Raw genomic sequence first — 111,968 nt, 5'->3', positions numbered from 1 at the left:
AGCCAGCCGATGATCGCGTTCAGGAAGGGTGGCATCGGCGGCGGCTCCGCTCAGTCGGAATCGGCGGGCGGATCGGCCAGCGGCCAGCCGCCCGCGGCCAGATGGGAGGCGACGCGGGCGACGTCCCGCTCGTCCGGCTGCTCCATGGCGAACCGGGCGATGGCCCGCTCGATCTCGGCGCGACTGATCCGGCTGTCCGGATAGGACGCGACCAGTTCCTCCGCGACGGCGACCACCTCGTAGTCGGTGAGGTGCCGGTGCAGTACCGCGAACAGGGCGACGTAGTCCGACTGGGGAACACCTCGCGGGTAGCCCGCGCGCAGCCAGCCCAGCACCTTGCCGAGCAGCTTCGGCCGGGCCGCGGCGGGTCTCACTGGATCGGTCACGCCGGCACTCCTCACGCCTGTCCGAACAGATGGATGCCGAATCTGGCGGCGAGAAACGCCTTCGCCGTATACAGGATTCCGCTGACGACGGCCACGACGACCAGCGCGAAGCACGTCAGCGCGATCGCGAGCGCGGGGTAATTGCGCCGCACCGTGCCGGTACTCGCGTCGGTCGTCACGGTCATCGACCAGAACCGCACTCCGATCGCGAAGATCATCGGCAGCCCCGCTCCGAGTATCAGCCCGGCCACGGTGACTTTCCACAGCGCGTTCAGATTCGTGACGAGAGTATGCACGCGTGTCCTCCTACACCTGGGCCGAGTGGTTCGAATCCGCCGACGTGGCCCGCTCGCCCGCGGCGGGCGCAGGCGGATCGGTCCCCTCGCCCGGCCACTCGTTGACGTTGCCGGTGTGCACCGGATCGCGCCGCGACCGCAGGTACATCAGCGCCGACAGCACGAGCAGGAGACCGAAGACCACGAGCACCCCGGCCAGCCCGCCGACGACGTGCGCGACGGCCCAGCAGATCGCCCCGGCCCCCGCGGCCAGCGGCAGGGTGAGCAGCCAGGCGACCACCATCCGGCCCATCACGCCCCAGCGCACCTCGGCGCCCTTGCCGAGGCCCGTGCCGAGGATCGAGCCGGTCGCGGTCTGGGTGGTGGACAGCGGCAACCCGAAGTGGGCCGAGGTCAGGATGATCGCGGCGGAGGCGGATTCCGCCGCGAGCCCCTGCGGCGAGTCGATCTCGACCAAGCCCTTGCCCAGCGTGCGGATGATCCGCCAGCCGCCGAGATAGGTGCCCGCCGCGATGGCGACGGCGCACGCGGCCATCACCCACAGCGGCAGGTCGTCGTCCTTGGTGAGCGTGCCGTGCGCCACGAGCGCGAGGAAGATCACGCCCATCGTCTTCTGCGCGTCGTTCGTGCCGTGCGCCAGCGAGACCAGCGAGGCTGAGCCGATCTGCCCCCAGCGGAAACCTTCGGTGACCTTGTCCGCTTCGGCCTTGCGAGTGATCCGGTAGACCAGCCAGGTGCCGATCGCCGAGACCAGCGCGGCCACGATCGGCGCGAGCACGGCGGGAAGGACGATCTTGGTCAGCACGCCGTCCGAGCCGGACGCCCAGATCACCCCGCTCCAGCCGAGCGCGGCCAGCGTCGCCCCGATCAGACCGCCGAACAGCGCGTGCGACGAACTCGACGGCAGCCCCAGCAGCCAGGTGAGCAGGTTCCACAGGATCCCGCCGACCAGACCGGCGAACACGATCACCAGCAGGTCGTGGCCTCCGACCGCGTCGAGCCGCACGATCCCCTTCGCCACGGTGGCGGCCACGGCCACCGACAGGAACGCGCCGAGCAGGTTCAGCACCGCCGAGAGCGCGACCGCCACGCGCGGCCGCAGCGCTCCGGTGGCGATCGAGGTCGCCATCGCGTTGGCGGTGTCGTGGAAGCCGTTCGTGAAATCGAATGCGAGCGCCGTGACGATGACGATCAACAGAACCAGTAATTCGACGGTCACGCCTCCAGTCTGCTGCACCCTCGATCGCCACAGCCGTGCCGGTGACCGAAAGTCGCGTCGACCGATCAGGACCGATCCGGTTCGTCCTGGTCAGCCGGATCGGGTGCAGTGCGCGGCCACCGGACGCCCGGCGAACCGATCATCGATCCAGGAGTTCGCGCCGGGGATGCCGCTGAGACCGACCAGGAAGTGTTCGCCGAGATAGACCTGGAAATCCACCGAGGTCCCGCCGCCGCACCAGTCCGCGTAGAGGTTTTCCGCGCCGGCCAGCGGCACCCACGGGTCGTGCGTGGCGTGGTAGAGGAAGACCGGTGCCGTCGGCGCGCGCGCACCCAGCCGATTGGCGGCCAGGATCTCTCGCACCATCGGCAGTTCGGTGGGCGCGGCGGCATGCGTGAGCGCCTGCACCGGAATCGGCGCCACGACACCGGCGAACTCCTCCGCTGTCATGCACAGGTCCTTGCCGATCTGGGCCAGTCGCCAGCCGTTGTCGTTCATCAGGCCGAGCAGCTCGGGATATTCCCGCGCCAGCCCGAGCGTCGCGGCCAAGAAGACTCCGGAGGCGGCGTTGCGGCCGTTCATGGTGGACAGCAGCATGCCGAAGTCGGCGGGAACGCCGCCGAACGCCGCGCCCACCAGGTTCAGCTCGGGCGCGTACTCCGGGGCCAGCTGGGCGGCCCATCCGCTGGCGATCGCGCCGCCGGAGTATCCGGTCACCACCGTGGGCGCGTCCGGGTGCAACCCCAGCTCCGGCGCAGCCACCACGGCACGGATCGAGTCGAGCACCGCGTGCCCGGCCATCAGTCCCGCCCCGTATGCCTGCCGCGGGCCCTGATGGTCCGGGATGAGCACCGCGTAGCCCTTGGCCAGCGGTATCTGGGCGGCCCACAACTTGGCCGACAGTTCGGTCCTGAGTTCGTAGGACGGTGCGCACCGATGCCCGAGCGAGTCGATCGCGGCATTGAACGACAGCACCGGGCGCGGCCCCGGCCCTGGCCACGGCGCGCGCGGCACGAGCAGCGTCGCGACCACCGGCACCGGACGATCCTTGGCATCGGTGGACCGGATCAGCAGTTCGGTCGACTGCAACGGGAACACGGTCAGCCCGGTGCCGCCCGGACGGGACGCGAGAATCGTGCCGGGAGGGAGGGTCTCGAATTCCGGCGGCGGCACGTAGAACGGATCGTTGAGCGGCGTGGGCAGGATGCCCGAGTACTCGCGCGAGGGCGTGAGGAACTGCTCGATCGGATTCGCCTGCGCGGGCGTACCGACCGCGCCCACCGCCAAGGCGCCGAGCAACGCCACTACCAGTCGGGCATACCGCCCGCACAACACATTTCGCATCATCCCACCCGCCCGCCGATTCCTTGTCCGGAAGCACGAACCGGCCGGACCATGTGCATTGTGGCGGCCATCCGGAACCTTGCGCTGCCCATACTTACAGTGGCTCGACGCGCTCGGCACGCCCGACACGCGCCCGGCGCGGGAGCGAGTGCGCTTCACATCGCGGCGACGCTCACGGCAGCAGCGCGCGAACCGTGTCGATGGTGTCCGCTTCGGCGGGTTCTTTGTCGGGGCGGTAGCGCACCACGCGAGCGAATCGCAGGGCGACACCGCCGGGGTAGCGCGGACTGACCTGCACGCCGTCCAAGGCGATCTCGACGACGAGTTCCGGCCACAGATACACGGTGTGCTGATCGCGAGAGCGCTCGTGGCGCGGGAATTCGGCGGTCTGCCACTGCAGCAGCGCGTCGGTGAGCCCCTTGAAGGTCTTGCCGACCATGACCGGCTCGCCGGTCTCCGGGTCGCGCGCGCCCAGGTGCAGGTTCGACAGGTAGCCGGTGCGGCGCCCGTAACCCCACTCCGCCCCGAGCACGATCAGATCGAGGGTGTGCGTCGGCTTGATCTTCTGCCAGGCCCTGCCCCGCCTGCCCGCGGCATAGGGCGCGGTCAGCGACTTGACCATCACGCCCTCGTGCCCCGCGGCCAGCGCGCCGTCGAAGTATTCGGCGGCCGTCTCGGCGTCCGGTCGCAGCAGCGCCGGAATGGCGTGCGCCCCGGCCACCTTCGTCAACGCGGCGCGCCGCTCGGACAGTGGGGCGTCGAGCAGGTCCTGACCGTCCAGGTGCAGGCAGTCGAAGAAATACGGGTGCAGCAGCAGTTCCCGGGTGGAGCTCACCTCGGCGAAGCGGCTCATCGTCTCCTGGAACGGGCGTGGCCGCCCGGAATCGGTGAGCGCCAGAGTCTCCCCGTCCAGCACGACGCTCGCGCAGTCCAAGGCCGCGACCAGCTCGACCAGTTCCGGGACGCCCGCGGTGATCTCCCGCAGCGTCCGGGTGAACACCCGGATCCGGTCACCGTCCCGGTGCACCTGGATGCGGGCGCCGTCCAGCTTGTGCTCGACGCTCACCTCGCCCTCGAACTCGATCAGCGCCTCGTCCAGCGTCGCACCGGGCGAGGCGAGCATGGGCTGGATCGGGCGGCCGACTTCGAGCCGGAACTCCGCGAGCGCCGCGGCGCCGCCGGTCAGCGCCGCGACCGCGGTGACCGGCAACCGGCCCGACAACATGTATGCCCGGCGCACCAGCTCCGGCGGCACGCCCGCGGCGGCCGCGACGGCTTCGGCGACCACGGCGGTGAGCGCACCCTGACGCAGTTCGCCGGTGAGCAGGCGCACCAGAAAGCCCTGTTCGTCCGCCGTCGCCGCGGACCACAGCGCCGCGAGCAGCTCCTTTCGCCGGGCGGCGGAACCGGCGCCCGAGGTGCCTGCCAGATCGCTCAGCGCGGCGTGCACCGCCGCCACCGACAGCGTCGCCACCGGCGCGGGCGCGCTGTCGAGGGTGACGAGCGTGCGCCATCCGGTGCCGATCCGCCCCTGCAACAGCTCGCCGGACGCCCACGCGACCACCGGTGCGAGTTCCTCGGCCGCGGCCGAGGTCAGCAGCTGCGCCAACGTGGCGATCTTCGTCTTGCGTGACCTGGTCGCGCGCACGGTCTCCGAGGCCACGACGACATCCGAGAACAACACTCTGCCGACGGTAGCCGCCGGGTACGACATCGGGGCGTAACCGGGTGTTAATGACCGATTGGCACGGATGCGAAAGCGCCCATAAACTGGACGCATGGCCAAGACTTACGTCGGCGCTCGGTTGCGTCAGCTGCGGACCGAACGCGGGCTGAGCCAGGTCTCCCTGGCCCAGCAGCTGGAGATCTCGGCCAGCTATCTCAACCAGATCGAGCACGACGTGCGGCCGCTCACTGTCCCGGTGTTGCTGAAGATCAGCGACGTGTTCGGCGTCGACGCCACCTTCTTCTCCGCCCAGGACGACACCCGCCTCATCGCCGAACTCCAAGAGGTGGTGATGGACCAGGAGCTCGGCATCGAGGCCGACGCCCAGGAGATCGCGGACATGGTCTCGGCGCACCCGAGCATGGCCCGCGCGCTGGTCAACATGCACAATCGCTACCGCAACACCTCCGCGCAGCTGGCCGCGGCCACCGAGGACCGGTTCGCCGACAGCGCGGGCAGCGGGGCGATCAGCAAACCGCACGAGGAAGTGCGCGACTACTTCTACCAGCGCCAGAACTACATCCACGAGCTGGACACGGCCGCCGAGGACCTCACCGCGCGCATCCGTTTCCACGGCGGCGACGTGAACAGCGAGGTCGCCAGGATGCTGCGCGCGCACGACGTGCGGATCACCGAGCGCATCGACCTCGGCGAGGGCGTGTTGCACCGCTACGACCCGCAGACGCGGAACCTGGAGATCGCCCCGCACCTGTCCGGCGGGCAGCGGTCGTTCAAGCTCGCCGCCGAACTGGCCTACTTCGAGTGCGGCGAGTTGCTGGAAAAGCTGGTCGAGGAGGGAAATTTCGCGTCCGAGGACGCGCGCAAGCTGGCCATGCTCGGCTTGGCCAACTACTTCGCCGCGGCGACGGTGCTGCCGTACACGCATTTCCACGAGGTCGCCGAGGACTTCCGCTACGACATCGAACGGCTGTCGGCGTTCTTCACCCAGAGCTACGAGACCATCTGTCACCGGCTCTCCACGCTGCAGCGGCCGTCGCTGCGCGGCGTGCCGTTCTCGTTCGTGCGGGTTGATCGGGCGGGCAACATGTCCAAGCGCCAGTCCGCCACCGGCTTCCACTTCTCCGCGAGCGGCGGGACGTGTCCGCTGTGGAACGTCTACGAGACCTTCGCCTATCCCGGCAAGATCATGACCCAGATCGCGCAGATGCCCGACGGCCGCAAATACTTGTGGGTGGCGCGCACGGTGGAACGCCGCGCCACCCGATTCGGCCAGCCGAGCAAGACCTTCGCCATCGGTCTCGGCTGCGAACTGCGGCACGCGGCCCGCGTGATCTACGCCGACGGCATCGATCTCGACGAAGTGCAGCCGACGCCGATCGGTGCGGGCTGCCGGGTCTGCGAACGCGCCAACTGCCCGCAGCGCGCCTTCCCGCCCTTGGGCAAGGTGCTCGACATCAGCGAACATCGCAGCTCCGTTTCGCCCTATGTGCTCAAGTAATCGCCCGCCGCTCGGCGTCACACCATCCGGGCCACGTAGGGCGGCACGGTCGGCGGTCGCCTGACGCGCAGTGCCACCGATGCGACGGCTGAGCAGGCGCGGGCCGCCGCTGTGACGACGGCCACGCGAATGGCCCGCGAGTTCCACCACGCCACCGACATCGATGGGACCTGAGGCGTACGACGTCTACGAGCGCCTGCGCCGGCCGGGTGACTCTGCGAAGCGAACCGGCGGCTCATGACGACGAACGTCCGGCCGGTATCGGCGCGGCGACACCGGCCGGATTCATGTTCGGTCAGGCGGCGTGCACCTTCGGCCGCCTACGCAGTCCGGCCACCGTCATACCCAGCGCGGCGACCAGCAACAGCGCGAGTGTCCAAGCGAGGGTCGCGAAGCCGTGGGGCGCCGCGGCGGCCGCGACCAGCGGGCCGATGGTCGCGCCCACGTAGAAGCTGAACATGGCGACCGACATGGCGGCGGCGCGGGATTCGCCGCCCAGTTCGCCCGCGCTCTGCAGTACCGCAGGAGCGATGATGCCGAGCCCGCCGACCAGGACGGCGAGCAGGACGGCCAGCACGGCCGGGTGGGTTCCCTCGAAGGTCGCGATCACCATGGCCGTTGCGGCGATCAGCACGCCGAGCACGACCTGACCGTGCTTGGAGAGCCGGGCCAGCGGCACCGCGAGCACGGGCAGCGCGAGCATCACCGGGAGCGCGCCCGCACGCAGCGCGAGCAGTTCGCCGGAGCCACGCACCACCCCGGTCAGTTCGAGGCCGGTGTACACCCCGACCATGACCGCCATGCTCATCGCGCCCGCGATCAGCATCGGCACCAGCGCCCGGATGCGCAGCACCGCGGGAATCGCGGCGTAGCTGTGCCGCAGCGGCCGGTCCCGTCCGGTGGGCACGTCCGGCAGCAGCGCGGACCGCAGCACCAGTGCGAGCACGGCGAAGACGATCGCGGAGGCGACGAATACGGTGCGCCACGGGAACGCGCCCACCATCCACTGCGAGACGATTTGCGCTACCACTGTCGCAGCGAGGAACGAGGTGGCGACCGACATGGTGGCTACGGCACGGTGCGCGGGAGCGATGCGGGTGGCGACATAGGCCATGATCGCGGGCGGAATCGAGCCGACCACCAAGCCCTGCGCGACCCGCAGGCCGACGGCCACCGGCGCACTGAACGCCAGACCGGTCAATAGTGTGACCACTGCGGCAACCAGCATCCCGGTGACCAGTACCCGGCGGTGACCGTAGCGATCCGACAGTGGCCCGAACAGGACGAAGCCGCCTGCGTAGCCGAAGGCGAACGCGCTGATGATCCAGGTCATCGCGGCCGAACCGACGCCCCAGTCGGCCCGCATGGCGGTGAAAAGCGGGATAGGGACATACATCTGGCCCGTGGCCAGCAGGGCGGACAGGACGAAGAAGGGCAGGGTGCGCCCGGTGTGGGCACGCGGAGAGGCGTCTCGGGTGCGCGTCCGGGCCGGAGCCACGGACTGGAAGGTGGGCATTGCCATGGATCGAAGGTAGGCCCGGAGCGCGCTCGCTGTCAACCAAATAGTTGGTTTAATGGAATGGTAAAGTGTTCGCCATGACGGCCACGATGAAACGCAGTGACGCGACCAGACAGGCTCTGTTGCGCGCCGCGCGCGACGAATTCGCCCGCTACGGGCTGGCCGGAGCGCGGGTCGACCGGATCGCGGAGGCGGCGGGCGTCAACAAGGAGCGCATCTACGGCCTGTTCGGCAGCAAGGACAAGCTGTTCGACGTCATCCTGATCGACACGCTGCGCGAGTTCATCGACGTGGTGAAGCCGCTGGCCGACACCGAACCCGGCGCGTACGTCGGCAAGCTGTTCGACTATCACCGGGACAACCCGCAGTTGTTGCGGCTGATGCTCTGGGAAGCGCTGCACCGCGGCGCGGACGCGCACGACATCGACGGCTGGCGCGCCGCGCACTACGTGCGCAAATCAGACCGCGCCCGCGAGCAGTTCGACGTGGACTCCGCGAACGCCGGTCGCCTGCTGCTGGCACTGTGCGGCCTGGCCAACTGGTCGCACGCGGTCCCGCAGACCACCAGGCTGCTGCTCGGCGAGGCCGCCGCGCAGGACAAGGACGCCACGCGCGCGTTCCTGATGGAGTTCGCCAGGGCGGCGATGCGGCGCGACCCGGCCTCGGGCGAGCCGGAAGCCCGGCTTCCCGAGGTCGAACTGGTCAACGATTTGACCGGCAGTGACCAGCAGTCCGCGGTCGACCGGGCCGCCCAGCGCCTGCGCGACGCCCAGGCCGCCGCCGAAGCCGCACGCGCGGAACTCGCCACCGCCCTCCGAGCGGCGCACACCGCAGGCGCGAGCGCCAACCAACTCGCCAGACAGGTATCCGGCACCCTGTCCCGCCCCGTCGTGCTCAAACTCCTGTCCCCGCCCGAGCACTGACACGACGTCGGCTGCCCGCCACGGTCGACCACAGCTGATCCGGGTACACCGCACTCCGTCACGGCACCACAGTCGAGGTCTGGCGGTAGCCGCTCACCCCGGCCTTTACCCGCCAAGCGCGCGCAATTCGTCCGAAACTCCAACCCCGACGCGCCCGGCGCACCACAACCACAGGCTTCGAGCGAAGCGAGACCGAGCATCCGCCGTTCGCGGCCCGCGAGCCACAAGGGGGCCGCGAACACCCAGCGCCGCAGGCGCTGGAAATCAAAACACCCCCTCCTCCAGGTTCATGATGTCGTTGTCGAGCGCGGCGATGATCCCGCGCACGGCGGTGAGGTTCGGCAGCACGTTCTTGGCGAAGAAGCCGGCGACGGCGACCTTCCCGGCATAGAAGGCGCGGTCCTTGTCCGGCGGGTCGGCGGCCAGTGCGGCGGCCGCGATCTCCGCCTGCACCAGCAGCCGCCAGCCGATGAGCAGGTCGCCCACCGCGAGCAGGAAGCGCACCGAACCGAGGCCGATCTTGTAGAGCTCGGTGGGAGTCTGCTGGGCCGCCATCAGGTAGCCGGTGAGCGTGGCCGCCATCGCCTGCACGTCCTCCGCGGCCGTGCGCAGCAGTTCGCGCTCGGCGCCGAAGCGGCCGGTCTTCGCGTCCAGGAACGCCGCGATCCGCGCGTTGACGTGGCCGAGCGCCACGCCTTTGTCGCGGATGATCTTGCGGAAGAAGAAGTCCTGGGCCTGGATGGCGGTGGTGCCCTCGTAGAGGGAGTCGATCTTGGCGTCGCGGATGTACTGCTCGATCGGGTAGTCCTGCAGGAAGCCGGAACCACCGAGGGTTTGCAGCGACTCGGTCAGGTACTGGTAGGCCCGCTCGGAGCCCACACCCTTGACGATCGGCAGCAGCAGATCGTCCACCCTATGTGCCAGATCTGGGTCGGCGCCCGAAACGAGCTGGGCTACATCCTCGTTCTGGTGGGCGGCGGTGTAGAGGTACACCGCGCGCAGCCCTTCCGCGTACGCCTTCTGCATGGCCAGCGAGCGCCGCACGTCCGGATGCTGGGTGATGGGCACGCGGGGCGCGGCCTTGTCGGTCATCTGGGTCAGGTCGGCGCCCTGGACCCGTTCCTTGGCGTAGTCGAGCGCGTTGAGGTAGCCGGTGGACAGGGTGCCGGAGGATTTGACGCCGACCATCATGCGGGCGTTCTCGATCACCTGGAACATCTGCGCGATGCCGTTGTGCACCTCGCCGACCAGCCAGCCCTTGGCCGGAATGCCGTGACCGCCGAAGGTCAGTTCGCAGGTGGGTGAGGATTTCAGGCCCATCTTGTGCTCGACCCCGGTGACGTACACGCCGTTGCGCTCGCCCAGTTCCAAGGTCTCGGGATCGAACAGGAACTTCGGCACGTAGAACAGCGACAGACCCTTGGTGCCCGGTCCGGCGCCCTCGGGGCGGGCCAGCACCAGATGGAAGACGTTCTCGGCGGTGTCGCCGACCTCGGCGCCGGAGATGAACCGCTTGACGCCCTCGATGTGCCAGCTGCCGTCCTCTTGGCGGATCGCCTTGGTACGCCCGGCGCCCACGTCGGAACCGGCGTCGGGCTCGGTGAGCACCATGGTTCCCTGCCAGCCCTTTTCGAAGCCGAGCGTGGCCCAGTGCCGCTGCTGCTCGGTGCCGACGTTGTACAGCACCGACGCCATCACCGGGCCCATGTTGAAGAACGACGCCGACGGATTGGCGCAGGTGATCATCTCGGCGACCGCCCACACCAGCACCGCGGGCGCGGGGGTGCCGCCCATGCCCTCCGGCATGCCGAGCCGGCTCCAGCCCGCGTCGCGCACGGCGGCGACCGTTCTACGGAGCGGCTCCGGAACAGTGATCGAGAACGTGGTCGCGTCGTAGACCACCGGATCGCGATCGGCCGCCGCGAAGGAGTCCGCCACCGGCCCCTCGGCCAAGCGTTTCACCTCGGACAGGATCGCCCGGACAGTGTCGGAATCGAGGTCGCCGTACGCGCCCGTATCGAAGAGCTTGTCCAGCTCGAGCACTTCGAACAGGTTGAACTCGATATCCCTCAGGTTCGCCTTGTAGTGGCCCATCGGGTCCTCCTCGACTCGAGTCCGCGGCCCGCCGCCGCGGCATCGGACGGTTCAGCCGTCGTCCGAATCGAAGCGTGCCGCATCGCGGCGACGCTACGCAACCGTAGCCATCTGCGCCCCGGCCAGCGGGTTTGCCACAACCTCACAACTGTTCATCGTCCGTTTACGGAAAAGGTTCACACCGGTGAAACAGACGAAACGGACTTGTCATCGAGAGATATTCCGGCGCAACAACTCCTGTCTACCGTTCGCAGCACGAATACAGCTGTTGTATACAGCCCCGTCTACAGCCGTGAGCGGGGCGAAGACGGCCGTATTCGATGCGGCGCCCAGCCGACGCCGCCGCAACACCTGATGAGGAGAGGGTTCGCCCCATGCCAGATTCCCGTGCCGCCCATCGCTCCGGGCGCTTGATCCGAGCGGTGGCCGCGCCCACCGCCCTCGCGCTCGCCGGCCTGTTGCTGACCGCCTGTGGCGCCAAGGACGACGCCTCGACCACCGGCTCGAACGCCGCCTCCTGCGTGGACACCTCGAAAGACTCGATCAAGGTCGGTTCGCTGCACTCCCTGTCCGGCACGATGGCCATCTCCGAGGTCACCGTCGCCAACTCGACCAAGCTGGCCGTCGACCAGATCAACGCGGCGGGCGGCGTGCTCGGCAAGAAGATCGATCTGGTGCTCGAGGACGGCGCCTCGGACCCGAAGACCTTCGCGGAGAAGGCGGAGAAGCTGATCAGCTCCGACTGCGTCGCCGCGGTGTTCGGCGGCTGGACCTCGTCGAGCCGCAAGGCGATGAAGCCGAAGTTCGAGAGCCTGAACTCGCTGCTCTACTACCCGGTCCAGTACGAGGGCCTGGAGGACAGCAAGAACATCTTCTACACCGGCGCGACCACCAACCAGCAGATCGTCCCGGCGCTGGACTATCTGAAGCAGAAGGGCATCACCTCCCTCTACCTGGTCGGCAGCGACTACGTCTTCCCGCAGACCGCCAATCGCGAGATCAAGGCGTACGCCGCCGCCAACGGCATCGAGATCAAGGGCGAGGATTACACCCCGCTCGGGTCCACCGACTTCTCCACCATCGTGAACAAGATCCGCACCGCCAAGGCCGGTGCGGTGTTCAACACCCTCAACGGCGACTCCAACGTCGCGTTCTTCCGCGAGTACAGCAACGCGGGCCTGAAGGCGGCCGACATGCCGGTGGTCTCGGTGTCCATCGCCGAGGAAGAGGTCGCAGGCATCGGCGCCCAGCACATCGCCGGGCAGCTCACCGCGTGGAACTACTACCAGACCGTCGACAACCCGGTGAACAAGAAATTCGTCGCCGACTACAAGGCCGCCTTCGGCGCCGACAAGCCCACCTCGGACCCGATGGAGGCCGCGTACGCGTCGGTCTACCTGTGGAAGAACACCGTCGAGAAGGCGAAGTCGTTCCAGGTGGCGGACATCCAGGCCGCCGCCGACGGCGTCAGCTTCGACGCCCCCGAGGGCCTGGTCACCATCGACGGCGCCAACCACCACATCACCAAGACCGCCCGGATCGGCGAGATCCGTCCCGACGGCCTCATTTACACCGTGTGGGACTCCGGCAAGGCCGTGACGCCGGACCCCTACCTGAAGTCCTACGACTGGGCCAAGGGCCTGAAGTAGTCCGCCGCTGTCCGCGGCCCAGCTACCGGTGCCCGCCCAGCGACGCAAGCGCGCGGGCGGTCACGCGGAGCGAGTAATGAGGGGGGCCGCGGACAGCAACGGACCGAGCGCCGCGAACGCTCGACATCACACAATCCGAAGAACCAGAGTTCGACTCGAAGGGGCACAACCAAACCGCACGGCCAAGCGAACCATCGGGCCGCAAGCACGCTCCCCACGCGCCCAGCGCACCGCCACCCCGACTTTCGAGCGAAGCGAGACCGAGCATTGCCCGTTCGCGGCCCGGCTCGCGTTTGCGCGGCCGCCGCGTACGCGACGAAGGAGCAAGCGGCGGCCGCGCGAACGCGAGCCACAAAGGGGCCGCGAACCCGCCGCGCGAAGGCGCGGCAATTCAACACAGGAGCCTTTCTCCCATGGAAGTTGTGATCGGACAGCTCTTCACCGGGCTGAGTCTGGGATCGATCCTCTTGCTCGCCGCGCTCGGGCTCTCGCTGACCTTCGGTCAGATGGGCGTGATCAACATGGCGCACGGCGAGTTCATCATGGCCGGTTGCTACACCACCTACGTGGTGCAGAAGGTCGTCTCGTCGGCGGGTGTCTCGCTCGTGGTCTCCCTGCTGATCGGTTTCCTCGTCGGCGGCCTGCTCGGCGCGGCGCTGGAGATGGGCCTGATCCGCTGGATGTACGACCGGCCGCTGGACACCCTGCTGGTCACCTTCGGTGTGGGGCTGGTGCTGCAACAGCTGGCCCGCGACATCTTCGGCGCGCCGGCCAAGAACGTCGTCGCGCCGGAGTGGCTCAGCGGCGGCGTCACGATCCTGGGCGCGGTGGTGCCGAAGACGCGCATCTTCATCCTCGTCCTCGCGGTCGTGGCGGTGAGCGCGCTGGCCGCGGTGCTCAAGGCGACTCCGCTCGGCCGCCGCATCCGTGCGGTGGTGCAGAATCGCGGACTGGCCGAAACCTCGGGTGTGTCCAGCCGTTTCACCGACATCAGCACGTTCTTCATCGGTTCGGGCCTGGCGGGCGTGGCCGGTGTCGCGCTCACTTTGATCGGCTCGACCAGCCCGACCATCGGCCAGAGTTACCTGATCGACGCGTTCCTAGTGGTGGTCATCGGCGGGCTCGGCCAGATCAAGGGCACGGTGATCGCGGCGTTCGCGCTCGGCCTGCTCAATTCCTACATCGAGTACTCGACCACCGCGTCCATCGCGAAGGTCGTGGTCTTCGTCGTCATCGTGATCTTCCTGCAGGTCCGCCCGCAGGGCCTGTTCACCGTCCGGACAAGGAGCCTGGCATGACCTCGCTCGTACAACGGTGGCGCGCGCGATCCTGGCTCACCACCTCGGCCGGATTCGCCGTCGCCGCGATCCTGTTGTTCGCGGTCGCGCCCGCCGTGCTCAGCGATTTCCGGCTCAACCTGCTGGCGAAGTTCCTGTGCTTCGCGATCGTCGCGGTGGGCATCGGATTGGCGTGGGGCCGCGGCGGGATGCTCACCCTCGGTCAGGGCGTGTTCTTCGGGATCGGCGCCTACATCATGGCCATGCACCTGCAGATGGCCGACGCGGCCCGGCTCGGCAACGACGTGCCGGAGTTCATGGAGATCGCGGGCATTCGGGAACTGCCGTCGTTCTGGAAGCCTTTCGCGTCGGCTCCGGTCGCGCTGCTGGGCATCCTGGTGCTGCCCGCCCTGGTCGCCGCGGCGCTCGGTTACGGCGTGTTCAAGCGGCGCGTGAAGGGCGCCTACTTCGCCATCCTCAGCCAGGCGCTGGCCGCCGCGCTGGCCATTCTGCTGACCGGCCAGCAGGCCATCGGTGGATTCACCGGCCTGTCGGACTTCCGCGCCTTCTTCGGTTTCAAGCTGTCCGACCCGGTCAACCGGCGCATGCTGTTCTTCCTCGCCGCGGGCGCGTTGCTGGTGGTGGTCGCGCTGGTGCGGCAGCTGATGCACAGCCGGTACGGCGAACTGCTCGTCGCGGTGCGCGACCAGGAGGAGCGGGTGCGCTTCCTGGGCTACGACCCGGCCAACGTGAAGATCGTCGCCTACGTGGTCGCCGCGTTCTTCGCCGGCATCGCCGGTGCGCTGTTCACTCCGATCGTCGGCATCATCTCCCCCGCCGACATCGGGGTGGTTCCGTCCATCGCGTTCCTCATCGGCGTCGCGATCGGCGGCCGGACCACCCTGCTCGGGCCGGTGCTCGGCGCGATCGGCGTGGCCTGGGCGCAGACGGCGCTTTCCGAGGAGTTCCCGTCGGGGTGGACCTATCTGCAAGGCGTGCTGTTCATCGTGGTGGTCGGTTTCGTCCCGGCGGGTCTAGCGGGACTGTGGCCGCTGCTGAAGGGCCTGCGAGACAACCGGTTCCGGCATCGCGCCACCGCGCCCGCGGTGGTGGTGGCCGAAACGCGGCCGGAACCGGCATCGGAGAAGGTGGAATCGCGATGATCGAGACGACGCACGAACCGAAGTCAGGCGGCAACGCCGGGATGTCCAGCGAGTACCTCGAGATCCGCGGCCTCTCGGTCAGTTTCGACGGTTTCAAGGCCGTCACCGAGGTGGATCTGACGGTGTTGCAGGGCGATCTGCGCTTCCTCATCGGCCCGAACGGCGCGGGCAAGACCACCCTCATCGACGCGATCACCGGGCTGGTCCCGGCGACCGGGTCGGCGCAGAAGACCGGCGTCGAACTGCTCGGCAAGAAGGTGCACCGGATCGCCCGGCTCGGCGTCGGGCGGACGTTCCAGACCGCGAGCGTGTTCGAGCAACTCAGTGTGCTGCAGAATCTCGACATCGCCGCGGGCGCGGGCCGCTCGGCGCTCACCATGCTGCGCCGCCGCAGATCGGTGCTGCCCGCGATCGAGGAGGCGTTGGAGATCACCGGTCTGGCCGAGCTGCGCGACAAGCCCGCCGGGGTGCTGGCGCACGGGCAGAAGCAGTGGCTCGAGATCGGCATGCTGCTGGTGCAGAACGCGTCGGTGCTGCTGTTGGACGAGCCGGTGGCCGGGATGAGCGCCGAGGAACGCGAGGAGACCGGGAACCTGTTGCGCCGCATCGGCGGCGACCGGGTGGTCGTGGTGGTCGAGCACGACATGGACTTCATGCGCGCCTTCGCCACCTCGGTCACCGTCCTCGCGGGCGGCAGGGTGCTCAGCGAGGGGACCGTCGAACAGGTGCAGGCGGACCCGAAAGTCCAGGAGGTCTATCTCGGCACCGCCGCGGCCGTGGGGACCGAACTGGAGGACGCTTCGACCGCGCCGAGCCCCGAGTCACCCCGGAAAGGGGATAGCGATGCTTGAACTCACCGATATCCACTCCGGTTACGGCCGCACCGAGGTGATCCACGGCGTCTCGGTGACCGTGCCGGACGACAGCGTGGTCGCCGTCATGGGACACAACGGCGCGGGGAAGACCACACTGCTGCGCACCGCGGTCGGACTGATCGGCACGAAGTCGGGGCGCATCGCGTTCGACGGCGAGACCATCACCAAACTGTCGCCGTCACGCCGGGTGCGCCGCGGGATCGCGTACGTACCGCAGGGGCAGCAGAGTTTCCCGCAACTGACCACCGCGGAGAACTTGCAGGTGGTAGCGGACGGCCGGAAACGCGGCAAGGCGCTGATCGACGAATCGCTCGATCTGTTCCCCGCGCTGCGCGAACTGCTCGGCCGCAAAGCGGGCCTGCTGTCGGGCGGCCAGCGTCAGCAACTGGCCATCGCGCGGGCGCTGATCACCGAGCCGAAGCTGCTCATCCTCGACGAGCCGACCGAGGGCATCCAGCCGTCGGTGGTCGCCGAGATCGAGCGCACCATCATCGATCTCACCCGGCGCGGCGGACTGAGCGTGCTGCTGGTCGAACAGCACATCGGCTTCGCCTTGCAGGCGGCGCAGCGCTACTACGTGCTGCGATCGGGCCGGGTGACCTCCACGGGCGCGGGTGGGGCGGACGCCGAGAGCGACGTCCGCTCGGCGATGGCGATCTGAGCGCCATGACCCGCGACAGGGGTCGGATTCCGTTGCGTGAGCAGGTGTACGACTCCTTGCGCCGGGATCTGGCCACCGGAGCCATCGTGCCGACCGAGCGGCTCGGCGAGGAACGCCTCGCCGAGGCCTACGGGGTGTCGCGCACCCCGGTGCGCGAGGCGCTGGCCCGGTTGCAGGCGGACGGAGTGGTCGAGCGGCTCTCCGACGGCCTCTACCCGTACCGGCCCCGGCTGGACGAACTGGATCACCTCTACGAGTTGCGGCTCGTGCTGGAGGCAAGGGGCATGCGGCGGGTGGGTCCGGCCGGCGAAGCGCCAGGGCACGACCTGGATCTCGTGCGCGCGGAACTCGAGACCTGGCGCGCGCTGCGCGACGACCCGCCCGAGCCGGGCCCCGCGCTGGTGGCCGCCGACGAACGGTTCCACACCACCTTGCTCGCGGCCGCGGGCAACACCGCACTCGCCGAGGCGCTCACCGCCGTGCACGTCCGGGTGCGGCCGGTGCGCACGCTGGACATGCCGACCCCGGAACGGATCGCCACGATGACCGCCGAGCACATCGCGGTCGCCGAGCACCTGGTGTCCGGTGCGGTGGACGCGGCGGCGGCCACGCTCACCGCCCATATCGACACCTCGCGCGCGCACGTGCTGGCCCGTGCCCAGCACGCGCTGCGCCTGACCAAACTGGGCCGCGCCGTGCGGGATTGACGGGTCAGCAGTTCGGCTGGAACGGATAGCAGTCGGCGGGCCGGTACGCGGGCGGCGACGGAGTCACGCTCGTCGTCGGATCGGTCACCCGGCCCGGTTGCGCCGAATCGTGCGCCAGCGCGGTGGCGATCACGCCGAGTACGAACAGCACACCGATCACGGCGATCACGACGACGGACCAACCCGCGTAGGCCTGGCTCTTCGTCGCGGAGCCGGGGGTCGGCTCGACGCGCGGCTTGGGTGTGCGCGCGATGGTGGTGACGGGCTCCGGCATGTTCTCCTCGAAGCCGGCTTCGAGCAGTTCGGCGCGGGACGGGGCGATCTGCGCCAGACCGAGCGCGCCGCACGCGCCGATCACGCGGTCCGCGGTCCAGCTGCGCGGTCCCGCGGAGAAGCCCTCCAGGTAGATGCGCAGCTCGGTCGCGTCGGTGACGTTTCCGACGACGACGTCCAAGCCCGGCCGCAGGTTCGTGCGTGCCGGGCGCACCACGGCGCCGCGGAACGGGACGAGCACGACGGCGCCGCTGATGTGCCCCGGGTCCTGCAACGCCCGCTGGAGCATGTGCTTGACCGCGTAGATGCCGTGTTCCACCCGGTCGGCGGGGCTGCCGGATTCCGCGTCGTCCAGTTCCACCGGCGCGTCACTGATCTTCCACGGCCCTTCGGCCGGAGTGCTGAGAATGCCGCTCTGCCTGCGCTGGAACCCGTGCACCTCCAGCACGGTCAGGCCACGCGGCGTCCACACCACCGCGTCGACGCGCCGATTGTCCGCCTCGAGATCGATCACGGCGAGGCCGGTCGACGGGTACGACCGCAGGCACGCGACGAATTCCTGCTCCGCGCCGGAAAGCTCCGCTCCGGGCCTGATCCTCACCAGCATCTGTTCCCCTGCCGACCTGTTGTCCACCTCTGACGCCGCGAAAGCCCACTGCGGCTGCGGCCACCCGCACCGGTACTGATGATGACGGGGTACCCGGCCGAAAACCACTCCGAAAGCAAAAGAATGGTGGCGCCCCGCACGGGATACTGCCAAGTAGGCTCTATTCTCGGTCGGCACCGACGCCGGCCGCAAAGACCACGCGGAGGTGGCAACCAGCATGGTTTCAGCGCTGCAACCACGCATCTCACCCGGACGGCTCCGGGAGCTCGGCCCGCTCAACTGGGTTGTCTGGCAAGTGCTTTCCCGTGCGGCGGGCACCGGCGACGCCCACTTGTTCAGCACGCTCGGCCGCACCCGCGGCCTGTTCCGCGGCTGGCTGCACTATTCGGGCAAGCTCATGCCCGGCGGGCGGCTGCCGCGCCACGAGTCCGAACTGGTCATCATCCGGGTCGCGCATCTGCGCGGCTGCGACTACGAGATGGACCATCACATCCGGCTCGGCAAGCGCGCCGGGGTGACGGCCGACATCCTCGAGCGGCTGCGCGAAGGGCCGGACGCGGCGGGCTGGTCGGACAAACACCGCGCGCTGCTGGCCGCGGTGGATCAACTGGTGCGGACCCGCGATCTCGACGACGACACCTGGGCGGAGCTGGCGAAGCACTACGACGAGCGCAGCCTGATCGAGATCGTCCTGCTGATCAACCAATACGACGGGCTGGCCGCCACCATCACCGCGCTGCGCATCCAGCGCGACGGCCTCTAGCGGCCGGACCCCTCGATCCGGCGCGCCAAACCGTCCAGCACCAGCGCCAGCCCGAACTCGTAGGCGTGATCGGCGCTGTAGGCCGCGTCGTACGCCTGGCCAGCGGCCGCGCCGACGCGGGCGGCGTACGGGTAGCGCTCGGTGTCGAAGACCCGCGCCAGCACCGGCGCGGCCCGTTCCCACCACTGCCCGTCGGACATGGCGCTGTCGGAGGCCGCGCGCTCGCTGTCGATGGCGATGCGGGCGACCGAGGTGACGAAGCCGAGCACGAACGTCAATGCGGCGTCCATGGCGACATCGTCGAGCCCGAGGTCGGCGAAAGCCCGCAGCTCGTGGTCGTATTTCGCGGCGAGGCCCGGCCCCAGCGGCGGCCGGGTGGTCGGCAGATAGGCCACCCAGGGATGCCGCGCCAGCATGGTTCGGTTCTCCGCCGCGATCCGGGCGACTCGCTCGCGCCAGGGCAGACCGGTGAGGTCCGCGCGCTCCATTCGCGCGTACACCGTGTCCAGCATCAGGTCGATCAGTTCGGCTTTGCCCGGCACGTAGGTGTAGGTGGCCATCGGGGTCAGGCCGAGCCGGGTGGCGACGGCGCGCATCGTGACCGCGTTGATCCCCTCCACGTCGGCGATCTCGATCGCCGCGGTGACGACCGCATCGACACTGCTGCGCTGCTTCGGCCCACGGCCGGAGCCGGGCGGAATCCGCCATAGCAGCTCCAGCGTGCGCACCGGGTCGCCCGCACCGCTGCGTTCCTTCGGCTGTCCCACGCCGCCTCCTCACCCGCTCGAAGCACCGATGGTATCGATGTGACCCAGCTCATAGTGCACCTCGGCGCAAAACTCTCTACAACATACAGTGTACTTCGTACAGAGTTACTTCGCCGAGGAGGACCATGAACATCACCGCTTCCGCCATCTCGCTCAACGTCCCCGACCCGATCGCCTCGGCGAAGTTCCTCATCGACCACCTCGGATTCGAGGAGAAGATGTCCGCCGACGGGTTCGTCTCGCTGGACCGCGACGATGCCGCACTGAACGTCATCTACCTGCGCACCGGACTGGCGAGCTTCAAACCCGAGCGCGCGGCGGGCAGCGCGGGCGAGGGCCTGCTCGTCGTCTTCGTCGTCGACGACATCGATGCCGAATACGCCCGGCTGCAAGGCGAGGGGGTACCGATCGTGACACCCATCGAAACCGAGGAGTGGGGCGAGCGGTACTTCCAGATGAGCGATCCCAACGGGATCATCATCCAACTGGTGCAGTGGATTTAGTGCTGTGTTGATTTGGCCGCGACTTCGTCGCGGCGTGTTCGCGGCCCCTTTGGGGCTCGCGTCCGAGCGGCCGCCGCTGGCGACTTCGTCGCGGACGCGGCGGCCGCTCGGACGCGAGCCGGGCCGCGAACGGCGCATGCTCGGTCTCGCTTCGCTCGAAAGACGTAGTCACGGTGCGCTGAGCGCGTCAGCAGGTGATCACACCACCTCGGGTTCGCTGCCGCCGGTCGCAGACGGTGCGCGCTCGTTCGACCCGAACGCCACACTCGCAGGCATACCAGGCTGCCGAACGACGCATGCTCGGTCTCGCTTCGCTCGAACGACGTAGTCAGTCACGGTGCGCTGAGCGCGTCAGCAGGTGATCACACCACCTCGGGTTCGCTGCCGCCGGTCGCAGACGGTGCGCGCTCGTTCGACCCGAACGCCACACTCGCAGGCATACCAGGCTGCCGAACGACGCATGCTCGGTCTCGCTTCGCTCGAAAGACGTAGTCACGGTGCGCTGAGCGCGTCAGCAGGTGATCACACCACCTCGGGTTCGCTGCCGCCGGTCGCAGACGGTGCGCGCTCGTTCGACCCGAACGCCACACTCGCAGGCATACCAGGCTGCCGAACGACGCATGCTCGGTCTTGTTTCGCTCGAAAGACGTGGTTGGGGTGCGCTGGGCGCGTGAGGCTCGCAGGTCTGACATACGGGCTTCAGGCTCGCGGCGCCGTCTGGGCGCCACCGCGACCTTGGGCGCGAAGACCGGCAGTATGTGGCTGAGCGGACCTCAGCCGAGTGCTGCCCGGAAGACGTCGACGGCGGCAGTAGCCGGTCGGCCGAGCAGTTTCTCCAGGTCCCCGGAGCGCACGTCGAGGATGCCGGTGGCGATGCCCGCGTCGGCGTCGGCGAGAGCCTCGGCGTAGGTCGCGGGCAATCCGGCTTCGATGAGTGCGGCGGCGTACTCCGCTTGCGGCAGGTTCTCGTAGCGCACCGGCTTGCCCGCGGCTTCCGAGATCGCCTGTGCCAGCTCGGCATAGGTGAGGCTCGCACCGCCCCCGAGTTCGTATACGCGGCCCGCGTGACCATCGGTGGTGAGCACTCGCGCGGCCGCCTCGGCATAGTCGGCGCGCGCGGCGCCCGCCACACGGCCCTCGCCCGCCGCTCCGTACAACACGCCCGACGCCACCGCGTGCGCGAGGCCGCCCGCGTAGTTCTCCCAGTACCAGCCGTTGCGCAGCAGCACGTGCGGCACCGCCGATTCGGCGAGCACCGCCTCGGTCGCCCTGTGCTCCTGCGCCAGGATCAGCGGGTTGTCGGTCGCGCCCGGAATGCTGGTGTAGGCGAGTAGCTCGATGCGCGTGCGTTCGGCCGCGCGAATCACGTTGGTGTGCTGGGCGACCCGCGCGCCGAACTCGTTGCCCGAGATCAACAGCACCCGGTCGACGCCGTCGAAGGCACGCTCCAGCGCGGCCGGGTCGCCGTAATCGGCCCGGCGGACGTCCGCGCCGCGGTCGGCCAGGTCGGCCGCCTTCGCGGGATCACGCACGATCGCGACGACCGGCGTGGCCGCCCGCAACAGTTCTTCCACCACGAGTCGGCCCAGTTGGCCACTGGCCCCGGTCACGGCGACGGTCATGACTACCTCCCAAGGTAGGTACAAATCCACATGCACTAACTATTCGTAAGTACTATGCATTTCGCAGCCACTGCGGTCAAGTTGAGTACGATAACGGTCATGACCACCCAGCCCACCGTCGCGGCCGACGCCGACGACCCGACGCTGGAAGCCGACGTCTTCGCCAGGAACTGCACCTCACGGCCGGTGTTGCAGAATGTCGCCAGTCGCTGGGGCACCCTGGCGCTGGTCGCGCTGCGCGAAGGTCCGTACCGGTTCAGCGCCCTGCGCAGGCGGGTCGACGGCGTGAGCGAGCGCATGTTGTCCCAGACCCTCCAGGCACTGGAACGCGACGGCATGGTGCATCGAGAGGTACTGGAGACGATTCCGCCGCGAGTCGAGTACACCCTCACGGAACTGGGCGCGGAGGTCGCCGCGCACCTCGAGGCGCTGATCCAGGTGCTGGAGACCAACATGCCGCGCGTGCGCGAGGCCCAGGCGGCCTACCACCGCGATTGAACCGCGCCCGGGAAGAGACCGGCGTCACCCGCGGTTACACGGGCATGGAACTGGCCGCCGCAGTCGATTTCGCCCGGAACCACCGCAGGTCCGTGCTCACCACGATCCGCCGCAACGGACGCCCGCAACTGTCCAATGTGCTGCACGTCGTCGGCGCCGACGGCCGCATCCGCATCTCCATCACCGCCGACCGTGCGAAGTATCACAACCTCGTGCGCGACCCGTGGGCGGCGCTGCACGTGACTCGCGAGGACTTCTTCGCCTACGCCGTACTCGAAGGCACGGTGGAACTCACCCCGGTGGCCGCCGCGCCCGACGACCCCACCGTCGACGCGCTCGTCGACTACTACCGCACCGCCAACGGCGAGCACCCCGACTGGGACGAGTACCGCGACGCGATGGTCACCGACCGTCGCGCCCTGGTGCTGTTCACACCGGCCAACGCCTACGGCATGCTCCCGGCTGCCGGTTAGCTGACCAATCCCGGTGGCGTGAACTCGCGATCCTGCTCGCGCGGCGGAGCGGATGCGCCCACCGTGCCGTCGGCCACGCGCAACGCGGTGCCGGATCACGCCGTCCAGCGCGTCGAACGCCGTCGATGACGGCCGCTCAGTCGCACACCGAAGCGGGGATCAGCGGGACATCAGATCCGACACGGTGACGAATTCGTATCCCGCGGCCCGCAATTCGGTGACGATGCGGGGGATGGCGGCGATCGACCGGTCGGCGTGCCCGTGCATCACGTGCAGCAGGACGATCGAACCGGGGCGGACCTCGCCGAGGGCCTCGGCGACGATATCGTCCGTGGTGGCGTCCGCCCGACCCGAATCGGGCTCGACGTCCCACGTCACGGTGACCCGCTCGTGCTCGGCGAGGTAGTGCGGCAGCACCCACAGCTTCTTGCCGTAGGGCGGGCGGAAGGTGATCGGGCCCGTGTACCCGGTCTTCCTGATCTCGGCGTCCGTGCCCTCCACTTCCTCGCGGACCGTGCCGGGCGTGACGAAGACCATCCGTCGATGCGTATAGGTGTGGTTGCCGATCTCGTGGCCCGCCGCGGCGATCGCCCTGCCGTGCTCGGGATGCGCGGCGAGATCGCGGCCGTTCAGATAGAAGGTGGCCGGAACCTGTGCGTCGGCAAGCACTTTCAGCACTTCCGGCGCACGATCGGACGGTCCGTCGTCCAGGGTCAGCGCGACCACCCGCGCGTCGGTGTGCACCCGGCTGACCACGTGCCCGGCCAACTGGAAGGTGCGCGCTTTCGTCAGGTAGAAGGTGCCCGTCCCCAGCAGCACCACCACGACGAGTACCGGCACACTTCCGATCAGCCACCTGCGAAACATGCACGCTGTATAGCAGATCGTCCGCGCCCACGCCGAGCGCCGACCGGCCTACCCGCGCGCAAACCCTTGCCCGACAGCACGAAAGGGCGTGCGATCGAGGATCGCACGCCCTTCTCCGGGACCGGATCAGAAGTTGATCATGTGGCCGGCCAGGCCGTGGAAGGCTTCCTGGAGGGCCTCGCTGAGCGTGGGGTGGGTGTGCACGTTACGCGTCAGCTCGTTGACCGTCAGGTCCCACTTCTGCGCGAGGGTGAGCTCGGGCAGCAGCTCCGAGACATCCGGGCCGATGAGGTGGCCGCCGATCAGCTCGCCGTACTTCGCGTCGGCGACGAGCTTGACGAAACCGGTCGGGTCGCCGAGGCCGTGCGCCTTGCCGTTGGCGGTGAACGGGAAGGTCGCGACCTTCACGTCGTAGCCCTCGTCGCGCGCCTGCTGCTCGGTCAGGCCGAAGCTGGCGACCTGCGGCTGGCAGAAGGTGGCGCGCGGCATCATCCGGTAGTCGCCCAGGGTGACGGTCTCCGCACCCGCGATGGTCTCGGCCGCGACCACACCCTGCGCCTCCGCGACGTGCGCGAGCTGCAGCTTGCCGGTGACGTCGCCGATCGCGTAGATGTGCGGCACGTTGGTGCGCATGTAGTCGTCGATCCCGATCGCGCCGCGATCGGTGACCTGCACCCCGGTGGACTCCAGGCCGTAGCCGTCGACGCGCGGCGCGAAGCCGACGGCCTGCAGCACCTTGTCGACGGTGACGGTCTCGACCGAGCCGGACTTGTTGTCCTTGATCGAAACGGTGACCTTGGCGCCGTCGTCCTCGATGGACTGCACGGCCGCACCGGTGGTGATGGTGATGCCGAGCTTCTTGTACTGCTTGGTGATCTCCTTGGAGACGTCCGCGTCCTCGTTCGGCAGCGCACGGTCGAGGAACTCGACGATGCGCACGTCGACGCCGTAGTTCTTCAGCACGTAGCCGAACTCCATGCCGATCGCGCCCGCGCCGACGATGAGGATCGAGCCGGGCAGCTCGCGGGTGAGGATCTGCTCCTCGTAGGTGACCACGTTGGCGCTGAGCTGGGTGCCGGGCAGCAGCTTGGTGACGGTGCCCGCCGCGATGATCGCGTTGTCGAACGTGACCGTCTCGGTGCCGCCCTTGGAGAGCTCGACCGAGAGCGAGTTCGGGCCGGTGAAGGTGCCCTTGCCGTCGAACTCGTCGATCTTGTTCTTCTTCATCAGGAAGTGGACGCCCTTGACCCGGCCGTCGGCGACCTTGCGGCTGCGGTCGAAGGCGACTCCGAAGTCGAAATTCACCTCACCGGAGATGCCGAAGGTCTTCGCCTCCTTGGTGAAGATGTGGGCGAGTTCGGCGTTGCGCAGCAGCGCCTTGGACGGGATGCAGCCCACGTTCAGGCACACACCGCCCCAGTATTTCTGCTCGACGATCGCTGTTCGCAGGCCGAGTTGAGCGGCGCGGATCGCGGCGACGTATCCGCCGGGACCAGCACCGAGAACGACGACATCGTAGTGGGAAGTCACGAACCGAGCCTAACTCTGTAGCGGGGAGTTCACCCACCCATCCCCCACCACAGTGAGGCGTGGGCCACACCCGGCCGGAAACTTCCAGTGAGCGGGAAGAACGGGGCGCATCCGTGGGGTTAGCATGCCCCGTGAACAGCCGCGGCGACCAGGGTTCGGCACCGTCGCCCGTCGGCGTGACCACGCCGCATTTCCTGGACGAGACCGCCTCCACGCATCTGACGCGGCTGGTGCGCGACGCCGCCCGGGCCGCGGGAGTCGGGGCCGACCGCTTGGCCGCCGTCACCGGCACCGATGACGGCGCGCTCGCCAGCGAACTGAACCGGATACCGCTGCCCTCCCTGCTCCGACTCTGGGAATTGCTCGCCGAGACGGCCACGGAGCCCGGCGCCGGGCTCGCCGTCGCCGCCGCCGCACCACTGGGCACCCTGACCACCTGGGATTACCTGGTCACCAACGGGGCGACGCTGGTGGATTCCCTGCACGCCGCCCAGCCGTATCACCGCTTGGTCACCGCGGCAGCCGAACGCTTCGACGTGAACGACGACGGCGCGCTGACCGTCGCCTTCCACACCACCGCACCGGACCCGGTGGCCACGGTGATCACCGAATACGTCCTCGCCTACTACCTGCGCCGGGCCCGCGAGGCCACCGGCCGCCCGGTGGTTCCCGAGCACGTCACCTTCAGCGGTCCCGCACCGGTCGACCACCGGGTCCTCACCGAGGCGTTCGGCACCACCCGCGTCGACTTCGGGGCACCCATCGATGCGATCACCTTCGCCGAAGCCGACGCCCGCGCGCCGCTGGTGCGCGCCGATCCCCTGCTCGCGGACCTGCTGCGCAGTCACGCCGACTTGGTGCTGGCCACCGCCCGTCCGCTCCCGGGACCGCTGGAGTCGTTCCGGATCGCGCTCGCGGCCGCGATCGTTGACGGCGAACCGTCTTTGCCCGCCGTCGCCCGCCGCCTGGCGGTGAGCACCCGTACGTTGCAGCGCCAACTGGCCGAGCGGAACACGACATGGCGCCAGGAATACGACCTCGCCCGTCACGAGCAGGCGCGCGCCTTGCTGGCCGAAAGCCGACTGACCACCGCCGCGATCGCGCGGCGGCTCGGATTCGCCGACGATCGGGCGTTACGCAAGGCGTATCACCGGTGGAGCGGATCGTCGCCGTCACGAGCGCGACAGATGTAGGGCGCAGACGGGGACCACTCGCCTGTCCCACCGGCGAAACGCGAGGTCCATTCCTCCACTCGACCGCGCGAACTCGATCGCTCGTCCCACCGGCGAACAGTGGCGCGTCCGGACCGGTTGGTGGCGGCGCCGGACCTGGGAGCGCAAGCGGAGCGCTCATAGCGTCATCGGTACCGGATCGCACCCGCGCGAATCCCGGAATCAGTCGCTCATGCAGCTTCCGGAAAGGCACCCGTCATGACCGAGACCAGCTCCCTCCCGATCACCGCGCGTGAGTTCCACCTCGCCGCACGACCGGTCGGCGTACCGACGGGCGCGAACTTCGCCCTGGTCGAACGGCCGATCCCCGACCTCGCCGACGGACAGATCCTGGTGCGCAACACCTGGATGTCCGTCGACCCGTACATGCGCGGCCGGATGGACGACCGCCCGTCCTACATTCCCCCGTTCCAGGTGGGCGCGGCCATGGAGGGCTCGGCGCTGGGCGAGGTGATCGCGTCGGCGGCCGCAGCCGTTCCGGTGGGTGCCACCGTCACCCACTTCGCCGGATGGCGCGACTACGCGGTGGTCGACGCCGCCACCGCCACACCCGTGGACACCTCGCTCGCCGCACCGCAGCACTACCTCGGCGCGCTCGGCACCACCGGCTTGACCGCGTACGCGGCGCTGACCGACGTGGCGCGGGTCGAGCCGGGTGACACCGTGTTCGTCTCCGCGGCGGCGGGCGCGGTCGGCAGCGTAGCGGGGCAGATCGCCAAGGCGCTCGGGGCGGCACGGGTCATCGGGTCGGCGGGCGGGGCGGCCAAGACGGCCCTGCTGCTCGACGAGTTCGGTTTCGACGCCGCCGTCGACTACCGGCAAGGTGATCTCGCGGGACAATTGACGGCGGCCGCTCCCGAGGGCATCAATGTGTACCTCGACAGCGTCGGCGCCGAACACCTGCGCGTCGCGGTGGAGGCCATGCGCCCCGGGGGCCGCGTCGCGCTGGTCGGCGCCATCAGCGGCTACAACGGCGTGAACGAGGTTCCTGGTCCGGACCTGTACCTGGCCGCGATCAAGGAACTTTCTCTGCGCGGCATGCTGGTCAGCAGCTATTTTCCGATCTTCGGCGAGTACATCGCCAAAGCCGCGGGCTGGCTGGCCGACGGCACCCTGCGCACCAGACATACCGTGTACGACGGTCTGGACCAGGCCCCCGCCGCCTTCCTCGGCGTGCTCTCCGGCGCCAACATCGGCAAGATGCTGGTCCGCCTGGCGTGATCACCCCTCGGCGCCCGCCCGCGCTGATCGGATTCAGGACAGTAGGCGGTCACAGATACTGGCGTCCGCGCCACGGCCATATGCCCGTTCGATATCGGAGTAATCCGGATCGACCTTGTCCAGGTAATACGGTATAAGAGCGGCCTCGACGCTGCCGCACACCCATTTCTCGCCGGTGTCGCTGTTTTCCATTGCGAAAGTGATCATGTGCCAACCGGTCGACGGGGCACCCGCCGAGGCCGTGCATTCACGCCCTTTCACGGACCCGAAGTGCGGTTCGGCGAGCGTGTACTTGCACGTATAGGTCGGCAGGGCTTGCGCCGCGGCGGTGGGTGTGGTGACCAGACCGGCGGCGGCAGCCAGCAGGATCGCGGGCAGCCCGAGGCGGAACAGGGAGGTTGTGATCATCGCGGTTCTCGTCCTGAATCGAAATCGGTAACTAGGGGAAGCGGTTCGCGCGTGCGCCGCGCGGTCAGATCGGGCGGCAGTTGCTCGCGTCCACCCCGGCGTTGAGCATCTGTTCCGCCTCGTACTGCGACATGCCCGGATGAATAGGATTGTCGAAGTACACGAACGCGCCACCGCATTCCCATTTCTCACCGGTGACGCTGTTCTCCATCCGGACGGGGTGGAAATAGATGTCGTCCAGCGGGGCGCCCGGTGACGCCGTGCACTTGCGCGCTTTCATCGAATTCAATACCACGAAGTAATGCTCGATCGGCGTGTACTTGCACGTATAAGTCGGCAGCGGGGGTTGCGCCGTGGCAGTGGGAGCGGTCACCGAACCGGCGACCGCGGCCAGCACGAGTGCGGGCAGCCCCAGCAGAGCGAGACGGGTTGTGGTCATCGAGGCTCCTGTTCGAAATCGAAATCACCGTCGATGGGAACGACTGTCGGGCATCGCGGTCCCGGTCCAGGTGAAATCCTCGAATTCACCGCCGGTTTCGCGATCACCCTCACCGATGGGCCTTAAAGGATCCTTAACGATCGGTAAAGCGATCGGCCAAATAACTCTGGCGCACAGTATCTTTCCGGTCCGCGCACGGAGGCCGCCCGAACCTGCCTATCCCTCGCCTCACTCCCGCCACACCTGCGCGGCGACTCGCCGGAAGTTCTCCCCGAATACCGCCGCCCGGTCCGCGGGGGTGAACCCGCGCCGGGCCAGCGCCTCATCGAGGCCGGGCAGGTCGGCGGCGCCGAGCAGATCCTCCGGCGGAACCCACTGCAACGGCCCCCATTTGGTGTACGCCTCGGAAAATGCCTGCGGATTCTGCCGCATTTCGGCGTTCCAGTCCTCGCCGTCGAAGGAGTAGTCCGAGCCGATCCCGATGTGCTCGATCCCGACCAGCTCGGCGCCGTACTCGATGTGCCGCGCCATCGCCTCGATCCGCTCCGCGCGCTCGCCCGCGGCATTGCGGCCCAGGAAAATGCCGACGCCGTTGATCCCGATCACGCCGCCGGTCGCCGCGCAGGCCAGCGCCTGTTCGTCGGTGATGTTACGCGGATGCTCCCAGAGGGCGGCGAAGTTCGAGTGGCTGTAGATCATCGGAACGACGCTCAACTCGGCCAGCTCCAGCCCGGTGCGCCGGGAGCAGTGCGAGCCGTCGGCGAACATCCCGACTTCGTTGAGGACGTGGACGAGGTCGCGCCCGTACCCGGTCAGGCCGGTGTCCTCGGTGTCCAGGCACCCGCAGCCCGCGGCGTTGGCGTGGTTGTAGGAGGGCAGCAGCGAGCGCACACCGAGGTCGTAGAACCGTGCGACGTTGTCCAGGTCGCCACCGAGCGGCCCGGAATCCTCCAGGTCGAACGCGAGCGCGATGACGCCGGGCGCCGCGATGTCGCCGACGCCGCGGACCAGACGAAACCGGCCGTCCGCCGCCGCTTCCCGGCGGAAACGGTCCAGCAGCGCCAGGGAGTCCGCGGTCGACTGACGGGAATAGCCGACGTTCACCGACAGGTACGATCCGGCCGGGTAGCGCGCGAGGTCGCCGATGCGCGCGGCGGGCGACAGCGGCAGGCAGCAGTGCTGTTCCCAGAGAAACGGTGGCAACCTGGGACCTCCTGGTCGGATCGATACCGGATCAGCGATCCTACTGTGCGGGCCGGACGGGCGTCGCCACGCAGCAAACCCCGAGCCGCCGCGGTCCCGCACACTGCCCGAGTTGTTCGGCTCAGCAACGGTTTTCAGCGTTCCGGCCCACGTAACGGAGCATTCCCGGCGTCCGATGCACGTTATACATCAATCCCCTGTGCCCCGAAGGCGGTGCGACCATGCGTCGCTTGCTTCTCCTGCTCTCTACCCTCGTGACATTCGCCGGTCTCTGGATCGCGCCCGCTCCCGCGTCCGCCGCCCCGGAGTGCGTCTCCGGGTGGGGTTCGATCCCCAAGGTGAGCCGAGCGCAAACGCTCGCCCCGCTGACCGGCGTGCGCGCCGGACGGCACGAATGCTTCGACCGCCTGGTCTTCGACGTCGCCGGGCCCGCGCCGGGCTACCACGTCGGCTACGTCGAGCGAGTGGTCATGGACGGCTCCGGGGCGCCCGTCCCGCTGCGCGGCGAGGCGTTCCTGAGCATCACCGTCAACGCGCCCAGCTACGACGACGAGTTCACCCCCACCTACGACCCCGCGAACCGGGCCGAACTCGCCGACGTGCGGGACTACCGCACCTTCCGTCAGGTGGCCTGGGCCGGTTCCTTCGAAGGCCAGACCACGGTGGGTCTGGGCACGCGCGCCCGGTTGCCGGTCAAGGTGCACACCCTCGACGGACCGGGCCGCGGATCGCGCGTGGTTGTCGACGTGGCACACACCTGGTAACCCCGCCGCGCGCGGCTCGGCGACAATGTGGGGATGAGCGGCGTTGAGCGGAATGTGACCGACCCCTACCTGTGGCTCGAGGAAGTGACCGACGAGCGCGCCCTGGACTGGGCCCGCGCGCACAATGCCGTCGTGCGCGCCCGGTTCACCGACTCCGATCGCTTCCGTGCGCTGGAGCGGCGCATCCTCGACATGCTCGACACCGACACGAAGATCGCCTATCCGGCGCGGCGCGGCCGGTGGCTCTACAACTTCTGGCGCGACGCCGCGCACCCGCGCGGCCTCTGGCGGCGCACCACGTTCGCCGAGTACGCCGAGGACACGCCGGACTGGGACGTGCTGATCGACCTGGACGCGGTGGCCGCCGCCGAGGAGGAGAACTGGGTGTGGGGCGGGGCCGCGGTGCTGCGCCCGGAACAGTCCCGCGCGCTGATCAGCCTGTCGCGCGGCGGTGCGGACGCGAAGGTGGTCCGCGAGTTCGACCTCGAGCGCAGAGAGTTCCTCGACCCCGCCGACGGCGGGTACTTCCTGCCCGAGGCGAAGTCGGAGATCCGCTGGATCGACATCGACTCGGTGTACGTGGGCACCGACTTCGGTCCGGGCTCGCTGACCGACTCCGGGTATCCGCGAATCGCGAAACTGTGGCACCGCGGCACCCCCTTGGCCGAGGCGAAGACCGTCTTCGAGGGCGAGCCCGGCGACGTCGCGGTCTCGGCGGGCTACGACCGCACGCCGGGGTACGAACGGCACTATGTCGGCCGCGCCACCGACTTCTTCAACGAAGAGGTCTACCTGCTGGCCGACGACGGCACGCTGCGCCATCTCGACATCCCCAGCGACGCCAGCGAATCCTGGTACAAGGACTGGCTGCTGGTGCGGCTGAAGTCGCCGTGGGAGGTCGGCGGCGCGAGCTTTCCCGCGGGTGCGCTGCTGGCCGCCGACTTCGAGAAATTCCTGGCAGGCGCACGGGATTTCGAGGTTCTCTTCACTCCGGACGCGCACACCTCGCTGCACGGCTACGGCTGGACCGAGAACCACCTGCTGCTGGTCACCCTCGAGGACGTGCAGACCAAGCTCCACGTGCTGACCCCCGGCGCGGACGGCTGGCGGCGCGAGCCACTGGCCGACACCCCGCCGATGGCGACCACCAGCGTGCTCAATCTCGACCCGCTGGAGGGCGGCGACGAGTTCATGCTCAACACCAGCGGTTTCACCACCCCGTCCACGCTGCTGGCCAGCGCGGTCGGCGGACGCACCGAGCGGCTCAAACAGGAACCCGGCTTCTTCGACGCCGACGGGATCGAGACCGAGCAGTTCTTCGCCCGGTCCGATGACGGCACGCCGGTGCCGTACTTCGTGATCCGCCATCGCGACCGCAGGGACGGTCCAGGGCCGACGGTGATGTCCGGCTACGGCGGCTTCGAAGTGTCGCGCACCCCCGCCTACAGCGGAGCCTCGGGCATGGGCTGGCTGGAGCGCGGCGGAACCTGGGTGATGACGAACATCCGCGGCGGCGGCGAGTACGGCCCGCAGTGGCACACCTCGGTCCAGAAGGCCAACCGGCACAAGGTGTACGAGGACTTCTCCTCGATCGCCAAGGATCTCGTCGTGCGCGGTATCACCACCGCCGACCAGCTCGGCGCGGTCGGGGGCAGCAACGGCGGGCTGCTGATGGGCGTGATGCTGACCCGCTACCCGGAACTGTTCGGTGCGCTCGTCTGCCAGGTGCCGCTGCTGGACATGAAGCGCTACCACCTGCTGCTGGCAGGCGCGTCGTGGATGGCCGAGTACGGCGACCCCGACAAGCCGGAGGAGTGGGAGTACATCAGCGCGTACTCCCCCTACCAGAACGCTCGCGCCGACCGCGCCTACCCGCCGATCCTGCTCACCACCTCGACCAGGGACGACCGGGTGCATCCCGGCCACGCCCGCAAGATGGCGGCACTGCTGGAAGAACAGGGCCACGAGTTCTGGTACCACGAGAACATCGAAGGCGGCCACGGCGGCGCGGCGGACAACAAGCAGTCGGCGTTCCAGGCGGCGCTGATCTACGAGTTCTTCACCCAGATGCTGATCGAGCGGCGCGCCTGACCGGTGGGCGCACCGCCGGTACGGCCTAACGGTCGCGCAACCACTTCTCGATCTGGTCGACCGTGCTGCCGTACTGCCGGATCCAGCCGTTGTGGCCCAGCGGTTCCGGTTGGCGCCAGCGCGTCACCTCGGCGTTGGGCAGTTTCTCCAGCAGGTGCTCGGCGGAGCTGGGCGGGGTGAGGTCGTCGCCGGTCATCGTGATGGACAGCACCGGAAGCCGCAGCCGCGCGATGCGCTCCTCGTAGTCGATGTCCGCGCCGACCGGCACGAACCGGCCGGTGCGCGCCAGCCGGGCCCAGTCCGAGATCAGCACCTTGGATTGGCGGCCGAAACCCATCGTGACCCGGTCGCCGGGCCAGAAGCCCGCCAGGTTGGCGGTCAGCGACATCGCGGCGGTGCCCACCAGCATGCCCGGCCCCGAAAGTCCCGGATAGCCACGGTAATACGGGGTTCCGGACGCGATCAGGATCAGCCCGCCCAGCCTGCCCCGGATGCGGGCGGCGTACATGACCCCGAGCTGTCCGCCCATGCTGTGCCCGAGCAGGTACGGCGTGCTGTCCGGGAACTGCTCGCGGACCACCTCGAAGATCGCCGGGAAATCCACCGAGACCAGCTCGTGGTAGCCGAAAGTACTGGCGGCGCTCGGCTTCGGCCTGCTGTCGCCGTTGCCGCGCATCTCGCCGATGGCCACGTCGAACCCGCGCGCCGCCAGGGCCGAGGCGAACAGTTCGTAGTAGCCGGCAGGCACGCCGAGCCCGGGGACGATCACCAGCACCGGACGCGGTGCGTCCGGGGTGACCGCATGCCGGTGCGCGCCCTCGGCGGGGACCAAACGTACCGGAACCGTGGTGCCGTCCGGCATCTGGATCGGAACTGTCTGCATCCCCGCACGCTACCGCGCACCCGGCCCCCGGGCCCGCAGGCCGGAACGCTATGCGCGAACCGCGCCGATGATCACCCTGCTCAGCACTCGGATCACGTCGTCGAGCGGCGGGCGCGGGTCCGCGCCGCTCCACGAGTCCACCACGTAGTTGACCGCGCCGATGATGGCGAGCATCCGCATCTCGTAGTCGCCGGTGGGGATCTCGCCGTGCAACGCCGCGTCCTCGGCGGCGCCGGCCAGCAGCGAACCCCATTCCCGGCGCACCGCGAGGCGGAACTTCTCCACCTTCGGGCCCGCGCCGACCACTTCGACCAGGGCGACGCGCGCTTTGCGTGGATCGGATCCGATGGATTCGACGTAGGCGCGCACGGCGGCGTCGATGACGTCCAGCGACTTGGCGCCGGACTGAGCGTCCAGCGCCTGCTTCACGGCGTCCCGCGACTCCCGGTCGATCTGCTCGTAGAGCTCTAGGAGTAGGGACTCGCGACCGGTGAATTCCTCGTAGAACTGCCGCGAGGACAGTCCGGCGTCCTTGCAGATGGCGCCGACCGAACTATTGGCGTAGCCGTCTCGTGCGAAGACCGTCAGGCCTGACTCCAGAAAACGCGCACGCCGCTGACGCTGCCGGTCCTCGACGGGTTGCCCGGCATACATTCGACCCGTATTCGCATCCTGTGACATCGGGGCAGACAATACAGAAGGGCCCGAACGCATCGTCATGGATCGGGCCCTTCGTTACAACCCTCGGCCGAACACGAGTTAGCCGAAAGTTGGCTGAGCAGTTGCTACCTCATTGATCGGTCGCCGAGCCGAGGCCCGGCGACCATAGTAGTTTGCGCACAAGCACGCCCATCAGCGAATGGAGCATCCGACTACTCCGATCTGTCCGTAGAACATTCCTTGTCACTGGCTATTTGCCGGAACAGACGATACCTAGCAGCGTCACGATTGCGGGCAATTTTAGAGGGAATCTGTAGAATTTTTTGTTTCCATTCCGATTAGTCGGTTACGGCAGATTCGCCCGCTCTGCCGGATCGGTCAGGAATTCCGGCAGAGCGGCCACCGAATCGATCACATGATCCGGCGCCCGGTCGGCCGAGGCGAGAACCGCGGGCCGGAATTTGCCGGTGCGCACCAGAACCCCGGTCAACCCGGCGTCCTGCGCCGCGAGCACATCCGAGTACAGGTCGTCGCCGATCATCATGACCTGCGCCGGCTCCAGCCGCATCAGCGCCGCGGCGGTCCGGAAACCGGACGCCGCAGGCTTGCCGACCACCTCGATGCGCGCATTGCCCGCCGCCTCCAGGCCGGGCAGGTACACGCCCGCGTCGATCCGAAGCCCCTCGGCCGTCGCCCAGGTCAGTCCGCTGTGCATGGCGACCACCGGCACACCGTCCAGCATCAGTGCCACCACGCGGCTCAGCGCCGAATGGGTGAATTCCGGTCCCGCGCCACCGATCACGACCACGCCAGGATGATCGGCGTCGAGCGTCAAACCGGTGAGGTCCGCCTCGATGTCACCGTGATTGAGCACCCAGACGGCGGCGTCCGGGTAGCGACCGCGCACGAACTCGGCGGTGAGTCGTGCGGCGGTGACGATCTCGGCGGGGTCCACTTCGATGCCTGCGTCGCACAGGCGTTGCGCGATCTCGGCACAGGTGCGCGAAGTGGTGTTGGTCAGGAAGGCCCGGCGCAGTCCGCGCTCGCCGATCCGGCGCACCGCGGCGGCGGCGCCCGGAATCTCCTGCCAAGAGGTCACCAGGACGCCGTCGATGTCGTAGAGCACGCCTCGGATCCGACCGCGGTCAGGCATGGGTTCAGCGTACGGCCGAGGCGCGGACCCGGCTAAGCGGCCGGATCGGGACGGATCGAGTCCAGCCGGTCGGCACACCGAGTGAGCAACTCCCGCAACGTGGCTCGCTCGGCGGCGGTGAACTCTTCGGCCAAGGCGCGTTCGACGCGGATCGCGCGCACGTCCGCGTCGCGCATGAGCGCCGCGCCCTTGTCGGTCAGCGTGGTCTCCAAGACGTTCTTGTGCCATGGATGCGGTGTGCGCTCGATGAGGCCGCGGTCCTGCAGATTGCCCAGCACGGTGTTCATCGACGGCGGGGTGACACCGCAGAGCCGCGCCAACGCGGCGGCCGAGATCCCGGGGTTCTCGGCCAGGAACAGCAGCGCGGCGTACTGCGGGACGGTGACGCCCGCCGGCTTCAACGCGGCGTTCTTGGCCACGGCGAGGGACTGCTCGGCACGTTTGAGATACGAGCCGATCCGTTCGGCGGCGGGCATCGACGTCATATGCGCATGGTATCCGCCCGTCATCTTGTTCGAGCCTTGATTGTTATAAGAGTTCTAATATAACTTCTTACACACAGCTCCATGTGAATACATTTGATTGCATAACCCCGAAGAGGTGTCCGATGTCCCCCACCCTGTCCCGCCGCCTGCTGTCGAGCCTGGCCGCCGGAAGCGCCTGCCTCACACTCGTAGCCTGTGGCACGAGCCACCCGCCGGGCGCCGCTGTCCACACCGTCTACGAACTGCCGGGCGACCGCGTCTACCCCGAGGGCATCGCGGTGGACGCGCGCACCGGAGACAGCTACGTCGGCTCCTACGCCACCGGGGCGGTCTACCGTGCGACCCCGGACGCCCAGCGAGCCGAGGTCTTCCTGCCCGAAGGCGCCAACAACCACAAGACCGCCAACGGCTTGAAGGTCGACGCGGCCGGTCGGCTCTGGGTCACCGACTCGACCACCGGGGTCGCGGTATACGACATCGCGACGCGCGCCCTGCTCGCCGACTTCACGGTGCCCGGCGCCGAACCCCGCTTCGTGAACGATCTCGCCATCACGCCGGACGGCACCGCCTACCTCACCGACAGCACGCGAGCGGTCGTCTATCGCGTCACCCCGGACCAACTGGCCGCCGCGCGGGCACAAGGCGGGCACGGCGAGCTGACCCCGCGATTCGACCTGCGCTCCGCGCTACCGCCGATCGGGCCGGGCGAGTTCAGCCTCAACGGCATCGTCGCCGATCCCGCGGGCCGCTATCTGCTCACGGTCGACATGCCGCGCGGCGACCTGTACCGCATCGCCTTGACCGAAGACGCGAACCCGGTCGGCAAAGTCACCCTGCGCGGCGGCGATCTGCGGCAGGGCGACGGACTCGAACTGCGCGACGGCACCCTCTGGGCCGCGCACAACACCACCAACACGATCAGCCGCTGGACCCTCTCCGACGAGGGCGCCACCGCGACGCTCGCCCAGCAGCGCACCGACGAAAAGCTCGCCATCCCCACCACCCTGGCCCGCGCCGGTGACCGCACCCTGATCGTCTCCTCCCAATTCGACAAGGGCGGTCCGATGGGGCCGGGCACCCCGAACACGCCGTTCGCCGTCGTCACCCTCGACGGAATCTGACGCCGAAACGCCGGAAGCCGGCCCACCTCGCGGTGGACCGGCTTCCGGTTCGAACTGTGCTGCCTGGTGGCCGGACTCAGAAGTCCATGCCGCCCATGCCACCGGTCGGGTCGCCTGCGGGAGCGGCGGCCTTCTCCGGCTTGTCGGCGACAACGGCCTCCGTGGTCAGGAACAGGGCCGCGATCGAGGCCGCGTTCTGCAGCGCCGAACGGGTGACCTTGACCGGGTCGGCGACGCCGGCGGCCAGCAGGTCCTCGTACTCGCCCGAGTCGGCGTTCAGGCCGTGACCCGCGGGCAGGTTCGACACCTTCTCGGCGACCACGCCGGGCTCGAGGCCCGCGTTGAACGCGATCTGCTTCAGCGGAGCCGACAGCGCCACCTTCACGATGTTCGCGCCGGTGGCCTCGTCACCGGAGAGCTTCAGCTCGTCCAGCGCCGGAGCCGACTGCAGCAGGGCCACGCCACCACCGGCGACGATGCCCTCCTCGACGGCCGCCTTCGCGTTGCGAACGGCGTCCTCGATGCGGTGCTTGCGCTCCTTGAGCTCCACCTCGGTGGCCGCGCCCGCCTTGATCACCGCGACGCCGCCGGCCAGCTTGGCCAGCCGCTCCTGCAGCTTCTCCCGGTCGTAGTCCGAGTCGGAGTTCTCGATCTCGCCGCGGATCTGCTGCACCCGGCCCTTGATGGCCTCCGGGTCGCCCGCGCCCTCGACGATGGTGGTCTCGTCCTTGGTGACGACGACCTTGCGCGCCTGGCCGAGCAGCTCGAGGCCCGCGTTCTCCAGCGACAGGCCAACCTCTTCGGTGATGACCTCGCCACCGGTCAGGATGCCGATGTCGGCCAGCTGCGCCTTACGACGATCGCCGAAGCCGGGGGCCTTGACCGCGACCGACTTGAAGGTGCCGCGGATCTTGTTCACGACCAGGGTCGACAGGGCCTCGCCCTCGACGTCCTCGGCGATGATCAGCAGCGGCTTGCCGGCCTGGATGACCTTCTCCAGCAGCGGCAGCAGGTCCTTGACGGTGGAGACCTTCGAGCCGACCAGCAGGATGTACGGGTCCTCGAGGACCGCTTCCTGACGCTCCGGGTCGGTGACGAAGTAGCCGGAGATGTACCCCTTGTCGAAGCGCATACCCTCGGTCAGCTCCAGCTGGAGGCCGAAGGTGTTGCTCTCCTCGACGGTGATGACGCCTTCCTTGCCGACCTTGTCCATGGCCTCGGCGATCAGCTCACCGATGGACGCGTCGCCTGCCGAGATACCGGCGGTGGCGGCGATCTGCTCCTTGGTCTCGACCTCCTTGGCGGTGTCGAGCAGCTTGGCGGTGACGGCCTCGACGGCCTTCTCGATGCCACGCTTCAGGCCGAGCGGGTTCGCGCCGGCCGCGACGTTGCGCAGGCCCTCGCGCACCAGCGCCTGGGCGAGCACGGTCGCGGTGGTGGTGCCGTCGCCCGCGACGTCGTCGGTCTTCTTGGCGACTTCCTTGACCAGCTCGGCGCCGATCTTCTCGTACGGGTCCTCCAGCTCGATCTCCTTGGCGATGGACACACCATCGTTGGTGATCGTGGGGGCGCCCCACTTCTTTTCCAGGACAACGTTGCGACCCTTGGGGCCCAGCGTCACCTTGACCGCGTCGGCGAGGCTGTTGAGGCCCCGCTCGAGGCCGCGGCGGGCCTCTTCGTCATACGCAATTGTCTTGGCCATGGCGTTGTTGAGATCCTCCATGTGTATGGCTGACACACAGGACGACCGCCGGTTGGGTCGCCCCAGTTACGCTGGCCAGGTTCGGTGCCCGCGACGGACGACCGAGGGTGTCTACGGAACCCGGCCTCACCGTCCCGACCTGGCACTCACAGGTCGAGAGTGCCAAGAGCATTTTTAGCACTCAGGGGTGGCGAGTGCAAGGTCCGCCCACCCTAGTGGCGGTCGTCGAAACGAAACAGCAGCGCGATGATGGCGTCCTCGCGGCGTTTCTCCTGTGTGCGCGGCTCGCCGTCCTCGGTGACGAGTTCGGCGTCGCGCAGCAGCAGCTCCGCCTCCACCCGCATGATGGCGCGAATGAACGGCGGGGCGACCTCGGGCGGCAAGTTGCCGTTCACCACGGTGCCACCGTCCGGCTGGGACTCGGTGGAAACATACGAAAGCGCGCGCAGCAGATCCGCGCGCCGTTCCCCCGCTATTAGGTCGGAATCGATGTCATCCGCCATTGCTATAGCTTAGCCGCCAGCGGTTCCCATCTTCGGGCCGACGATTCGCCGCACCCGGCTCGAGCGACGAAACCGCAGGTGATCGGGCTCCCGCACCGGCGTCCGCGGACTCGACAGCGCGCCGCCGCGCCCCTCGGGGCGTAGATTCCGACTGGACCATGATCGATCCCAGCCCGGAAGGGGACGCAGGGTGGCCGACCTGCCGTTCGATTCGCTGTACCGGCACGGCTTCGCCCGGGTGGCGGTCGCGGTGCCCCGGCTGCGGGTGGCCGACCCCGCCTACAACGTGGAGCAGACCGTGGAACTGGCCGCGCAGGCCGCGGCGGACGGCGCGGTGCTGACGGTGTTCCCCGAGCTGGGCTTGTCCTCGTACACCGCCGACGACCTGTTCCACCAGGACGCGCTGGACGCCGCGGTCGACGCGGCGATCGAGCGCGTGGTGGCGGCGAGCACGGACATCGACACGGTGCTCGTGGTGGGCGCCCCGGTACGGGCGCAGGGCCGGTTGTTCAACTGCGCGATCGCCGTCTGCCGCGGCCTCGTGCTCGGCGTGGCGCCGAAGAGCTACCTGCCGAACTATCGCGAGTTCTACGAGAAGCGCCAGTTCGCGGCGGCGCGGGAGGTGCTGGAGGATCACGTCACGGTGGCCGGGCACCGCGCGCCGTTCGGGTCCGATCTGCTGTTCCGCGCGAACAATCTGGACGATTTCGTCTTCCACCTGGAGATTTGCGAGGACGGGTGGGTACCGCTGCCGCCCAGCGGGTTCGCCGCGCTGGCCGGGGCGACCGTGCTGGTCAACCTGTCCGCGAGCAACATCGTGATCGGGAAGGCCGACTACCGGCGGTCGCTGTGCACCTCCCATTCGGCGCGCTATCTCGCCGCGTATCTGTACTCCGCGGCGGGGCACGGCGAGTCCACCACCGACCTCGCCTGGGACGGGCAAGCGCTGATCTGCGAGAACGGTGACCTGCTCGCGGAGGGCGAGCGGTTCTGCGATCATCCCCAACTGGTCACCGCCGACCTGGACCTGCGCCGCCTCGCCGCCGATCGCCTGCGCACCACCGGCTTCGCCGACAATGTGCACGACCACCGGGAACGCCTGGTCACGATGCGGCGCATCGACGTGCGGCTGCCCATCCCCGAGGCCACGATCGGGCTGCGCCGCGAGATCGAGCGCTTCCCCTACGTTCCCGCCGACCCGGCTGTGCGCAACGAGCGCTGCGCCGAGGTGCACCACATCCAGGTCGAGGGCCTGAGCACGCGTTTGCGCGCCACCGGGCTCGAGCGCGTGGTGCTCGGGGTGTCCGGCGGGCTCGACTCCACCCAGGCGCTGATCGTGGCGGCCAAGGCGATGGATCGGCTCGGCCTGCCGCGGTCGAACGTGCTGGCCTACACCATGCCCGGCTTCGCGACCAGCACCAGGACCAGAACCGACGCCCACCGCCTGATGGCCGCCCTCGGCGTCACGGCGCACGAGATCGACATCCGCCCCTCGGCCACCCAGATGCTGCGCGACCTCGGCCATCCGGCCGCCGACGGCGCGCCGGTGTACGACATCACCTACGAGAACGTGCAGGCGGGCGAGCGCACCTCGCATCTGTTCCGGCTGGCCAACCTGCACGGCGCGCTGGTGGTCGGCACCGGCGACCTCAGCGAACTCGCGCTGGGCTGGTGCACGTTCGGCGTCGGCGACCACATGGCGCACTACGGCGTCAACGCCTCGGTGCCCAAGACGCTGATCAAGTACTTGATCGCCTGGGCGGTGGACACCGAGCAGTTCGGCCCCGAAGCGGGTGCGGTGCTGTCGTCGATCCTGCGCACCGAGATCTCCCCGGAACTCGTTCCCCACGCCGATTCCGCCGCGCCGGGGCAGAGTTCGGAGGCCACCGTCGGCCCGTACGAGTTGCAGGACTTCCACCTCTACTACGTGCTGCGCTTCGGCTACCTGCCCAGCCGCGTCGCCTACCTGGCCAGGCACGCGTGGTCGGATCCCGCGACCGGCCGCTGGCCCGACCTCGTCCCCGCCGACCAGCGCAACGCCTACGACCTCGCGACGATCAAGCACTGGCTCGGTGAGTTCCTGCTGCGCTTCGTGCAGACCAGTCAGTTCAAGCGTTCGACGCTGCCGAACGCGCCGAAGGTCGGCTCCGGCGGTTCGCTCTCCCCGCGCGGCGATTGGCGTGCGCCCAGCGACGCTTCGGCGGCGGCCTGGCTGGCGGAACTCGCCCGCAACGTGCCCGATGCCTGAGCCGTCCTGACCGGGCGACGCCCTCGCGTACGTCCGGATGCGCCGTGCCTATGGTGACTGGGTGAGTGAGAAACCCGGCTGGGATGCCATCGATACGGCATTGCGGCCGCTGTACGGCGATATCGAGCCCTTCCACTGGGCGTCCGACCACCCGTGGTCCCTCGGCGGCGCGGACCCGCTCGACGGGATCAGCGCCTACCCCCGCACCGACCCGGTGCCGCACTGGCACTACGTCAGCTACGGGATGACCGAGCTGTACGAGAAGGAATGGGACAACCCGGCGGAGTCCGGCTGGGGCTTCGAATTCACCTTCCGGTTGGCGCGCGAGCCCGGCGACACCGAACCGCCCGTGTGGCCGGCGAACTTCGTGCAGAACCTCGCCCGTTACGTCTTCCAGTCCGGCAAGTGGTTCGAACCGGGGCACACCATCAAAGCCAACGGGCCGATCGCGGCGGGCCACGCGGACTGCACCAATCATGCCGTCTGCTTCACGACCGACCCGGAGTTGGGCGCCATCGACAGCCCGCACGGCCGCGTGGTGTTCCTGCAGGCCGTCGGGCTGACCATGCCGGAGTACCGGGCAGCCCAGGGCGGACGCGGCCTCGCGCTGCTCGCCGAGCTGAAACCGCGACTACCCCTGTACATCACCGACATCCATCGCGCGCCTTTGGTCGCCGAGCCGAAGCCGGAGGCCCGGTGGCCGCGGTGGGGCGGCGGCCTGGCCGGGCGGGCGTGATCAGGCTGCCTGCACCACCTTTCGTCCGGACGCAGCGGCGCGGCGTGGTCCGGGGATCCCGGCTCCCCGGGTGCGCAAAGCCCGGCGCCGCCGTGCCCGTGCGGCCCGTGCACCGCGCAACCCGTTGACCACATTGCGAATACGGTGCATCCGGGACAGGCCGATCACCAGCAAGGCCACCGCCAGAGCGATTCCCGCGCGGAACTTTCCGCCGTTCATCGCGGAATCAGGGTTTCTCCGGCGTGATGGACGCGAGCAGCTCGACCAGATGCGTTTCGGCATTCGCCTTGTCGACACCCAGATCGCTGAGCAGGCCCGCGCCGTTCTCCTGCTCCAGCAGCGCGAGCAGGATGTGCTCCGTGCCGACGTAGTTGTGCCCCAGCCGCAGCGCCTCGCGGAAGGTCAGCTCGAGGACTTTCTTGGCCTCCGCGCCGAACGGGATCAGCGCGGGGATGTCCTCTTCGCTCGGCGGCAGGGACGCGGAGGCGGCGGCGGCGAGCACGTCTACGGCGACGCCCTGATCGAGCAGTTCGCGCACCGCGAGCCCCTCCGGTTGGGAGAGCAGGCCCAGCACCAGGTGTCCCAGGGCGATCTCCCGATTGCCCGTCGTCCGCGCGGCCTCCTGCGCCGCCACCACGACCGCCCGCGCGCGGGGGGTGAAACGAGCGAACCCCGTATTCGGGTCCATGGCCGCCGCTGCGGCCGGATCGGGCACTTTGGGCACGAATCGCTTCTGCGCGGCCTGCTTGGTGACGCCCATGCTGGCCCCGATGTCGGTCCACGAGGCGCCCGAGCGCCGAGCCTGGTCGACGAAGTGGCCGATCAGGTGGTCGGCCACTTCGCCGAGGTGATCCCCCACGACCACGGCGTCGGACAGCTGCTCGAGCACGTTGTCGGGACGGGCTTTCTTGATGCCGTCGATCAGGTCGTCGAGGCGGAATTGTGAAGTCATGCGTCAACGATAGGTTGACGATGCGCGATCGTCAACTGTTGGTTGACGATACTTCAGGGGCGCGCCGACCAGGCCGCGCTCCGCACGATGCGCTCCTTCACCCACGCCGCCGTCCGCCCGGTCAGCACCATCCGGGCGGGTGCGTCGTCGGCCTGCACGGCTTGGACCACCCCGTCCCGGCGACCCAGGCTGAGGCACTGGAGCACATACCGGAATCGGAACTCTTCCGGCTCACGGCCACGCATCCGGGCGACCACGGCATCGGCCGCGTGCTTGCCGGTGGGCAGCGCCGTGGCGCACGCCATGCGCAGATCACGACCGCCCGGCCCGGCCACGACGGCCGCGTCCCCCGCGGCGTAGATGTCCGGATGCGACACCGAACGCAGGGTGGCGTCGGTCAGCACCCGGCCGTCGGGATCCACCGCCAGGCCGGACCGGGCGGCGAGGTCGGGCACGCGGAAACCGGTGGTCCACACCGTCATCGCGGACTCGACCAGCGACCCGTCGGCCAAGCGCGGGCCCTCGGGCGAAACCTCGATCACCTTGGCGCCGGAGCGGATCTCCACCCCGAGACGCTCCAGCGTCCGCCGGATGTGCGCCTGCGCCCGCGCCGACAGCCAGGCGCCCGGCTCATCCGACCCGAGCAGCAGCACCCGAGTGCCCGGATGCGATTCGGCCAGTTCCGCCGCCAGTTCGATGCCGGTCGCCCCTGGCCCGACGACCGCCACCGGTCCGTCCGGCGTGGGCAGCGCGTTCACGTCCTCCAGCGTCGCCACCGAGTAGGCGTGTTCGGCGACGCCGGGGACGCTCTCGACATCGGCGATGCTGCCGAGGGCGTAGATCAGGCTGTCGTACTCGAGAGCTGGGGCCGCGTCCAGCACCACGCGCTTTCCGGCCGTATCGATGTCCGTCGCCCTGGCGTTCACGAAGTCGATGTGCTTGCCCTCCAGCGCTTCCCGCAGATCCCAGGTGGGAATGCGCTGCCCGGACGCCTGCTGGTGCAGCCGCACCCGCTCGACGAACGACGTATGGGCGTCCACCACGGTGATCCGCGCGTCCCGCGCCGTGCGAGCGAGCCTGCGGGCGGCCGCAAGCCCCGCGTACCCCGCGCCGAGAACGACGATTCGATGCTGTCCGGTCATGATGTGGCTCCTTTCGATCGGCCATCACCCTTCAGACCGGACAGGCCCCCGGAACCTGACAGACCACAGTCGTGAAGCGCGTCACAGGGGGCGGCGACGCCGCTCCGGCAGCGCGCCGACCTCGCCGTCCGACCCGGTGGACCGGGCGAGATACGACAGCTTCTCCGGATTGACGATCAACCGCAGCGCGGTGACCACTCCGTCGGCCATATCGATACCCACCACGACCAGCGGCGCGCCGTCCACCCGCGCGACCGCGGCGGGGGCGCCGTTGACCTCTTCCACCAGCAGCCGCATCCCGGGCACCTCCCAGCGCAGCAGGCCCGCCAGGTAGCGCGCCACCTGCTTCGCGCCGAGCACCGGCCGCCGCGCCGCGTTGACCCGGCCGCCGCCGTCGGCGGTCGCGCTCGCGTCGGCGGCGAGCATCCGCTCCAGCGCCTCGATGTCGCCGTCGCGCGCCGCCTTCAGGAACCGCTCGACCAGTTCGTTGGCGTGCTCGGCCGGGAAACCGAAGCGGGCCCGGCCTTCTCGCACGCGCTGGCCCGCCCGGCGGAAGATCTGCTGGGAGTTCGTCTCGGTCACGTCGAGCATGTCGGCGATCTCGCGGTGGGCGTAGCCGAAGGCCTCGCGCAGCACGAAGACGGCGCGTTCGACCGGGGTGAGCCGCTCCAGCGCGGCCAGCAGCGCCAGCGAGACCAGTTCGCGCTCCTCGACGGTCTCCAGCGGGCCGAGTTCGCCGCGCGCGGTCGGCACCGGCTCGGGCAGCCACGGCCCGACGTAGGTCTCCCGCCTGGCCCGCGCCGAAACCAACCAGTTGCGGCACAGATTCGTCAGGGCGGTGGTCAACCAGGCTTCGGCGGAACGGATTTGGGCGCGGTCGGCGCCGTCCCAGCGCAGATAGGTCTCCTGCACCGCGTCCTCGGCCTCGGTGGCCGAGCCGAGCATCCGGTAGGCGAGCGCGAAAAGCCGCGGTCGATGCCCCTCGAATTCCCGCAATTCGTCCGGCTCCATAGCCACCTTCCTCCACCCCGGCCGACGGCTACGACCGTACCGCTCCCTGCCGACCGCGCGGGAGTGCCGGTGCGCCGATCCGGTCACACGGCGAAGGTGACGACTCCGATCCGCCGAGCCCGCCGCTAGCGCTCGGCGCCCGGCGGCGGATGACCGTTCTGGCGCTGCTTCGCCCCAGGTCGGCGCAGGCGCAGCCGCGCCGACGAGCCGCGAATGGCCGGTCGCCGGATCGCGGGCAGCCGCCGGGAGGCCCGGCGTTGCGCCCGCCGCTCGGCGGGTTTGTGCGTCCAGGTCTCCGGGCGCGCGGCCACCCAGCGCTGGGAATGCCAGGCGAACGGAATATGACCCAGGTACAGCGCGACCAGCACCAGCAGCAGCACGATCGGGTAGGTGACCAGCGCCGCCGCGGCCAGCGCGACCAGCACCAGCAGCCCCGCCGCGGCCTGCGGCGCCACCGACACCGACTTCATGGCCAGCGTCGGGATGGTGCTGACGCACAGCGCGGCCGCGAACACCGTCCACGCCGCGACTTCGTAGAAGCCGACCCACCAGCCGTCGCCGAACTGCACCAGCAGCGCCACCGGCACCATCGCGATGAGCGCACCCGCCGGAGCGGGCACGCCGACGAAGTACTCCCGCGCCCAGTCCGGCCGGGTGTCGTCGTCCATCAGGGTGTTGAACCGGGCCAGGCGCAGCACGATGCTCACCGCGAACAGCAGCGCGACGATCCAGCCCACGCTGTTGCTGCTGAGCAGGGTCACGTACAGGACGAGCGCGGGCGCGACGCCGAAGGAGATGGCATCCGACAGCGAATCCAGCTCGGCGCCCATCTTCGTGGTGGCGTCGAGCATCCTGGCCAGCCTGCCGTCGAGGGTGTCCAGCACGGCCGCGGCGCCGATCATGGCCAGCGCGATGCCGAGCTTGCCGTCGAGGCCGAATTTCACCGCCGACAGCCCGGCGCACAGCGCCAGGATGGTGACGATGCTGGGCAGCAGCCGGACGCTCCGCCTGCGGCGCCGCTGGGTGGGTACCGCCGCTTCCATCACGAGTCGGCGGTTGCGCCGAGCACGGCGAGCACGGTCTCACCGCCGATGGTGCGCTGACCGGGCTGCACGAGTAGTTCGGTGCCCGGGGGGAAGTACGTGTCGACTCGCGAGCCGAAGCGGATCAGGCCGTAGGTGTCGCCGATGGTCAGCACGTCGCCGACCTGGGCGTCGCAGACGATGCGCCGCGCGAGCAGCCCGGCGATCTGCACCACGACGATCCGGCTGCCCTCCGGCGTCTCCAGCACCATGGTGTTGCGCTCGTTCACCGAGCTCGCCTCGGGCAGGTCCGCGGAACGGAACTGGCCGGGCTGGTGCAGCACCGTGCGCACGATGCCGGAGACCGGCGTGCGCTGCACGTGGACGTCGAGCACGGACAGGAAGATGCTGACCCGGGGCAGCGGCTCGTCGCCGAGACCCAGCTCGGCCGGGGGAGCGGCGGTGTCGACCAAGGCGATCTCGCCGTCGGCGGGGGCGACCACGACGCCCGGCCGGTTCGGCGGCACGCGATGCGGATGACGGAAGAAGGTCGCGCACGCCGCCGCGGCGAACAAACCCATGCGCCGCACCCAGGTGCGCTTGCCGCCGACGACGGCGACCGCCAAGGGTGCGGCGACGAACGGGAGCCCGGCGGGATGCAACGGAGGGATCGTGTTGCGGACCAGGTCGACGACGTGGCCGACTCCGGTGCGTTCAGGCGTGCCGGGCGGGGTGGGACGGCGGGCCACAGGCTCCTCTTTCGTGCTCGATGCAAACGGGTTGCGCCTCCTCAACGATAGGACGGGCGCAAGCGTTCACACCTTACGGGAAAGGAGCCCGTGGCACGCGGGGTCAGGACCGCACTCGTGCGCCGGTGACCAGTCGCACCAGGAACAACAGGATGACGGCACCGCCCAGGCAGGTGAAGAAGCTGAACCAGAGGCCGCCGCCCTCGACGTCGACGCCGAGCAGCTTGAGCAGGAACCCACCGAGCAGACCGCCGATCACGCCGACCACGATGTTCAGCAGAATGCCCTGCTGAGCGTCCGTCTTCATGAACTTGCTGGCGATCCATCCGGCCAGACCGCCGATGATGATCCATCCGATAATCCCGAGACCGAGCATGGTGTCCTCGCATCCTAGTTGGGCCACGCCTCGTGCAGCAGTGGCGTGCGTGGACGAGATACCCACCGATTGTCGGAATACGCGCGGCGAATGAGCGACTTTCGGGCTAATATGAGGAAGCCTCATGTCTATCCACCGATGGACAGGGGCTGATGAGGACCGATTTCGTTGCTTCGGGGAACACCCGGCGGCGCCGCCGCAGGTACATAGGAGACGCAGATGGCTGCTCGAATCGCCCAGACCACGGGGGCTGAGCACACGGCGCTTCTCGGGCTCGGCGTTTACCGCCCTGCTCGAGTGGTCACCAATGACGAGGTGGCAGGTCCGATCAACTCCAGTGACGAGTGGATCCGCACCAGGTCGGGCATCAGGACCAGGCGGTTCGCCGACGAATCGGAGACGATTCAGAGCATGAGCGTCGCCGCCGCGCGCGGCGCGCTGGAGTCTTCGGGTATCGCGGTCGACCAGGTCGATTGCGTGATCGTTGCTACCTCGACCCATCTGTTGCTGACCCCGGCCGCCGCCCCGCGCATCGCCACCGAACTCGGCATGAACGGCGCCGCCGCCTTCGACGTCTCGGCCGGCTGCGCGGGCTTCTGCCACTCGATCGCGCTGGCGTCGGATCTGGTTCGGGCCGGTACCGCCGCGCATGTGCTCGTGATCGGCGTGGAGAAACTCACGAACACGGTGAACCCGACCGACCGCTCCACCGCCTTCCTTTTCGCCGACGGCGCGGGCGCGGTGATCGTGGGCCCCTCCGACGAGCCGGGCATCGGCCCCACCGTGTGGGGCTCGGACGGCACCCAGCACCACGCCATCCGGCAGGACAAGGACTGGATGGAGTACTTCCACGAGATCGACGAGAAGGGCTTGGACGCGGTGCGGCCCTATCTGGCCATGGAAGGCACCGCGGTGTTCCGCTGGGCCGCGCACTCGCTGGAGAAGGTGTGCCGCGACGCCATCGACCGGGCGGGCCTGTCCCCCGACGACCTGGACGCGATGATCCCGCACCAGGCCAACGGCCGGATCATCGAGATCATGGCCCGGGTGCTGAAGCTGCCCGAGCACTGCGCGCTCGCCAACGACATCGAGGAGGCGGGTAACACTTCGGCCGCCTCGATCCCGCTGGCCATGGAGGCGTTGCTGCGCAAGGGTGAGTCGAAGCCGGGCGATACGGCGCTGCTCATCGCGTTCGGCGCAGGCCTCTCCTACGCGGCGCAGGTCGTGAGCCTGCCCGACTGGAAGTAACTCCACGCTCGCCGCGGTGCCGGTCACGGCCTCCCGTGACACCGCCGCGGCGAGCGTCGCGTGACTTGCGCGACCCGCGGCGAACGGGTCACCGCACGGCGCTCAGGCGCGCGCCTCGACCGCCTTCTTGATCTTGCCCAGCGTCTCGTTCATGCCGCGCACCAGCACCTCCTCGAACGACGTCTCGCCACCGAGCACGGCGTCGATCGCCTTCCGGGAGAACCAGCTGGTGCCGTTGGGCACGTCCCGCCGCTCGATCAGGCGCGTGCCGGACTCGGTCGGCTCCAGGGTGTAGCTCCATACCGTCCGGTTCTCGTTGATCCGGAAGGCGAACGCCCGGTTCGGCTCGACCCGCACGATGCGCCCGGTGGTCGGCCAGTACTTCTTGCCGTCCCGGTTGAAGTTGATCGTCCAGGTGCCCGCCTTCAGGGCGCCGAGCGCCGTCATGCGCACGCACTGTGGGCTGAACTCCGGCATCCGCTTCAGATCGGAGACCACCGCCCACACCCGCTCCGGGGGCGCGGCGATGTCGATGGTGGCTTCGAGATTCTTCGGCAACGCTGCCTCCGGGGTACGAGCGACGGACCGATGGCCGGTTGTCCGAACGCGGGTGGACTTTGCGCGCACATTCTAGACAGAACGACAGTTGCGTCACATTTTCGCTACCGCCGCAGCGGCCGCTGTAATGCGCGGCGCACAATCGCAGATAGATCAAGCACAGACACTGCCTCCAACTTTCGGCGTCAAACGTGAGGTGATCGGCCGTGAAACTGCGCTCCCTGCTGCATAGGCGACCCGCCGACCGGGTTCCGCTACTGCCCGCCATCGAGCCCGAGGACGGGCGAAGATTCCGCGGCACGACGGCATTACCGCGCACCGCCCGCGCGGCCGCGCAGGAAGAACGACTGGAGCGCCTGCTCACTCCGCGTGAGCTCGATCTCGTCCGGCACCATCGGCTCTGAGCCCTGGGCGAACGCCCACGACAGACCGCACCGACAGGCTCCATACTCGTCAGGTGAGTTCACCCGCTGCTACGAAACCGGCCATCCTGAGCGTCGATGACGATCCGGGCGTTTCCCGTGCGGTCGTGCGCGACCTGCGCCGCCGGTACGGCGCCGATTACCGGATTCTGCGCGCGGAATCGGGTGCGCAGGCGCTGGAGGCGCTGCGCGAGATGAAGCTGCGCGGCCAGCCGGTCGCGGTGTTGATCGCCGACTATCGGATGCCGGGCATGGACGGCATCGAATTCCTGGAGCAGGCGATGGACCTGCACCCCTACGCGCGCCGCGTGCTGCTGACCGCCTATGCCGACACGAACGCGGCGATCGACGCGATCAATGTCGTCGACTTGGACCATTACCTGCTCAAGCCGTGGGACCCGCCGGAGGAGAAGCTCTACCCGGTGCTGGACGGCCTGCTGGAGGCCTGGCGTGGCAGCGAGCATCGGCCGGTCACCGAGACCAAGGTGATCGGCAATCGCTGGTCGCCGCGGTCGTCGCAGGTGCGCGAGTTCCTGGCGCGCAACCAGCTGCCCTACCGGTGGTACCTGGCCGACGAGCCCGAGGGCGCGCGCCTGCTGGAGGCGGCGGGGGCCGACCCGGAGCGATGTCCGGTGGTGATCACCTCGGCCGGGGAGGCGCTCGTGCAGCCCTCCGACAGCGAACTGGCCCAGAACGTCGGCCTGACCGTCGCTCCGGCGGGCGAGTTCTACGACCTGATCGTGGTCGGCGGCGGTCCCGCCGGTCTCGGCGCGGCGGTCTACGGCGCGTCCGAGGGGCTGCGCACCGTGCTCGTGGAGCGCACCGCGACCGGCGGGCAGGCCGGGCAGAGTTCGCGCATCGAGAACTACCTCGGCTTCCCCGACGGCCTTTCCGGCGCCCAGCTGGCCGATCGGGCGCGGCGGCAGGCCGCGAAATTCGGCGCCGAGGTGGTCACCACGCGCGAGGTGGTGGCGCTGGAGGTCAACGGGTCCGCCCGCACCGTGCGGTTCGCCGACGGCGGCAGCCTGTGCGCGCACACCGTGATCATCGCGACCGGCGTCGACTATCGCCGCCACCCGGCGCCGGGCGTCGACGACTTCACCGGGCGCGGTGTGTACTACGGCTCGGCCATGACCGAGGCGTCCGAATGCGCCGATCGCGAGGTCTACATCGTGGGCGGCGCGAACTCCGCGGGACAGGCCGCGGTGTTCCTGTCCCGCCACGCGCGCACCGTGCACCTGCTGGTCCGGGCGGATTCGCTGGAGCAGTCCATGTCGCACTACCTGATCCAGCAGATCGCGCAGATCGGCAATATCGAGGTGCACACCAACACCGAGGTGGTCGCCGCCGACGGCGACGATCACCTGCAACAGATCGTGCTGCGCGACAACCGGACCGGCGCCGAGGAGAAGGCCGACGCCGAGCGGCTGTTCCTGTTCATCGGCGCCGCGCCGCAGACCGAGTGGCTCGACAGCGTCGTCTTGCGCGACGAAGCGGGTTACGTGCTCGCCGGGCCGGACCTGATGGTCGACGGCGCCCGCCCCGCGGGCTGGGAGCTGTCCCGGCCACCGCACCATCTGGAGACGAGCGTGCCCGGTGTGTTCGTGGCGGGCGACGTGCACGCCGAGTCGGCCAAGCGCGTCGCCTCCGCCGTCGGGGAGGGCGCGATGGCCGTCATGCTCGTCCACCGTTATCTCGCGTGACCAGGAGGCCGCAATGACTTCGAACCAGACCGCGGGCCGCAGCAGCAGAACGGTGTGCGACCCCGCCGAGCTGCGCACCCTGTTCCTGTTCGAGAAGCTGAACGACGAGCAGCTGGAATGGCTGTGCGCCGACGGCCGGATCGAGACCATCGAACCCGGCCTCGTCTTCCGCGAGGGCGACCCGGCCACCTGCTTCTACGTGCTGATGGACGGCGAGGTGGTGCTCACCAAGCAGTCCGCGGGCGCGGAGATCGAGCTGGTCCGCACCGAGCACCACGGCTCCTACGCGGGCGCCTGGATGTCCTACATCGGCGACAAGGTCGACCAGACCTACAGCGGCTCGATGTACGTGACGCGGCCGTCGCGGTTCTACGTGCTGGACGCCGAGGTCTTCGCCCGGATGATGCACGAGTGGTTCCCGATGGCCGTGCACCTGCTGGAGGGCGTGTTCTTCGGCAACCGCAACACCAACGCGCGCATCGGTGAGCGCGAACGGCTGCTCGCGCTCGGTTCGCTGTCGGCGGGCCTGACCCACGAGTTGAACAATCCGGCCGCCGCCGCGGTGCGCGCCACCGCGGGCTTGCGCGAACGGGTCGCGGGCATGCGGCACAAGCTGGCGATGATGGCGGAGGGCAAGTTCGATCCGTCGTCGCTGGGGGCGTTGGTGCGCATGCAGGAAGAGGCGGCCGCACAGGTCGCGAAGGCGCCGGAACTCTCGCCGATGGAGGCAGCCGACCGCGAGGACATGCTCGGGGAATGGCTGGAGGAGCACGGCATCGCCGACGCCTGGAACCTCGCGCCGAACTTCGTGCAGGCCGGATTCGACACCGACTGGCTGGAACGGGTGGCCGCCACCCTGGAGGGCGCTCCGGAGCAGGTGTTCCAGGGCGCCATTCGCTGGCTGAACTACACCATCGAGACCGAACTGCTGATGAACGAGATCGGTGACTCGACCACGCGCATCTCCTCGCTGGTCGGCGCCGCGAAGCAGTACTCGCAGATGGACCGGGCGCCGTTCCAGGTGGTCGACATCCACGAACTGCTCGACAGCACGCTGGTGATGCTCAGCCGCAAGATCGGCGACGGGGTGCGCGTGGTGAAAGAGTACGACCGCACCCTGCCGCAGGTGCCCTGCTACGCCGCCGAACTCAACCAGGTGTGGACCAACCTGATCGACAACGCGGTGTACGCGATGAACGGCGCAGGCACCTTGAGCATCCGCACCAGGCTCGAGAAGGACTGCGCGGTCGTGGAGATCGGCGACACCGGTCCCGGCATCGCGCCGGAGGCGCGCAACCGGATCTTCGAACCGTTCTTCACCACCAAGCCGATGGGCGAGGGCACCGGCCTCGGACTGGACATCTCGTTCCGCATCGTGGTCAACAAGCACAACGGCGACATCCGGGTGGACTCCGAGCCGGGCGACACCAGGTTCACCGTCTGGCTGCCGCTGCACCGCCCCGAACAGGAGCAGCTCGACGGCGCCACTCCCGCGAACACGGAAGGACAGTCATGACCGAGGAAATCGCGGGCATCGATCCCGCCGTGCCGCCCAGCGGCCCCGGCTGCGCGGAGTGCGAGCAGAACTCGGGGTGGTGGGTGCACCTGCGCCGCTGCGCCCAGTGCGGGCATGTCGGCTGCTGCGACACCTCCCCCGCGCAGCACGCGACCGGGCACGCGAAGAGCACCGGTCACCCGTTCATCCAGAGTTTCGAGCCGGGCGAGGACTGGTACTACAACTTCGAGACCGCGCAGATGTACACCGAAGGGCCGGAGCTGGCGCCGCCGCACAGTCATCCGGCTGATCAGGGCGTGCCCGGCCCGCGCGGACGCGTTCCCGCGGATTGGCGGGCACACATCCACTGATCCCCGGACAACCGGTACGCTGCTGCGAACGCCGGGGCCTCCGGCGCCACGATCCACCCGGGGAAAGCACGGTATGAAACGAACTTCCGCCATCGTCCTGGCCGTCGGGACGGTGGGTTTCCTGCTGGCAGGCTGCGGCGGAGCGGACGAGTCCACCGACGCGAACGGTTTGCGCAAGGGCTCCGCGAGCACGACCGCGTCCGCCTCGGCCGCGCGCACCACGACCGCTCCCGGCACCGCGACGCCGGACACCCCGGCGGACACGGACGCCCCGACCACGACGAAGCAGAGCGACGCCGCGCTCGGGCCTGCGTCCAGCACCACCTGCGGTGAGTTCCGGAAACTGGACACCGACGGTGAGAAGGCGCTGATCGAGCAGATCCTCGCGGAGAACCCCGGCGGCCGGTTCGAGGGCAGCCCGAACGTCGCGCTGGGCACGGCCAAGCTGGTGTGCCTGTCGCCGAGCGTCGCCGACACCTCGGTCGCGATCGCCGCGGGAATCGTGGCGAAATAGCCCGGCGATCCGGTTCGACCGGCCCCGGAACGACGAACCGTGACCGATGGCGGGCCTGCGCGGCAGAATGGCACAGTGGCAGAACTGGCACTCACCGCCCGCTTGAATCCCTCCGCCGCCGACGCCCGGCGCGGGGTGGTCCGGCTGCATCCGGAGGCGCTGACCGCACTGGGATTGCGGGAGTGGGACGGCATCATGCTGGTCGGCTCACGCCGCACGGCCGCGGTGGTCGGCGTAGCGCGCCAGGGCACGCCGGCCGGGGTCGCCCTGCTCGATGACGTCACGCTGTCCAATGCCGGATTGCGCGAAGACGCCACCGTGGTGATTTCCCCCGCGACGGTCTACGGCGCGAAACAGATCACGGTGAGCGGCTCGGTGCACGCCACCCGGACGATTCCGGCCGCGACCTTGCGGCAGGCGCTGCTCGGGAAGGTCGTCACGGTCGGCGACGCGGTCTCGCTGTTGCCGCGCGACCTGGGCCCGGACATCAGCTCCACGGCGGCCACCCAGGCGTTGTCGCGCACCTTCGGCATCGCCTGGACCACGGAGTTGCTCACCGTCACCGGCACCGATCCGCGCGGGCCGGTGAGCGTGCAGCCGAATACCGCCGTCGTCTGGGGCGCGGGAGCGGTCGCCGCGCGCGACGCCGCCGATCTCGCCTCGGCCGGAACACCGATCCCGGTGGGCGAGGCCTCGCGCGGCGCCATCGAAGCGGCCGTCTTCGACACGGCCGCGGGCACCAACGGCGCCACGATGGGCCGGATCGCGGCGAGCGGGGACGCCACCGCGCGCATCTCGGTCGAAGACCTGGCCGGCGCGCGCAGCCAGGCCGCGAAGCTCGCCGAGTGGCTCAGCCTCGCCTTGGACGAGCCCGAATTGCTGCGCACGCTCGGCGCACGTCCGCACCTCGGCGTGTTGATCACCGGCCCGGCCGGGGTCGGCAAAGCGACGCTGGCCCGCTCGGTCGCGGCGCCGCGGCGGGTGGTCGAGTTGGACGGCCCCAGCATCGGCGCGGCCGAGAGCGGCGCGCGGCTGCGCGTGGTCGCCGAGGCGGTGGCCGATATCGGCTGCGGCAAGGGCGGTGTCCTGCTGATCACCGACATCGACGCACTGCTGCCCGCTGCCGCCGAGCCGGTCGCCACGCTGATCCTCGACCAGTTGCGCGCGGCGATCGCCGAACCCGGCGTCGCGTTCCTCGCCACCACGGCGCACCCCGCCGGGATCGACCAGCGGCTGCGGGCGCCGGACCTGTGCGATCGCGAACTCGCGCTGCCGCTGCCCTCCGCCGCGGTGCGCGCGGCGCTGCTGGAGCAGTTGCTGCGCCGGGTGCCGACCGCCGAGTTGGAACTCGACGAGATCGCCGCCCGCACCCCGGGGTTCGTGGTGTCGGATCTGGCGGCGCTGTGCCGGGAGGCGGCGCTGCGCGCGGCGTCGCGGGCCAGGGAGCAGGGCGAGCCACAGCTCACCCAACCCGACCTGCTCGGCGCGCTCGAGGTGATCCGGCCGCTGTCGCGCTCGGGCATGGAGGAACTCGCCATCGGCAGCCTGGGCCTGGACGACGTCGGCGACATGGCGGAGACCAAGCAGGCACTGACCGAGGCGGTGCTGTGGCCGCTGCGGCACCCGGACTCCTTCGCCCGCCTCGGCATCGAGCCGCCGCGCGGAGTGCTGCTCTACGGCCCGCCCGGCTGCGGCAAGACCTTCCTGGTGCGCGCGCTGGCCGGCAGCGGTCAGCTCAGCGTGCACGCGGTCAAGGGCGCCGAACTGCTGGACCGGTGGGTCGGCTCGTCCGAGCGCGCGGTGCGCGAATTGTTCCAGCGGGCGCGCGATTCCGCGCCGTCGCTGATCTTCCTGGACGAGGTGGACGCGCTGGCCCCGCGCCGCGGCCAGAGCACCGACTCCGGTGTCGGCGACCGGGTGGTCGCGGCACTGCTCACCGAACTCGACGGCGTGGAACCGCTGCGTGACGTGGTGGTGCTCGGCGCGACCAACCGGCCGGAGCTGATCGACCCGGCGCTGCTGCGGCCGGGCAGGCTGGAACGCCTGGTGTTCGTTCCGCCGCCGGACGCCCTCGCCCGGCGGGAGATCCTGCGCACGGCGGGCCGCGCGGTGCCGCTGGCCGACGATGTCGACCTGGACGCGCTCGCCGAGGAGCTCGACGGCTACTCCGCCGCGGACTGCGCGGCACTGCTGCGCGAGTCCGCGCTCGCGGCGATGCGCCGGGACGTGCACGCGGCCGACGTCACCGCGGCCGACGTGCTGGCCGCCCAGGCGGTGGTGCGGCCCTCGCTCGACCCGTCGCAGATCGACACGCTGCGCCGGTACGCCGACAGTCGCGGCTAGCGGAGGACGAAACTCCAGCCAATCTTCAGCAATTCGCCTTGAGCCGCAACTTTCCCGTTGGAGACATTTAAAGGCGAATTCCTGGCAATCACCAGATCGCGCGCGCACCACGGGTATGTTCGACAATCGTGCGCAGGGTCAGGGTCGGCGAGATCGTCGACGCGACCACGGCCTTCACCGGAGCCGCGGTCGCGGGCGTCACGCTGTTCCTGCCGGTCACCGTCGGAGCGCACGGCCAGTCCACGTCGTACCGGATCGCCGGCCTGCTCAACAGCGTGCCGCGCAGCGCGGCGCTGGGGGTGATCGTCGCCGTGGCGGTCGCCGTGCTGGTCACCACCACCACGCGGCCGCTGACCGGGTGGGCGACGGCGACGGCCGCCGCCGCGGCGCAGCTGGCCAACCACTTCGCCGGACGTCAGGTGTCGACGGCCGAGATGCTCACCACGCAGAACTACATCGACTCGGTGTGCGCCGCGGCGCTGCTCGGCGGGCTGGGGGCCGTCGCGCTGCGCCGCCCGCTGCCCGGCGCGGCGTTCGCGGTGGGCGGCGTCGGGTTCTTCGGCTTCGGCGACCTGGCGGAACTGCTGAACATCAACGCGGACGCGTACGCCGTGCTGGAGACCCCGACGCGGTGGATGATCGGCGCGGCGCTGGCCCTGCTGGTGATCAGCACCTTGCACAACTGGAGGCGCACCGAGGAGCCGAAGACGCCGCGGATGGCGATCGCGCTGCCGGTGGCGCCGATCCTCGCCGCGATGGTGCTCGCGCTGGTGGTCCTGGCAGGCACCGAGTGGCTGGGCCGCCAGTACAGCAAGCTGCCCGCCGAGAGTCACGCGGTCGAGATCGGGATCGTGGTCGCCGCGACGATCGTCAGCGCGACCGCCGCGGCCATGCTGCTGCCCGGCCGCGACGGCACCGGCGTATACCTGGCCGTGAGCCTCACCGCGGCCGTCGACGCCGTGGGTTACGCGGTCCGGCCCGGCTGGACCTCCGCGGTGCTGATCGCCCTGACCGCGGCCGGAGTCGCCATCGGCGCCCGCATGCCATCGGCCGCCCTCGCCATCCTGCTGCTGGCGGGCATCGCGATCTTCGCCATCGTCACCTCGACCTCCGCGGGTACCGCCGCCTTCGCGGTGATCAGCGGCGTCATCGCGTTGACAGCGGGGTACTGCTGCGGCACGGCGCGACCGCACTACGCGCCCAGCGGCGTCCTCGCGATCACCACGCTCTACCTCCCCTCGGCGGTCTCGGTGATGCCGGACAAGTTCAAGGACTGGCGCGAGGACGTGGCGGTACACGACACGACGCCGGGACGGACCGCGCTCGCCATCATCATCGGCAGCGCCGTCGGACTGGTCGTGCTGCGCAAATTCCGGCCGCGCAGCAAGCGTCGAGCAAAAGGGCAAACCGAAAGCGAATCATTAGCGGATATATAGCCGCCAGCTCGTAAGTATGGCGGCCGCCATACCTCTTCCGCGAAAAATTCGGGCTTTACGTAGGATTGTCCCGAACACCCCGCCGCCCCTACCCGACGGAGTGAGGTTTGCTCGTAATCCTGCTCGCCCATGCCGCGGCCGCCTTGACGGCACCGCTGTGGGTGCGGGCACTGGGGCGCAACGCTTTCTACCTGCTGGCTCTGGTGCCGCTCGGCTGTCTCGGCTGGGTGATCGCGAATTGGTCCGAGCCGCAGCGAGTTCACCTGACCTGGGCTCCGAGCATCGCGCTGAACGTCGATCTGCGTTTCGACCCGCTCGCTGCGGTGCTGTGCGCGCTCGTGCTGGGCATCGGAGCGCTGGTCCTGGTGTACTGCGCCGGATACTTCGACGAAGACGAGCCCCGGCTCGGCGTATTCGCCGCCGAGCTGGTCGCGTTCGCCGGCGTGATGTTCGGCCTGGTCACCAGTGACAACATGGTGCTGCTCTACGTGTTCTGGGAAGCGACGACGGTGCTGTCGTTCCTGCTGATCGGGCACAACGCCGAGCAGGCGGCCAGCCGGAGGTCCGCGATCCAGGCGCTGCTGGTGACCGGCGCGGGCGGATTGGCGATGCTGGCCGGGATCGTCGTGCTCGGCACGGCGAACGGCAGCTATCTGCTGTCGGATCTGCTGGCGGCCCAGCCGCCGAGCGGGGTCGCGGTCGATGTCGCGGTCGCGCTGCTGCTGGTGGGCGCGCTGACCAAATCCGCGGTGGTGCCCCTGCATTTCTGGCTGCCCGGCGCGATGGCCGCGCCGACGCCGGTGAGCGCCTACCTGCACGCCGCGGCCATGGTGAAGGCCGGCGTGTACCTGATCGCCCGGCTCGCGCCGGTGTTCGCGCAGAACCCGGTGTGGCATCCGCTGGTGCTCACCCTCGGCCTGGCCTCGATGCTGCTGGCCGGGCTGCGCTCCCTGCAGGTCGTGGACCTGAAACTGGTGCTCGCCTTCGGCACCGTGAGCCAGCTGGGTTTCCTGATCGTGCTGGTCGGCATCGGCACGCCCGCGGCCGCGCTGGCGGGCGTGACGATGATCGTCGCGCACGCGCTGTTCAAAGCATGCCTGTTCCTGGTGGTCGGGATCATCGATCACGGTGCGGGAACCCGCGATCTACGCCGGCTGTCCGGTCTCGGCCGCCGGGCTCCGGTGCTGTACGGCACCGCGATCATCGCCGCGCTCAGCATGGCCGGTATCCCGCCGCTGCTCGGTTTCGTCGGCAAGGAGAGCGCGCTGAGCGCGGTGATGGACGCGGACGTGCTCACCGCGCCCGTACGCGGCGCGGTGCTGGCCTGCGTCGTGCTCGGTTCGATGCTGACGGTCGCTTACAGCATCCGGTTCGTCCAGGGCGCCTTCGCCGACAAGGGTGTCGAAGCGGAGCCCGGTCCCGGGGCCGCACCGTTGGCCCACCACCCGAGCGAAGTACCCATCGCCTCGGAGCAGCCGGAATCCGACGGTCACCGGCGCTGGCACCCGCCGGGCGCTCTTTTCCTGGCGGCGCCGGTGCTTCTCGCCGTCGCGAGCCTGGTGGCCGGTCTGGCGCCGTCCTGGCTCGACACTCGGTTGCGCCCCTATGCCGAAACGCTCACCGGCTCGCCGGCTTCGCATCTCGCGCTGTGGCACGGATTCACCCCTGCCCTGGCCGTGACGCTGCTGATCGTGGCCGTGGGCGTCCTGCTGTACCGGCTGCGCGACCGCTTCCCGGAATCGGCGCGACCGCGCCTGGGCAACGCCGACCGCGCCTACGACGCCACGCTGCGCGCGATGGACACCCTCTCCCTGCGGATGACCGGCGCCGTGCAGCGCGGGTCCTTGCCGCTGAGTCAGGCCGCGATCCTGGTCACGCTGATCGTCCTGCCGACCGGCCTGCTCGCCATCGGCACCCGCACCGGAGTCACGCTGCGCCTGTGGGATTCGCCTCTGCAACTGGCCATCGGCGCGATCATGGCGGTGACCGCCATCGCCGCGACGGTGCTGCGCAACCGATTGGCGAGCGTGCTGGTCGTCGGAGTGACCGGGTATGGCAGCGGTGTGATCTTCGCGCTGCACGGGGCGCCCGATCTGGCCCTCACCCAATTCCTGGTCGAGACACTGACGCTGGTGATCTTCGTCCTCGTCCTGCGCGCCTTCCCCGCGCGGATCGAGGCTCGCCGCAGGACCGCGTTCAAAGTGCGCAGGGCGCTGCTGGCCATGGCGACGGGGACGGTGGTCGCGGTCCTGGCCGGATTCGCCGTCGCGGCCCGTACCGCCGAACCCGTCTGGCCGCTGATCCCCGAGGCCGCCTACGCGTTCGGCGGCGGCAAGAACGCCGTCAACGTCCTGCTCGTCGACCTGCGGGCATGGGACACCCTCGGTGAGATCTCGGTGCTCGTCGTCGCCGCGACCGGCGTGGCCTCATTGGTGTTCCGCAGCAGGCGTTTCGGCAGCGCGCCACGAGCGGCGGACTCGCCCGACTACGATCCGGCGCTGGTGAGCTGGCTGCCCGCGGGCCGGTTGGTCGACCGGGCCGAGCGGTCGATGGTCCTGCAGATCACCACGCGCCTGGTGTTCCCCACCATCATGGTGCTGTCGGTCTACTTCTTCTTCTCCGGCCACAACGCTCCCGGCGGCGGATTCGCGGGCGGGCTCACCGCCGGGCTCGCGCTGACCCTGCGCTATCTCGCCGGTGGCCGCTACGAACTGGGCGAGGCGCTGCCCGTCGACGCGGGCCATGTGCTCGGTGCGGGGCTGCTGCTGGCGGCGGGCACCGCGGTGTCCTCGCTGCTGCTGGGCGCGCCGCCGCTGTCCTCGGCGATCATCGAGGTTTCGCTGCCGGTGGTCGGGCATATCAAGGTGGTCACCGCGCTGCTGTTCGATCTCGGCGTCTATCTCATCGTGGTCGGCCTGGTGCTGGACGTGCTGCGCAGCCTCGGCGCACGGCTGGACAGCGAACTGGCCGACACCGAGGCCACTTCCGCGAAGGACGGTTCCGGCGCATGACGGCCAATCTGACCTTGCTGGTGGTGATCGGCGTCCTGGTCGCCTGCGGCGTCTATCTGATCCTGGAACGCGCGGTATCGAAGATGCTGCTCGGGCTGATCCTGTTCGGCAACGCGGTGAACCTGCTGATCCTCACCGCGGGCGGCGGCGACGGCGAGCCGCCCATCCGGGGCGCCGCAGAGACCGAGGAGATGGCCGACCCGCTCGCGCAGGCGATGGTGCTCACCGCGATCGTGATCACCATGGGCATCGCGGCATTCGTGCTCGCCCTCGCCTACCGCGCCTACATGCTCACCACCAGCGACGACGTCGCGAACGACGAGGAAGACGCGGAGGTCGCCCGGCGGCGGGCCGGAGAGGACCCGGAGACGTGAATTCCGCTCCCGGCCTGCTGCCGAACCTCATACCGCTGCCGGTGCTCGTTCCGCTGCTCGGCGCCGCGGGCACGCTCGTGTTCGGCCGCAGACCCCGCATCCAGAACGCGGTCAGCGTCGGCGCGCTGGCCTGCGTGGTGGTGATCTGCGCTCTGCTGCTGTTCCTGGTCGATCGGGACGGCACCACCGCGTTGCAGGTCGGCAACTGGGCGGCCCCGATCGGCATCACGCTGGTGGTGGACCGGCTCTCGGCGGCGATGCTGCTCGTCTCGTCCATCGTGTTGCTGTCGGTCGCGCTCTACGGCGCGGGTCAGAACATCCGCGACGGCGACGAGCGGCAGCCGACCTCCATCTACCGGCCCACGTATCTCGTGCTGACCGCCGGTGTCTCGGCCGCCTTCCTGGCCGGTGACCTGTTCAACCTCTTCGTGGGTTTCGAGATCCTGCTCGCGGCGTCGTTCGTGCTGCTCACCGTGGGCGCGACCACCGAACGCATCCGCGCGGGCGTGGCGTACGTGATGGTCTCCATGGTCTCGTCGCTGATCTTCCTCACCGGCATCGGGCTGACCTACGCGGCCACCGGGACGCTGAATCTCGCCCACCTCGCGGTGCGGTTCGGCGCCGTGCCGGAGGGCACCCGCACGGCCGTCTTCGCGGTGCTGCTGGTGGCGTTCGGCATCAAGGCCGCCGTGTTCCCGCTGTCGAACTGGCTGCCCGACTCCTATCCGACCGCCCCGGCCCCGGTGACCGCCGTGTTCGCGGGACTGCTCACCAAAGTCGGCGTCTACGCGATCATCCGGACGCACTCGCTGCTGTTCCCCGACGGCGGCTTCGACTCGGTGCTGCTGGTGTGCGGCCTGCTCACCATGCTCGTGGGCATCCTCGGCGCGATCGCGCAGAGCGATATCCGCCGTCTGCTGTCGTTCACACTGGTCAGCCACATCGGATACATGGTGTTCGGGGTCGGGCTGGCCAACGCGGCCGGGCTGGCGGGCGCGGTGTTCTACGTGGCCCACCACATCCTGGTGCAGACCGCGCTGTTCCTGGTGGCCGGACTGATCGAGCGGCAAGCCGGGTCGACCTCGCTGCGCCGGTTGGGCGGGCTCGCCGCGGCCAGCCCGCTGCTGGCCGTGCTGTTCTTAATCCCCGCGCTCAACCTCGGTGGCATTCCCCCGTTCTCGGGGTTCGTCGGCAAGGTGGCGCTGCTGCAGGCGGGCGCCGAGCAGGGCAGTGTGCTGGCCTGGGTGTTGGTGGGCGGCGCTGTGCTCACCAGCCTGCTCACCCTCTACACCGTCGCCCGGGTATGGAGCAAAGCGTTCTGGCGACCGCGCGAAGACGCGCCCGAGGGACATCTCACCGCGGCGAAGCCGCCGACGCTGATCGAGGACACGACCGACGTGCACTACGACGAACGCACCGATCCCGGCCGGATGCCGCCGCTGATGGTGCTGTCCACCGCGGCGCTCGTCGCGGTCGGCCTGTGTCTGTCGGTGCTGGCCGGTCCGATCCTCGCGATCGCCGACCGGGCGGCGATCGACCTGCGCGATCCCGGCGTGTACATCGGTGCGGTGCTCGGCGGCTCACCCGAGCACCCGGGAGGTTCGCGATGAGCGCCGAGCGGACCGGGCGGGGATGGCGACGCGACACGGTGGTCCGGGTCGGCATCCTGGTGTGGCTCACCGTCGTCTGGCTGGCCCTGTGGGGCGATCTCAGCCTCGCGAACCTGCTGGGCGGGCTGCTGGTCGGCGCGCTGATCATGGTGGCGCTGCCGCTGCCGCGGGTGCCGGTGACCGGGCGGCTGAATCCGCTTCCGCTGCTGGAACTGATCGTGGTGAGCGCCTATTACGCGCTGGAGTCGAGTCTCCAGGTCGCCTGGTTCGCGATCCGCCCGGCCGCGACGCCGGTGTCCGGGGTGCTGCGGGTGTACTCGGCCACGCGATCGGATCTGGTGCTGGTGCTGTGGACCGACCTGCTCAACCTGATCCCGGGCACCATGGTGCTGGAGATCGACCGCGGGCGCTGCGTGGTCTACGTACACGTGCTCGACGTGGGCAGCGACGCGGCCGTTGCCGCCTTCTACCGCACCACCCGGCGGCTGGAACGCCTGCTGATCGAAGCGTTCGAACGCCCGACCGGATGGCCGTTCGCCCGGCCGACCACGCCACCGGAGGCTCGAGCGTGACCGCCGTCGCCATCCTCGCCGCCGTCATTCTCACCGCGGCCGCCCTGCTCACGACCTACCGTGTCGTGGTGGGACCGAGCACGCTGGACCGGGTCGTCGCCGTCGACTCGCTGATGGCCATCGCCGCCTCCGGACTGGCCGTGTGGGCGGCCTACAGCGCCGACACCACCGTGCTGCCCGCGATCGTCGCGCTGGCGCTGGTCGGCTTCCTGGGCTCCGCCGCGGTGTCCCGATTCCGGGTGCGGGACGACAAATGAACCTCTGGCAGGTGCTCGCGGGCGCCCTCATCCTGTTCGGCTCGATACTCGCGCTGACCGCCGCGATCGGGATCGTGCGCTTCCCCGACACGCTGACCCGGATGCACGCCGCCACCAAACCGCAGGTCGTCGGGTTGATCCTGGTGCTCGTGGGCGCCGCGATCCAGCTGCGCGGCCACGGCAACGTCTGGGCGCTGGTGCTGGTCGGGCTGTTCACCCTGCTCACCGCCCCGGTGATCGCCCACATCATCGGCCGCACGGCCTACCGTGAGCAGCGCCACCGCGACGGTCTGCTGCGCGTCAACGAACTGCGCGACGACGACGTCGATTAGCCCGACCGGCATCAGGGCGCGGCGGGCTCGACTTCCCGTTCTGCCTGCCGCTCCTGCCGCACCGTCGCGAACCACGTCGCGTGGAACGCCGCCGCCAGTCCGGCCAGCAGCCCGAGCACGACGGTGCCCGCGAGCACCGGGTATTCGGCCATCGGCACGGCGAGGTACCGGTAGGACAGCAGCAGCGCGGCCAGCACGACCGCACCGGAGGCGACCAGCCGAACCCGGAACCATCCCCAGCCGCGCTCCGGCTCGCGCAGCGCCGATTCGACGGTGAGGCACAGCACCGCGCCCGCGACCAGGTCGACGCCGTAGTGGTAACCGAAACCGAGGGTGGCGGCCAGGGTGGCCAGCAGCCAGAACGCGCCGCCCCAGCGCAGCCAGCTCGGAGCGGTCTCGCCGTCGATGCCGCGGCGGGTGTGCAGGAACACCGACAGCGCCCACGCCGTGTGCATGGAGGGCATGCAGTTGCGCGGAACCGCCGCGTCGAACGGCAGCGGCATCGGATTCCGGTCGATCGGCGGCACCACGGCCGGCCAATAGTTCCCCAGTTGCAGCCCGTTGCCGTCCGGGCCGTAGGCGAACATCGGCCCGACAACCGGGAACAGCACATACACCAGGGGACCGATCAGCCCGAGCACCAGGAAGGTCCGCACCAGATAGTGCGACGGCCACCGGCCCGACGACGCCACTCGGCGCAGCTGCCACACAGCCACGACGATGGCCGCCACGGGCAGCTCGATGTAGACCCAGTGCAGCACCGCGTAGACCACCGGCCCGAGCGCGTCGACCGCTCGGCCGAGCACCCAGGACGGGTCGCCCAGCGCGTGGTCGGCCAGCATCACGTACTCGTCCAGCACCGTTGGCTTGCCGATCACGGTGACGTGCAGCCACACGTCGCCGACCTTGGTGGCCAAGATGAGCAACGCGCCGAGCGCGGCCGCGCGCAGCGCGTCGCGCCGTTCGACGCCGGACCAGCGCAGCCAAGCCACCAGCGCGAGGCCGGTCAGCACGAGCACCGGTCCGTTGCCGATCGCGAACGGTTCCCCCGCCAGCAAGCGGGTGCCCGCCCACACCACGTCGACGGCCACCGCGGCGCCGACCGCGAGCACCCGCCGCCGGGCCGAAATGCCCACCAGCGCGAGCACCAGCCCGGCCCAGGGCACCGACATGGATTTGGGTGTGCCGACGTAATCCCGCGCCAGGCTTTCCAGCGGGCCTTCGAATCCCTGCCAGGCGGCGATGCTTTGGAGCGCGATCAGCAGAACCGGCACCGCGGCCACCGCCGCGGTGACCCGAACCCGGGTCTGTGGAACGTGGCGGCTCGGCGCCGCACTTCCTGCTCTGAAACCCGGGTCTTCGACTAGCATCCGACCATAGTAAACGGCGGGTGAACGCCGTCCCCCTGGCCAGCTGAACAGCAGCCGACCTATCCGCGGGCGGTCGCTACTGTTTCAGCTCCTCGACCAGCGCGTCCACGACCGCGACCAGGTCGCCCTGTGCTGCCGCGGCAACCCGCCGCTGCCGCTGATAGGAGGCGCCCCGCTTGGGGATCTCGGCCACCAGCGCGAGTTCGTCCGCGCAGCCCAGCCGCGCCGCCGTCGGCTCCAACCGGTTCAACAGATCGTTCAGGTCGTCGGTGACCAAACGCTCGTTGCTGTCGGCGTCGGTGATGATGATCGCGTCCAGCCCGTAACGGGCGGCCCGCCACTTGTTCTCCTGCACATGCCACGGCGGCAGCGTCGGCAGGTTCTCGCCGCTCTCGACGCGGCGGTCCAGGTCGACGATCAGGCAGTGGATGAGCGCGGCGATCGCGGCGAGTTCCGCGCGGGTGGAGATGCCGTCGCAGACCCGCACCTCGATGGTGCCCCACTTGGGCGCCGGGCGGATGTCCCAGTGCATGCCGCCGAGCTGCGTGAAGACACCGGTCTTGCGCTCGTCGTACACGAAACGCTCGAACTGGGTCCAGTTCTCGAATTGGAACGGCAGGCCCGCGGTCGGCAACTGCTGGAACATCAGCGTGCGGTTGCTGGCGTAACCGGTGTCCGACCCGGACCACATCGGCGAAGCCGCGGACAGCGCGAGCAGATGCGGATACGACAGCAGCAACGAGTTGAGGATCGGAAACACCTTGTCGCGGTGCGAGACTCCGACGTGCACGTGCACGCCCCAGATCATCATCTGGCGGCCCCACCACTGGGTGCGCTCGATCAATTCGTCGTAGTGCTCCGACCGGGTCAGCTGCTGGGCCGACCACTGCGCGAACGGATGGGTGCCCGCGCAGAACAGGTCGACCCCGAGCGGGTCGGCCGCGCGCCGCACGGTGTTCATGGTGCCGGTCAGGTCCTCCACCGCCGCGCCGACGGTCTCGTGCACGCCGGTGACGAGTTCCACGGTATTGCGCAGCAGCTCCTTGGTCACCTGCGGCGTGCCGTCGTGCGCACGCAGGTCACCGAGCGAATCGAAGACCGCGGCAGCGGTATTCGACAGATCGCGGGTCACCTTGTCCACCAGCGCGATCTCCCATTCGACCCCGATGGTGGGCCGGGGCGAACCTTCGAAGGGAACGTGCTCGATTCCTGCCCCGGCCATATGCCACCCGCGCTACTGGATCACGCCACAGGCGACACGGCCACCCGCGTCGCCCGTCGCTAGGGTCGATTCGTCGGGGCCCGCGACGCCATCGGCGCGGACGTATCGGTTGGGGATGTTGCCGAAGTTGTCGGCGTCGGCGTGGATGATCAGGGCCTTGCCCTTCACCTCGTCCAGCGTGACCGAGTCGGTGGTGGTGACCAGCTTGGCGGCGCCGTCGGAGCGCACCTCGAGCGAGGTCAGGTCACCGCTGGCCGGGTGCGCGTTGGCGCTGCCGACCTGCAGATGACCACCCGCGGACAAGAAGTCGCCCGCCGGGCCGCCGGTCGGCGCGACCGAGTTCGCCTCGCACTTGCCGATCTGGTGCACGTGCATGCCGTGGAAGCCGGGACGCAGGCCGTGCGCCTCGACGGTGACCTGCAGGTGGTTGCCGTCCTCGACGAAGCTCGCGGTGCCGACCGAGGCGCCGGAGGGGTCTTTGAGCTGCACGCTCGCCCCGGCGGAGGTGTGCGGCGTACCGTGCTCGGTGCTCGGCAGTCCGGCCGGGGCGGAGGCCCCGGTCCACACCGGCGGGGTCGTTCCCTGGACGTCACTCGACTCCTGGCTGTTCGAGCAGGCGGCGAGGCCGAAGACCGCGACCGCGAGCACCGGGGTCACAGTCCGCCAGGACGGGCGTCGAGTAGTGGACGGGGCCATCGGGGAACTCCTTTACGAGTACCGAGTTTACGAGTAAAGCTGGGTGGACACGTTCGTTACCGGACAAGATGATGCCACGCCCGCCGTGCCACGCCCCCGACAGGGCGGCGCGCCCTCATCCGGCCTCCGCCGGTCCGCGCGGCCCGGCGGCCACACGGGTCAATTACCCGTGACGATCACCGTTACACCCGGCCCGGAGTCCCCGATCCCGCTCGACTTCGGCGCAACCGACGCGCCGAGCTCGTCCGCGATGGCCTGCGCCGCCTCCTTGTCACCCGGCGAATTGCCGTAGTACACCGTGGTTTTCGCGATACCCGCGCCCGGGTAGTTGCCGGTTTCGGCGATCGTCCAGCCACTCGCCGAGAGCTGGTCGGCCGTCTTGGCGGCGAGCCCGGCCACCATGCTGTTGTTGAGCACGCGCACCGGCACCGAACGGGCCGCGGCCGAGGTGGTCGGCGCGGCGGTGCTGGTCGGCGTCCCGCTCGCCGCCGTGGTGGACGAGGCCGCGGCCGAGGTCGCCGCCTTGGGCGCGGTCGTGCTCGCCGGGACCTGAGGCGCGGCGGACGCGCTCGCGGTCGGCGTTTCGCTGGTTCCCGAGGCGTCGGTATCGGCGTCGGAATTCGACAGCGACATCGCGCCGAGGCCCGCGAAGACGATGGCCAACGCGATCAGCACCATCGCCAGGGCACGCAACGGTGGCCCACCGGAGGTGGGATTCGGGTAGCTCACCCTCGCGAGCCTAGTCGCACCGGGCGGGTCCAGGTCGGCATCGCCGGGTCACACCTGGAATCCCAGTCGCCGCGCCCCGCGCGCCTTCTGCCTGCTCGCGCGCAGCCTGCGCAGCCGTTTCACCAGCATCGGATCGGCGGCCAGCGCCTCCGGCCGGTCGAGGACCGTGTTCAGCACCTGGTAGTACCGGGTCGGCGACATGGCGAACAGCTCGCGGATCGCCTCTTCCTTCGCCCCCGCGTACTTCCACCACTGCCGCTCGAAGGCCAGGATGTCGAGTTCGCGCCTGCTCAGTCCGTCGCCGTCGGCCTGCTCGGCCGCGGCGTCTTCGCTCGCGGTCGGGCCGTCCTGGATCGCGGAAAGATTCCGTGCCGCTGCGCCGTCCATCTCGCTCCCTCGCCGAGTGACCACCAGACGAAAATGGTGCTTGTACGTCGCGGAATATTGAACCACGCCCGCCGGGAATCGCCGGTCCACGGCGCGGCGTGTTCCCTACCCGCCGGTAGCCTTCCCGGTGGCGCGGACACCCGAGGCGCTGTGACGCGGCACCCACGGCAATAATTGGGCCATGGCAATCCTCCCGATCGTGATCGTCGGCGACCCGGTTCTGCACAATCCGACCGAGCGGGTCACCCAGTCGCCGGAGGAATTGGCTCCGCTCATCGCGGACATGTACGACACACTCGACGCCGCGCACGGCGTCGGACTCGCGGCCAACCAGGTCGGGGTCGGGCTGCGCCTGTTCGTCTACGACTGCCCCGATCTCGGCCCGGACGGCACCGCCACCCGGCGCCGCGGTGCGGTGATCAATCCGGTGCTGGAGACCTCGGAGATCCCGGAGACCATGCCCGACCCGGACGACGACGAGGAGGGCTGCCTGTCGGTGCCCGGCGAGCAGTTCCCCACCGGCCGCGCCGAATGGGCCAAGGTGACCGGCACCGACGAGCACGGCGAGCCGGTCGAGGTGGAGGGCAAGGGCTTCTTCGCCCGCATGCTCCAGCACGAGGTGGGGCACCTGGACGGGTTCCTCTACGTGGACGTCCTGCTCGGCCGCAACGCACGCGCGGCCAAGAAGGCGATCAAGCGCAACGGCTGGGGCACACCGGGGCTGAGCTGGCTGCCCGGCACCGACCCCGATCCGTTCGGGCATGACGACTGACCCCGCCGCCGGCCTGCCCGACATCCCGCTCGGCCGCCGCGTGGTGCTGCGCTATCAGCTGCCCGCGGGTTATCCCCAACCGCTGACCGACGTGATCGGTGAGCTCGTGTCGCTGGACCCGCCGACCGTGCGCGGCGCGAGCGGCGAGATCGTCTCGGTCGCGCCGGACCGCGTGATCGCGCTGAAGGCCATCGGTCCCCGGCCGATTCGCACCAAGGAGATCCGCGCGCTGGAGGCCGCCGCCGCCTACGCCTGGCCCGGCGTCGAGCACACCTGGATCGACGGCTGGCTGGTGCGGGCCGGCCACGGGTACACCGGTCGAGCGAATTCCGCCGTGCCGCTCGGCAGCTCCGCGAGCCCGGCCGTCGCGTCCGCGCAGACGCTGCACCGCATCGGCGAGTGGTACACCGCGCACGGCTTGCCCTTGCGGCTCGCGCTGCCCGACCGGCTGGCCACGGCGCCGCCCGGCTGGCACACCTGGCGGGAGACGCTCATGCTGGCCATCGATATCGAGAATTTCGTGCTGCCGCAGGGGCCTTCGATGGTGCGGATCGCGCCCGCTCCCGATGCCGACTGGCTGGAGCTGCACCGCTACGGCGGCGAAGATCCGGCCGCGCGGGGGTTTTCCGCTCCCGTGCCGGTTCCCGAGGTGCTGACCGCGGTCATCGACGGCGAACTCGGCTTCGCCTCGCTCGGCCTGCCGCGGCCCATCGCGATCGGCCGCGGGGCGCTCACCACCGCCCCGGACGGACGCCGCTGGGTCGGCCTCACCTGCGTGGCCGTCGCCGCCGCGCACCGCAGGCACGGGCTCGGGTCGCTGGTCTGCGCCGAGCTGGTGCGCTGGGGCAACGACCGCGGCGCGACGCATGCCTATCTCCAGGTGGAGGCCACCAACGAGGCGGCCATCGCGATGTACCGCGACCTGGGTTTCATCGAACATCACGCCTACCGGTACGCCGCGCCGGAACCGATCGCCGGGCCCGGCGGCCTGCGGTAGAACAGACCCCTCGAAAGTGCGAAGGAAGGCCGCAGTGCGTCTCGCCACCTGGAACGTCAACTCGATCCGCTCCCGGCTCGACCGTGTCGCGGACTGGCTCGACCGCCAGGACATCGACGTGCTCGCCATGCAGGAGACCAAGTGCCGGGACGACCAGTTCCCGTTCGAGCGCTTCGACGAACTCGGCTACGAGGTGGCCCACCTGGGCATCAACCAGTGGAACGGGGTGGCGATCGTCTCCCGGGTCGGCCTCACCGACGTCGAGTTCGCCTTTCCCGGTCAGCCCGGGTTCGACAAGGACGCGCAGGAGTCGCTGATCAGCACGCCGGTGGTCGAGTCCCGCGCGCTCGGCGCCACCTGCGGGGGCGTGCGAGTGTGGAGCCTGTACGTGCCCAACGGCCGCACGCTGGGCGATCCGCACTACGCCTACAAGCTGGAATGGCTTGCCGCGCTGCGGGACAACGGCGCCCGCTGGCTGGCCGAGGACCCGCAGGCCGAGATCGCGCTGGTGGGCGACTGGAACATCGCGCCGACCGACGACGATGTGTGGTCCGTGGAGTACTTCGCCGACAAGACGCACACTTCGCAGCCGGAGCGCGATGCCTTCCAGGCCGTCGTCGACGCCGGGTACGCCGACGTCATGCGTCCGTTCGCACCGGGGCCGGGCGTCTACACCTACTGGGACTACACGCAGCTGCGCTTCCCGCGTAAAGAGGGAATGCGCATCGATTTCATTCTCGCCTCCCCGGCCCTGGCCGCCACCGCGACCGACGCGATGGTCGACCGCGAGGCACGAAAGGGCAAGGGGGCCAGCGACCACGCCCCGGTGATCGCCGAATTCGCCGACCGGCCCGGACGCTCGTGACCCGCCCGGCACAGCCGCCTTTCCCCCGCCGCGGCACCGGGAACCGGACAGCGGGCGCCAGGCTGGGCGGCCTGAACGGCGATGCGCCGGTGGGGCCGCGACAGCGGGCGCAACACCTCGGCCCGGAACGCCGCCGCCCGCAGGTCCTCGACACCGCGCTGGCCATCGCCGTCGAGCACGGCATCGCCGCGGTGACCATGGCCGCGATCGCGGAGCGGATGAAGGTGACCCGGCCGGTGGTCTACGCCTGCTTCGCCGATCGGGTCGAGCTGATCGAGGCCCTGATCCAGCGCGAGGAGGGCTACCTGGTCAGCGGCGTGCTCGAGGTGGTGACCCCGCGCGACGTGGACGCGGACGAAACCGTGTTCATCGAGGGTTTCCGCGCGCTGCTGACCAAGGCCGCGAGCAGGCCCGACGCGTGGCGGCTGGTCTACGGCAATCCCGACCCCGCGGTGGCGAACTCGTTCGGTCGCGGCCGCGCGCTCGTCATCGAGCGCTGCGCCAAGCTCCTGCGTCCGACGTTGCGGGCCTGGGGCACCGTGGACGCCGAACGCAAGCTGCCCGTGCTGGTGGAGCAGTGGGTTTCCGCAGGCGAGGCGGCCGTGCGCGCGCTGCTGGCCGACCAGGACGGCTGGACACCGGCGGATCTCGGCGAGTTCGTCGGCGCCGCGGTCTACCGCGCCCTGCGAAACGCCTGATAGCCGGTTTTTCCGGGTCTGTTCTCACTACGATGGTGATCAACTATCCGACCACCGGTTGGCGGAGGAACGGTCATGGCGTTCTATCGGCGAGTGGGTGCGGTACCACCGAAGCGGCACACCCAGCATCGTGACGAGCAGGGCCGGCTCTACTACGAGGAGCTGATGGGCGAGGAGGGCTTCTCCGGCGACTCCTCGCTGCTCTATCACCGTGGCCTGCCGCCGGCGATCGTGGACTCGACGGTGTGGGAGTTGCCCGATCAGCGGACCACGCCGAATCATCCGCTACGCCATCGTCATCTGCGCCTGCACACCCTGTTCCCCGGCGACACCCCGGCCGAGACCGATCCGGTCACCGGGCGGCGGCTGCTGCTCGGCAACGCGGACGTGCGGATCTCCTACGTCGTCGCCAAAGGCGGATCGCCGTTGTACCGCAACGCGATCGGCGACGAGCTGGTGTACGTGGAATCCGGCGCGGCGGTGGTCGAAACCGTGTTCGGCGCGCTGCCCGCGCGGCAGGGCGACCAGGTGCTCATCCCGCGCGCCACGACGCACCGCTGGCGGCCCACCGGACCGGAGCCGTTGCGGGCGTACGTGATCGAGGCGACCGGCCACATCACGCCGCCGAAGCGCTACCTGTCGCGGTTCGGCCAGTTGCTCGAGCACGCCCCGTACTGCGAGCGCGACCTGCGCGGTCCGGACGAGACGATCACCGCGTCCGGCACCGAGGTGGAGGTGCTCGTCAAGCACCGCCCCGGCGGGCAGGTCGTCGGCACCCGGATGGTCTACGCCACCCACCCGTTCGACGTGGTGGGCTGGGACGGCTGCCTGTATCCGTACGCCTTCAATATCGGCGATTTCGAACCGATCACCGGCCGCGTGCATCAGCCGCCGCCGGTGCATCAGGCGTTCGAGGGCGCCAACTTCGTCGTCTGCGATTTCGTTCCGCGCAAGGTGGACTACCACCCGCTGTCGATCCCGTTGCCCTACTACCACTCCAACGTCGATTCCGACGAGGTCATGTTCTACTGCGGTGGGAACTACGAGGCGCGCAAAGGGTCGGGGATCACCCAGGGCTCGGTGTCGGTGCACCCCGGCGGCTACGCCCACGGCCCACAGCCCGGCGCCTACGAGAACAGCATCGGCATCGAGTACTTCGACGAACTGGCCGTCATGGTGGACACGTTCCGCCCGCTGGAGCTCGGCGAAGGGGCTGTGGCCTGCGAGGATCCGACCTACGCGTGGACCTGGTCCGGGCGGGGCCCCGAGTGAGGACGAGGGTCGAGGTACCGCCCGACTCACTGTTCGGCAGGGACAACCTGCCGTACGGGGTGTTCGCTCCGGAGGGCCGATCCCCTCGGGTGGGGGTGCGGCTCGGTGACCAGGTCATCGACCTGGCCGCCGTACTGGACGACCCGGTGTTCGCCGCACCGAGCCTGAACGCCTTCCTGGCGCAGGGCCGCGCGCGCTGGGGCGCGGTGCGCGAGCGGGTCCGCGAAGCGGTGGACGGCGAGATCGACAGCAGCGCGGTCCATCGTCTGGCCGCCGTGGAACTGCGGCTGCCCGTGCGGATCGGCGATTACGTGGACTTCTACGCGAGCATCGATCACGCGACCAATCTCGGCCGCCTGTTCCGGCCGGACGGAGACCCGCTGCTGCCGAACTGGCGGCACCTGCCGGTCGGCTACCACGGCCGCGCGGGCACCGTCGTGGTCTCCGGCACCGCGGTCACGCGGCCCTGCGGCCAGCGCGCGACGGAGCGCGGTGTACCTGATTTCGGTCCGTCACGGCGGCTGGACATCGAAGCGGAGCTCGGCTTCGTGGTCGGTGTCGGCTCGCGGCTCGGCGAACCGGTCGGGATCGATGAGTTCGCCGACCGGGTCTTCGGCGTCGCGCTGGTCGACGATTGGTCCGCCCGCGACATCCAGGCCTGGGAGTACCAGCCGCTCGGCCCTTTTCTCGGCAAATCGTTCGCGACCTCGATGTCGGCGTGGATCACGCCGCTGGCGGCGCTGGACGCGGCGCGGATACCGACGCCGGAGCAGTTGCCCGCGCCACTGCCCTACCTGCGGGGAACCGAGCCGTGGGGCCTGGACATCGAACTCACCGTGGCGTGGAACGGCCAGCCGGTCGCGTACCCGCCGTACGCCCGGATGTACTGGTCACCGGCGCAGATGCTCGCCCATCTCACCGCGAACGGCGCGTCCACCCGCACGGGCGATCTGTACGCCTCCGGCACCATCTCCGGTCCGGCGCCGGACCAGCGCGGCTCGTTCATCGAGTTGTCCTGGGGCGGCAGCGTACCGGTCCTGGTGAACGACCAGCCGCGCACCTTCCTGGAGGACGGCGACGAAGTGACGATCACCGCGTCGGCCCCCGGTCCGGGTACCGCACGGATCGGACTGGGCGAGGTAACCGGCCGTATTCACCCGGCACATCCGCGCTGAGGACGGTGTTCCGGCTCATCGACGCCACCACCACCAGCTCCGCCGACGCCTGTTGTCTCGGTCGCGCTCGCCGTGGGCCGACCTGCTCGCCCCGGTGGCGGGCGTCGGGGAGTTGGCTGCGCCGCTGCGCACTGCGCGCCGGGCCGCCGGAGCGAGCTTCCGGCGCTTGAGCACGACGCTATCCGGGTACGCCGCCGCTACAGCCGCCACATACGCCAAGGAGCGAGGTCATGACCGATCGCCCGGATGTTGCGCACCGCCGGCCCGATGGCGTCGACGACGTCACCGTGGCCGCCACCGGAAAACTCTCGGAAGCTCTGGAAACCGTCGAACGCGCCCGCGGCCACCTGTACGCCTTCCACCAGCTGACCGGCGGGGCCGACCTAGCCCTCGACGAGGCGGTGGAGCTATTGCGCGAGGCGGGCCACGCCCGCTTGGCCGACCGCGTATCCACCGAGCTGATCGGGCGCAACGTCTTGGCCGGACGCTGGACATTCCAAATCGTGGAGGAATACGACGACGGGTACTACGGCCTGTTCCGCGACATCGAACGCGCCGCCCGAGAGGAATTGCTCGAAGGTCGCCGCCACCTCTACGAGGCCGAGATGAAAGAGGCCCGCCGCACCCACGGCGAGCCCGGCCATTCGGCCGGGCCGGAGACGACGGAGGCCCCGTAAACGGCGAATCGCCGGGCGAGTGTTCGTGCGGTCCGGGTATGGTCGGGCGGGAAAATTTCACAACCAACGGGGGCTCGCACCAGCGGGCTGAGAGGACGGCTAGCCGAGAGGCGTCAGGGCCGTCGACCGTATGAACCTGACCGGGTAATGCCGGCGTAGGGAGGAAAACGATGGCACTCGCCAATGCGTCCGACGGCCGATCCGCATCCGTCGACAGCGTCACCACCGGCCCCATCGAGGGCAGCGTCAAGCACTATCTCGAGGTCGACGACCTGCGCATTCCGGTGCGCCGGATCAACTTGACCAACGGGGAGCACTTCGACGTCTACGACACCTCCGGCCCGTACACCGACGAGACGGCGACGATCGATCTCGAAGGCGGTCTACCGAAGCTGCGCGACACCTGGACCAAGCCCGAGGGGGCGGGGCCGCGCACCCAGCTCGCCTGGGCTCGGGAAGGCATCGTCACGCCGGAGATGCGCTTCATCGCCGCGCGGGAAGGGGTCGCGCCGGAGGTGGTGCGCGAAGAGGTGGCCGCCGGCCGCGCGGTGATCCCGGCCAACCACAAGCATCCGGAACTCGAGCCGACCATCATCGGCAAGAAGTTCCTGGTCAAGATCAACGCGAACATCGGCAACTCGGCCGTCTCCTCCTCGATCGCCGAGGAGGTGGAGAAGATGGTGTGGGCCACGCGCTGGGGCGCGGACACCATCATGGACCTGTCCACCGGCAAGAACATCCACGAGACTCGCGAGTGGATTCTGCGCAACTCCCCCGTCCCGGTCGGCACCGTGCCCATCTACCAGGCGCTGGAGAAGGTGAACGGCGATCCCACCGCGCTCACCTGGGAGATCTACCGGGACACCGTGCTCGAGCAGTGCGAGCAGGGCGTGGACTACATGACCGTGCACGCGGGCGTGCTGCTGCGCTACGTGCCGCTGACCGCCAAGCGGGTCACCGGCATCGTCTCGCGCGGCGGCTCGATCATGGCGGCGTGGTGCCTGGCGCACCACCAGGAATCGTTCCTGTACACGCACTTCGAGGAACTCTGCGAGATCCTGGCGCGCTACGACGTCACCTTCTCCCTCGGCGACGGCCTGCGGCCCGGCTCCATCGCCGACGCCAACGACGAGGCGCAGTTCGCCGAGCTGCGCACCCTGGGCGAACTGACCAAGATCGCCAAATCCTATGGCGTGCAGGTGATGATCGAGGGTCCCGGTCACGTGCCGATGCACAAGATCGTGGAGAACGTCCGGCTGGAAGAGGAGTGGTGCGAAGAGGCGCCGTTCTACACCCTCGGCCCGCTCGCCACCGACATCGCGCCCGCCTACGACCACATCACCTCGGCCATCGGCGCGGCGATCATCGCGCAGGCGGGCACCGCGATGCTGTGCTACGTCACGCCGAAGGAACACCTCGGCCTGCCCAACCGCGACGACGTCAAAGTGGGCGTGATCACCTACAAGATCGCCGCCCATGCGGCCGACCTCGCCAAAGGGCATCCGCACGCGCAGCAGCGGGACGACGCGCTGTCCAAGGCGCGTTTCGAATTCCGCTGGCGTGATCAATTCGCGCTGTCGCTGGACCCGGACACCGCGCGGGAGTATCACGACGAGACGCTGCCCGCCGAGCCCGCCAAAACCGCGCACTTCTGCTCCATGTGCGGCCCCAAGTTCTGCTCGATGCGGATCTCCGCCGACGTGCGCGAGTACGCCGCGCGCCAGGGCCTGACCGAGACCGAAGCGCTGGAGGCGGGCATGGCGGAGAAGTCCGCCGAGTTCGCCGACAAAGGCAACGCGGTCTATCTGCCCGTCGTCTCGTAGCGACCAGCCGCCGCCCGCCGCGTCTCGAGGATGCGACGGGCGGCGGGCCGCCGGTTCACGGTTCGAGGTAGAGCCGTTCGCAGGGCAAGCGTGGGAGCCCGGTCGGGTCGCCGGGCAGCACGGTCACCGCGTCGGGGCGCTGGTGGGTGTTCCATTCCTGCACGAACACCACGGCGGCGGTCAGGCAAGCGGCGAAGTCCATGCGCTGATCGTGCAGGTACACCGACAGGTGAACGTCGGGCTCGTCCGGGTGCGGCGACCCAGCCGGGCCGGTCACGGCATCACCCGCAACACCGCGCGCCAGTTCATCGACGCGCCCGAACCGCTCGCGCGAGCAGGCACGCGCGCACCGCATCGACCACCACCCGGCCCGAGGGCCGGTAGGTGTCCTGCGGCGCTTCCACCCATGCCCGGTATCCGTTGGTGCTGTCGGCCGGGGACGGAAGCGCGATCAACGCACCGTCGCGAATCACCTTCACCCGGTCGCGGAACAACCCCGCTGACGTGCGCGGGTCGTCGGGCAGATCGGGGCGGACAAGGAACGTCCAGGTCCGCGAAGACGGGTGCGCGACGATCGGTCCGAGACTGTGCCCACCGCTGCGCAACCGCTCCGCCACCGCGTGGCCCAACGGTTCGGGCACCGACACACCCCACACCATCGACCCCGCTCGCACCACAATGCGGCCGAGGGCTTCCGGTTCAACCTCGGCCGGGAGCTGGCACACCAGTTTGTAGAACGCGCACCGCCCGTGCGGGGTCGTCAGATCGAAACCCTCCGCACCTGTTGCGCTCACCTCCGCACCCCTGCGTCGATGTGGTCGCCGAACGGGCGGTGCGCGGACCTGGGGTACACCCCCGCCGAAAACAATCCCCGCTCACTGCTCGCATCCATACCCCTGTGCCTCCCTGCGATCCGATTGGAAAGCACCCGACGCCGAGGGCATCAACACCATTACCGCGCTGGTGCGGCCGAGATGAGGAATCGGCCCGCCCACCCCGGCGTCGGGGCCGGAGAGGACGTTATGAGCGGTGGCACAACAGATTTGTCCACGAAGGACAAACCGCCTCAGCGAGAGCCGAGTTCGGGGGCGATACCTAGCCTCCATGCCAGTCCACGCAGGTTTCTGCCGCCCGCGTCCCGGCGAGCAGCGCGAAGCTGGTCTGCCACAGCTTCGCGCACGAAAATATCGCTTCGAATGCGCTCGGGGGCAAGGTCTTCAGCTTTGAGAAGGAGTTCCAGTCCGGTGTTTCGATGCTTCTGCTCGGCAAGCATTACGCGACCAGCCTCGGCATAGAATCCGGCCAGCCGCGCAGGGTCGGGTATGGATCCGAGGTCCAACCCGTGCACAGCTTCGACCGCCTTGGGGCCGTCGCCGAGTTCTATGGCGATAGATGAGCGCCAGATTCCGACGTTGACGCGACCGAACCACATTCGACCGAACTCACCGACGTCCTTGTCCATCCGATCGGCGATACTCGATGCTTCGTTGAGGTGCATATCGGCGGTGACACGATCGGTTTGAACTGCGGCCGCAAGCGCGGCGGACAGATGCAGCATCCCGTATGCCTGGAGGACGTCGGGATTGTCCAAGCTGCTGGTCAGCTCGTCGGCCAAAGTTACAGCGCGGCTGTACTGCTGCGGCCGGGACAGCGATCCGGTGACATTGCCGCGCATCCACATGGCGGCTCCCCGCCAGGCGTGGGAATCAAGTTCCTCTGCGCAGTTTTGCGCAGCTTTGGCAGCAAGTAGAGGAAGCCCCCGCACGCCAAGGCGTTTTGCCATCACCATGATCGCGAAGTAACAGCCGATCATCCCAATAAGAATCTGCCGACGAAACTCGGGCCGCCGGACATACATGGAATGCAGTTCCATGAGCAGCGCTGGGGAGCGGTCACCGATCACCTGATAGTCCGCTGCGGCTCGGTGCTGTTCCAGTCGAACGATTTCGGCGTGAACCTCCGGCCAATCCCGGATCTGGCAACCGGGGTCGTCCCCGAGCTGACATACGTCGAGCGCTTTCTCCACCGCGACCACGCCCGCATAGGCTTCCATTCCAGGGCCATCGGGAGTTTCCCACGGTCGACCGTTCAACTCGGATGGCGCGACGCGCAACGCTCGCGCGAGCGCTTCGAGGGTGTGCCGGTTGGTCAGCAGCTGTTCGCCGCGCTCGAGACGACCGAGGTAACCGAACGAGATACCGGCAAGCCCTGCGACAACTTGTAGGCTCTGCCCGCGCCACGCGCGGATCTCGCGCAACCTGCGCCCGACTTCGTTCGGTGGAATGTCGTTCATGGCGTACTCCTCCGCCGATGGCTCCCCTTGCGACGGTACCTGTGGAGTTCCATCATGCAGCTAGGAGACAGACTACGAAGTTCGAGGCTTTCGGGGAGCCGACTCTCGTGCGGCTGGCGGCCGGGCGGATATTCGCTCGGCCGAGTGGGCGCACTCGAGGACTCCTAGCCGATCCCAGTGTCTATGGGCCGGGCGTTTCGCGCACGGCCGCCCGTAGACGTGGGAAACTCTGCCTGTTCGTCGTCGCGGGGTGTGATCGGACAGGGAGGAATCATGGGCAGGGACGTCGCCTACACCGAGGCCGAACGTCGGCAGATGGACGCCGACCAGCACGACCCCCGATGGTTGGCCTGGGTCGCCGGTATGGACGCGGCCCTGGCGCGATTCTTCACCGAGACAGCGCCGGGCATGCCCGAAGATCCGTGGTCGGCCGACGGGCTGCGCCATGCGGAAGCCCGCGCGCTAGAGCTGTTTCCCACTTTCGAGTCGGTAGGTCTGCCGGAGAACTGTGCGATTGCTGACGGATTCCACCGTTATCTCGGTGAAGTCTTCCGGCGCAGGTTCGAAGGCCACTGGTACAACGTGCCCAGCCACGACGATAGGCAGCGCACCCGAGGTTTCGGGCCAGTGGTCGATCTGCCGTTCACAGAGATGTACTTCACCGTGATCTCTCAGCTGACAGCAGCCATGGACCGGCGGATCGGGCACTTCTGGGCACGGACGTTCGAGCGGATGCAGACCGCGCACCGCGAATGGGTGGATGCCGGACGCCTGCCGCTGAGTGTCTGGCTCGCACAACGCCATTAGCAAGACCACCTGATTCTTGCGCAGGGGGGATGGTATGGATGAGGAAGAGCGCTACCGCCGGTATGTCGACCGGCAGTGGTTTCGTGGTCTGCGTGCCCGGCTGCCTGCGGACTATCGGCGTGTGCGAGATTCCCGCGCTCGCTCGCGCGAATTCGGCAACTTGTTTCGCGATGGGATGTGTGAACTGCTCGGCCGGACAGCGGAAACCGGGTGGACGACAGAACTGCGGTACGACACCAAAACCGGTCGCCGGTTCCACGACTCCGCCAACCCCGAGCGGTTGCGAGCAATGGAGTTCAAGGCCGGACGACTCGGAGACAAGTGCCTGCCCCAGCTCGAGAAGGACGCTGCCGCGCTCGAGGCCGGATGGACCATCGAGTGGTACAAGGTTCCCGGGGCCAAAGTGGATTCCAAGGTCGCGGTGAAAATGCGAGAACTGTCCGAGCGCTACCCCGATCAGTTCGTCGTCATCACCGTCACCCGCGAACAGTTCGCCGAGGCGATCGAGCTGGGCAAGCGACGCGAGCGTGAGCGCACCGAGCGTGAGCGCGCCCGCGAGCAACCCATCAAGGCAGCCGAGCAGACCCTCTTGCGAGCACCCACCAAGGCGGACACGCAGCGAATCGAACAAGAACGCACCGCAGCCCGCGCCGACGAGCGGGCTATGCAAGCCATGCTCAACTTGCACACCCGACACCAGCGTGCCCAGCAGGCCGAGCAGCAACGCGCCCCCGACACCGGACAGACCGGCAACACCGCATCCGAGCGCGACCCCGCCGAGGCCGCCCGCACAGCGTGGATAGCCGCCGAACGGATCGCCCGCGCCATGCGCGAGGGCCTTCCCCCTGAAGTCGCACGACTACTGACCGAGGGACAGGCCCAACCCCCCTCAGCCGCACTGCAACCACCATCACGTGACACGCCCCAGGTCACGCGGGGCGGAACACTCAGCCACGACCGCACCCGAGGACAATCCCGCGAGCAGTGATCGGTGCACCGAAACGCACTACAACCCGATCGCCCACGCGCCCGGCGCATTCGCCGATCCGCCCGTCGCCTGGTAGCGATCTGCCGCAACACCACGGACGGGCAGCGGGTGCGCTATTCCGCTCCCCGTAGCAGCGCGGTAACCCGCAACGACGTCTCGTGTAGCCGGTCGAACACCTCGAGCACGAGTTCCAACTGCTCGGCGGTGTACTCCGCCATGGCCGCGCCGAATTCGTTCGCCAGCACTTCGTAGTGCGGCGCGATCTCATCGATCTTCTCTCGGACCACGCTGACGATGACCCGACGCCGGTCCTGCTCGTCGTGTTCGCGGCGGACATAGCCCGCTTTCAGCAGCCGGTCGATCATTCGCGTGATGGCACCGGTGGTCAGGCCCGTCTGGGTGGCGAGTTCACCCGCCGTGGCGGGGCCGCCGAGACGCAGCAGATTCAGGCAGCGCAGGTCGGTCACGTGCAGGCCGAGTCGATCGGCCACCGCCTGGTGCATCATCACGGCGTCGGTGGCGCTGCGCTGGGCGGCCAGCGTCAGCGCGGCGCCCAACTCCGCACGGTTCGACATGTTGACAACCTCGCCTTACTCGATCAATATCTTACTGACTCAACTATTTACTCGATCAGTTATTGATCGGTTCATCTTACGGGAGATGCCATGTCCGTCGACCAGCGCACCGACTCCGACGCCATCCGTGACCTGCTCGATCGCCAAGCGCAGGCATGGGCCGACGGCGACGCCGAAGCTTTCGCCGCCTTGTTCACACCGGACGCGGACTACGTCACCTGGGTCGGCACGCACTTCAAAGGGCGAGCGGCCATCGCGGCGAGCCATGTACCCCTGTTCGAGAAGTACTTGAAGGGCACCCGGCTGGACGGGGAGATCACCCAGTTGCGCTTCCTGACACCCGATATCGCGATCGTCCACAGCAAAGGCGCCGTGCTGAAAGGCAAACAGCGGCGCACCCGGCGCAACACCAAAGTGCAGACCACCGTCGCCGTGCGACAAGACGGCCGATGGCAGCTCGCCGCATTCCAGAACACCAAATACCACTGGCTACTGGAGACGCTGGCAACGAAATTCGACGCCCGCCAAGCACCTTCCGAGCTCGCGAGCTGACCCTCGGCATCCTGCTCGCGTCAACTGAACGCCTCCCATCGCGCTCACATCCAGCCTCCGCATCGAGCGATCTGTCGCGGGTGGGCCGGCCGCGTGCCCAGCGCATCGACTTCGCGCTGAACAACTCGTTCGGTTTCGGTGGGCACAACGTCGCGCTGGCGTTCGGCCGGGTCTGACGGCGGCCCGTATTTGAAGCGGGCTACCGTCGAGACAAGGAACGATCGGCCTGGAGGACGTACAACGTGGGTGAGCGCCAGCGAAGCAACCGAGGACACAGTGTGCGGTCGTGCAACGAGCCGACCCGGGGGCGCGGCCGTGCATGACGCGTTCTACCTCCCCGACCCGGATCAGCCGGATCGCTACCTCTCGACCGAGCTGACCCGCGGCCCCTGGTCACCGGACGCCCAGCACGCGGGTCCGCCCTCGGCGCTGCTCGGGCACGTGATCGAGCGGTGCGAACCGCGACCGGGATTCCAGGTCGGCCGGGTCGCCGTCGAGATCCTCGGCCCGGTGCCGCTGGCACCGCTGACCGCGGCGGCGCGCGTCGTCCGCTCCGGCCGCAGTGTGGAGCTCATCGAAGCGACGCTGTCCACCGAGCGGGGGCCGGTGCTGCGGGCGAACGCCTGGCGCTTCAAGCTGGCCGAACCGGAATTGCCGCTGCCGGAACGTTTCTTGCCGACCGGCACGCGCCCCGGTCCCGAAGAGGCGCACGCACCCGAACCGTTCCCGTCCACCCAGCCGATCGGCTTCCACACCGCCATCGATTACCGCTTCGTCAGCGGGTCTTTCTCCGAACCGGGGCCGGCTATCTGCTGGATCAGGATCAAGCACCCGATCGTCGCGGGCACCGACCCGAGCCCGCTGGAGCGCACCCTCGCGGCCGCGGATTCCGGAAACGGCGTCAGCGCGGTGCTGGACTGGTCGGAATACCTGTTCATCAACACCGACCTCACGGTCACCCTGCACCGCCAGCCGGCAGGCGAATGGGTCTGCCTCGACGCCGTCACCTATCCCCAACCCCATGGCATAGGTATGGCCGAATCGGCGCTCTACGACGAAAAGGGCCCCTTGGGCCGCAGCACGCAAACCCTCTTCCTCGGCAACCGCTAGCCGAGACAGACCCACTCGACGTTCGTCACCACCACACCCTTGGACGGGTCGAAATCCGCTGCGCGGCCACGGATTACCGGCTCCACGCGGTCAGGTCCGTTTCCGGTATCAGTTCGCTCACGGGCGGGTGGAGATCTGCTGGACGCCCCAGCCGTTGCCGTCGGGGTCGGTGAAGAAGAAGAATCCGACGTTGTCCAGGGGGTCGGGCATGGGGGACGGGTTCTCGCCGAGGACCTGGATTTCGGTGACCTCGACGCCGCGGGAGGTCAGTTCCTCGTGGGCCTTGCGCAGGTCGTTGACCACCAGTTGCAGGCCCTGCTGGGAGCCGGGCGTCATGTCCGGGACCGCGCCCTTGCCGATCACGATCGAACATCCGGAGCCGGGCGGGGTGAGTTGCACGATGCGGACGTTTTCGTCGATCTTGGTGTCGTGGTCTACGGCGAAGCCGAGTCGCTCCGCGTAGAACCGCTTGGCCCGGTCGATATCCGACACGGGCACGATCACGACCTCGAGTGTCCAGTTCACGGCACATCCTTTCGATGCGGACAGCGGTATTCGTACCAGTGCGGACCGGTTCAGCGAGGGAAATTCATCGCCGCGCCCAGCGCCAGCTGAACTCGTTCGGCGCGGGCGGTGGGCCGGGCAGGTCGCCGTCCGCGCTCAGCCCGGCCACGAGCATCGCGAGCACGCGGCGGCGCAGCTGGGCGGTGCGCTCCGGGTCGGGCACGGAGATGGCCGCGCAGGACTCCAGGATCAGGCCGAGATCCTGCGGGCGCACGTCCGGACGAAGCTTGCCGGTGGAGTGGGCGCGCCGCACGATCTCTTCGGTCACCTCCGCGGAGTGCCGAACATCGGGGAGTATCGACTCGTCAGGGGTGAAGGTGCCCGCGAGATGCACGGTGAGCGAGTGCACGTCCGCGTCGACCACCCGCTCCAGGAAGCCGACGAGGCCCCGCCAGCCGTCCGAATCCTCGAGCGCCGCATCGGCTTCCGCGTTGTACCGGCGCAGACCGTCGTGACAGAGCGTGCGCAGCAGCACCTCCTTGCTCGGGTAGCGCCGGTACAGCGCGCTGATCCCCACGCCCGCGCGTTCCGCGACGGCGGAGATCGGGGCGGTGGCGTCGGCGAGGAAGACCGCGCGGGCGGCCTCCAGGATCAAGCCGTCGTTGCGGGCCGCCTGCGCCTTGCGGCCGGGCAGACCCTTCTGAGCTGGGGTATCGGATGTCTTCGGCATGAATCCAGCATAGCACTTGAACGGAATGATCCGTTCTGTTACGGTTCAATCAGAACAGAGCATTCCGTTTCATAAGGAGTTGGACATGACCGCGATCACCCCCTTCCGCATCGACATCGACCAGGCCGACCTGGACGACCTGCGCGATCGTCTCGCCCGCACCCGCTGGGCCGAGCAGATCCCCGGCTCGGGCGATACCTACGGGGTGAGCGTGGATCGGGTGCGCCACCTGGTCGACTACTGGCGTGACGGGTTCGACTGGCGCGCGGTCGAGAACTCGCTGAACACCTACCCGCAGTTCACCACCGAGATCGACGGTCAGAACATCCACTTCCTGCACGTGCGGTCCGCGCAGGACGACGCTTTCCCGCTGATCCTCACGCACGGCTGGCCGGGCACCTTCGTCGAGTTCGTCGGCGTCATCGAGCCGCTCACCGCCGCGGGGTTCGACCTGGTGATCCCGTCCGTGCCGGGATACGGATTCTCCGGCCCCACCACGGAGGCGGGCTGGAACGACACCCGGATCGCCCGCGCCTGGGCGGAGCTGATGCGGCGGCTCGGCTACACCCGCTACGGCGCGGTCGGCAACGACGGCGGCGCGCAGATCTCGCCGGAACTGGGGCGGGTGGCGCCGGACAATGTCGTCGGCGTGCACGTCGCGCAGGTGTACTCGTTCCCCTCGGGCGATCCGGCGGAACTGGCCGATCTCGACGAGGGTGAACAGCAATCGCTGGCCACCCTGGACTGGTTCGTCAAGCACAAGATGGGTTTCAACGTGCTGCAATCCCAGCAGCCGCAGACGCTGGCACACGCGATCACGGATTCGCCCGCCGGATTGGTCGGCTGGAACGGGCAGCTGCTCGGCCCGGACCTGGACGACGACTTCGTGCTGACCAACATCGCGATCCACTGGCTCACCGGCACCGCGGGTTCGGCGATCCGGCACTACTTCGAGAAGGACAAGGCCGAGCACCCCGCGGGGCCGACCACGGTTCCGCTCGCGCTGTGCGGCTCCACCGGCGATTTCCACGGCATCCGCCGCTTCGCCGAGCGCGATCACAACATCGTGTCGTGGCGCACGCACGACGTGTTCACCCACTACCTGCACCATGTCGCGCCCGCGCTGATGGCGCAGGAGATCACGGAGTTCTTCGCGAAGCTGCGCTGAACGCCTCTGCCGAGCCCGCCCGGCGCGGTCGGCGGGCTCGGCCGAGGTTCGGCGACTCGAGACGGTCTCTTATGTCATCGAGACTCACGGCCATGGTTCGTCTCGCTCGCCGCTGATGTACTGGATTCATCCAAGGCACAAGAGCTTTCGAACCAGGAGAGAAACCATGAAAATCGCAGTCTTCGGCGCCACCGGTACCGTCGGTCGTCTCGTCGTCGAGCAGGCCCTGCGGGAGGGGCACGAGGTAACGGCCTTCACTCGCAGCGCCGCGAACATCGGGCAGCGCCACGAGCGGCTGCGCGTGGTGGAAGGCGACGTGCTGGACACGCATGCGGTGCAGCGCGCGGTGCAGGGGCAGGACGCGGTGTTGGTCTCGCTCGGCAACGGCCGCAAGGGCGTGGTCCGGGCGGGCGGCACCAAAGCCGTCATCGACGCGATGAATCGCACCGGTGTCAAGCGGCTGATCTGCCAGACGACGCTCGGCGTCGGCGACAGCAAGGGCAACCTGAACTTCCTGTGGAAGTACGTGATGTTCGGTCTGCTGCTGCGTCCGGCCTACGCCGACCATGTCCGGCAGGAGGAATACGTGTTTGCCAGCGACCTGGACTGGACGATCGTGCGGCCGAGCGCCTTCACCGACGGACCCGCGACCGGCGGCTACCGGCGCGGATTCCCGGCGGACGAGCGTGGCCTGTCCCTGAAGATCGCCCGTGCCGACATCGCCGGCTTCATGATCGAGCAGTTGACCGACACGACCTACCTCCGCCAGGCGGCCGGCATCTCGAATTGAGTGCGGCGCACCATGCGGCTACGCAGCAGCGGCCCACGCCCCGAAGCCCGGCGCGTGGGCCGCGGGCATCAGGCGTGCTCGTGCAATTCGCCCCAAGCCGGGAAGGGATCGGGATATTCCGCCCACGCACCCGGCCCCTCGGCGAACTCCGCGTCGGTGAGCAGGGCGGCATCCAGCAACGCGCGCACCTTGCCGGAGTCCAGTTTCATCCCGATGAAGACGATCTCCTGCCCCGGCGGCACTTCCAGCGACGACCACCAGGCGGCGGGTTCGAAAACCAGGTTCGGCCCCGCCTGTGACCACACGGCGGCCAGCGTCGACCGGCTGGCGATCCAGCAGAATCCCTTGCTGCGCAGCAGACCACGCAATCGCTCCAGCGCGTCGGACAGGCGCTGCGGATGGAACGGCCGATCGGCGGTGTAGGTGAGGCTGCGAATGCCGTACTCCTCGGTCTCGGGCGTGTGCCCGCCCGCGAGTTCCTCCGCCCAGCCCTCGGACTCCGCGGCAACCAGCGGGTCGTAGCGTCCGGTGTCCAGGACCTCGGCCAGATCGACCACGCCGTTACTGGTGCGCAGCACGCGGGCGCGGGGATTCAGGCGGCGCACCGTGGCTTCCACCGCGCCCGCCGCGGCCGCGCCGACCAGGTCGGTCTTGTTGACCAGCAGCACGTCGGCGAACTCCACCTGGTCCACCAGCAGGTCGGCGATAGAGCGCTCGTCACCCTCGCCCGCCTCCAGGTTCCGCTCGGCGAGCGCCTGCCCGCGCGCCACTTCCGCGAGGAAGGTCGACGCGTCGACCACGGTCACCATGGTGTCCAAGCGGGCGACGTCACCTAGCCGGAACCCGTCCTCGAACTCCCAGTCGAAGGTCGCGGCCACCGGCATCGGCTCGGAGATGCCGGTCGATTCGATCACCAACTGATCGAACCGCCCTTCGCGCGCGAGCCGGGCGACGGCCTCGATCAGGTCCTCGCGCAGTGTGCAGCAGATGCAGCCGTTGGTCAGCTCCACCAGTTTCTCTTCGGTGCGGTCGAGGTAGCCCTGTCCGGTGACGAGCGCGGCGTCGATGTTGACCTCGCTCATGTCGTTGACGATGACCGCCACCCGGCGGCCCTCGCGGTTGGCGAGGATGTGGTTGAGCAGCGTCGTCTTGCCCGCACCGAGGAAGCCGGACAGCACGGTGACGGGAAGCAGGTCGGAGTCCATCCTTTAATGATAACGATTTTCATTTGCTGTTACTCGGCGGGTGCGGTTGCCGGTGGCGGCACGAGCGGACCGCCGTAGGGTTTGTGTCGTGAAATTGCTGCCATTGCCCGCCGAGGGGCAGACCCCCGTCCGGGCGCTCACCATCGCCGGTACCGATTCCGGTGGGGGCGCCGGAATCCAAGCCGATACCCGCACCATGGCGCTGTGCGGCGTGCACGCGCTGGTGGCCGTTGCGGCGGTGACCGTACAGAACACGGTGGGCGTCAGCGGCTTTCACGAGATCCCGCCGCAGGTCGTGGCCGATCAGGTGCGCTCGGTCGTCGGTGACATCGGCGTGGGCGCCGCGAAGACGGGCATGCTGGCCTCCACCGCGATCATCGAGGCGGTCGCCGGGGTGTGCCGGGAGGTCGGCATCGGCGGCGACGGCGACATCCCGCTGGTCGTCGATCCGGTCGCGGCCTCGATGCACGGCGACCCGCTGCTGCACGCCGAGGCGCTGGACGCGGTGCGCAACACACTGATTCCGCTCGCGACCGTGGTGACACCGAACCTGGACGAGGTCCGCCTGATCACCGGGATCGACGTCGCCGACGACGATTCGGCGCGGCGAGCGGCCGAGGCGTTGCACAAACTGGGTCCGCGGTGGGCGATCGTCAAGGGCGGGCACCTGCGCTCCTCCGAGTACAGCACCGACCTGCTGTTCGACGGCGACCAGTTCCTCGAGTTCACCGCGCCGCGCATCGCGACCGGCAACGATCACGGTGGCGGCGACACGCTGGCCGCCGCGATCGCCTGCGCGCTGGCGCACGGCTATCCGGTACCCGAAGCGGTCGAGTTCGCCAAGGAGTGGACCTACCGCTGCCTGGCGGCGTCCTACGATCTCGGCGCGGGCCACGGCCCGGTGTCCCCCCTGTGGCGATTGCGGCAGAGCTGATCGGCAGGCGTTCGGCGCACGCCATTTCTTGTCGGTGGGCGCTGCCATACTGAAGACGTCGCCGACACGAATGGCTTCAACGGCGAGGCCATCGAGGTAATCGGAACAACCGGAACAATGACGTTCGGCGTTGTAGCGGCAAAGACCTCGGCGCCCATCCCGGGGGGCGCTCCGGTCACATAGGGGAAAAGGCCAAGTGCAGCGGAAGCTCGGCCGTGATCGCGATGCCGTGCAGCCGAGCGCTGGCCGCCACCAGCGCGAAGATGATCTCGCTCAGATAGGCGGCGAACTGCTCGACCGGCATGGCGGGAGGCTCCGGCCGGTTGGTCCCCAACCACCAGTCGGTGGCCGAGGCCACCGCGCCGAAGATCGAGTAGATCACCAGTTCCACGTCCGCGACCCGCACCGATTCGTCGTCCACCGCGCCGGCGAACAACGCGGCGGCGCGTTCGGCGGACTGCCTGGCCGATTGCAGGGCGCGGTCGGCGTCGGCGGAGCGCTGCGTGAAGTGGCTGTGCAGCATGAATCGGAAGACATTCGGCTGCCGGGCCACCACCAGCGCGTATTCGGACGCGGCCCGGCGCACCAGTTCACCGGCCGAGTCGCCGGTCAGGTCGAAGCTGGTCATGACCTGTTCCCAGAGCAGGTCGCGGACCCGGTCGACGATCGCGTTGTAGAGGTCGGCCTTGTCCTCGAAGTGGCGGTACAGCTTCGGCTTGGCCGCGCCCGCCTCCTTGGCGATATCGCCCATGCTCACGCCGGGACCGAACTTGTCCAGCGCGCGGAACGCCGCGTCCACGAACTCCGCACGGACCTTCTTACGATGCTCGCGCCAGCGCTCGGTGCGCGCGTCCACACGTTTGCGCGGCAGGTCCTCTTCCGTCGCGCCGCTGAGCATCACGAATCCGGATGCTACCTGCTACCCCAGGTACCACATCGCACCTGCCGACTCGAACGAGTTGTGCGGACACGAAGGAAAAGCGCGCCCCCCGGGGGCGCTGAGCAAGTGGTTCTCGCTCAGCGGCCCCGATCAACGCCGCTTGGGATCGATGGCGGGCTCGCCGGCGGCCTTGGCCCTCTTCTCCGCTCGCTTTTCCTTGAGAGTCTTCTCGGATTTCTTGGACATCGAACTGCGCGGAGATTTGTCGGACAAAAGTAGTCCTTCGCTCGGAGAACCTGAGTGGTCCCGCTGTCATCGACCGTACGCTATGGCGGCCGCGATGAGGCGCGATTGCCTCGGCACCCACCCCCAGTAACTTCACAGCTGAGCCCCAGCACCGTGGCAGCGTGGCCGTCGAATGTGGTCGGCATGACCGAGACCTCGACCGTCGCGGCGGCGGAACGAACCGAGACCACGGGTGCGCCCGTGCTGGACGTGGTGATACCCGTCTACAACGAAGAGACCGACCTCGGCGTGTGCGTCCGCAGACTGCACGCCTACCTGCGCGACGGATTCCCGTTCCCGGCGCGCATCACGGTCGCCGACAACGCGAGCACCGACGACACACTGCAAGTCGCCCAGCTGCTCGCCGACGAACTGGACGACGTGCGGGTCGTGCACCTGTCCGCCAAGGGGCGGGGGCGAGCGCTGCGCGCGGTGTGGGAACACTCCGACGCGCAGATCGTCGCCTATATGGACGTCGACCTGTCCACCGACCTCAACGCACTGCTCCCTCTGGTCGCGCCGCTGATCACCGGGCATTCCGATCTGGCCGTCGGCACCCGGCTCGACGCCGCGTCCCGCGTGGTGCGCGGGCCCAAGCGCGAGATCATCTCGCGCTGCTACAACCTGCTGCTGAAAGCCTCGCTGCGGGCGCGCTTCTCCGACGCGCAGTGCGGCTTCAAGGCCGTGCGCACCGACGTGGCCCGCCGCCTGCTGCCGCTGGTGCGCGACGGGGAGTGGTTCTTCGACACCGAACTGCTGGTGCTCGCCGAGCGGGCCGGGCTGCGCATCCACGAGGTGCCGGTGGACTGGATCGATGATCCGGACAGCCGGGTCGACATCGTCGACACCGCGCGCAAGGACCTGCTCGGCATCTGGCGGCTCGGGCGGGCGCTGGCCACCGGCGCGCTGCCGCTGGACGAACTGCGGCGCGCGGTGGGCCGGGAACCGCTGGTGCCCGGCGTGCCGCTGGGCATGGTCGGGCAGCTCGTGCGTTTCGCCATCGTCGGCGTGCTGAGCACGCTGGCCTATCTGCTGCTCTATCTGGTGCTGCAACCGCTGACCGGCGCGCAGGTGGCGAACTTCGCGGCGCTGCTGATCACGGCGGTGGGCAATACCGCGGCCAACCGGGCCTTCACCTTCGGCGTGCGCGGCTCGAACGGGGCCGTCTCCCACCAGTGCCAAGGACTGGCGATCTTCGGGATCGGGTTGGCCCTCACCAGCGGGTCGCTGTTCGCACTGCATCGGTGGGCGCCGGACGCCTCGGTGCAGCTGGAATTGTTCGTCCTGGTGGCGGCCAATCTGGTGGCGACACTGCTGCGGTTCGTCGGGCTGCGGTGGGTGTTCCGGGACGGCGCAGGGCGCGATCGCTCGGCTGAGCCGGTGGCCCCGGTCGGGCGTGACGGCGAGGGAGACCGTTGATGACGACGACGATGACCGCGCAACCGGTCGTGACCGACTCGCGGCCGCGGACCAACCGGAAGTGGGAGTATCCGGCGCTGGCGACGCTGCTGCTCGGCACGGCGGTGGCCTATCTGTGCAACCTGAGCGCCAACGGGTGGGCGAACTCCTTCTACTCCGCTGCGGTGCAGGCGGGTTCGGTGTCGTGGAAAGCGTTCTTCTTCGGATCTTCCGACGCGGCGAACTCGATCACCGTGGACAAACCGCCCGCCTCGCTGTGGCTGATGGAGCTGTCGGTGCGAGCGTTCGGGCTCAACAGCTGGAGCATCCTGGTGCCGGAAGTGCTGCTCGGTGTGGCCACGGTGGCGCTGCTGTGGGCGACGGTGCGCAGGCCGTTCGGTCCCGCGGCCGGATTGCTCGCCGGGTTGGCGCTGGCGGTGACGCCCGTCGCGGCACTGATGTTCCGGTTCAACAATCCCGAAGCGCTGTTGGTGTTCTTGATGGTCGCGGCCGCCTGGGCGATGACGCGGGCAGTGGAGGACGGCCGCTGGCGCTGGTTGGCGATCACCGGCGCACTGATCGGATTCGGCTTCCTCACCAAGCAATTGCAAGTGCTGCTGGTGGTTCCGGCGCTGGCGCTGACCTACCTGATCGCCGGACCGCCGAAGCTCGGCAAGCGCATCGCGCAACTTTTCGCGGCGGGCGCCGCGATGGTGGTGGCCGCCGGATGGTGGTTGCTGGCGGTGGAGCTGTGGCCCACCTCGTCCCGGCCGTGGATCGGTGGCTCGCACGACAACTCGATCCTGGAACTGACACTCGGCTACAACGGGCTCGGCCGACTCAACGGCAACGAGCGCGGCAGCGTCGGACCGGGCGGTGAGCTACCGCCGGGCGGCAACGGCATGTGGGGAAGCACCGGCATCACGCGGATGTTCGAACCGGCGCAGGGCGGTCAGATCGCGTGGTTGATCCCCGCCGCCCTGGTCGCGCTCATCGTGGGAATCCTGCTGCGCGGCCGAGCCGCTCGCACCGATCGGCAGCGCGCTTCGCTCGTCCTCTGGGGCGGCTGGCTGCTGGTGACGGGGCTGGTGTTCAGCTTCATGGCCGGCATCTTCCATCAGTACTACACCGTCGCGCTGGCCCCGGCGATCGCCGCGCTCGTCGGCGCGGGCGCGGTGCTGCTGTGGCGGGCGCGGCATCGGCTGTGGGTGCGGCTCGCGTCGGCACTGGCGGTGGGCCTCACCACCGCGACCGCGTGGATGCTGTTGTCCCGCAGTCCGGAGTGGCACTCGTGGCTGCGCTGGACGGTGCTTGTCGTGGGCGTCCTCGCGACGCTCGCCGTGCTCTTCCCCGCGCCGCGCAAGCTGGCCGTGGCGTCGGCGCTCGCGGTCGCGTTCACCTTCCTGGCCGGACCGGTCGCCTATGCCGTCGACACGATCGCGACGCCGCATGCCGGTTCGATCCCCTCGGCCGGGCCGAGCGTCGCGATGCAGGGACGGCCCGACGGCCGAATTCCACAGCCCGGCAACCAAGGGGCGCAGGGCGGCGCGCCCGGCGGTCAGACCAGCCGAGGAACCGGGACGGTGCCGGGAATGCCTGCCGGCGCGACGGGAGAGGGCGGGCCAGGGCCGAACGGCGGCGGCGGGTTCGGCATCCTCGGGGCGAGTGAGCCGAGCGCGCAGGTCGTGTCGCTGCTCGAGCGCGACGGCGGGGACTACACCTGGGTGGCCGCGGCCATCGGCTCCAACAGCGCGGCGGGCTTGCAGCTGGCCACCGAACTTCCGGTGATGCCGATCGGCGGCTTCAACGGCAGCGACCCGTCGCCGACGCTGGAGCAGTTCCAACAGTATGTCGCCGAGGGAAAGATCCACTATTTCGTCGGCGGCGGCCGTGGCGGTCCCGGTTCCTCCAGCGACTCCCCGAGCGCCCGGATCACGCAGTGGGTCCAGGAGAACTTCACCGCCACGCAAGTGGACGGGGTCACGCTGTACGACCTGACCGCCACCCGCTGAAACCACGCGATGCGGCCCTGCCGCCCTGCATACCCGGGGCCGCGTCGCCTCCCGGTGTTCAGCGCAACCCCTGATCCCGCTGAACACCGCATCCGCACCGGCGCCTTACTTCGGCGCCGGTGCGGATCGCGTTGAGAGGGGATGTTTCTCGGTCGCGACTTCCCGGATCACGGCGCTGGGCAGCGGCAGCCGACAGAGCGCCGAGCACCAACTCTTGGCATCCCGCAAAACTCCAGCGATGATGATCGGATGCTCGACGGCTTCCGGTCAGGGAGCCGGACCATCAGCTCAGGTGTCCATCGCGAACATGCAGGGAAACAGTTGAACGCTTTCATGAGGCTGGCCGTGACGGTGGTCAGCGCACTGGTCGCAACCGCGCTCACCGCCGGATTCGCCGCCACCGCGTCGGCCGCGCCCGCCGAGCACGCCACACCGATCGCCGCCGCGACCGGCGAACCCCCGCAGGTGACCTACATCAAGGCATGCCTGCCGCCCGGCGACACGATCGAACTCCGCACGGGAATCGGCGCGGCGATCGGAGCCGCGATCGGCGCTCTCGTCGGCCTGCCGGTCTTCTTCGTCGGCGCGATCCCCGGCGCGATCATCGTCGGCCTGATCGGCGCCGCCATCGGAGCCTCCTCCTACGCCATCGATTCCGGCCGCCTCGAGCAGCAAGGACTGTGCTGATCGCCTGATCGCCTGATCGCCTGATCGGCGACAGTCGGGCCGCGTACGAGATCCGGTGCGCGGCCCGGCTGTCGAGGCGCGATCGGAGCCAGCGGCTCGGCGACGGTCCAGAGCCGGTGTTCGATCCGGCGACCGGTCAGCGCGGTGCGTGCAGAGCTTCGTGCAAGGTGGCCGCCCACTGCTGGACGATCAGTTTGCGCCGGGCCGAGTCGTCGGTGAGGACGTCGGCCAGGCCCAGTCCGCGAGCCATGTCCAGGGTCGCTTGGACCAGGTGGTGGGTGACGGGATCGGCATCGTCCACGCCGAGGGCCTCGATCGCGCGGCGGTGCGACGCGCGCCCGAAGCGGGCCTCCAGCGGGACGATGCGTTCGCGCAGCACCGGATCGGCGGCCGCGTGGGTCCACACCTGGAGCGCGGCCTTGAACAGCGGGCTGGTGTAGGACTCGACCAGCCCCGCCACCACCGCCTCGGTGCGGGCGATGCCGTCGCCGAGTTCCACCAGCGTCTCGGCTTCCCGCACCGCCTGCCCGCCGCGCGTGTCGAACATGTACTCCAGCGCGGCGGTGATCAGATCCTCCCTGGTGGGAAAGTGATGCTGCGCCGCGCCGCGCGACACCCCGGCCCGTTCGGCGACCACGGCGACCGTGGCGGCCGCCCAGCCCATCTCGGCCAGGCAGTCGATGGTCGCCTCGAGCAGGCGCTGCCGGGTGGCTCGGCTGCGGTCCTGCTTGGGTTCGTGGGGTGTCGCCATGGTCGTTATTCTGCCCAGCTCGGCGGGCGGCGCTGCAAAAAGGCCAGCATGCCCTCGTGGACTTCGGGGGTGCCGAAGAAGCTCGCCGAGCGCCGCGCCAGTTCTTCGGCGGAGGCGTCGAACTCGGCGAGGATGTCCGCGTTGACCAACCGCTTGGCTTCGGCCAGCCCCTGTGGGGAGCCCTTGCGCAGCTCTCCGCACAACCGCGCGACCTCGGCCGCCGGATCGTCGGCGGTGACGGTGACCAGGCCGATCTCCTCGGCCACGGCGGCGTCGAACTTCTCGCCGGTCAGGTAGTACCTGCTTGCCGCGCGCGGGCTGAGCCTGGGCAACAGGGTCAGCGAGATCATGAATGGCGCCAACCCGATCCGCACCTCGGTGAGCGCGAAACTGCTGCCCGGCCCGGCCACCACGAGGTCACAACCGGCCACGATGCCCATGCCGCCCGCGCGCACGTTGCCGTCGATCCGCGCGATCACCGGTTTCGGGATCTCCACCAACCGGCGCAGCACCCCGATCATGACCCGGGTGCGCTGGTCGGCGGCCGCGGCCGGATCGGCGTCGCTCGCCTCGCTCAGATCCGCGCCCGCGCAGAAAGTGTTGCCGGTGTGCGCGAGCACGATGACCCGCACCGTGTCGTCGGCGGCGGCGTCGTCGAGTCCGCGCAGCAGCTCGGCCACCAGCTTGGACGACAGCGCGTTGCGGTTGTGCGGCGAATCCAGCGTGAGCGTCGCGACGCCGCCGTCGGCCGTGTAGCGGACGTACGGACCCGTCTCGGTCATGCGGCGTCCTCTCAGTACGACTTGGGCAGGCCCAGCGAGTACTGGGCGACGAAGTTGAGCACCATTTCCCGGCTGACCGGCGCGATGCGGCCGATGCGCGCGGCCGCGAGCATCGCGGCCAGTCCGACGTCCCTGGTCAGGCCGGAGCCGCCGTGGGTCTGGATGGCCTGGTCGAGTGCCTTGATGCTGGCTTCCGCCGCCGCGTACTTCGCCATGTTGGCGGCCTCGGCGGCGCCCATCTCGTCGCCGGTGTCGTAGAGGGTGGCGGCCTTCTGCATCATCAGCTTCGCCAGCTCCATTTCCACCTTCACCTGCGCGAGCGGATGCGAGATGCCCTGGTGCGCGCCGATCGGCGTCTTCCACACCGTGCGCTCCTTGGCGTATTCCACCGCGCGGTCGATGGCGTAGCGGGCCAGGCCGATGGCCATGGCCGCGCCCATGATGCGCTCCGGGTTCAGGCCCGCGAACAGCTGCATCAGCGCCGCGTCCTCCCTGCCGACCAGCGCGGTGGAGGGCAGCCGGACGTCGTCGAGGAACAGGCTGTACTGGTGGTCGGGCTCGATGATGTCCATCTCCTGCGCCGTCTTGGTGAAGCCTTCGGCGTCGGTCGGCACGATGAACAGGGCCGGCTTGAGCTTGCCGGTCTTGTGGTCGGAGGTGCGGGACACGATCAGCACCGCCTCGGCCTGGTCCACGCCGGAGATGAAGATCTTGCGGCCGTTGAGGATCCAGTCCTCGCCGTCGCGGCGCGCGGTGGTGGTGATCTGGTGGGAGTTGGAGCCCGCGTCCGGCTCGGTGATGCCGAAGACCATCTTCCCGGAGCCGTCGGCGAGCTTGGGCAGCCACTCCTGCTTCTGCGCGTCGGTGCCGTACTTGGTGATGATGGTGCCGCAGATGGCCGGGGAGACCACCATGAGCAGCAGGCCCGCGCCCTGCGCGGACAGCTCCTCCATCACCAGCGCCAGCTCGTACATGCCCGCGCCGCCGCCACCGTACTCCTCGGGCAGGTTCACCCCGAGGAAGCCGAGTTTGCCCGCCTCCTGCCACAATTCGTCCAGCGGTTCGTTCTTGCGCGCCTTCGGCAGCACGTAGTCGCGGTAGTTGTATTTCGCGGCAAGCGCGGCGACGGCGGCGCGCAGCGCCTTCTGCTCGTCGGTCTCGAGGAAGCTCATCAGTTCTCCTGGGGTTCTACGGGTTCTGCGGGGTCGACGACCGCGAGCACGGCGCCGACGTCGACCTGCTGGCCGACGGTGACGTTGACGGCGCTGAGCAGGCCCGCGGCGGGCGCGGCGATGGTGTGCTCCATCTTCATCGCCTCCAGCCACAGGATCGGCTGACCCTGTTCGACGTGATCGCCGACCTCGGCGCCGAGCCGGATCACGCTGCCCGGCATGGGGGCCAGCAGCGAGCCGGTGGCCACCTGGTCGGCCGGATCGTTGAAGCGCGGCAGCCTGCGCAGGGCCACCGGGCCGAGCGGCGAGTCGACGTAGACTTGGTCGCCGTAGCGGGCGACCTCGAATCGCCTGCGCACCGAGCCTCGCTCACCCGGCACCGACAGCACGACGCGATCGGCAGCCGACTCGGCGAGTTCGAGACCGTCGTGGCCGTCCACCGTGACGCCGGTCCGTCCGAAGCGGTAACCCACCTCGTGGATTCCGGTCGCGCGGCTCTCGTAGGACTTGCGCTGCGACTGCGAAGGCAGATTCCGCCACCCGCTGGGCAGCCCGCCGCCCACCCGCGCGCTGCCGCGATTCGCGGCGGCATCGGCCAGCGCGGCGGCCACGATGGACAGCGCCTCGTCGGGCTCCGTCACCAGCGGCGCGGCGAGCGCGTCCAGCCCGTGCGTGGCGAAGAACGCGGTGTCGGTGTCACCGGCCAGGAACGCCGGATGACGCAGCACGCGCACCAGCAGGTCCCGGTTGGTGACCAGGCCGTGGATCTTCGCGCGGTGCAGCCCGGCGGCCAGCAATCGCGCCGCCTCGCCGCGTGTCTCGGCGTAGCTGATGACCTTGGCCAGCATCGGGTCGTAGTGCACGCCGACCACCGAACCGTCCACCACGCCCGTGTCCAGGCGCACGCCCGGCCGGTCGAGCAGGTCGAATTCGGTGCGCACCCCTGGGATCTCGAGGCGGTGCACCGTTCCGCTCTGCGGTTGCCAGTCGTGCGCCGGGTCCTCGGCGTAGAGCCGGACCTCGATCGAATGTCCGCGCATCGCCGGCGGTTCGGCGGGCAGCGCGCCACCCGCGGCGACGTCCAGTTGCAGCCGGACCAGATCCAGGCCGGTCGTGCACTCGGTGACCGGATGCTCCACTTGCAGGCGGGTGTTCATCTCCAGGAAGAAGAACTCGCCCTGCTCGTCGGCGAGGAACTCGACGGTGCCCGCGCCGGTGTAGCCGATCGCGCCCGCTGCCAGGCGCGCCGCCTCGAACAGGCGCGCCCGCATGCCTTCGGTGCGTTCCACCAGCGGCGAGGGAGCCTCCTCGATCACTTTTTGATGGCGGCGCTGGATGGAGCACTCGCGCTCGCCCACCGCCCAGATGACACCGTGCGTATCGGCCATCACCTGGACCTCGATGTGCCTGCCGGTCTCCAGGTAGCGCTCGCAGAAGACCGTCGGGTCGCCGAACGCGGATTCCGCCTCGCGCCGCGCGCCCTCGATCTGCGGGGCCAGGTCGGCCAGCTCGCGGACCACGCGCATACCGCGCCCTCCGCCGCCCGCCGACGCCTTGATCAGCACCGGGAGGTGCGCCTCGGTGACCTCGGCCGGGTCCAGCTCGGCCAGCACCGGCACGCCCGCGGCGTCCATCATCTTCTTCGACGCGACCTTCGAGCCCATCTGCTCGATCGCCTCGACGGGCGGGCCGATCCAGGCCAATCCGGCGTCGAGCACCGCCTTGGCGAATTCGGCGTTCTCCGAGAGGAACCCGTAGCCGGGATGGATGGCGTCGGCGCCCGCGGCCAGCGCGGCCTCGATGATCAGCTCACCGCGCAGATAGGTCTGCGCGGGGGTGTTGCCGGGCAGGCGCACCGCGGCGTCCGCCTCGGTGACGTGCGGCGCGGCGGCGTCCGCGTCGGAGTACACCGCGACGGTGCCCAGACCCATCCGGCGGCAGGTGGCGAAGACGCGCCGGGCGATCTCGCCCCGATTCGCCACCAGGACATTCGTGATCTGTCCACCTGTCACCGGATCGTCCCTCGTCGAATCGCCCTGCGATGCAGTCATATCCGGCCTCACATTCGGAAGACGCCGAAGCCGTCGGCGCCTTTGATCGGGGCGTTGTGAATGGCCGACAGGGACATTCCCAACACGGTGCGGGTGTCGCGCGGGTCGATGACGCCGTCGTCGTAGAGCCGCCCGGACATGAACATCGCCAGCGACTCCGCCTCGATCTGCGCCTCCACCATGGCGCGCATCCCGGCGTCGGCCTCCTCGTCGAACGGCAGGCCCTTCGCCTCCGCGGCGGCCCGGCCGACGATCGAGATGACGCCCGCCAGCTGCGCGCCGCCCATCACGGCGGATTTGGCGCTGGGCCAGGCGAAGACGAAACGCGGGTCGTAGGCCCGGCCACACATGCCGTAGTGGCCCGCGCCGTAGGACGAGCCCATCAGCACCGAGATGTGCGGCACCTTCGAATTGGAGACCGCGTTGATCATCATCGCCCCGTGCTTGATGATGCCCTTCTGCTCGTACTCCTTGCCCACCATGTAGCCGGTGGTGTTGTGCAGGAACAGCAGTGGTGTGTTCGTCTTGTTCGCCAGCTGGATGAACTGGGTGGCCTTCTGCGACTCCTCGGAGAACAGCACACCGCGCGCGTTGGCCAGGATGCCGACCGGATATCCGTGCAGTTCGGCCCATCCGGTGACCAGGCTGCTGCCGTAGAGCGGCTTGAACTCGTCGAAGTCCGAGTCGTCCACGATGCGGGCGATCACCTCGCGCGGGTCGAACGGGATCTTCAGGTCCGACGGCACGATGCCGAGCAGATCCTCCGGGTCGTAGCGCGGCTCGATCACCTCGGCGCGCGGGGCCGGGCCCTGTTTGCGCCAGTTCAGCCGCCGGACGATGGAGCGGCCGATCCGGATCGCGTCCTGCTCGTCGAGCGCGTAGTAGTCCGCGAGCCCGGAGACCCGCGCGTGCATGTCGGCGCCGCCGAGCGATTCGTCGTCGGACTCCTCGCCGGTGGCCATCTTGACCAGCGGCGGACCACCGAGGAACACCTTGGAGCGCTCCTTGATCATCACCACGTGGTCGGACATGCCGGGAATGTAGGCCCCGCCCGCGGTGGAGTTGCCGAACACCAGCGCGATGGTCGGGATGCCCGCCGCCGACGCCTGGGTGAGATCGCGGAACATCCGGCCGCCGGGGACGAACACTTCCTTCTGCGTGGGCAGGTCCGCGCCGCCGGATTCCACCAGCGAGATCACCGGCAGCCGGTTCTCCCGCACGATGTCGTTGATCCGCAACGTCTTGCGCAGCGTCCACGGGTTGGAGGTGCCGCCGCGCACGGTCGGGTCGGGCGCGACGATCATGCACTCGACGCCCTCCACGATCCCGATCCCGGCGATGGTGCTGGCGCCGACGTGGAATTCGCTGCCCCAGCCCGCCAGCGGGCACAGCTCCAGGAACGGCGAGTCCTCGTCGACGAGCAGTTCGATCCGCTCGCGCGCGGTCAGCTTGCCGCGCTTGCGATGCCGGGCCAGCTTGTCCGGCCCGCCGCCCGCGATCGCCTTGGCGAACTCCGCCTCCACCTCGGCGAGCTTGGCCGTCATGGCGTCGGCGGCCGCTTCGTACTCCGGCGCGGCGGTGTCCAGGGTACTGCGCAGAATGGTCATGACTGGTACCCCAATCGCTTCGCCGCCAGGCCGGTGAGGATCTCGGTCGTGCCGCCGCCGATCCCGAGGATGCGCATATCCCGGTACTGGCGCTCGATCTCGGATTCGCGCATGTAGCCGAGACCGCCGAACAGCTGGACGGCCTGGTTGGCCACCCACTCGCCCGCCTCCACCGCGGTGTTCTTGGCGAAGCACACCTCGGCGATCAAGTCGGTCTCGCCTTCGGCGCTGCGCTGCACCACATCGCGGGTGTAGACGCGGGCCACGTCGATGCGCCGCGCCATCTCGGTGACCGTGTTCTGCACCGCCTGCCTGCTGATCAGCGGACGGCCGAAGGTCTCGCGGTTGCGCACCCACTCCAGGGTGAGGTCCAGGCAGCGCTGCGCGCTGGAATACGCCTGCACCGCCAAGCCGACGCGCTCGCTGACGAACGCGCCCGCGATCTGGAAGAAGCCGGAGTTCTCCGGGCCGACCAGGTTCGCCACCGGCACCCGGACGTCGACGTAGGACAGCTCGGCGGTGTCGGAGGCCAGCCAGCCCATCTTGTCCAGTTTGCGGCTGACCGTGAACCCGGGAGTGTCCTTGTCGACGATGAGCAGCGAGATGCCGCCGGAGCCCGGTCCACCGGTGCGCACCGCGGTGACCACGAAGTCGGCGCGGACGCCGGAGGTGATGTAGGTCTTGGCGCCGTTGACGATGTAGTGGTCGCCGTCGCGGCGCGCGGTGGTGGTGAGGTGTCCGACGTCCGACCCGCCACCGGGTTCGGTGATCGCGAGCGAGCCGATCTTCTCGCCCGCCAGCGTCGGCCGCACCCAGCGCTCGATCTGCTCGTCGTCGCCCGAGGCGATGATGTGCGGCACGGAGATGCCGCAGGTGAACAGCGAGGCGAACAGCCCGCCGGAGGCGCCTGCCTGGTGCATCTCCTCGCAGACGATCATCGCGTCCACGCCGTCGCCGCCGGAACCGCCAGCGGATTCCGGGAACTGCACGCCGAGCAGGCCGAGCGCGCCCGCCTTCTTGTGCAGCTCGCGCGGGATCTCCCCGGCGCGCTCCCAGCCGTCCAGGTACGGCAGGATCTCGCGTTCCACGAAGCCACGCACCGTGGCGCGTAATTCGCGTCGTTCCGGCGTTTCCCAGAGTTTCGTCATGTCAGCAGCTCCACTGGAATGTCGAGGTGACGGGACCGCAGCCATTCGCCGAGTCCCTTGGCCTGCGGGTCGAAGCGGGCCTGATAGGCCACGCCCTGACCGAGCAGGCCTTCGATGATGAAGTTCAGCGCCCGCAGATCGGGCAGCACGTGCCGGGTGACGTTCAGCGAAGCCGCTTCCGGCAGTAGCTCTTTCACCCGCTCGACGGTGAGCGCGTGCACCAGCCAGCGCCATTGCTCGTCGGTGCGCACCCAGACGCCGACGTTGGCGTCACCGCCTTTGTCGCCACTGCGGGCCAGCGCGATCGTCCCCAGCGGCGCCCGGCGGGTTTCCCCCGCGGGCAATGGTTCCGGCGCGGGCGGATCGGGGAGGTCGGCGAGTTCGGCCGTCTCCGAGGCGGGCGCGACGGCGACCCGCGCGCCGTCCGGCAGCACCGCCGTGTGCGGCACTTCGGTGGCGTCGACGAACCCGGGCGTGAACACGCCGTACGGAGATCCGTTGCCCGGCAGAGTAGTGAAACTGCATCCCGGGTAGCTGGCCAGCGCCAGTTCCACGGCGACATTGGAGAACGCGCGCCCGACCTTGTTCGGGTCCGGGTCGCGAACCACGCAGCGCAGCAGCGCGCTGGCCTGCTCCTCGGTCTCCGCGTCCGGACGATCCAGGCGCGCCAGGGTCCAGGTCAGCTCGGCGGGCCGGGTCGGCAGCCAGGCTTCCAGCTGGCGTCGCGCCAGTTCCGCTTTCGCCTCGATGTCCAGGCCGGTGAGCACGAACTCCATCTCGTTGCGGAAACCGCCGAGGGTGTTCAGCGAGACCTTGAGCCGCGGCGGCGGCGGTTCACCGGCGACGCCGCTGATCCGCACCCGGTCCGCACCGTCCTGGTCGAGCCGGATGGTGTCCAGTCGGGAGGTCACGTCGGGCCCGGCGTAGCGGGGACCCTGGATCTCGTACATCAGCTGGGCCTCGACGGTGTCCACGGTGACCGCGCCGCCGGTGCCCGGGTGCTTGGTGATGACGCTGCTGCCGTCGGCGCGGATCTCCGCGATCGGAAAGCCCGGCCTGCCCAGATCGGCCAGCTCAGTGAAGAAGGCGTAGTTCCCTCCGGTGGCCTGGGTGCCGCACTCGATCACGTGCCCGGCCACCACCGCTCCGGCCAGCCGGTCGTAATCCGTTCGGCCCCAGCCGAAATGCGCGGCGGCCGGGCCGACGATCACCGACGCGTCGGTGACCCGGCCGGTGACCACGATGTCCGCGCCCGCGTTCAGGCATTCGACGATGCCCCACGCGCCGAGGTAGGCGTTGGCGGTCAGCGGCGCGCCGAAACCGAGTTCGGCGGCGCGCGCCACCAGGTCGTCGCCTTCCACGTGCGCGATCTTCGCGTCCAGCCCGAGGTCGGCGGCGACTTTGCGCAGCTTTTCCGCAAGGCCCGCCGGGTTCAGGCCGCCCGCGTTGGCCACGATGCGCACGTTGCGCTCCAAAGCCAGGCCGAGGCATTCCTCGACCTGCTTGACGAAGGTCTTGGCGTAGCCGAGGTCCGGGTCCTTCATCCGGTCCCGGCCGAGGATCAGCATGGTCAGCTCGGCGAGATAGTCGCCGGTGAGCACGTCGAGCTGCCCGCCGTCGAGCATCTCGCGCATGGCACTGAGCCGATCACCGTAGAAGCCGGAACAGTTGCCGATCCGGAGTACCTCCGGGTCGGCGGCCAGCATACTGCTCATCAGCGGGAATGCCTCCTGTGCGGCGAACCGTCAGGATGAGCCGCATGCCGCACCCGTGAAGTCCGCGTTCCGCGACCAGCATCACACCAGCGCCAGAAAAAAGCAAGCATGCGTGCTTGTTAATTGCGGAGGCAACGACCCCGCCACCCGCGCGGCGGCAATCGAGCCCACTGGAGCAAGATGGGCACAGTGTCCAGCGACGTGACCGTGATCATTCTGTTCGCCCTGGCGGGGTTCCTGCTCGGCGGCGCCTACACCACTTGGAAGACGGCCCGCCCGCTGTCGATCGCGCTGGCGGTCTGCGCCCTCCTCGCGGCGGGTGGCGCGCTGGCCTGGTGGCTCGTCTGAGCCGAGCGAAGAACTCGGCAGCCGCCTAGCCCTTCGACAGCCGGAAGATTCGCAGATCCTCGGGGACGCCGCTGAGCGGGGCCGCGAACAGGCTGCGGCGATACGGCTTGACCACCAAGCCCAATTCCGCGAGCGTCTCCGGCGGCAGCTCCCGCAGTGTGACCTCGGACATCATCGTGTTGCCGTTGCCGCCCGCCTCCATGACCCGGGCCGCGATCGTGACATCCACCCCGAGCCAGTCGCCCCCGATCTCGCGCGGGGAACCGGTGTGCAAACCGATCCGCATCTGCGGGGTGTAGCCGCGCACCTGCACGTCGGCCAGGTTGCGCTTGGCGGTCACGGCGGCGCGCACCGCGCGGTCCGCCGAGGGGAACACCGCCATCACGCCGTCGCCCATGCGTTTGACCACCTGACCCCCACGCTCGGCGATCGGCGGCTCGATGGCCTTGGCCACCTTGCGCAGCAGTTCGAGAGTGGCCTCGTCACCGGCGGAGAGCGACCAGCGCGAGAAGGCCACCAGGTCGGTGAACATGACAGTTATTTCCTGGCTACCTTTACCGCGTCCGACGCGCTCCAACGCCGCCTGCCAGACCTGCAAGGCGCCGAAACCGATCTCGCGCGCCGCGCTCGGCGTGTCACCGACCAGCCTGTCCGCCGCCCGCGCGACCGCCCGCGCGCCACCGGGCCCCGAGACCGACAGCGGGTCTCCGAAGGCGGGATCACCGGGCAGCTGCTGGCGCGCCTTGCGCAACATGCCGATCAGATCCGCCCGCTGATTCGCCGCGCTCACCAGCGCGGACAGCTGGCCACGGCGGGATCCGCCGGATCGGCGGGGAGCATCGAACGCGTCGGACGGCTCCAACGGAATGACCACCTCGGGCGGTACGCCTCCCTCGGCCTGCGCCCCCGACCCCGGCTCGGCGCCGCCAGAAGGTGTTTCACTCACGCCCCGAGGGTATCTCAGCCGACCAGACGTGGACGTGTTACCGATCATCACCATGTGCCACCTCCGCTGCGAACCTCAGCGAGCACATCGTCGGGCCCAGCGATGGATAACGAGCTGGTTGCTGAATCGAGGCTACTCGGCCGAGAACAGGTCTCGGAAGCCGCAGGCGGCATAGTTTCCTCGATGTTCACACGCACGATCGGCCCGGCGCGAGCATTCGCACCGGGCCGGTCGTCGCACCGCCGCCGGGCAGTGGCGGGCGGTGGGGCGGAGCGCCGGACCTCCCGACAAGGTCGGCGCCCCTACCACCCGAGTGGCGAGGGAAGGCGACTCGGGTAGCTGGCGGCTGCCTCGCGGCAGGTCAAGCGTCGCGCTGGTTCACCACGACCAGGGCCGCGCCGAACACGATCGCGACGAAGGCGGTGAAGTACACCAGGCTGCCCCACGGTCCCCAATGCCAGTTGGCCGTGGACGCGGCCGAGCTGAAGAAGTGGTTCGCGTTCGCGAACGGCAGGAACGGGGTGACATTGCGCCCGAAGCTGCCGAACGCCCCGAGCAGACCCTCGATGAGCAGCGGCCACAGCACGATCAGCGAGATGGCGGCGGCGGATTGGCGCACCAGCACGCCGACGCCGACCGCGAGGAACACGCACAGGAACGCGTAGATCGGGATGCCGTAGACCTCGCGCCAGTCCTGCGCGCTGGACAGGGTCAGCGTGGCGCCCGCCTCCGCACCGCCGAGGGCCTTGGCCACGAAGTAGGCGAGGAACACCAGGACGAAGGTGAGCACCGCGCCGTACACGGCGACCAGCCCGGCCTTGGTCAGCATGACCTTCGCCCGATGCGGCGTGGCCTGGTACGTCGTTCGGATGATGCCGAAGCGATATTCGCTGGTCACGGTCAGGGTGGCCATGATCATCAGGACCATCACGCCGAAGCCGCTGATGCCCGCCACCGCGGTGGAGACGGTCAGTTCGATCGCGCCGTCGGTGCCGTAGGACGCGCGCGCCACCGAGGCGAGCAGCGCGGCCATGCCGAGCGCAAGGGCGACCACGATCACCGAGCACCACCAGGGCGACCTGGTGGAGGTGAGCTTGATTCGTTCCGCTGCCAGCACGCCCATCAGAGCGCACCTCCCATCGCTGTGTAGGGACCGCCGTCCGCGGGGCCCTTCGTGGTGACCCGAGCCGCCGCCGGGTCGAAGCCTTCGCCGTGGTACTCCACCGCGCCGCCGGTCATCCGCATGAACGCCTCTTCCAGCGAGGCGCGCTGCGGGGCCAGCTCGAACAGCGTGATCTCGTTCTCAGCCGCCAGCTTGCCGACCGCGTCACTGGTCACATTCGCCACCACCAGGGCGGGGCCGTCGGGGCCCGCGCCGTCCTCGCGGACGGTCATGCCGTTGGAGGTGAGCACGCTGCGCAACTGGTCGAGCTGCGGGCTGCGCACGCGCACCGACTGCTCGGAGGCGCGTTCGATGAACTCCTGGGTGGTCGAGTCCGAGATCAGCTTGCCGCGCCCGATCACCACCAGGTGTTCGGCGGTCTGCGCCATCTCCGACAGCAGATGGCTGGAGACCAGCACCGTGCGTCCCTCGGCGGCCAGCCGCTGCATGAACCGGCGGATCCACAGGATGCCCTCCGGGTCGAGGCCGTTGACCGGCTCGTCGAACAGCAGCACCTCCGGGTCGCCCAGCAGCGCGCCGGCCAGGCCGAGCCGCTGCGACATGCCAAGGGAGAAGCCGCCCGCCGACTTGCCCGCCACCTCGGACAGGCCGACCAGCCGCAGCACCTCCTCCACCCGGGACTTGGCGATGTCGTTGGACGCGGCCATCCATTCCAGGTGGGCGCGCGCCGAGCGGTTCGGATGCACCCACTTCGCGTCCAGCAGCGCGCCGACGGTGCGCAGCGGATGGTCCAATTGGTGGTACGGCTTGCCCTGGATCAGCGCGGTGCCCGCGGTGGGCTTGTCCAATCCGAGGATCATCCGCATGGTGGTCGACTTGCCCGCGCCGTTCGGCCCGAGGAATCCCGTCACCTGTCCGGGACGAACGGTGAAGGTCAGGTCCTGCACCGCTACGGTTTGCCCGTAGTGCTTGGTCAGGCCTCTCAGCTCGATCATGCCGCCCAGCATTCCGTAGATCGCGGCGTCGCGCGTCGGTAATTGGTGGCGAGTCGGGTCATCCTCGAGGATGACGAGGGTCGGTCTGCCCCGGATCAGCGGCCCAGCAGCTCGGCGACGTGCAGGAGCGGCGCGACGTAACCGGGGATCAGGTTCGGATCACGCAGCTTCCGCGAGGTCGGGACGCAGGTCAGGAGTTCGGCCCCCACGATGCTCCAGTGCGGGACCGCCTTGGCGATGTGCGCTCGGATCAGCAGCGGACCCACCAGCGCCTCGGCACAGGCCGGGTCCGGCGTGACGATCCGGTACTGCGCGTCGAACAGCACATTGCCGGTCGCCGTCGGCTTGTCGCCGAAGATCGCGCGGCCGAGCTGCGACAGCAGACCACGAGAGACCACCGCGATCGGCGGGTACGCCCGATCCAGCAGCACCAGCACCACGATGAAGCGATGCGTGGTGGTCGTCGTCGTGCTGGTCGTCGAAGGACTGCTGGAGGTGGACGTCTGATACGAATAGTCGGCCACCGTCACCCATCGGCCGCCGAGCTGCCCGCTCATGGTCACGCCGAGCCCGCGCGAGTTCCGGCCGGGCAGACGTGCGGTCCAGTGCGCGCGGCTGGACTCGGCGAACGTCCATCCCCGAGCCGTCGCCCACTGCCGCAGCGTCGCCTTGCGAGCCCGTTCGGCGCGTATCCCCAGCGGCACCACCACGGCCAACAGGACGACGAACGGCAGCATGATCACCGCTATCAGCGCGCCGAAGAGCAATCCCGCTTCCATTGCCGTCCTCCTGCCGACACAACCGTTCTTTCTTATCGTGCGCGAGCGGCCTTCCCGGAGGCTTAAGAGAACATTGCGGCGCGGGGTTGCCAGCCACTCGGCAATCCGCGGCCGGATCAGGGAAGCGAGTTCGCCGCGAGCCCGAGCACGGCGGTGAGCGCGGCGGCCGCGTCGAGAAGGGCGCGGGAGCGAGCCGTGATGCTCGCGTCTCGAGCCGACAGCGCGGCTGCCACGTCCTCGGATCGGTGGCCGCGCGGCAGCTCGGGCAGCAAGATCCGGAGGGTGTCGACGCGGTAGCCGGCCCTGCGGAGCTGGTGCACGATCCGGGCATCCCGAACCTGAGACGGTGCGTACCGCCGCGTCCCGTATGCGGTGACGCGGTCCGGAACGACAAGACCCTCGGCGTCCCAGTGCCGCAGTGTGGACGGGCGTACGCCGAGCGCGGCGGCGAGTTCGGACACACTCATCGAATCCGACGGACGAACGTCATCGATCGGCTCGGCCGAGATCGCCGCGGCCGCCCGCTTCGCCAGCTCGAGATCGGCCCGCTCGCGGTGCAGCCCGGCGTGCGCCGCATCGAGAAGGGCGAGCGCCTCCGGAATCGGGCCGTCGTGCACGGTCCGCATGATTCGCTTGGCCTCGACGGGACCGACGCCCGCCGCAAGCGCGCGGTAGGCCAGCGCGGAACGCAGGTGGATCTCCCCGTATCCGCGATAGCCCGCCGCCGTGCGCGACGCGGGCGGCAGCACCCCGTCCCGCTCCAGGTTGCGAATCTGCTGCACCGAGTACCCGGCACGCCGCGCGACATCGACCGTGCGCATGGCCGAGTTGAGAGTTGTCACCCTGTTGTTCCTCGATATCCGCGTCAAAGTCTCCACAAGCACCTTAATGAAACGCTGAAGCACATGAGCATCGACGAGATCATCGGTTTCGTATCCGCCCTCGACGGCGTCCTGACTCTTCGCCCGGAACCGGGCGACGGCTCCCCAGAGATCAGTTGGGGCGACACGTTCTTCTACTACTCGCCGAGCGGCGAAGTGCCGAAGGCCACGCAGCCCTTCGCCACCATCGTGACGAAGGACTACCCGGGCGACGAGGGTTCCCGCCTGGACCGCCCGGACGCATTCCGCGTCAACATCGCCGCCGGAAAAGAAGCCTTCACCCACTGGACCGGCCACACCCCCCGAGAACTGCCCGCCGACCTCGACCCCAGCGTCACCGACACCGTCATCCCCCACCCCGTCTACGCCTCAGCAGGCTGGTTAGCGGTAGTGAACCCTGGCACCCGAACCCACCAGGAAATCCGCGACCTTCTGACCACCGCCTACAACCGCGCGCGCACGCGCTACCACCGCTGACCCCGGCCGGTTCATCCACTGGAGTCGAATGGTGGCGCGCGTTGTGGGGTGCACCGCCGAATGACTGCCGTCCCGCAGCGATCGCGCGGTTGACATGGAGTGTGCTCCAGCTTTTAGCGTCGGGGGCGACGAAATCGAGTTCAGGAGGTAGCAGCATGATCGACGTTTCCACTCGGCAGCTCGGCGAATTGACGGTCTCCGCACAGGGTTTGGGTTGCATGGGCATGAGTCACGCCTACGGCGCCGCGGACGACGAGCAGTCGATCGCGACGCTGCACCACGCCCTCGACTCGGGAGTGACTCTCCTGGACACCGCCGACTTCTACGGTGCCGGGCACAATGAGGAGTTGATCGGGCGGGCCGTGGCGGGCCGCCGTGACGAGGTGGTCCTGGCAACGAAGTTCGGCTTCGCCAACCGCCTGGGTGAGCCCACCCGGATCCGCGGCGACGCCGCGTACGTGCGGCAGGCGTGCGAGGCATCGCTGCGCCGTCTCGGTGTCGACCACATCGACCTCTACTACTTGCACCGGGTCGACCCGCAGGTCCCGATCGAGGAGACTGTCGCAGCCATGGCCGAGCTGGTGCGGGCCGGAAAGGTGCGCCACCTCGGACTGTCGGAGGCAAGCGCGCAGACCATCCAGCGGGCGCACGCGGTGCACCCGATCGCGGCGCTACAGAGCGAGTGGTCGCTGTGGACCCGGGACCTGGAGACCGAGATCGCCCCGGTGTGCCGTGCGCTCGGCATCGGCTTGGTCCCGTTCTCCCCGCTCGGGCGCGGATTCCTGACCGGCCGGTACAACTCGGTCGAAGGGCTGGCGGAAACCGACGTGCGGCGCAGCCAGCCGCGTTTCGCCGAGGGCAATCTCGAACGGAACCTGGCGATCGTCGCGAAGCTGAACGAGCTGGCCGAGGCCAAGGGAATCACCGCGGGCCAGCTCGCTCTGGCCTGGGTGCAGCACCGGGGCGAGGACGTGGTGCCGATTCCCGGCACCCGGCGGCAGCGGAACCTGGAGGAGAACCTCGCCGCACTGACCGTCGAGCTGTCTCCGGAAGACCTCGCCGCCATCGAGGCCGCCGCCCCGCCCGAGCAGGTCGCGGGCACCCGCTACGACGCGGCGAACCTCTCTTTCGTCAACGGCTGAGCCGCGCACCCGCGGCGCCGAAAACGTCTCGCTTGCCCCTCGCTCCGAACCGGAATCACCCACCCGGTGGTGTCACCGCGTGCCCGACCGGTCCGGGGCGGGGTCGGGACCGAGGAGGCCGGATGAAGCCGGGACCACATCGTCCCGGTGTGCGCGGGGAGACCCGCGGCCGTCGGCAGCGCGTGCGCATCAGCGCAGCGCGGGTCGCACCGACGACATCGACCGGCAGATGATCGCGAGCGTCCCCCTCACAGCGAGGGGGACGACGCCTGCGCCCAGAACCGCTTCGGAATACGCCCCGCCAAGCGCGCCGCGTATCCGGCGCGGACCGCGTCCGCCATGGCGGCGGCCATCAATTCGGGGCGGCGCGCCCTGGTCACGGCCGTCGCGAGCAGGACAGCCGAGCAGCCGAGTTCCATGGCAAGGGCGGCGTCGCTCGCGGTACCGATGCCCGCGTCCAGGATGACCGGCACCTGCGCGTCCGCGACGATCATCTCGATGTTGTGCGGATTGCCGATGCCGAGGCCGGTGCCGATGGGCGCGCCGAGCGGCATCACCGCCGCGCACCCCGCGTCCTGCAGGCGGCGGGCCAGGACCGGGTCGTCGTTGGTGTAGGGCAGCACGACGAAGCCGTCGTCGACCAGTTGTTCGGCGGCGGTGAGCAATTCGATCGGATCGGGCAGCAGGGTGCGCTCGTCGGCGACCACCTCGAGCTTCACCCAGTCGGTGTCCAGCGCCTCGCGCGCCAGCTGCGCGGTGAGCACCGCCTCGGCCGCCGTGCGGCAACCCGCCGTGTTCGGCAGGGGCGCGATGTCCAGGCGCTTCAACAAATCGAGGACGCCGGTGCCGCCCGCGGCATCGATGCGCCGCATGGCCACGGTGGTCAGCTCGGTACCGGAGGCGATCAGCGCCTCCTCCAGCACCGCGAGGTTCTCCGCGCCGCCGGTGCCCATGATCAGCCGGGAACCGAACTCGCGGTCGGCGATCCGCAGCGGGGCGTGCCCGGATGCCGTCGCCGCCTCAGCCACCTTGGACCGCCGTCAGCACCTCGATCTGCCAGCCGCGCCCGACCGGTTCGTCCCAGCGCGACTTGGGGAACACGGCGCCGTCCACCGCGAGCGCGACGCCCTGGCACGGCAGCTCGAGGCGCTCCAGCAGCTCGCGCACGGAGAGCGGCTCGGCGAACTCGTGCTCGTCGCCGTTCACCGTGACACCGATGGGGACGGATGACAGCGTCATCGTATTCCTCCTACAGTCGTCGAAAACCGTTGCGGGTCGGCTACTTCCGCTTCGGGCAGCGTTGCCCCGCCGAGCAGGCTCGCCACCGCGTCCACCGTGAGCGGCAAGGTCAGCATGCCGTTGCGGCCGTGTCCGGTGGCCGCGACGATCCGGTCGGTGAGCCGGCCGATCAGCGGCAGGTTGTCCGGGCTGCCCGGCCGGGAACCGGCGCTCGCCTCGGCCAGCTCGTATTCGCCGATGCCGGGGAACACCGCCTCCGCGTCGGCGATCAGGTCGCGGACGCCCGCGACGGTGACCGCGGTGTCGAAACCGGCCTCGTACTGGGTGGCTCCGACGACGATCCCGTCGGCGCGCGGCACCAGATAGACCGGCCGCCCGTGCACCCGGGCGCGGATCACGCCGCGCGGCGCGGGAGCGACCCCGGGCCGTCGCCGCAGGCGCAGGATCTCGCCCTTGACCGGGCGGACCGGCAGCTCGGGCCACAACCTCGCCGACGCGGCACCGGCGGCGAGCACGACTTGGTCGTGCGGAAGTTCCGCCAGCGAGTCTACGGATTCGGCGCGCACCGTGACGCCCGCCGCTTCGGCCGCCCGCCGCAGCGCGCCGACGAGCTCGCGATTGTCGATCGCGGGTTCGGCGGGTGCGAGCAGCCCCGCGCGCACCGTTCGGGCCAGGCTCGGTTCCCGCTCCCGGACTCCGGCGCGGTCCAGCAGGCGCAGCTCGTGCCCGCGCGCACCGACCCAGTCGGCGACGGTGCGCAGGTCGGCGGCGTCGGCCGCGTCCAGCGCGACGGTCATGGTCCGGTCGGCCACGAAGACCGCCGCACCGGTCACGGCCGCCAGGCGGGCGGCGAACTCCGGCCAGCGGGCCAGCGACGCCGCGCCGAACGCGAGCACCGCGTCCTCGCCGGGCCAGCCCTCCGACAGTGGTGCGAGCATGCCCCCGGCGACCCAGGAAGCGCCGGTCGCGACGGCCGGATCGAACAGGGTGACCGACCAATCGGCCTCGGCGGCCCGCCAGGCCACGGCGAGCCCGACGGCGCCGCCACCGACGACGGCCAGAGTCCGCATCCGATCCACCTGCCTCCTGTTTCGCATCCCCACGGTAGCGCGGCTACCGTCGAAGGCGTGCAACCCTCCCACCCGAATCGACCCGCCTCGCCGCGGGAGCGTCTGGCGAGCGCGCGGCTGTATCTCTGCACCGACGCACGCCGGGAGAAGGGCGATCTGGCCAAGTTCGCCGAAGCGGCGTTCGCGGGCGGAGTCGACATCATCCAGCTCAGGGACAAAGGATCACCGGGCGAGGCGAAATTCGGCCCGCTGGAGGCCAGGGCCGAACTCGGCGCGCTGGCCGAGCTGAAGGCCGCCGCGCGCAGGCACGGCGGGCTGGTGGCGGTGAACGACCGCGCCGACATCGCGCTCGCCTCCGGCGCCGACGTGCTGCATCTCGGACAGGGCGACCTACCGCCCTGGTACGCCCGCCGAATCCTCGGGCCCGACGTGGTGATCGGACGATCCACGCACAATCGCGCGCAGGCCGGACTCGCCGCGATCGATGAGCACATCGATTACTTCTGCACCGGCCCGATCTGGGCGACCCCCACCAAACCCGGCAGGCAGGCGGCGGGCCCCGAACTGGTCCGCTCGACCGCGGAGGCCCATCC

The 111,968-nt window shown here is 69.3% G+C and carries 114 protein-coding genes (1 of these 114 running past the window's edge); 55 read left to right on the top strand and 59 right to left on the bottom strand.

Going from position 1 to position 111,968, the window contains the following annotated elements; all coding sequences use genetic code 11:
- From HOV91_RS00565 to HOV91_RS00540, 6 genes are all read right to left on the bottom strand, one after another.
- Nucleotides 1-35, bottom strand: the start of a protein-coding gene (locus tag HOV91_RS00565; RefSeq protein ID WP_174183398.1) for a DUF3349 domain-containing protein. Its footprint begins 256 nt before the window's first position; the window shows 35 of its 291 coding nt (coding positions 1-35); the start codon lies at nucleotides 33-35; its stop codon lies off the left edge, out of view.
- Between the two features lie 15 nt (nucleotides 36-50).
- A complete protein-coding gene (locus tag HOV91_RS00560) occupies nucleotides 51-386 on the bottom strand; it encodes a DUF3349 domain-containing protein (RefSeq protein WP_174183397.1) in 336 nt (111 codons plus the stop codon).
- An 11-nt stretch (nucleotides 387-397) separates the two neighbouring features.
- Nucleotides 398-682, bottom strand: coding sequence for a hypothetical protein (locus tag HOV91_RS00555; protein ID WP_174183396.1), 285 nt, complete (start codon nucleotides 680-682; stop codon nucleotides 398-400).
- A gap of 10 nt (nucleotides 683-692) precedes the next feature.
- The gene (locus tag HOV91_RS00550) at nucleotides 693-1,901 is read right to left on the bottom strand and encodes an inorganic phosphate transporter (RefSeq protein ID WP_174183395.1); all 1,209 of its coding nucleotides are present in this window, start codon (nucleotides 1,899-1,901) and stop codon (nucleotides 693-695) included.
- 90 nt (nucleotides 1,902-1,991) lie between these two features.
- Entirely contained in the window at nucleotides 1,992-3,248 is a 1,257-nt protein-coding gene (locus HOV91_RS00545) for a lipase family protein (RefSeq protein ID WP_246349624.1), read from the bottom strand.
- A 169-nt stretch (nucleotides 3,249-3,417) separates the two neighbouring features.
- Complete coding sequence (locus tag HOV91_RS00540; protein ID WP_174183394.1) at nucleotides 3,418-4,929, bottom strand: ATP-dependent DNA ligase; 1,512 nt, start codon at nucleotides 4,927-4,929, stop codon at nucleotides 3,418-3,420.
- 94 nt (nucleotides 4,930-5,023) lie between these two features.
- Here HOV91_RS00540 and ramB point away from each other — a divergent pair, with 94 nt between their 5' ends.
- On the top strand, nucleotides 5,024-6,430 hold the full coding sequence (gene ramB / locus HOV91_RS00535) for an acetate metabolism transcriptional regulator RamB (RefSeq protein WP_043733585.1): 1,407 nt from the start codon (nucleotides 5,024-5,026) through the stop codon (nucleotides 6,428-6,430).
- 295 nt (nucleotides 6,431-6,725) lie between these two features.
- Here the strand turns inward: ramB and HOV91_RS00530 are convergent, their stop codons facing one another.
- Nucleotides 6,726-7,952, bottom strand: coding sequence for an MFS transporter (locus HOV91_RS00530; protein ID WP_174183393.1), 1,227 nt, complete (start codon nucleotides 7,950-7,952; stop codon nucleotides 6,726-6,728).
- Between the two features lie 74 nt (nucleotides 7,953-8,026).
- Between HOV91_RS00530 and HOV91_RS00525 the strand changes: the two genes are divergently transcribed.
- Nucleotides 8,027-8,872, top strand: a complete 846-nt coding sequence (locus HOV91_RS00525) for a TetR/AcrR family transcriptional regulator (protein WP_246349621.1) — start codon at nucleotides 8,027-8,029, stop codon at nucleotides 8,870-8,872.
- A 264-nt stretch (nucleotides 8,873-9,136) separates the two neighbouring features.
- Here HOV91_RS00525 and HOV91_RS00520 read toward each other — a convergent pair whose 3' ends face one another.
- Nucleotides 9,137-10,966 carry an acyl-CoA dehydrogenase gene (locus HOV91_RS00520; RefSeq protein ID WP_174183392.1) on the bottom strand — a complete coding sequence of 610 codons (1,830 nt, stop codon included), beginning with the start codon at nucleotides 10,964-10,966 and terminating at the stop codon, nucleotides 9,137-9,139.
- Nucleotides 10,967-11,340: 374 nt separating this feature from the next.
- Between HOV91_RS00520 and urtA the strand changes: the two genes are divergently transcribed.
- From urtA to HOV91_RS00490, 6 genes are all read left to right on the top strand, one after another.
- Nucleotides 11,341-12,615 carry an urea ABC transporter substrate-binding protein gene (gene urtA / locus HOV91_RS00515; RefSeq protein WP_174183391.1) on the top strand — a complete coding sequence of 425 codons (1,275 nt, stop codon included), beginning with the start codon at nucleotides 11,341-11,343 and terminating at the stop codon, nucleotides 12,613-12,615.
- Between the two features lie 413 nt (nucleotides 12,616-13,028).
- Nucleotides 13,029-13,913: an urea ABC transporter permease subunit UrtB gene (gene urtB, locus HOV91_RS00510; RefSeq protein ID WP_174183390.1), complete on the top strand. Its 885-nt coding sequence runs from the start codon at nucleotides 13,029-13,031 to the stop codon at nucleotides 13,911-13,913.
- Nucleotides 13,910-15,055 (top strand): urea ABC transporter permease subunit UrtC, encoded by a 1,146-nt coding sequence (gene urtC / locus HOV91_RS00505; protein WP_174183389.1) that lies wholly within the window; start codon nucleotides 13,910-13,912, stop codon nucleotides 15,053-15,055. The genes urtB and urtC overlap by 4 nt, the downstream gene beginning before the upstream one ends.
- Nucleotides 15,052-15,906, top strand: coding sequence for an urea ABC transporter ATP-binding protein UrtD (gene urtD, locus HOV91_RS00500; protein WP_174183388.1), 855 nt, complete (start codon nucleotides 15,052-15,054; stop codon nucleotides 15,904-15,906). Before urtC ends, urtD begins: the two co-directional genes overlap by 4 nt.
- Nucleotides 15,899-16,591, top strand: a complete 693-nt coding sequence (gene urtE, locus HOV91_RS00495) for an urea ABC transporter ATP-binding subunit UrtE (RefSeq protein WP_174183387.1) — start codon at nucleotides 15,899-15,901, stop codon at nucleotides 16,589-16,591. Before urtD ends, urtE begins: the two co-directional genes overlap by 8 nt.
- 5 nt (nucleotides 16,592-16,596) lie before the next feature.
- Nucleotides 16,597-17,298, top strand: a complete 702-nt coding sequence (locus HOV91_RS00490) for a GntR family transcriptional regulator (RefSeq protein ID WP_174183386.1) — start codon at nucleotides 16,597-16,599, stop codon at nucleotides 17,296-17,298.
- A gap of 4 nt (nucleotides 17,299-17,302) precedes the next feature.
- Here the strand turns inward: HOV91_RS00490 and HOV91_RS00485 are convergent, their stop codons facing one another.
- On the bottom strand, nucleotides 17,303-18,178 hold the full coding sequence (locus HOV91_RS00485; RefSeq protein WP_174183385.1) for an NERD domain-containing protein: 876 nt from the start codon (nucleotides 18,176-18,178) through the stop codon (nucleotides 17,303-17,305).
- Nucleotides 18,179-18,407: 229 nt separating this feature from the next.
- Here HOV91_RS00485 and HOV91_RS00480 point away from each other — a divergent pair, with 229 nt between their 5' ends.
- On the top strand, nucleotides 18,408-18,941 hold the full coding sequence (locus tag HOV91_RS00480; RefSeq protein WP_174183526.1) for a carboxymuconolactone decarboxylase family protein: 534 nt from the start codon (nucleotides 18,408-18,410) through the stop codon (nucleotides 18,939-18,941).
- Here the strand turns inward: HOV91_RS00480 and HOV91_RS00475 are convergent.
- Nucleotides 18,938-19,708: a TetR/AcrR family transcriptional regulator gene (locus tag HOV91_RS00475; RefSeq protein WP_312884408.1), complete on the bottom strand. Its 771-nt coding sequence runs from the start codon at nucleotides 19,706-19,708 to the stop codon at nucleotides 18,938-18,940. The two genes, HOV91_RS00480 and HOV91_RS00475, sit on opposite strands and share 4 nt — an antisense overlap.
- Nucleotides 19,709-19,833: 125 nt before the next feature.
- Between HOV91_RS00475 and HOV91_RS00470 the strand changes: the two genes are divergently transcribed.
- A complete protein-coding gene (locus HOV91_RS00470; RefSeq protein WP_174183384.1) occupies nucleotides 19,834-20,211 on the top strand; it encodes a VOC family protein in 378 nt (125 codons plus the stop codon).
- Nucleotides 20,212-20,984: 773 nt separating this feature from the next.
- Here HOV91_RS00470 and HOV91_RS00465 read toward each other — a convergent pair.
- Nucleotides 20,985-21,833: an SDR family oxidoreductase gene (locus tag HOV91_RS00465; protein ID WP_174183383.1), complete on the bottom strand. Its 849-nt coding sequence runs from the start codon at nucleotides 21,831-21,833 to the stop codon at nucleotides 20,985-20,987.
- Nucleotides 21,834-21,932: 99 nt separating this feature from the next.
- Between HOV91_RS00465 and HOV91_RS00460 the strand changes: the two genes are divergently transcribed.
- The gene (locus tag HOV91_RS00460; RefSeq protein ID WP_174183382.1) at nucleotides 21,933-22,331 is read left to right on the top strand and encodes a winged helix-turn-helix transcriptional regulator; all 399 of its coding nucleotides are present in this window, start codon (nucleotides 21,933-21,935) and stop codon (nucleotides 22,329-22,331) included.
- Between the two features lie 44 nt (nucleotides 22,332-22,375).
- A complete protein-coding gene (locus HOV91_RS00455; RefSeq protein ID WP_174183524.1) occupies nucleotides 22,376-22,804 on the top strand; it encodes a PPOX class F420-dependent oxidoreductase in 429 nt (142 codons plus the stop codon).
- Nucleotides 22,805-22,963: 159 nt separating this feature from the next.
- Here HOV91_RS00455 and HOV91_RS00450 read toward each other — a convergent pair whose 3' ends face one another.
- The gene (locus tag HOV91_RS00450) at nucleotides 22,964-23,671 is read right to left on the bottom strand and encodes a polysaccharide deacetylase family protein (RefSeq protein WP_174183381.1); all 708 of its coding nucleotides are present in this window, start codon (nucleotides 23,669-23,671) and stop codon (nucleotides 22,964-22,966) included.
- A 126-nt stretch (nucleotides 23,672-23,797) separates the two neighbouring features.
- Entirely contained in the window at nucleotides 23,798-25,201 is a 1,404-nt protein-coding gene (gene lpdA / locus HOV91_RS00445) for a dihydrolipoyl dehydrogenase (protein ID WP_174183380.1), read from the bottom strand.
- Nucleotides 25,202-25,332: 131 nt separating this feature from the next.
- On the opposite strand from lpdA, the gene HOV91_RS00440 reads away from it, so the two are divergent.
- Complete coding sequence (locus HOV91_RS00440) at nucleotides 25,333-26,394, top strand: AraC family transcriptional regulator (protein ID WP_174183379.1); 1,062 nt, start codon at nucleotides 25,333-25,335, stop codon at nucleotides 26,392-26,394.
- A 237-nt stretch (nucleotides 26,395-26,631) separates the two neighbouring features.
- Complete coding sequence (locus HOV91_RS00435) at nucleotides 26,632-27,654, top strand: NADP-dependent oxidoreductase (RefSeq protein ID WP_174183378.1); 1,023 nt, start codon at nucleotides 26,632-26,634, stop codon at nucleotides 27,652-27,654.
- A gap of 33 nt (nucleotides 27,655-27,687) precedes the next feature.
- On the opposite strand, the gene HOV91_RS00430 is transcribed toward HOV91_RS00435, so the two are convergent.
- The 3 genes from HOV91_RS00430 to HOV91_RS00420 form a co-directional block, all read right to left on the bottom strand.
- Complete coding sequence (locus HOV91_RS00430; protein WP_174183377.1) at nucleotides 27,688-28,062, bottom strand: hypothetical protein; 375 nt, start codon at nucleotides 28,060-28,062, stop codon at nucleotides 27,688-27,690.
- A 64-nt stretch (nucleotides 28,063-28,126) separates the two neighbouring features.
- Complete coding sequence (locus HOV91_RS00425; RefSeq protein WP_174183376.1) at nucleotides 28,127-28,501, bottom strand: hypothetical protein; 375 nt, start codon at nucleotides 28,499-28,501, stop codon at nucleotides 28,127-28,129.
- A gap of 228 nt (nucleotides 28,502-28,729) precedes the next feature.
- The gene (locus tag HOV91_RS00420) at nucleotides 28,730-29,704 is read right to left on the bottom strand and encodes a dipeptidase (protein ID WP_174183375.1); all 975 of its coding nucleotides are present in this window, start codon (nucleotides 29,702-29,704) and stop codon (nucleotides 28,730-28,732) included.
- A gap of 254 nt (nucleotides 29,705-29,958) precedes the next feature.
- On the opposite strand from HOV91_RS00420, the gene HOV91_RS00415 reads away from it, so the two are divergent.
- Together HOV91_RS00415 and HOV91_RS00410 are read left to right on the top strand one after the other, a co-directional pair.
- Nucleotides 29,959-30,468 (top strand): AMIN-like domain-containing (lipo)protein, encoded by a 510-nt coding sequence (locus tag HOV91_RS00415; RefSeq protein WP_312884407.1) that lies wholly within the window; start codon nucleotides 29,959-29,961, stop codon nucleotides 30,466-30,468.
- A gap of 33 nt (nucleotides 30,469-30,501) precedes the next feature.
- Entirely contained in the window at nucleotides 30,502-32,559 is a 2,058-nt protein-coding gene (locus HOV91_RS00410) for a prolyl oligopeptidase family serine peptidase (RefSeq protein WP_174183373.1), read from the top strand.
- A gap of 25 nt (nucleotides 32,560-32,584) precedes the next feature.
- Here the strand turns inward: HOV91_RS00410 and HOV91_RS00405 are convergent, their stop codons facing one another.
- From HOV91_RS00405 to HOV91_RS00390, 4 genes are all read right to left on the bottom strand, one after another.
- A complete protein-coding gene (locus tag HOV91_RS00405; RefSeq protein ID WP_174183372.1) occupies nucleotides 32,585-33,442 on the bottom strand; it encodes an alpha/beta hydrolase family protein in 858 nt (285 codons plus the stop codon).
- 48 nt (nucleotides 33,443-33,490) lie between these two features.
- Nucleotides 33,491-34,123 carry a TetR/AcrR family transcriptional regulator gene (locus tag HOV91_RS00400; RefSeq protein ID WP_246349619.1) on the bottom strand — a complete coding sequence of 211 codons (633 nt, stop codon included), beginning with the start codon at nucleotides 34,121-34,123 and terminating at the stop codon, nucleotides 33,491-33,493.
- 325 nt (nucleotides 34,124-34,448) lie between these two features.
- Nucleotides 34,449-35,255 (bottom strand): HAD-IIA family hydrolase, encoded by an 807-nt coding sequence (locus HOV91_RS00395; protein WP_174183371.1) that lies wholly within the window; start codon nucleotides 35,253-35,255, stop codon nucleotides 34,449-34,451.
- Nucleotides 35,256-35,287: 32 nt separating this feature from the next.
- Nucleotides 35,288-35,740, bottom strand: a complete 453-nt coding sequence (locus HOV91_RS00390; RefSeq protein WP_246349617.1) for a MarR family winged helix-turn-helix transcriptional regulator — start codon at nucleotides 35,738-35,740, stop codon at nucleotides 35,288-35,290.
- A gap of 122 nt (nucleotides 35,741-35,862) precedes the next feature.
- Between HOV91_RS00390 and HOV91_RS00385 the strand changes: the two genes are divergently transcribed.
- Entirely contained in the window at nucleotides 35,863-36,861 is a 999-nt protein-coding gene (locus HOV91_RS00385; protein ID WP_174183370.1) for an SMP-30/gluconolactonase/LRE family protein, read from the top strand.
- Nucleotides 36,862-36,937: 76 nt separating this feature from the next.
- Here the strand turns inward: HOV91_RS00385 and groL are convergent, their stop codons facing one another.
- Both groL and HOV91_RS00375 read right to left on the bottom strand, forming a co-directional pair.
- Entirely contained in the window at nucleotides 36,938-38,563 is a 1,626-nt protein-coding gene (gene groL / locus HOV91_RS00380) for a chaperonin GroEL (protein WP_174183369.1), read from the bottom strand.
- Nucleotides 38,564-38,775: 212 nt separating this feature from the next.
- The gene (locus HOV91_RS00375; protein ID WP_174183368.1) at nucleotides 38,776-39,066 is read right to left on the bottom strand and encodes a hypothetical protein; all 291 of its coding nucleotides are present in this window, start codon (nucleotides 39,064-39,066) and stop codon (nucleotides 38,776-38,778) included.
- A 190-nt stretch (nucleotides 39,067-39,256) separates the two neighbouring features.
- Between HOV91_RS00375 and HOV91_RS00370 the strand changes: the two genes are divergently transcribed.
- Nucleotides 39,257-41,314 carry an NAD(+) synthase gene (locus HOV91_RS00370; protein WP_174183367.1) on the top strand — a complete coding sequence of 686 codons (2,058 nt, stop codon included), beginning with the start codon at nucleotides 39,257-39,259 and terminating at the stop codon, nucleotides 41,312-41,314.
- A 61-nt stretch (nucleotides 41,315-41,375) separates the two neighbouring features.
- Nucleotides 41,376-42,050: a suppressor of fused domain protein gene (locus HOV91_RS00365; protein WP_174183366.1), complete on the top strand. Its 675-nt coding sequence runs from the start codon at nucleotides 41,376-41,378 to the stop codon at nucleotides 42,048-42,050.
- Here the strand turns inward: HOV91_RS00365 and HOV91_RS00360 are convergent, their stop codons facing one another.
- The 7 genes from HOV91_RS00360 to HOV91_RS00330 all read right to left on the bottom strand — a co-directional run bounded on the left by HOV91_RS00360 (nucleotide 42,051) and on the right by HOV91_RS00330 (nucleotide 47,302).
- Nucleotides 42,051-42,269: a hypothetical protein gene (locus tag HOV91_RS00360; RefSeq protein ID WP_174183365.1), complete on the bottom strand. Its 219-nt coding sequence runs from the start codon at nucleotides 42,267-42,269 to the stop codon at nucleotides 42,051-42,053.
- A gap of 7 nt (nucleotides 42,270-42,276) precedes the next feature.
- On the bottom strand, nucleotides 42,277-43,002 hold the full coding sequence (locus HOV91_RS00355) for a Clp protease N-terminal domain-containing protein (protein WP_174183364.1): 726 nt from the start codon (nucleotides 43,000-43,002) through the stop codon (nucleotides 42,277-42,279).
- A 53-nt stretch (nucleotides 43,003-43,055) separates the two neighbouring features.
- Nucleotides 43,056-44,144, bottom strand: coding sequence for an NAD(P)/FAD-dependent oxidoreductase (locus HOV91_RS00350; protein ID WP_174183363.1), 1,089 nt, complete (start codon nucleotides 44,142-44,144; stop codon nucleotides 43,056-43,058).
- A gap of 81 nt (nucleotides 44,145-44,225) precedes the next feature.
- Complete coding sequence (locus HOV91_RS00345; RefSeq protein ID WP_174183362.1) at nucleotides 44,226-45,155, bottom strand: RNA polymerase sigma-70 factor; 930 nt, start codon at nucleotides 45,153-45,155, stop codon at nucleotides 44,226-44,228.
- A 125-nt stretch (nucleotides 45,156-45,280) separates the two neighbouring features.
- A complete protein-coding gene (locus tag HOV91_RS00340; protein ID WP_174183521.1) occupies nucleotides 45,281-46,198 on the bottom strand; it encodes a CDP-alcohol phosphatidyltransferase family protein in 918 nt (305 codons plus the stop codon).
- On the bottom strand, nucleotides 46,198-46,926 hold the full coding sequence (locus HOV91_RS00335; protein WP_174183361.1) for a phosphatidylserine decarboxylase: 729 nt from the start codon (nucleotides 46,924-46,926) through the stop codon (nucleotides 46,198-46,200). The genes HOV91_RS00340 and HOV91_RS00335 overlap by 1 nt, the downstream gene beginning before the upstream one ends.
- A 103-nt stretch (nucleotides 46,927-47,029) precedes the next feature.
- A complete protein-coding gene (locus HOV91_RS00330) occupies nucleotides 47,030-47,302 on the bottom strand; it encodes a GlsB/YeaQ/YmgE family stress response membrane protein (protein ID WP_174183520.1) in 273 nt (90 codons plus the stop codon).
- Nucleotides 47,303-47,521: 219 nt separating this feature from the next.
- On the opposite strand from HOV91_RS00330, the gene HOV91_RS00325 reads away from it, so the two are divergent.
- A complete protein-coding gene (locus HOV91_RS00325) occupies nucleotides 47,522-48,550 on the top strand; it encodes a beta-ketoacyl-ACP synthase III (protein ID WP_174183360.1) in 1,029 nt (342 codons plus the stop codon).
- A 102-nt stretch (nucleotides 48,551-48,652) separates the two neighbouring features.
- Here HOV91_RS00325 and HOV91_RS00320 read toward each other — a convergent pair whose 3' ends face one another.
- The gene (locus HOV91_RS00320) at nucleotides 48,653-49,108 is read right to left on the bottom strand and encodes an SRPBCC family protein (protein WP_174183359.1); all 456 of its coding nucleotides are present in this window, start codon (nucleotides 49,106-49,108) and stop codon (nucleotides 48,653-48,655) included.
- 206 nt (nucleotides 49,109-49,314) lie between these two features.
- On the opposite strand from HOV91_RS00320, the gene HOV91_RS00315 reads away from it, so the two are divergent.
- The 13 genes from HOV91_RS00315 (at nucleotide 49,315) to mnhG (ending at nucleotide 63,548) form a co-directional block, all read left to right on the top strand.
- Nucleotides 49,315-49,512: a hypothetical protein gene (locus HOV91_RS00315; RefSeq protein ID WP_174183358.1), complete on the top strand. Its 198-nt coding sequence runs from the start codon at nucleotides 49,315-49,317 to the stop codon at nucleotides 49,510-49,512.
- A 53-nt stretch (nucleotides 49,513-49,565) separates the two neighbouring features.
- Entirely contained in the window at nucleotides 49,566-51,233 is a 1,668-nt protein-coding gene (locus HOV91_RS00310; RefSeq protein ID WP_174183357.1) for an NAD(P)/FAD-dependent oxidoreductase, read from the top strand.
- 13 nt (nucleotides 51,234-51,246) lie between these two features.
- Nucleotides 51,247-52,749, top strand: coding sequence for an ATP-binding protein (locus HOV91_RS00305; protein WP_174183356.1), 1,503 nt, complete (start codon nucleotides 51,247-51,249; stop codon nucleotides 52,747-52,749).
- Complete coding sequence (locus HOV91_RS00300; RefSeq protein ID WP_174183355.1) at nucleotides 52,746-53,099, top strand: UBP-type zinc finger domain-containing protein; 354 nt, start codon at nucleotides 52,746-52,748, stop codon at nucleotides 53,097-53,099. Before HOV91_RS00305 ends, HOV91_RS00300 begins: the two co-directional genes overlap by 4 nt.
- A gap of 73 nt (nucleotides 53,100-53,172) precedes the next feature.
- Nucleotides 53,173-53,613 carry a hypothetical protein gene (locus HOV91_RS00295; protein WP_174183354.1) on the top strand — a complete coding sequence of 147 codons (441 nt, stop codon included), beginning with the start codon at nucleotides 53,173-53,175 and terminating at the stop codon, nucleotides 53,611-53,613.
- Between the two features lie 75 nt (nucleotides 53,614-53,688).
- Nucleotides 53,689-55,956 carry an AAA family ATPase gene (locus HOV91_RS00290; protein WP_174183353.1) on the top strand — a complete coding sequence of 756 codons (2,268 nt, stop codon included), beginning with the start codon at nucleotides 53,689-53,691 and terminating at the stop codon, nucleotides 55,954-55,956.
- Nucleotides 55,957-56,084: 128 nt separating this feature from the next.
- Nucleotides 56,085-57,392, top strand: coding sequence for a hypothetical protein (locus HOV91_RS00285; RefSeq protein WP_174183352.1), 1,308 nt, complete (start codon nucleotides 56,085-56,087; stop codon nucleotides 57,390-57,392).
- 107 nt (nucleotides 57,393-57,499) lie between these two features.
- A complete protein-coding gene (locus HOV91_RS00280; RefSeq protein WP_174183351.1) occupies nucleotides 57,500-60,403 on the top strand; it encodes a Na+/H+ antiporter subunit A in 2,904 nt (967 codons plus the stop codon).
- Entirely contained in the window at nucleotides 60,400-60,777 is a 378-nt protein-coding gene (locus HOV91_RS00275; RefSeq protein ID WP_174183350.1) for a Na(+)/H(+) antiporter subunit C, read from the top strand. The genes HOV91_RS00280 and HOV91_RS00275 overlap by 4 nt, the downstream gene beginning before the upstream one ends.
- A complete protein-coding gene (locus tag HOV91_RS00270; RefSeq protein WP_174183349.1) occupies nucleotides 60,774-62,387 on the top strand; it encodes a Na+/H+ antiporter subunit D in 1,614 nt (537 codons plus the stop codon). Before HOV91_RS00275 ends, HOV91_RS00270 begins: the two co-directional genes overlap by 4 nt.
- The gene (locus HOV91_RS00265) at nucleotides 62,384-62,959 is read left to right on the top strand and encodes a Na+/H+ antiporter subunit E (RefSeq protein WP_174183348.1); all 576 of its coding nucleotides are present in this window, start codon (nucleotides 62,384-62,386) and stop codon (nucleotides 62,957-62,959) included. Before HOV91_RS00270 ends, HOV91_RS00265 begins: the two co-directional genes overlap by 4 nt.
- Nucleotides 62,956-63,216, top strand: coding sequence for a monovalent cation/H+ antiporter complex subunit F (locus tag HOV91_RS00260; RefSeq protein WP_174183347.1), 261 nt, complete (start codon nucleotides 62,956-62,958; stop codon nucleotides 63,214-63,216). The genes HOV91_RS00265 and HOV91_RS00260 overlap by 4 nt, the downstream gene beginning before the upstream one ends.
- Nucleotides 63,213-63,548 (top strand): monovalent cation/H(+) antiporter subunit G, encoded by a 336-nt coding sequence (gene mnhG, locus HOV91_RS00255; protein WP_174183346.1) that lies wholly within the window; start codon nucleotides 63,213-63,215, stop codon nucleotides 63,546-63,548. The genes HOV91_RS00260 and mnhG overlap by 4 nt, the downstream gene beginning before the upstream one ends.
- A gap of 11 nt (nucleotides 63,549-63,559) precedes the next feature.
- Here the strand turns inward: mnhG and HOV91_RS00250 are convergent, their stop codons facing one another.
- The 5 genes from HOV91_RS00250 to napA form a co-directional block, all read right to left on the bottom strand.
- Complete coding sequence (locus tag HOV91_RS00250) at nucleotides 63,560-64,918, bottom strand: phosphatase PAP2 family protein (protein ID WP_174183345.1); 1,359 nt, start codon at nucleotides 64,916-64,918, stop codon at nucleotides 63,560-63,562.
- Nucleotides 64,919-64,994: 76 nt separating this feature from the next.
- Nucleotides 64,995-66,140 carry a glutamate--cysteine ligase gene (locus tag HOV91_RS00245; protein WP_174183344.1) on the bottom strand — a complete coding sequence of 382 codons (1,146 nt, stop codon included), beginning with the start codon at nucleotides 66,138-66,140 and terminating at the stop codon, nucleotides 64,995-64,997.
- A 12-nt stretch (nucleotides 66,141-66,152) separates the two neighbouring features.
- Entirely contained in the window at nucleotides 66,153-66,836 is a 684-nt protein-coding gene (gene sodC, locus HOV91_RS00240) for a superoxide dismutase[Cu-Zn] (RefSeq protein ID WP_174183343.1), read from the bottom strand.
- A gap of 159 nt (nucleotides 66,837-66,995) precedes the next feature.
- On the bottom strand, nucleotides 66,996-67,565 hold the full coding sequence (locus HOV91_RS00235) for a LytR C-terminal domain-containing protein (protein ID WP_174183342.1): 570 nt from the start codon (nucleotides 67,563-67,565) through the stop codon (nucleotides 66,996-66,998).
- Between the two features lie 48 nt (nucleotides 67,566-67,613).
- Nucleotides 67,614-67,952 carry a nucleoid-associated protein NapA gene (gene napA, locus HOV91_RS00230; RefSeq protein ID WP_174183341.1) on the bottom strand — a complete coding sequence of 113 codons (339 nt, stop codon included), beginning with the start codon at nucleotides 67,950-67,952 and terminating at the stop codon, nucleotides 67,614-67,616.
- 181 nt (nucleotides 67,953-68,133) lie between these two features.
- On the opposite strand from napA, the gene HOV91_RS00225 reads away from it, so the two are divergent.
- The 8 genes from HOV91_RS00225 to thiC all read left to right on the top strand — a co-directional run bounded on the left by HOV91_RS00225 (nucleotide 68,134) and on the right by thiC (nucleotide 76,231).
- The gene (locus HOV91_RS00225) at nucleotides 68,134-68,724 is read left to right on the top strand and encodes a peptide deformylase (RefSeq protein WP_174183340.1); all 591 of its coding nucleotides are present in this window, start codon (nucleotides 68,134-68,136) and stop codon (nucleotides 68,722-68,724) included.
- On the top strand, nucleotides 68,714-69,721 hold the full coding sequence (locus HOV91_RS00220; protein ID WP_174183339.1) for an N-acetylglutamate synthase, CG3035 family: 1,008 nt from the start codon (nucleotides 68,714-68,716) through the stop codon (nucleotides 69,719-69,721). The genes HOV91_RS00225 and HOV91_RS00220 overlap by 11 nt, the downstream gene beginning before the upstream one ends.
- Before the next feature lie 34 nt (nucleotides 69,722-69,755).
- Nucleotides 69,756-70,586 (top strand): exodeoxyribonuclease III, encoded by an 831-nt coding sequence (locus HOV91_RS00215; RefSeq protein WP_174183338.1) that lies wholly within the window; start codon nucleotides 69,756-69,758, stop codon nucleotides 70,584-70,586.
- 89 nt (nucleotides 70,587-70,675) lie between these two features.
- The gene (locus HOV91_RS00210; protein WP_312884419.1) at nucleotides 70,676-71,284 is read left to right on the top strand and encodes a TetR/AcrR family transcriptional regulator; all 609 of its coding nucleotides are present in this window, start codon (nucleotides 70,676-70,678) and stop codon (nucleotides 71,282-71,284) included.
- A 75-nt stretch (nucleotides 71,285-71,359) separates the two neighbouring features.
- Complete coding sequence (locus HOV91_RS00205; protein ID WP_174183337.1) at nucleotides 71,360-72,556, top strand: homogentisate 1,2-dioxygenase; 1,197 nt, start codon at nucleotides 71,360-71,362, stop codon at nucleotides 72,554-72,556.
- Complete coding sequence (fahA, locus tag HOV91_RS00200) at nucleotides 72,553-73,731, top strand: fumarylacetoacetase (RefSeq protein ID WP_312884406.1); 1,179 nt, start codon at nucleotides 72,553-72,555, stop codon at nucleotides 73,729-73,731. Before HOV91_RS00205 ends, fahA begins: the two co-directional genes overlap by 4 nt.
- Nucleotides 73,732-73,961: 230 nt before the next feature.
- On the top strand, nucleotides 73,962-74,408 hold the full coding sequence (locus tag HOV91_RS00195) for a hypothetical protein (RefSeq protein ID WP_174183335.1): 447 nt from the start codon (nucleotides 73,962-73,964) through the stop codon (nucleotides 74,406-74,408).
- Nucleotides 74,409-74,578: 170 nt separating this feature from the next.
- Nucleotides 74,579-76,231, top strand: a complete 1,653-nt coding sequence (gene thiC, locus HOV91_RS00190; protein WP_217439155.1) for a phosphomethylpyrimidine synthase ThiC — start codon at nucleotides 74,579-74,581, stop codon at nucleotides 76,229-76,231.
- A gap of 55 nt (nucleotides 76,232-76,286) precedes the next feature.
- Here the strand turns inward: thiC and HOV91_RS00185 are convergent, their stop codons facing one another.
- The 3 genes from HOV91_RS00185 to HOV91_RS00175 form a co-directional block, all read right to left on the bottom strand.
- Nucleotides 76,287-76,508: a hypothetical protein gene (locus HOV91_RS00185; protein WP_174183334.1), complete on the bottom strand. Its 222-nt coding sequence runs from the start codon at nucleotides 76,506-76,508 to the stop codon at nucleotides 76,287-76,289.
- Between the two features lie 28 nt (nucleotides 76,509-76,536).
- Nucleotides 76,537-77,025, bottom strand: a complete 489-nt coding sequence (locus HOV91_RS00180) for a DNA-directed RNA polymerase subunit beta (RefSeq protein ID WP_312884405.1) — start codon at nucleotides 77,023-77,025, stop codon at nucleotides 76,537-76,539.
- A gap of 272 nt (nucleotides 77,026-77,297) precedes the next feature.
- Entirely contained in the window at nucleotides 77,298-78,524 is a 1,227-nt protein-coding gene (locus tag HOV91_RS00175) for a helix-turn-helix domain-containing protein (protein ID WP_174183333.1), read from the bottom strand.
- Nucleotides 78,525-78,797: 273 nt separating this feature from the next.
- Between HOV91_RS00175 and HOV91_RS00170 the strand changes: the two genes are divergently transcribed.
- Together HOV91_RS00170 and HOV91_RS00165 are read left to right on the top strand one after the other, a co-directional pair.
- A complete protein-coding gene (locus HOV91_RS00170; protein WP_174183332.1) occupies nucleotides 78,798-79,331 on the top strand; it encodes a hypothetical protein in 534 nt (177 codons plus the stop codon).
- Nucleotides 79,332-79,365: 34 nt separating this feature from the next.
- Nucleotides 79,366-80,319, top strand: coding sequence for a hypothetical protein (locus HOV91_RS00165; protein WP_174183331.1), 954 nt, complete (start codon nucleotides 79,366-79,368; stop codon nucleotides 80,317-80,319).
- Between the two features lie 113 nt (nucleotides 80,320-80,432).
- Here HOV91_RS00165 and HOV91_RS00160 read toward each other — a convergent pair whose 3' ends face one another.
- On the bottom strand, nucleotides 80,433-80,894 hold the full coding sequence (locus tag HOV91_RS00160; RefSeq protein WP_174183330.1) for a MarR family winged helix-turn-helix transcriptional regulator: 462 nt from the start codon (nucleotides 80,892-80,894) through the stop codon (nucleotides 80,433-80,435).
- A 90-nt stretch (nucleotides 80,895-80,984) separates the two neighbouring features.
- Between HOV91_RS00160 and HOV91_RS00155 the strand changes: the two genes are divergently transcribed.
- Nucleotides 80,985-81,446: an SgcJ/EcaC family oxidoreductase gene (locus HOV91_RS00155; RefSeq protein ID WP_174183329.1), complete on the top strand. Its 462-nt coding sequence runs from the start codon at nucleotides 80,985-80,987 to the stop codon at nucleotides 81,444-81,446.
- A 315-nt stretch (nucleotides 81,447-81,761) separates the two neighbouring features.
- Nucleotides 81,762-82,556, top strand: coding sequence for a thioesterase family protein (locus tag HOV91_RS00150; RefSeq protein WP_174183328.1), 795 nt, complete (start codon nucleotides 81,762-81,764; stop codon nucleotides 82,554-82,556).
- A gap of 117 nt (nucleotides 82,557-82,673) precedes the next feature.
- Here HOV91_RS00150 and HOV91_RS00145 read toward each other — a convergent pair whose 3' ends face one another.
- Both HOV91_RS00145 and HOV91_RS00140 read right to left on the bottom strand, forming a co-directional pair.
- The gene (locus HOV91_RS00145) at nucleotides 82,674-83,081 is read right to left on the bottom strand and encodes a VOC family protein (RefSeq protein WP_174183327.1); all 408 of its coding nucleotides are present in this window, start codon (nucleotides 83,079-83,081) and stop codon (nucleotides 82,674-82,676) included.
- A gap of 64 nt (nucleotides 83,082-83,145) precedes the next feature.
- On the bottom strand, nucleotides 83,146-83,790 hold the full coding sequence (locus HOV91_RS00140) for a TetR/AcrR family transcriptional regulator (protein WP_174183326.1): 645 nt from the start codon (nucleotides 83,788-83,790) through the stop codon (nucleotides 83,146-83,148).
- Nucleotides 83,791-83,875: 85 nt separating this feature from the next.
- On the opposite strand from HOV91_RS00140, the gene HOV91_RS00135 reads away from it, so the two are divergent.
- Both HOV91_RS00135 and HOV91_RS00130 read left to right on the top strand, forming a co-directional pair.
- Nucleotides 83,876-84,958 (top strand): epoxide hydrolase family protein, encoded by a 1,083-nt coding sequence (locus HOV91_RS00135; protein WP_174183325.1) that lies wholly within the window; start codon nucleotides 83,876-83,878, stop codon nucleotides 84,956-84,958.
- Between the two features lie 166 nt (nucleotides 84,959-85,124).
- The gene (locus tag HOV91_RS00130) at nucleotides 85,125-85,748 is read left to right on the top strand and encodes an NAD(P)-dependent oxidoreductase (RefSeq protein WP_174183324.1); all 624 of its coding nucleotides are present in this window, start codon (nucleotides 85,125-85,127) and stop codon (nucleotides 85,746-85,748) included.
- 68 nt (nucleotides 85,749-85,816) lie between these two features.
- Here HOV91_RS00130 and HOV91_RS00125 read toward each other — a convergent pair whose 3' ends face one another.
- Complete coding sequence (locus tag HOV91_RS00125; protein ID WP_174183323.1) at nucleotides 85,817-86,953, bottom strand: GTP-binding protein; 1,137 nt, start codon at nucleotides 86,951-86,953, stop codon at nucleotides 85,817-85,819.
- Nucleotides 86,954-87,041: 88 nt separating this feature from the next.
- Here HOV91_RS00125 and thiD point away from each other — a divergent pair, with 88 nt between their 5' ends.
- Entirely contained in the window at nucleotides 87,042-87,887 is an 846-nt protein-coding gene (gene thiD, locus HOV91_RS00120; RefSeq protein ID WP_174183322.1) for a bifunctional hydroxymethylpyrimidine kinase/phosphomethylpyrimidine kinase, read from the top strand.
- Nucleotides 87,888-88,062: 175 nt separating this feature from the next.
- On the opposite strand, the gene HOV91_RS00115 is transcribed toward thiD, so the two are convergent.
- Both HOV91_RS00115 and HOV91_RS40435 read right to left on the bottom strand, forming a co-directional pair.
- A complete protein-coding gene (locus tag HOV91_RS00115; RefSeq protein ID WP_174183516.1) occupies nucleotides 88,063-88,785 on the bottom strand; it encodes a TetR/AcrR family transcriptional regulator in 723 nt (240 codons plus the stop codon).
- 132 nt (nucleotides 88,786-88,917) lie between these two features.
- Nucleotides 88,918-89,040, bottom strand: coding sequence for a hypothetical protein (locus HOV91_RS40435; protein WP_281370806.1), 123 nt, complete (start codon nucleotides 89,038-89,040; stop codon nucleotides 88,918-88,920).
- 156 nt (nucleotides 89,041-89,196) lie between these two features.
- Between HOV91_RS40435 and HOV91_RS00110 the strand changes: the two genes are divergently transcribed.
- The 3 genes from HOV91_RS00110 to HOV91_RS00100 all read left to right on the top strand — a co-directional run bounded on the left by HOV91_RS00110 (nucleotide 89,197) and on the right by HOV91_RS00100 (nucleotide 93,149).
- On the top strand, nucleotides 89,197-90,471 hold the full coding sequence (locus tag HOV91_RS00110; RefSeq protein WP_174183321.1) for a bifunctional glycosyltransferase family 2/GtrA family protein: 1,275 nt from the start codon (nucleotides 89,197-89,199) through the stop codon (nucleotides 90,469-90,471).
- Nucleotides 90,471-92,462 (top strand): glycosyltransferase family 39 protein, encoded by a 1,992-nt coding sequence (locus tag HOV91_RS00105; protein WP_174183320.1) that lies wholly within the window; start codon nucleotides 90,471-90,473, stop codon nucleotides 92,460-92,462. The genes HOV91_RS00110 and HOV91_RS00105 overlap by 1 nt, the downstream gene beginning before the upstream one ends.
- 321 nt (nucleotides 92,463-92,783) lie before the next feature.
- Nucleotides 92,784-93,149 carry a YMGG-like glycine zipper-containing protein gene (locus HOV91_RS00100; protein WP_174183319.1) on the top strand — a complete coding sequence of 122 codons (366 nt, stop codon included), beginning with the start codon at nucleotides 92,784-92,786 and terminating at the stop codon, nucleotides 93,147-93,149.
- A gap of 136 nt (nucleotides 93,150-93,285) precedes the next feature.
- On the opposite strand, the gene HOV91_RS00095 is transcribed toward HOV91_RS00100, so the two are convergent.
- The 7 genes from HOV91_RS00095 to HOV91_RS00065 are packed head-to-tail and all read right to left on the bottom strand — an operon-like array spanning nucleotide 93,286 to nucleotide 102,375.
- Complete coding sequence (locus HOV91_RS00095) at nucleotides 93,286-93,900, bottom strand: TetR/AcrR family transcriptional regulator (RefSeq protein WP_174183318.1); 615 nt, start codon at nucleotides 93,898-93,900, stop codon at nucleotides 93,286-93,288.
- Between the two features lie 5 nt (nucleotides 93,901-93,905).
- Complete coding sequence (locus tag HOV91_RS00090; protein WP_174183317.1) at nucleotides 93,906-94,682, bottom strand: enoyl-CoA hydratase family protein; 777 nt, start codon at nucleotides 94,680-94,682, stop codon at nucleotides 93,906-93,908.
- An 11-nt stretch (nucleotides 94,683-94,693) separates the two neighbouring features.
- On the bottom strand, nucleotides 94,694-95,854 hold the full coding sequence (locus tag HOV91_RS00085; RefSeq protein WP_174183316.1) for an acyl-CoA dehydrogenase family protein: 1,161 nt from the start codon (nucleotides 95,852-95,854) through the stop codon (nucleotides 94,694-94,696).
- On the bottom strand, nucleotides 95,854-97,866 hold the full coding sequence (locus tag HOV91_RS00080) for an acetyl/propionyl/methylcrotonyl-CoA carboxylase subunit alpha (RefSeq protein WP_312884404.1): 2,013 nt from the start codon (nucleotides 97,864-97,866) through the stop codon (nucleotides 95,854-95,856). The genes HOV91_RS00085 and HOV91_RS00080 overlap by 1 nt, the downstream gene beginning before the upstream one ends.
- 47 nt (nucleotides 97,867-97,913) lie before the next feature.
- Nucleotides 97,914-99,512, bottom strand: a complete 1,599-nt coding sequence (locus tag HOV91_RS00075; RefSeq protein ID WP_174183314.1) for an acyl-CoA carboxylase subunit beta — start codon at nucleotides 99,510-99,512, stop codon at nucleotides 97,914-97,916.
- Nucleotides 99,509-100,660, bottom strand: coding sequence for an acyl-CoA dehydrogenase family protein (locus HOV91_RS00070; RefSeq protein WP_174183313.1), 1,152 nt, complete (start codon nucleotides 100,658-100,660; stop codon nucleotides 99,509-99,511). The genes HOV91_RS00075 and HOV91_RS00070 overlap by 4 nt, the downstream gene beginning before the upstream one ends.
- Complete coding sequence (locus HOV91_RS00065; protein WP_438822616.1) at nucleotides 100,657-102,375, bottom strand: acyclic terpene utilization AtuA family protein; 1,719 nt, start codon at nucleotides 102,373-102,375, stop codon at nucleotides 100,657-100,659. Before HOV91_RS00065 ends, HOV91_RS00070 begins: the two co-directional genes overlap by 4 nt.
- Nucleotides 102,376-102,555: 180 nt before the next feature.
- Between HOV91_RS00065 and HOV91_RS00060 the strand changes: the two genes are divergently transcribed.
- On the top strand, nucleotides 102,556-102,723 hold the full coding sequence (locus HOV91_RS00060; RefSeq protein WP_498072309.1) for a CG2302 family histidine operon protein: 168 nt from the start codon (nucleotides 102,556-102,558) through the stop codon (nucleotides 102,721-102,723).
- A gap of 25 nt (nucleotides 102,724-102,748) precedes the next feature.
- Here HOV91_RS00060 and HOV91_RS00055 read toward each other — a convergent pair whose 3' ends face one another.
- The 5 genes from HOV91_RS00055 to HOV91_RS00035 form a co-directional block, all read right to left on the bottom strand.
- Entirely contained in the window at nucleotides 102,749-103,669 is a 921-nt protein-coding gene (locus HOV91_RS00055) for an adenylate/guanylate cyclase domain-containing protein (RefSeq protein ID WP_438822615.1), read from the bottom strand.
- A 361-nt stretch (nucleotides 103,670-104,030) separates the two neighbouring features.
- The gene (locus HOV91_RS00050) at nucleotides 104,031-104,792 is read right to left on the bottom strand and encodes an ABC transporter permease (protein ID WP_174183312.1); all 762 of its coding nucleotides are present in this window, start codon (nucleotides 104,790-104,792) and stop codon (nucleotides 104,031-104,033) included.
- Nucleotides 104,792-105,787: an ABC transporter ATP-binding protein gene (locus HOV91_RS00045; protein WP_246349614.1), complete on the bottom strand. Its 996-nt coding sequence runs from the start codon at nucleotides 105,785-105,787 to the stop codon at nucleotides 104,792-104,794. The genes HOV91_RS00050 and HOV91_RS00045 overlap by 1 nt, the downstream gene beginning before the upstream one ends.
- A gap of 95 nt (nucleotides 105,788-105,882) precedes the next feature.
- Entirely contained in the window at nucleotides 105,883-106,566 is a 684-nt protein-coding gene (locus HOV91_RS00040) for a hypothetical protein (RefSeq protein ID WP_174183310.1), read from the bottom strand.
- A gap of 116 nt (nucleotides 106,567-106,682) precedes the next feature.
- Nucleotides 106,683-107,408 (bottom strand): MerR family transcriptional regulator, encoded by a 726-nt coding sequence (locus tag HOV91_RS00035; protein WP_312884403.1) that lies wholly within the window; start codon nucleotides 107,406-107,408, stop codon nucleotides 106,683-106,685.
- A 63-nt stretch (nucleotides 107,409-107,471) separates the two neighbouring features.
- On the opposite strand from HOV91_RS00035, the gene HOV91_RS00030 reads away from it, so the two are divergent.
- On the top strand, nucleotides 107,472-107,924 hold the full coding sequence (locus tag HOV91_RS00030; protein ID WP_174183309.1) for a DUF6194 family protein: 453 nt from the start codon (nucleotides 107,472-107,474) through the stop codon (nucleotides 107,922-107,924).
- Nucleotides 107,925-108,079: 155 nt separating this feature from the next.
- Nucleotides 108,080-109,066 (top strand): aldo/keto reductase, encoded by a 987-nt coding sequence (locus HOV91_RS00025; protein WP_174183308.1) that lies wholly within the window; start codon nucleotides 108,080-108,082, stop codon nucleotides 109,064-109,066.
- 248 nt (nucleotides 109,067-109,314) lie between these two features.
- On the opposite strand, the gene HOV91_RS00020 is transcribed toward HOV91_RS00025, so the two are convergent.
- From HOV91_RS00020 to thiO, 3 genes are read right to left on the bottom strand one after another with little or no spacing between them, the layout of a single operon-like run.
- A complete protein-coding gene (locus HOV91_RS00020) occupies nucleotides 109,315-110,094 on the bottom strand; it encodes a thiazole synthase (protein WP_174183307.1) in 780 nt (259 codons plus the stop codon).
- A complete protein-coding gene (gene thiS / locus HOV91_RS00015; protein WP_174183306.1) occupies nucleotides 110,087-110,305 on the bottom strand; it encodes a sulfur carrier protein ThiS in 219 nt (72 codons plus the stop codon). Before thiS ends, HOV91_RS00020 begins: the two co-directional genes overlap by 8 nt.
- Nucleotides 110,302-111,375, bottom strand: coding sequence for a glycine oxidase ThiO (gene thiO, locus HOV91_RS00010; protein WP_174183305.1), 1,074 nt, complete (start codon nucleotides 111,373-111,375; stop codon nucleotides 110,302-110,304). Before thiO ends, thiS begins: the two co-directional genes overlap by 4 nt.
- A 57-nt stretch (nucleotides 111,376-111,432) precedes the next feature.
- Here thiO and HOV91_RS00005 point away from each other — a divergent pair.
- Nucleotides 111,433-111,968, top strand: a 536-nt coding sequence (locus tag HOV91_RS00005) for a thiamine phosphate synthase (RefSeq protein WP_174183304.1), incomplete at its 3' end; no start/stop codon positions are given.

The organism is Nocardia barduliensis (assembly GCF_013315795.1).
Lineage (GTDB): Bacteria > Actinomycetota > Actinomycetes > Mycobacteriales > Mycobacteriaceae > Nocardia > Nocardia barduliensis.
This window is presented reverse-complemented; position numbering and strand designations above follow the sequence as displayed.

Excerpts from the sequence above, each read along its gene's own strand:
- HOV91_RS00040 (WP_174183310.1), bottom strand. The coding sequence starts at position 106,566 with ATGGAAGCGGGATTGCTCTTCGGCGCGCTGATAGCGGTGATCATGCTG.
- HOV91_RS00425 (WP_174183376.1), bottom strand. The coding sequence starts at position 28,501 with ATGACCACAACCCGTCTCGCTCTGCTGGGGCTGCCCGCACTCGTGCTG.
- urtB (WP_174183390.1), top strand. The coding sequence starts at position 13,029 with ATGGAAGTTGTGATCGGACAGCTCTTCACCGGGCTGAGTCTGGGATCG.
- sodC (WP_174183343.1), bottom strand. The coding sequence starts at position 66,836 with ATGGCCCCGTCCACTACTCGACGCCCGTCCTGGCGGACTGTGACCCCG.
- HOV91_RS00360 (WP_174183365.1), bottom strand. The coding sequence starts at position 42,269 with ATGAACGGCGGAAAGTTCCGCGCGGGAATCGCTCTGGCGGTGGCCTTG.
- HOV91_RS00390 (WP_246349617.1), bottom strand. The coding sequence starts at position 35,740 with ATGACGTCGATGCCCGCCGCCGAACGGATCGGCTCGTATCTCAAACGT.
- urtD (WP_174183388.1), top strand. The coding sequence starts at position 15,052 with ATGATCGAGACGACGCACGAACCGAAGTCAGGCGGCAACGCCGGGATG.
- HOV91_RS00060 (WP_498072309.1), top strand. The coding sequence starts at position 102,556 with ATGGGCACAGTGTCCAGCGACGTGACCGTGATCATTCTGTTCGCCCTG.
- HOV91_RS00385 (WP_174183370.1), top strand. The coding sequence starts at position 35,863 with ATGTCCCCCACCCTGTCCCGCCGCCTGCTGTCGAGCCTGGCCGCCGGA.
- HOV91_RS00265 (WP_174183348.1), top strand. The coding sequence starts at position 62,384 with ATGAGCGCCGAGCGGACCGGGCGGGGATGGCGACGCGACACGGTGGTC.
- HOV91_RS00135 (WP_174183325.1), top strand. The coding sequence starts at position 83,876 with ATGACCGCGATCACCCCCTTCCGCATCGACATCGACCAGGCCGACCTG.
- HOV91_RS00175 (WP_174183333.1), bottom strand. The coding sequence starts at position 78,524 with ATGAACGACATTCCACCGAACGAAGTCGGGCGCAGGTTGCGCGAGATC.
- HOV91_RS00115 (WP_174183516.1), bottom strand. The coding sequence starts at position 88,785 with ATGCTCAGCGGCGCGACGGAAGAGGACCTGCCGCGCAAACGTGTGGAC.
- HOV91_RS00465 (WP_174183383.1), bottom strand. The coding sequence starts at position 21,833 with ATGACCGTCGCCGTGACCGGGGCCAGTGGCCAACTGGGCCGACTCGTG.
- HOV91_RS00095 (WP_174183318.1), bottom strand. The coding sequence starts at position 93,900 with ATGGCGACACCCCACGAACCCAAGCAGGACCGCAGCCGAGCCACCCGG.
- ramB (WP_043733585.1), top strand. The coding sequence starts at position 5,024 with ATGGCCAAGACTTACGTCGGCGCTCGGTTGCGTCAGCTGCGGACCGAA.
- HOV91_RS00375 (WP_174183368.1), bottom strand. The coding sequence starts at position 39,066 with ATGGCGGATGACATCGATTCCGACCTAATAGCGGGGGAACGGCGCGCG.
- HOV91_RS00485 (WP_174183385.1), bottom strand. The coding sequence starts at position 18,178 with ATGCTGGTGAGGATCAGGCCCGGAGCGGAGCTTTCCGGCGCGGAGCAG.
- HOV91_RS00295 (WP_174183354.1), top strand. The coding sequence starts at position 53,173 with ATGAAACGAACTTCCGCCATCGTCCTGGCCGTCGGGACGGTGGGTTTC.
- HOV91_RS00155 (WP_174183329.1), top strand. The coding sequence starts at position 80,985 with ATGTCCGTCGACCAGCGCACCGACTCCGACGCCATCCGTGACCTGCTC.
- HOV91_RS00110 (WP_174183321.1), top strand. The coding sequence starts at position 89,197 with ATGACCGAGACCTCGACCGTCGCGGCGGCGGAACGAACCGAGACCACG.
- HOV91_RS00165 (WP_174183331.1), top strand. The coding sequence starts at position 79,366 with ATGGATGAGGAAGAGCGCTACCGCCGGTATGTCGACCGGCAGTGGTTT.
- HOV91_RS00410 (WP_174183373.1), top strand. The coding sequence starts at position 30,502 with ATGAGCGGCGTTGAGCGGAATGTGACCGACCCCTACCTGTGGCTCGAG.
- HOV91_RS00090 (WP_174183317.1), bottom strand. The coding sequence starts at position 94,682 with ATGACCGAGACGGGTCCGTACGTCCGCTACACGGCCGACGGCGGCGTC.
- HOV91_RS00225 (WP_174183340.1), top strand. The coding sequence starts at position 68,134 with ATGGCAATCCTCCCGATCGTGATCGTCGGCGACCCGGTTCTGCACAAT.
- HOV91_RS00130 (WP_174183324.1), top strand. The coding sequence starts at position 85,125 with ATGAAAATCGCAGTCTTCGGCGCCACCGGTACCGTCGGTCGTCTCGTC.
- HOV91_RS00220 (WP_174183339.1), top strand. The coding sequence starts at position 68,714 with ATGACGACTGACCCCGCCGCCGGCCTGCCCGACATCCCGCTCGGCCGC.
- HOV91_RS00205 (WP_174183337.1), top strand. The coding sequence starts at position 71,360 with ATGGCGTTCTATCGGCGAGTGGGTGCGGTACCACCGAAGCGGCACACC.
- HOV91_RS00050 (WP_174183312.1), bottom strand. The coding sequence starts at position 104,792 with ATGGGCGTGCTGGCAGCGGAACGAATCAAGCTCACCTCCACCAGGTCG.
- HOV91_RS00405 (WP_174183372.1), bottom strand. The coding sequence starts at position 33,442 with ATGCAGACAGTTCCGATCCAGATGCCGGACGGCACCACGGTTCCGGTA.
- urtA (WP_174183391.1), top strand. The coding sequence starts at position 11,341 with ATGCCAGATTCCCGTGCCGCCCATCGCTCCGGGCGCTTGATCCGAGCG.
- HOV91_RS00245 (WP_174183344.1), bottom strand. The coding sequence starts at position 66,140 with ATGGCCGGGGCAGGAATCGAGCACGTTCCCTTCGAAGGTTCGCCCCGG.
- HOV91_RS00085 (WP_174183316.1), bottom strand. The coding sequence starts at position 95,854 with ATGAGCTTCCTCGAGACCGACGAGCAGAAGGCGCTGCGCGCCGCCGTC.
- mnhG (WP_174183346.1), top strand. The coding sequence starts at position 63,213 with ATGAACCTCTGGCAGGTGCTCGCGGGCGCCCTCATCCTGTTCGGCTCG.
- HOV91_RS00340 (WP_174183521.1), bottom strand. The coding sequence starts at position 46,198 with ATGGAAGCGGCGGTACCCACCCAGCGGCGCCGCAGGCGGAGCGTCCGG.
- HOV91_RS00530 (WP_174183393.1), bottom strand. The coding sequence starts at position 7,952 with ATGGCAATGCCCACCTTCCAGTCCGTGGCTCCGGCCCGGACGCGCACC.
- HOV91_RS00350 (WP_174183363.1), bottom strand. The coding sequence starts at position 44,144 with ATGACCGGACAGCATCGAATCGTCGTTCTCGGCGCGGGGTACGCGGGG.
- urtE (WP_174183387.1), top strand. The coding sequence starts at position 15,899 with ATGCTTGAACTCACCGATATCCACTCCGGTTACGGCCGCACCGAGGTG.
- HOV91_RS00305 (WP_174183356.1), top strand. The coding sequence starts at position 51,247 with ATGACTTCGAACCAGACCGCGGGCCGCAGCAGCAGAACGGTGTGCGAC.
- HOV91_RS00455 (WP_174183524.1), top strand. The coding sequence starts at position 22,376 with ATGGAACTGGCCGCCGCAGTCGATTTCGCCCGGAACCACCGCAGGTCC.
- HOV91_RS00470 (WP_174183384.1), top strand. The coding sequence starts at position 19,834 with ATGAACATCACCGCTTCCGCCATCTCGCTCAACGTCCCCGACCCGATC.
- HOV91_RS00450 (WP_174183381.1), bottom strand. The coding sequence starts at position 23,671 with ATGTTTCGCAGGTGGCTGATCGGAAGTGTGCCGGTACTCGTCGTGGTG.
- HOV91_RS00430 (WP_174183377.1), bottom strand. The coding sequence starts at position 28,062 with ATGATCACAACCTCCCTGTTCCGCCTCGGGCTGCCCGCGATCCTGCTG.
- HOV91_RS00045 (WP_246349614.1), bottom strand. The coding sequence starts at position 105,787 with ATGATCGAGCTGAGAGGCCTGACCAAGCACTACGGGCAAACCGTAGCG.
- HOV91_RS00075 (WP_174183314.1), bottom strand. The coding sequence starts at position 99,512 with ATGACCATTCTGCGCAGTACCCTGGACACCGCCGCGCCGGAGTACGAA.
- HOV91_RS00435 (WP_174183378.1), top strand. The coding sequence starts at position 26,632 with ATGACCGAGACCAGCTCCCTCCCGATCACCGCGCGTGAGTTCCACCTC.
- HOV91_RS00125 (WP_174183323.1), bottom strand. The coding sequence starts at position 86,953 with ATGGACTCCGACCTGCTTCCCGTCACCGTGCTGTCCGGCTTCCTCGGT.
- HOV91_RS00025 (WP_174183308.1), top strand. The coding sequence starts at position 108,080 with ATGATCGACGTTTCCACTCGGCAGCTCGGCGAATTGACGGTCTCCGCA.
- HOV91_RS00065 (WP_438822616.1), bottom strand. The coding sequence starts at position 102,375 with ATGAGCAGTATGCTGGCCGCCGACCCGGAGGTACTCCGGATCGGCAAC.
- HOV91_RS00520 (WP_174183392.1), bottom strand. The coding sequence starts at position 10,966 with ATGGGCCACTACAAGGCGAACCTGAGGGATATCGAGTTCAACCTGTTC.
- HOV91_RS00170 (WP_174183332.1), top strand. The coding sequence starts at position 78,798 with ATGGGCAGGGACGTCGCCTACACCGAGGCCGAACGTCGGCAGATGGAC.
- HOV91_RS00460 (WP_174183382.1), top strand. The coding sequence starts at position 21,933 with ATGACCACCCAGCCCACCGTCGCGGCCGACGCCGACGACCCGACGCTG.
- HOV91_RS00345 (WP_174183362.1), bottom strand. The coding sequence starts at position 45,155 with ATGGAGCCGGACGAATTGCGGGAATTCGAGGGGCATCGACCGCGGCTT.
- HOV91_RS00070 (WP_174183313.1), bottom strand. The coding sequence starts at position 100,660 with ATGACGAAACTCTGGGAAACGCCGGAACGACGCGAATTACGCGCCACG.
- HOV91_RS00325 (WP_174183360.1), top strand. The coding sequence starts at position 47,522 with ATGGCTGCTCGAATCGCCCAGACCACGGGGGCTGAGCACACGGCGCTT.
- HOV91_RS00300 (WP_174183355.1), top strand. The coding sequence starts at position 52,746 with ATGACCGAGGAAATCGCGGGCATCGATCCCGCCGTGCCGCCCAGCGGC.
- HOV91_RS00105 (WP_174183320.1), top strand. The coding sequence starts at position 90,471 with ATGACGACGACGATGACCGCGCAACCGGTCGTGACCGACTCGCGGCCG.
- thiS (WP_174183306.1), bottom strand. The coding sequence starts at position 110,305 with ATGACGCTGTCATCCGTCCCCATCGGTGTCACGGTGAACGGCGACGAG.
- HOV91_RS00525 (WP_246349621.1), top strand. The coding sequence starts at position 8,027 with ATGACGGCCACGATGAAACGCAGTGACGCGACCAGACAGGCTCTGTTG.
- HOV91_RS00275 (WP_174183350.1), top strand. The coding sequence starts at position 60,400 with ATGACGGCCAATCTGACCTTGCTGGTGGTGATCGGCGTCCTGGTCGCC.
- HOV91_RS00395 (WP_174183371.1), bottom strand. The coding sequence starts at position 35,255 with ATGCCTGACCGCGGTCGGATCCGAGGCGTGCTCTACGACATCGACGGC.
- thiC (WP_217439155.1), top strand. The coding sequence starts at position 74,579 with ATGGCACTCGCCAATGCGTCCGACGGCCGATCCGCATCCGTCGACAGC.
- HOV91_RS00140 (WP_174183326.1), bottom strand. The coding sequence starts at position 83,790 with ATGCCGAAGACATCCGATACCCCAGCTCAGAAGGGTCTGCCCGGCCGC.
- HOV91_RS00195 (WP_174183335.1), top strand. The coding sequence starts at position 73,962 with ATGACCGATCGCCCGGATGTTGCGCACCGCCGGCCCGATGGCGTCGAC.
- groL (WP_174183369.1), bottom strand. The coding sequence starts at position 38,563 with ATGGCCAAGACAATTGCGTATGACGAAGAGGCCCGCCGCGGCCTCGAG.
- HOV91_RS00330 (WP_174183520.1), bottom strand. The coding sequence starts at position 47,302 with ATGCTCGGTCTCGGGATTATCGGATGGATCATCATCGGCGGTCTGGCC.
- HOV91_RS00160 (WP_174183330.1), bottom strand. The coding sequence starts at position 80,894 with ATGTCGAACCGTGCGGAGTTGGGCGCCGCGCTGACGCTGGCCGCCCAG.
- HOV91_RS00030 (WP_174183309.1), top strand. The coding sequence starts at position 107,472 with ATGAGCATCGACGAGATCATCGGTTTCGTATCCGCCCTCGACGGCGTC.
- HOV91_RS00355 (WP_174183364.1), bottom strand. The coding sequence starts at position 43,002 with ATGACTTCACAATTCCGCCTCGACGACCTGATCGACGGCATCAAGAAA.
- HOV91_RS00545 (WP_246349624.1), bottom strand. The coding sequence starts at position 3,248 with ATGATGCGAAATGTGTTGTGCGGGCGGTATGCCCGACTGGTAGTGGCG.
- HOV91_RS00490 (WP_174183386.1), top strand. The coding sequence starts at position 16,597 with ATGACCCGCGACAGGGGTCGGATTCCGTTGCGTGAGCAGGTGTACGAC.
- urtC (WP_174183389.1), top strand. The coding sequence starts at position 13,910 with ATGACCTCGCTCGTACAACGGTGGCGCGCGCGATCCTGGCTCACCACC.
- HOV91_RS00250 (WP_174183345.1), bottom strand. The coding sequence starts at position 64,918 with ATGCTAGTCGAAGACCCGGGTTTCAGAGCAGGAAGTGCGGCGCCGAGC.
- napA (WP_174183341.1), bottom strand. The coding sequence starts at position 67,952 with ATGGACGGCGCAGCGGCACGGAATCTTTCCGCGATCCAGGACGGCCCG.
- HOV91_RS00400 (WP_246349619.1), bottom strand. The coding sequence starts at position 34,123 with ATGTCACAGGATGCGAATACGGGTCGAATGTATGCCGGGCAACCCGTC.
- thiO (WP_174183305.1), bottom strand. The coding sequence starts at position 111,375 with ATGCGGACTCTGGCCGTCGTCGGTGGCGGCGCCGTCGGGCTCGCCGTG.